Raw genomic sequence first — 109,946 nt, 5'->3', positions numbered from 1 at the left:
CGGGGAACTGCGCGACAAGCCCCCACCGGCCCGCACCCGAAGTGACCACCCGCTTTTAGGGGCGCGGGGAACTGCGCGGCCAGCCAGCCACGGTCCGCAGACGAATACGCCGCCCCCGCGGAGCGGTCACGCGCCGCCCGGCGACGCGATCGCCCGGGCCGCCGAGATCTCGTGGCGCAGTGGGGCCAGCACGCCGCTCTCCTCGCCCGCCAGCGCCGCATGGACCGACACCAGCGTGGACGACGCCCGCAACCCCTCCGCCAGTTCGCGCAGTTCGCGGGACGCGTCCGCGACCTCCGCGGACGTCGGCGGCGGCGCGCCGTGGTTGACGCGCACCCGCGCCGCCGTCGTCGCGTCGACGATGCGCTCGACCGCGACGACCAGCGGCCACCACGCGGACGCCCGCGCACCCGTCGGCGGCGGTTCGGTCAGAGCGCGCTGGAACTCCGAGCGCACCACGGACAGGTCGCGGTAGATGCGGCGCCTGCGCCGCACCCGCTCCGCGTCGTCCCCCGCCGCCGAGGCGAACGCGTACTCCACATACGCCGCCGCGTCCGCGACCGCGTCCGCGAGCCGGTCGCCGATCCGGGTGTGCCAGCTCTCGGGCCAGAGGAGATACCCCGCGACCAGCGAGATCCCGCAGCCGATCAGGCTGTCCCACAGGCGCGGCAGGACCAGATGGAAGCCCTGGTGGTTGAGCAGGTCGGAGAGCAGCAGGATCACCGGGGTGATCGCGGCCGTCTGGAACGCGTATCCCTTCGCGGAGAAGGCAGGGATAAGAGCCGCCAGTACCACCATCACCGGCACGTCCCACCACCCGCGCGGCACCTCCGAGAGCACCGCCGCCGCCGTCACCAGACCGACCGCCGTGCCGAGCGCGCGCAGCACCGCCCGCGAGAACACCGACCCGAAGTCGGGCTTGAGGACGAACGTCACGGTCAGCGCCACCCAGTACGAGCGCGGCACCGGCACCAGCGAGACCAGCGACTGGGCGAGCCCGATGCAGAGCGCGAGCCGCAGGCCGTAGCGCCAGGACGACTCGGAGAGCAGGACGTTGCGCGCGCCGCGCCGCAGCCGGATGCGCAGCGCCGCCGGGCGCCCGAGCCGGTCGTCGACGTTGTACGGGTCGGGGTCGGGCTTGTGCACGACGACGGCCGCGTGCCGCAGCGCAGCGTCCACGGCCCGCTCGGACGGCTTGCCGGGCTCGGGCAGCTCGAGGTCCGGGACCGGGCCTGTGCGGCCTTCCTCCACCGCCGCCGCCAACTCCCGTACTGCGGCGGGGATTTCGGCGGGAAGCGGGCGGCCGCGCAGATGTGCTGCCGGGGCCGCCTCCACCAGCGGGATCACCACGTTGAGCTGGGCGAGCAGCCGCACCAGTGGGCTGCGTCGGCCGTGGTCGCGGGTGCGGCGGGCGAGCACCAGGTCGTACGCGGTGTTCAGCGACTGCGTGACCGCCTGCCGTTTGGCGTCGTACGCCGTGCCGCCCGCCGCCTCAAGGAGATCGGCGGCCGCCCGGTACGTCGAGGCGACGGCGGCCCGTTCCGGGACCCGGTTGCGCAGCGGCCAGGCGAGCAGGCTCAGGAGCAGGACGAAGAGCCCGCCGATGCTGAGCAGCAGGGGCGCCTTCCACCACGGCGACGGCATCGGAAGACCGGCCCCGACCACCGCGTTCAGCAGGAGCAGCAGCCCCGATACGGAGGCCACCGCGCCGATCGACGAGATCATCCCGGAGACCAGCGCGACCAGGGTCAGCGCGCCGACCGCGAGCCAGCCGTCGCCGTACACGAGGGTGCCCAGCGTGACGCCGATCGCGCCGAACAGCTGCGGCACCGCGATGTTGAAGACCCGCATCCGGTACGCGTCGGCCGTGTCGCCGATGACCCCGGACAGGGCGCCCATCGACACCAGCGCGCCGTACGCGGCCTGGTCGGTGGCGAATCCGACGGCGAGCGGGGCCGCGAGCGCGATGCCGGCGCGCCCGACGGCGGGCCACGGGATCGGGGTGTTCTGTGGCCGCAACCCGCTGACCAGCCACTGCGGCGGCGTGAGCCGCACCCGTCCCCGGCCGTCCCGGCCCTCGTCCACGTCGTGCTGATCACCCATGGCATCAGTATGCGATCACTGCGATCGGGTCCTTTTGGGCGGGTCTTGGGCACAATGGATCTTTGTGCGCAGAAAGTGGACGCTCGGATTCCGAAATCTTTTCCACAGGGTGTGGAAAAGATTTCGGAATCCGAGGTCCCCCTACGGCACGAACAGCGTCTTCCCGCGCGCCCCGACCGCCCGGTTCCGCGCCAGCGCCTCCGGCGCCTTCTCCAACGGGTATTCGGCCTCCACGGGCACGTGCACATCACCCGCGAGCGCGGCCGCCGCCAGCGCGTCGAGCAGCGCTCCGGACGGCGTGAGCCGGAAGTTGACGCCCTGTCCGGGGGCCGCCGCGCCCCGGGTGCTCAGCGCGGTCCCGCCCGAGCGCACCAGACCCGCGTGCGCGCCGAACGACTCCGCGTCCGCCGACACCAGGTCGACCACCGCGTCCACCCCGCCGATGCACGCCTCGCGCACCGGCTGCGCGGTGGTGTCGACGCTCACCGCCGCCCCCAGCGCCCGCATCCGCTCCCGCTCGTCGCCCCGCACGGCCGCCACCACCCGGATGTCGCGGGCGGCGGCCAGCTGGGTGAGCGCGCTGCCGACCCCGCCCGCCGCGCCCACGATCAGCATCGTGGCGCCCGCGTCCAGGGGCGCGGTGCGCAGGATCTCCAGGGCGGCCATCCCGGCCGTGGGCAGCGCCGCCGCGGCCCGCAGCGCGAGCCCGTCGGGCACCCCGGCGATGGCGGCGTCCTGCGGCATCGTCACGTACTCCGCGTACGTGCCGGTCCCCACCGGCGGGCGGCCCGCCTGGCCGTACACCGCGTCGCCCACCACGAACCGGTTCTCGCCGGGCCCGACCACGTCGACGCGCCCGGCGAAGTCCAGGCCGAGGACCAGCGGGAAGACATGCGGGACCCGGCCGTCCAGGAGCCCGTCGGCGACCTGCCAGTCGAAGGGGTTCAGGGCGGCGTAGTCGATCTTGACGAGCACTTCGCCGGGACCGGGCTCGGGCTTGGGCAGCCAGACGAGCTCCGGCTCGGCCCGGAAGGTCTGCACCGCGACAGCGCGCATACGCGTACGCCTCCTGCTCCGCCCCCGGGGACGCCTCGATCCTCACCCGGGGCGGCCCCCTCCGCACCCCGGAGCATCACTCTCCGTACAGCGTCAGGTCCACCCGCAGCGCCCGGTGGTCGGTGCCGCGCACGGTCAGGAAGCGGGACGCGGTGGCCTTGAAGTCCCGGCCGCTGACGAGCACATGGTCGATCTGGGTGCGCAACGGCGTGGTGCGGTCGGCGGGCCAGGAGTACGTACGGGAGTGGCCGGTCAGGCGGGCGCTGTCGTGCAGGGCGCCCGCGTCCAGGACCGAGCGGAACAGGGCGTGGTCCTGGGTGGCGTTGAAGTCCCCGGCGAGGATCACCGCCTGCCCCTGCTGCTCGGCCCCCGCCGCGAAGTCCCGCACCCGCCCCAGCTCCCGCCGCCACTTCGCCTCCTGGCCCGGCAGCGGCGGCATGGGGTGCGCGAGCTGGAGCCGTACGTCCTTGCCCGCGATCACCGCCACCGCGCCCGGCATCGCCATCTCGGAGGGGATCACGGGCGCGGGCCGCAGCGGGAAGCGGCTGAGGATCGCGGACCCGGCCGAGCCGTCCTCGCGTACGACATCGCGGTACGGGTAGTCGGCCTTCGGCACCCGCTGCTCCAGGGCGTCCGCGCAGACGAAGGCGCACTCCTCGACGAAGACGATGTCCGGCTTCTCGCGCCGCACGGTGGTGATCAGGTCGTCGGTGGCCCAGCCGAACTCGGTGTTGGAGGTCAGCACCCGCAGCTGGGCCAGGACCTGGCCGTGCGGGCGGGTGGTCTCGGCGCCGTACGGCTGGGTGTACCAGCCGGTGACCGCGAGCGCGGCCAGCGCCCACGCCATCCCGGTCCGCCACCGCCCGTACGCGGCGAGCAGCAGCGCGACCGCGCCCGGCGCGAGCAGCCACGGCAGGAAGGCCAGCAGCTGCGGCACCGGCGTGATGCCGTCGGACCCGGCGATCCGGCACCCCACCACGGCGCTGACCACGACGAGCAGCAGCGCGGCGACGACGGCGGCGGCCCGCCGCCAGGGATGCCCGCGCCCGGGCCCGCGTACCGGCTCGTCCGTCGAGGGCCAGGTCGGCGCGGCGCCCACGGTGTCCAAGTCGATGCCCTCCCGGTCGGCGGGTGCGCGTCAGGCTTGAAGTATCCGCCGGGAAGCCCGTGATGACGAAGACCCGGCCGTATTACTGCGGCTTGCTACGACCGGCCGACGCGGCCGCCGAACCAGGCCGTGACGGCGAGCGCGAGCCCCGCCGCGACCGCGCACCAGGCGGTGGTGGACAGGACGCCGGTGAGCGCGTCGTAGACGTCGGCGGCGACGTCCGGATCCCCGTACGCGGGCAGGTCGGCGATGGTCAGGACGCGGCCGAGGGCGACCAGTCCGCGCAGGCCGAGGCCGCCTGCGGCGAGGCCGAGTCCGGCGGCGGTGAAGGAGAGTCGCACGGGTCCAGCGAACCCCGGGTTGCCGCTCGGGGCGCGCGGGTGTGGGCTGTATGGGGGAAGAGTGGAGTGGAAGGAGTGCCGCCATGTCCGCACACGCCGCCATGCCGGCGGGACCGGCCCGGACGAGCCCGGCGTCCCGTACCCGCCTGCCCATGGCCCTCATGGCCACACCCGTGGTGATCGGGATCTTCTACGGCTTCTGGGCCGCCTCCATCAACCGCCACGGCGGCGAGGTGACCGGCGCCAACATCGCGCTCGGCCTGGTCTCCGGCGTCGTGATCGCCGCCCTGGGCCTTGGCCTGCTGATGATCCAGGGCCGCCTGATGCGCGAGGTGCGGGGCGCGGCGTTCGGCGCGCTGTTCGGCGCGGGGACGGGTTTCCTGTACGCGCAGTCCGGCGAGAGCGTCTTCGGCGCGTCGATGATGGGCGCGCTGCTCGGCGGCGCGATGTTCGCGGCGGCGTTCTACACGTTCTACACGCGGGAGGACTAGGCCCGGGAAACCGAGCGTGGTTCTAGAACATATTTCTAGACCAATGAGGGCGCCCGACTGCGTTAGGCTGACCGCCATGGCGGACGCTTCGGGTCACGGTGCCTAGACAACCACGCGGTGAAGCCACCGTGGACCGGCTGCTGACCACCGCGCTGAGCGTGTACGCGGAGTACGGGCAGCAGGGTTTCACCGTCAACGCGGTGACGAGGGCCAGCGGGGTCAGTCTCGGCAGCCTCTACCACCACTTCGGCAGCTTCGACGGGCTCGCCGTCGCGCTCTACACCCGGTGCATGGAGCAACTGTTCGCGGAGATGACGAGCGCGCTGAGCCGTGCGCGTACGGCTCGTACCGGGGTGCGGGCGATCGTGACGACGTATCTGCGCTTCACGGAGGAGCATCCCGACGCGGCGCTGTTCCTGCACGCCTCCGCGTACTCCGGCTACCTCGCGACGCATACGGAACAGATCCGTGCGGCGAAGGAGAACGCGTTGCGGGGCTTGGTGGAGTGGATGCGCCCTCGGATCGAGGCGGGCGAGATCGCCCCCCTTCCCGCCCCGCTGATCGACGTCCTGATCCTCGGCCCGGTCGCCGAGACGGCCCGCCGCTGGCTGGCCCCCACGTACACGGGCATCGACCTCGCGGAGGCGTCCAAGATCCTCCCGGACAGAATCTGGCGCTCCTTGCAGCCGGAGAGCCCGTAGGACGTTTCTCTCCCCACCCCGCCCCTTCCCGAAAGCCCTGGGCGGGCGGCCTGGTTCTTCGCCTGCGGACCGTGCTGGGTTGCTCGCGCCCACGCGGCGGAGCCGCAAATCGACACAGCCCCGCGCCCCTTAGATGGGCCCTTCGGGCCCTCCTTTAGGGGCGCGGGGAACTGCGCGACCAGCCCCCACCGGCCCGCTGTCGAACAAGCACCCCCCCTGCGGAGCAACCCGTACCCTGGGAAGGGTCGTATCCAGAAGGAGGGCCACGGTGTCCGACACCGAGAAGAGCAAGGAGCGCGGCATCGCCCTGCGCGCCGGCTTCTACATCTTCGGCACGCACCTCTTCGCAGGTTTCGTGTGGCTCCTTTTCTACGTGGGCCAGCACGCCCACAAGTAGCCGTAGCTGTGGCACACTCGCACACATGACTTCCATGCGGTGCAGCAATCTCTGCTGGTGGCGCTCCTCCTAGGAGCGGCCACGTCACCCGCATGACCGAGGGCCGTTCGACACGGACGGCCCTTTCGCATGCCCCGCACCCCGCATGCACCCGCACCCCTCTGGGCGCGTCGCGGCCGTCCCCGACGCCGCCACCCACCCAGAGAGGACCCCGAAAATGCCGACCACAGCACCCCGCACCAGACTCCTCACCGGCGACCGCCCCACCGGCCCCTTCCACCTCGGCCACTACTTCGGCACCCTCCAGAACCGCGTACGCCTCCAGAACGAGGGCACCGAGGTGCTCCTCGTCGTCGCCGACTACCAGGTGATCACCGACCGCGACCTCGCCGAGAACCTGCTCACCCACACCGAGGGCCTGGTCCTCGACTATCTGGCCGCCGGGATCGACCCGGCCCGCGCGACGATCTTCAACCACAGCGCGGTCCCCGCCCTCAACCAGCTCCTTCTCCCCTTCCTCAGCCTCGTCTCGGTCGCCGAGCTGAACCGCAACCCCACCGTCAAGGACGAGATCGCGCACTCGCGCCAGTCGGCGGTCAGCGGGCTGATGTTCACGTATCCGGTCCACCAGGCCGCCGACATCCTCTTCTGCAAGCCCGACGTCGTCCCGGTCGGTCAGGACCAGCTCCCGCACCTGGAGATCACGCGCACGATCGCGCGCCGCTTCAACGACCGTTACGGGTACGTCTTCCCGGAGCCCGAGGCCCTTCTCTCCGCCACTCCCCTCCTGCTGGGTACGGACGGCGGAAAGATGAGCAAGTCCCGGGGCAACTCCATCCCCCTGGGCGCGACCCCCGACGAGACGGCCGCCGTGGTACGCCGCGCCGTCACCGACGCGGACCGCCGTATCACCTACGACCCCGCCGCCCGCCCCGGCGTCTCCGCCCTGCTCGACATCGCCGCGCTCTGCCAGGCCCGCGACCCGCACGACCTGGCCGCCGAGATCGGCGACGGCGGCGCGTCCCAGCTGAAGCGCACGGTCACGGAGTCGGTCAACACCTTCCTCGCCCCCCTCCGCGCCCGCCGCGCCGAGTACGCGCAGGACCTCACGTACGTACGAGAGGTCCTGCGCGAGGGCAACAAGCGCGCGGGCGCCATCGCGGAGACGACGCTGGACGAGGTGCGGGCGGCGATGGGCGGCTTCCGCTGAACTTTTCGCGGACGAGGTCGCAACCCCGGTCGGTGCCGTACGTCTGGTGGTGTGAAGGCGCCCTTCAGATCACCAGATGTTCCAGACCGTGTACGTCACTTCCTCGGGAGAGTCCCATGTCCACGCACGCCAAGCGGAACTACCGTCCCCGCCCCAAGGTCCTGGGCGCTGTCACCGGCCTCGCGGTGCTCCTGGGCGGCGGCTTCGCCGCCCAGGCGGCCGTTGCCGACTCGGGCGGCGGCAAGCCGACCGTGACGACCCCCGGTACCTCCACGCCGAAGCTCGCCGACTCGGGCAAGGCGGCCAAGTCGTCCGACGCGGGCCCGGAGGTCAAGTCCGGCACCGGATCGGCCCCGGCCGAGAACGCCCCCAAGGTGATCAAGCCCGGCAAGTAACCAGCGGCCGGTCCTCCCCGCGCCCCTAGGGGCGCGGGGAACTGCGCGACCAGCCCAGCACGGTCCGCAGCCGAACGAATCGAGGCCCATGCAGTACGCGATCCCCCTCGCACCCACCTGGTGGTCCAGGCTGCTCGCCCGCATGTCCCGAACCGGCGGCGGCGGAGGCGCAAGGACCCTGGCCCTGGTCCGGGGGGCCACCTCGTACGGGGACGAGCCGCCCACGCTCACCGAGCTGTACCTGGCGAGGCGGCTCGACATGGTCCGGCTCGCGCTCTTCCTGGTCGACGACCTCCCCACCGCCGAGGACGTGGTCCAGGACGCGTTCGCCGCGATGTGCCGCAGATACGGCACCTCCCTGGACGGGCTGAGGGACCCCGGGTCCTACCTGCACACCGCCGTGGTCAACGCGTCCCGTTCCGTGCTGCGCCGACGCCGTACGGTCCGCGCCTACATCCCGCCCCACGAGAACCACGGCCCACCCGTGGACGAACCGCTGCTGATCGCCGAAGAGCACCAGCAAGTACTCGACGCACTCTCACAACTGACACAACGTCAACGCGAAGTCCTCGTGCTCCGATACTGGTCCGAGCTGACCGAGGCGCAGATCGCGCATACGCTCGGGCTCGCGCGCGGCACGGTGAAGTCCACCGCGAGCCGCGCGCTCGCCGTTCTCGAAAAGAAGCTGGGGTCGGCCCGATGACGCCGAACGCCGACGAAAGGGTGCGCGCCGCCCTCGCCGCCCGCGCCGCCCTCGTCACCCACCACGACCTGCGCCGCGACGCGCCCCCGCAGGGCCGCAGTTGGGGCGTGCGCCGAGTGCGCAGGGTCGCGTACGCCGTGGTTGGCGCGGCCGCCGCCGTGACGGCGGCCGTGTACCTCCTGGTGCTCCCCGGCGGTTCCCCGGCCCCGGCCCCTCCCGCCCACGCCCCGGGCATCACCGAACCAGCGCCGTCCACGCCCACGCCCGGACAGACCCCCCGGGTCGTCCACGGACCGTAGAACGAGGCCGGGACCGGGACCGATACCGCTACGAGCAGGTTCCCGTGCCGACCGTGTTGAGGTGGCAGGTGAACGTGAACGTGTGCGACACGGTCTCGATGCTGCCGTCGGCCTGCGTGACGGTCCCCACCACCACAGGGTGGTCACCGGAGTTGACCCTACCGACGTTCACGGTGAGCGGGATGTTGAGCAATTCGGTTCCGCCGTTGCCGGTTTCGTGGCCGATTCCGTCGCCGACGTCCACCCCGGCGTCGAGCACTGTGCCGGTCAGGGTCTCGCTGGCTCCGAAATCCGTGTGGGTGAGATCGTCCGCGAGGTCGATCGGGCGGTGTTGGCGGACGTCGATCCGGGTGATGAGGATGCCCAGGTTGTCCGCCGCGCCGGCGGGCGGGGCGGCGCTGGCGACCGCTCCTGCGGTCAGCAGCAGGGCGCCGAGCGCGGAGGGAGCGGAGAGACGGAGTCTTGCGTTGCGCATGGCTGTTCCTTTCACGACCGCGGGGCCGCGAGTGCGCGAGTGCGGTGTGCTGTGCACGGGTCCCGCAGTGCTCGGAGTGTCCTGCGGGAGAGGCGCGGCAGCTAGTCCGGTGAACAGGGCGTGCAGAAGCACGGATACGGCGTACGACACCTCGTGCGCCGTATCGCGCCACGGCGTGAACGGCTAGCCCGCGCCCCGCACATCGCACTCGAACCACACCGTCTTCCCGCCCCACAGGTGCGGCAGCACGCCCCAGCGGTCCGCGACCGACGCCACGATCAGCAACCCCCGCCCCGACTCGGCGAGTTCGGAATCGGGGAGCGGGGTGGCGGGCCGCGTGGGCGGGGCGGGCAGTTTCGGGCAGTCGTCCGTGATCTCGACACGGATGCCGTTCTCGCGTGCGAGGAGCAGCACCTGACAGTGGCGGCTCGGCACATGGCGTACGACGTTGGCCACCAGCTCGGTCAGCGCGAGCTCGGCGGCGTCGGCAAGGACGGTCATGGACCAGCTGGCCAGATACCGGCGGAGAATCCGGCGCAAATGCCGGGCCGAGTGGTCGCCGACGGTGATGTTCATCCCGTAGCGCCTCCCAACTTCCGCCTCGGAAGGGTGAGTTGCGTGATTCACGTCACCAGAGTGAGTTGATCTGGTTACGCTCGGCTACGGGCTGAAAAATCAGCCCACAGCGTGTGGTTGGGGGTGACCCTTAGTCATGGTCAACATCCGAGACCTCGATCCCAGCGCTTCGCCGCTGGACTACTACGGTTCCGAATTGCGCCGCAAGCGCGAGGGAGCCGGTATGACCCAGGAACAGCTGGGCAAATGCATCTTCTGCGCTGCGTCGCTGATCGGCCAGATCGAGACGGGCCGCAAGATCCCCACGAGGGAACTCTCCGACCGCCTGGACGCCGCGCTCCTGACGGAGGGCTTCTTCGGCCGTCTGGTCGGGCTGGTCCTGCGGAGCGTGCTGCCGTCGTGGTTCCAGCAGTATGCGGAGATGGAGGCGCGGGCGACGTTCATCTCGTCGTTCCATGCGCAGTTGGTGTACGGCCTGTTCCAGACCGAGGACTACGCGCGAGCCGTACTCGGCGTCCGGTCCGACAGCGACATCGACGGGCTCGTCGAAGCTCGTATGGAACGCCAGCGCATCCTTGAGCGCGACACGCCTCCGCTGATCTGGGGCGTGATGACCGAGGCCGTGCTGCGCCAGGAGGTCGGCAGCCGGGCGATCATGCGTGAGCAGCTTCAGCACCTCCTCGACATCCAGCACAAGCATGAGTGGGCGAAGATTCAGGTTCTCCCCTACGAGGCCGGTGCGCATGCCGGGTTGATGGGCGAGTTCACACTCCTGCGCTTCGACGACGACCCTGACCTCGTCTACACCGAGGACTTCGTCCAGGGCCACATGACGGCCAACCCGCAAGCTCTCAGGGAGGGTTCACTCCGTTACGATCACTTGCAGGCCAGTGCTCTCTCTGTGGAGGATTCGGCCGCACTGATCGCCCGCGTAATGGAGGAGCGTTATGGGGACCAACCAAAGCCTGACGGGCGCGCTCTGGCGTAAGTCGTCTTACAGCGGCGACACCGGTGGCAACTGCGTCGAGTGCGCGCCCCTCGGCGCCGCCACCTGGCAGAAGTCGTCCTACAGCGGCGACACGGGCGGCGACTGCGTAGAAATCGCCACCCAGCCCCACCGCATCGCCGTCCGAGACTCCAAGAACCCCGACGGCGGAGCCTTCACGATCAGCCCCGCCGCCTTCACGGCCTTCGTCCGTACGCTCTGAGCCCTGACTGTCAGAGCAGCGGGCCGGTGACCGGCCGTACCACCTGGCACGGGATCGCCCGGGGATGCGCCGGGTCGAGCGCGTTCAGTACGTCCGTGAGCGCGATCGGGTCGTACGCGATCTCCGTGTGATCCGTACCGTCGAGCACGCACTGATCCTGCACGGTGATGTTGGTGACGTGCGGCCCGGCGGGCAGGAACGCGTTGGTGTACGGGGTCGTGACCTCGTCGAACTTCGTGCCGATGTTCGTGTAGGTGACGCCCGGCGCCGTGCCGCCGCCCGCGTTGAGCGCGGTGACGAAGTCGGAGCCGATCTCCTGCTGGACGCAGGCCGGGCAGGCCGGGCCCACCACGAACTTGTTCATGGGTTCGAGGATTTGGAGCTGTCGGCCGAGCTCGGTCAGGCCGTCCAGTGTCGTGCCCTGGTTCGTCGCCGACAGGGCCACGAGCTTGTCGACCTTGCCCGCGCCGCCGAGGCTGTCGAGGTAGTAGCGCGCCATCATGCCGCCCTGCGAGTGCCCGACGATGTCGACCTTCGCGGCGCCGGTCGCGGCCCGCACCTTGTCGACGAAACCGGCCATGACCGCCGCGCTGTCCTCGATCTTCGCCATGCCGCCCATCGATGAAGTGATGCCCGCACCGCCGTAGTTGAAGGCGAAGACGCAGTAGCCCGCGTTGGCGAGCAGCGGCGCCGCGCCCCGCCAGTTGCCGTTCATGTTCTCCGCCGTGCCGTGCGCCAGGATCACGGGGTCGGGGTGGGCCGCCGTGGGGCGGCACGACCAGTCGTTCGCCCCGGGCGGGGCCTCGCCGGGTTTGAGGAAACCGGTGACGAAGCCGGTGCCGAAGTGGGTCTCGACGGGGAGCGGCGCGGTGGTGGCTGCCGCCGGGGTCGCGCTCGCGCTCGCGGCGACCAGTCCCGTCACCGCGAGCGCGGCCGTCACCACTGCGCGGGAAATGCGGGAAAGGGGTGCTGCTCTCATGCCCAGTACCGTCCCTAGTCCTGGAGTTTCCGGGGGTTCCGGAATTCGACGAGGGCGAAGTTAGGGTCGGTTTCGGCGTCCCGGCAATGGATATTTCAGCGCCCCGGCGAAGTCCGCAGGCATGTGCCACGAACCTGTCGGGCGATCGTTGAAACTTGTCACGTACGTGAGTGCACTTGCGCCCGACGGGCGGTAACACGCCAACTACCAGGCACGTCACGACTATTGACTGGTGGGTAACATCGGCCCATACTCGGCACTTCCTCGTCACTTCCCGGGGCAGGAAGGTGTTCGATGGCCGGGCCATGGGCCGCGCTGCCGCGTTCTCTCGCGGCTGAGCTGCGAAAGGAGCAGAGCTCCACCGCCGCTGAGGTAATAGGCGAGATAAGACGGCAGGTCTCGGAATTCTCCAGGCCGCTGGACGGCGCATTCGGCCATGCAATGCAGAGCGGAGTGGAAACGGCGCTCGCCGAATTCGCCGACATCGTGGAGGGGGCGGCGCAGCCCGCCGGGCCGGGCGACGGCGACCGCTGGCGGGTCTACTGGGTGCTCGGGCGCGGCGAACTCGTCGAGGGCCGCAGCCTCGACGCGCTCCAGGCCGCGTACCGGGTCGGCGCGCGCGTCGCCTGGCGCCGCTTCGCGCGCGTGGCCCGGCGCGCCGGAATCGGCGCCGACCAGGTCGTCCTGCTCGCCGAGGCGCTCTTCGCGCACATCGACGAGATCTCCGCCGTGTCGGTGCGCGGCTACGCCGCCGCGCAGGCCGACAAGGCGGGCGCGCAGGGGCGGCGGCGCCACCATCTGCTCGGCCGGATCGTCGCGGGCGCGCCCGCGTCCGCACTCGCACAGGCGGCGGTGGCGGCGGGCTGGTCCCTGCCGGACACTGTGGCGTGCGTCGCGCTCGGACCGCCCGCCGAGCGCGACCGCACCCATCGTCGGCTGCCGCCGTCCGTACTGGCCGATCTGGACGCGCACGATCCGTATCTCCTGGTGCCGGACCCGGACGCGGGGTCGGTCCTGGCGGACGCGCGGCTGGCGCAGGCGCTCGCGGCGCGGGGCGCGGTGATCGGGCCGACCGTGCCGCTGCCGATGGCGGCGGACTCGCTGCGGTGGGCGCGCACCCTCCTGTCCCGGCTGCCGACGGCGGACGCGTGCGGGGTGGTGCGGTGCGAGGACCATCTCCCGGCGCTGCTGCTGCTCAGCGACCAGCCGCTGGTCAGGCTCTTCACCGACCGCCGGCTGAGGCCCCTGGACGACCTCACCCCGAAGCAGAGCCACCGCCTGGCCACGACCCTGCTCGCCTGGCTCCAGTCGCACCGGGGCAGCGCGCCCGAAGTCGCCGAACGCCTGGCGGTCCACCCGCAGACCGTCCGCCAGCGCCTGCGCCAGATCGACCGGCTCTTCGGGGCGGTACTGGACGACCCGGACGCGCGGTTCGAACTGGAAGTGGCGCTGCGGTTACGGCTGTTGAGCGGAGAGGCGGGACCGGAAGAGATGACGTAACGTAACCTCGGATAACTCCTCGTGTCCCTTGAGCTGCCTCACGTCACTCGCGTGGCGGAACGTCCCACCTCCACTTAGCGTCGGAAAAGGGACTTTCCCGCTACGGAGGTGTCGTACGCCATGGGCCGTCACACGGAGGACGCCGTCGAGGAGGCCAGGGCGGCACGGATAGCGGCCGCTTCGGCGCCGGAGGAGAGCGTCGAAGCGGTCGGGATCGTCGGTGGTGGTGGCGGGCCGAGCCCGGACGGGCGGCCGTCGCGCGGTGCGGGCGCGGCCGTGGCCGCCGCGCCCCCGCCGCCGCACACGGGCGCCGCGCACGAACACCGCTGGCTGGTCCTGGCGGTCATCGGACTGGCCCAGCTGATGGTGGTGCTCGACGCCACGATCGTGAACATCGCGCTGCCCTCCGCGCAGCGCGACCTCGGTTTCAGCGACGGCAACCGCCAGTGGATCGTGACGGCGTACGCCCTGGCCTTCGGGTCGTTGCTGCTGCTGGGAGGCCGTATCGCGGACCTGGTGGGCCGCAAGGCGGTGTTCCTGACAGGCCTGATCGGCTTCGCCGTCGCATCGGCGATGGGTGGCGCGGCCCCGAGTTTCACGGTATTGGTCATCGCGCGAGCCCTCCAGGGCATGTTCGGCGCGCTGCTTGCCCCCGCAGCGCTCTCGCTCCTCACGACCACGTTCACGGACCCGAAGGAGCGGGCGAAGGCGTTCGGGATCTACGGCGCGATCGCGGGCACCGGCGGCGCGGTGGGCCTGCTGCTCGGCGGCCTGCTCACCGAGTACCTGAACTGGCGCTGGTGCCTGTACGTGAACCTGATCTTCGCGGCGCTCGCGTTCCTGGGCGCGCTGCGCCTGCTGCACCCCGGGGCTCCGGCGGACCGCCCGAAGCTGGACATCCCGGGCACGCTCCTGGTCTCGTCCGGCCTGTTCTGCATCGTGTACGGCTTCTCCAACGCGGAGAAGCACGCGTGGAGTTCGCCGCAGACGTGGGGGTTCCTGGCGGCGGGCGGGGTGCTGCTGGTGGCGTTCGTACTCTGGCAACTACGGGCGCGTCACCCGTTGTTGCCGCTGCGGGTGGTGCTGGACCGGGACAGGGGCGCGTCTTTCCTGGGAATGTTCATTTCGGGCGCGGGAATGTTCGGCGTGTTCCTCTTCCTGACCTACTACCTGCAACAGGTGCTGCGCTACTCGCCGGTGAAGACGGGTCTTGCCTTCATCCCCATGGTGGTGGTGATGATCGCGTCGTCGGTGATCGCCCAGAACAAGTTCGTCCCGCGACTGGGCGCGAAGCCGATCGTGCCGCTCGGGATGGGGCTCGGCGCGGCGGGGCTGGTGTGGATGACGGCGCTGGACGTCGACAGCACGTACGCGCCGCACGTCCTTCCGCCCCTGCTCGTCATGGGCCTCGGCATGGGCCTGATCTTCGCCCCGGCGATGAACCTGGCTACGGCGGGTGTCGCCGCGCATGACGCGGGGGTGGCGTCGGCGATGGTCAACACGAGCCAGCAGGTGGGTGGTTCGGTGGGTACGTCGCTCCTGAACACGTTGGCGACGAGTGCGGCGACCCATTACATGGTCGGCAAGCAGCCCACGCCGTCGGTCCTGGCGAAGGCCCAACTGCACAGTTACGCCACGGCGTACTGGTGGTCGGCGGGGTTCTTCGCGCTGGGGTTGGTGGTGACGCTGGTGCTGTATCGGACGGGGCCGCCTCATCCGCACCCGACGGAGGGCGGGGACGCGGGTCCGGTGCATATGTGACGGCCGATTCTCCCGGGGGCGCACCCCCGGACCCCGACCGGGGCTGCGCCCCCGGCCCCGGTCCTTCGCCTGCGGCCCGGTGGGGGCCGGCGCCCCTTTTCCCCCACCCCGCCCCTTCCCGAAAGCCTCCGGCGGTTGTCGGTCGGGTGCGGCTCGGTGGGGGCTGGTCGCGCAGTTCCCCGCGCCCCTAAAGGAGGGCCCGAAGGGCCCATCTAAGGGGCGCGGGGAACTGCGCGAGCAACCCAGCACGGTCCGCAGACGAACGAAGCGGGGTGCAGGGGCGCAGCCCCGCATACCCACCCACCCGCAGCGGGGTGCAGGGGGCGCAGCCCCCGCTCAGGGGTCCGGGGGCGTAGCCCCCGGGAGAACCCCCCTCAACCCCCACCCACCCCCGGAGGGTTTAGGGGAGGGGCGGGGTGGGGGTCAGAGCAGCAAGAACGCCGTCGCCGTCGTCGCCCCCAGCGCCGCCCCCGCCACAACCTGCCCCACCGTGTGGTAACGCAGGCGCACCCGCGACCAGCACACCGCCACCGTGAGGGCGTACAAGGACAGCCACCACCCCGAGTGCACCGCACCCAGCAGCGCCACCACCGCCGACGCCACCGCCGAGTCCACCGAGATCTTCCAGACCGTGTTCACCACCAGCAGCCCGATCGTCATCACCCACAGCGCGAGCATCGCCGCGAGGATGCCGACGGGTGCGTCCCCGAGGACCATGACGAGCGAACCGGTGCCGATCGAGCCGAGGATCACGAAGAAGATCGGCGCGCGCTTCGTACGGTCGACCACATGCCGGTCACCCCACGTCCCCCGCCCCCGCTCCCACTCGATGTACCCGGCCGGAATCAGCCCCGCGCACAAGGCTCCCAGGAACCCCCACAGCAGCCCCGTCCAGTCGCCCGCCGCCGCGAGCCCGATGCCGAGCATGCCGACGAGGAGGCAGTTGCGGGGCTGCAGGACGTTCGTGACGGCCAGCGCCACGGGGTGCCGGGACGGATCGTCGAGCCCGGTCGTACGAGCCGCGACAGCGCTCACGCCGACGCCCCCTCGACCGTCGCGGGCCGCGCCCGCTCAAGCACCTGCCGCGTCGCCTCCGCCGGGATCACCCGGTACGCCGCCGCCACCCGCACCAGCCACGCCACCTCACCGTCCTGGTCGGTGGCGTGCTGCGGCTCGACCGCCGCGGCCCGCCCGGCCGACGCGCCGTCCGCCTTCGCCGCCAGCGCCGCCTTGATCCAGTGCGCCTCCGCCAGCGGCCCGGCCTCCTCGCCGGACGCGGGGACGGCCTCCTCGGCCGCCCACTTCGCGGCGCCGAGCAACTCGTCCGGCACGTAATGCCGCAGCTTCTCCACCGCGTCCGCGATGTCCGCGGCCCACCGGTCGATCCGCAGGTCGGCCGGGGTGTCGAAGCGCGTCAGCTCGCGCACGAGCGAGGCCGGCGGCTCGAACGGCTGGTCCGGGAACGCCGTCATCAGCTCGTACCAGAGCGGGTGCAGCCGCGCCGACGCCCGCCACAGTCGCACCCGACGCCACCCCTTGCTGAACGCGGGGATCGACGCACCCAGCGCGAAGAACGCGAACAGCACGATCTGCGACGCCTCGGTGATCTCGTCGAAGCGCAGCGCGAAGGACTTGCTCGGCTGGTCGACGACGCTGACCCACAGGAACAGCGTGCGGCTCCCGGTGTACGCGACACCGATGAACATCGCGAACGTCATCATGGCGAGCCCGGCCCGCAGATGGCGCCCCCGCGCGTTCGCCGTCGCCAGCGCCCACTGGTACGCGCAGACCGCCGAGGACGCGCCCAAGTACAGGTAGAACACGCTCATGTAGAGCGTCGCGCCCCACTGCCCCGCGTGGTCCGACACGAACCGGTCGGACGGCACGGACCGGTCCACGACCGTGAAGAACAGCACGGTGAGGAGGATCAGCGTCGCCACGGACGCCTTCGTGGCCACCCGCTGCACCGTCCGCGCGAACCGTACGTGCCGGGGAATCGCGCCCTCGTCCGGGAAGTGCCCGTAGATCGCGACGATGTAGCTGAGGATCGCCAGGATCGCGATGGTGGCGGTGTAGTGCTTGATGAGCACGGCGAGGTCGGTGACCTCACTGTCGTTCAGCGTGATCCGTACGAACTTGGTCTTGGTCCACAGGGCCACGGCGAACCCGGCGTAACAGCCCCACAGGGCACGTCGGCGCTTGTCGTCCTCGTCACCCCACAGGGCGGCGGGCATCCGCCACAGGGCGACGGCGGTCATGAGAGCGGCTATGAGGTAGCCGGCGAGGTCGAGCGGAGTCATTGGGGGGATTCCTCGGGGCAGGAATGGGGGGAGTGAGTTGCTTATTCGGAACGGCGGAACAGGCCGCGGCGGCGGTGGGCGACCGGCCGGGAGAGCGAGTTGGCGAGCCGGCCCACCATGTCGTCGCTGGTCACGTCCATGGCCATCCGGGGGATGAGGGATGCCCCGAACTCGGCGACGCGCTCGTCGTGGGTGTCGTACTGGGCCCGGGCCTGAACGGTGGCGCCCGAGCTGACGACCCGCTGGATCAGCGAGGTGTCGAAGACGGGCAGCAGGGCCTTCAACTGGTCCGCGTCGAGCGTGGTGCCGTGGTCGAACCACTCGTGGCAGAGCTCGTGCAGGATGACGTGCTGGGTCTGGTAGTCGGTGGGGCGCCGACGGTAGAGGACGAAACTGGTGTTTCCGGACTTCAGCCGCAGCCCGCAGGCGGCGTTGACGCGCGCCAGCCGGTCGGGCAGCTCCCGCAGCACGATGGTGCGGCCACGCGCCTCCTCCATGTTCGCCACGAGGGCCGCGATGCTGAACGGGGCGGGAATGGGAAGGTCGGCAAGCCCGGCCTCGCACTCTTTCCGCAGCTCGCGCATGGACATGGAAGCCTCGGGGTCCCTCTGGGCGTAGTCACGCGTGCGTATGGACAAGCGAACGGTCGCGAATGCCTACGTACGCGTACGCGTCTGCGCATGCGTATGTCGCGTACGCGCGATCGATCGGCGCATCTTAACGAACGACTCTGAACACGGCGACTCGGGCGGGCCCGGCTTTTTCGCCCGCGTGCGGGTGGCGTTACGCGCGCGCCGAGCCGTCGGGGTCCGGCGTGCCGCCCTTGCCGTCCCGGCCGTCCTTCGTCTCCTCCAGCAGGGAGAGCGCGAACTGCAGCAGTTCGGCGGAGAGGCCGTCGTCGTCGAGGCCGCGCCCCGCGATGCCGCTGATCTCGCCCGTACGCCGCTTGGCGAGGAACTGCAGCCCCGCCACCACGTCGTCGACGACCTCGGACTCCTCCTTGAAGAACCGCCAGTCAACACCGAACCCGAGCCCGAGCGCCTTGAGGATGTCCTCGGAGGGGTGGGTGACCTTGCCCGCCAGGATGTTGGAGAAGTAGCTGTGCGAGAGGGAGCCGCCGCGCTCTTTCACCAGGTCGGCGAAGGTCCGCCCGGAGATCTTCTCCCCGGGGAAGGTCTTCTCCACCATGTACTCGACCTTCTGCTGCAAGGTCGTCAGCTCGGGCGTGTCGGGCGTGCGCTCCGCGGCGAGCTCGTCTCCGTCGTCCATCGGGTCCCCACCCTGTCTGGTCAGAACTGGGCTTGCACAAACACTCTACGCCACTGTTAACTCGAAAAAACACGGGCAGGGGGCCACGAGGGGAGTCCCTTGCCCGTGTGAAAGCTACGCCCTGCCCGAAATCGGGTCCACGGTGCTGCTCTGCCGCGCCCGGACGCGGCCCGGACCAGGTCCGGGCCTGGCCCGGACATGGGCGTAGCCCTTCGCGACGGGGGATGCACGAAGGGCTACTCCTGCATTATGACACCGAGTCAGCCCCGGCGGACAGGTGGGTTGCCGATCGCGTGTGCGTACGTAGGACGACGGACCCTGGGATCGACGATCCCGGGCTCGCCGGGGTTCTCCCGCACGGCTCCGCGCTCCGGCAGTGTGGGCCCGTGCCAACGGGAGGAGCCGCCATGCCGGTTGTGGTCGTTGCAGATGCGCAGATCCCCTACGAATGTGCGGGGGCGGGCCCGGCGCTCGTGCTGGTGACGGGGGCCGAACAGCCCCCGGATTCCGCTGACTTGGCCGGTACGCCCGCAGCCGCGTACGTGTCGCACCGCACGTTGATCACGCCCCATCTGTCCGTGGCGGCGGGGTTGTCGGTGAGCCTCGCGGACCAACTGATCGCGGTACTGGACGACATGGACGAGGGGCGCGTCGAACTCCTCACGTCCGCAGTGGGGTTCGAGGTGGCGGAGGCGGTGGCCTTCCGCCGACCGGACCTGGTCCGGCGCGTGATCCTGCTGACGTAGGAGCGCGGCCCCGGTGGCCGACGGCGGGACGTAAAATCGCGGCAATGAGAGAGCCCGCGACACACGAACCGAAGCCCGACCCGAAGCCCGCCGCGCAGCCGTCCTCCCCGGCGAGGCTGGTCAGGGAATTCCACGCCACCTTCGGCCTCGACGCCCGCAGCACGCCCACCGAGATCCCGGCCGACCTGGCCGCCCACCGCCGCGACCTGCTGGTCGAGGAGGCCGCCGAAGCGGCCGAGGTCTCGGTCGAGGGCCCGCTGCCGCACCTGGCCCATGAACTCGCGGACGTCGTCTACGTGGCGTACGGCACCGCACTGGTCCACGGCATCGACCTCGACGAGGTCATCGCGGAGATCCACCGGGCCAACATGACCAAACTGGGCCCCGACGGCCGCCCCGTGCTCCGCGCCGACGGCAAGGTCCTGAAGGGCCCGCACTACCGGGCCCCGGACGTGCCGGAGGTACTGCGCGGGCAGGGCTGGCCGGGGCGCCCTGACGCCCTACGCCCCCACGGTTAGAAGCCCTCACCCAGGAGGAGACGGCCCCCTCCTGGCCGACCGCGCGACGAATCGCTTCGACGGGGGGCGTCCCCGCACGCGCGGGGACCACAGCTGACCTGGCGTTTTATTCTGCCGCATTCTCCTTTTTACTTACCGAGACGCACCCCGGCACAACATCCCCCGACCACGGCTAGCCGCTGCCGAACCGCCTCCGCTTCGCGGCCTTGCTCCAGCCTTGGCGTGGAGGGTTGGGGGTGGGTGGGGTGGTTGGGCGGTGAATCAGGGTCAGGCCTTCGTGGTCCGTGGGGTGCCAGGCGTGGTCGTGGGTTTCGAAGGTGAAGCCCTGCTCCGTGTCCGTCTGATAGGCGAGCAGGGCTCGGCCCTGGGCCGAGTACTGGCGTACCTCGGCCCACAGCACCTCCCGTACGCGTGTTGATGGCGAGCCCAGGAAGACACCAGGCGAGATCTCCAGCAGCCATCGGGTGAGGAAACCCCGCAGGCCCGCCGGGCAGTTGGTGAGAACGATGACGGTCACCAGATCGGCTCGTCTCCGTAGTTGCGGCCACCGCTGACGTGTACGTCTTCGTCCGACTGGAGCGTCATACGGTCGTGGTCGAGTCCCTCGCCGGTTCCGGTGCAGCCGAGCAGTGCCTTGATGTCGCGTACGCAACGGTCGAGCAGGCCGGTCCTGTTGATGCGGTCCCGCAGTGCCCTGCGCGTACGGGACGCCACGTCCTCCACACCTTCGGCAGCCGCGTCGAAGGCCGCCGGGATGGCGACTTCTGTTTTGTAGAGGTCGGCCACGTCCAGCACGAAGGACCGTTCGTGGCCGGAGTGGACGAACCCGAGGCCGGGCGAGCAGCCGAGTGCGGCGACGACGGCATGCGCGACCCCGTACATGCACTGTGCCGCCGCCGTGACGCCCTGATTCGGCGCGTCACCAGCGGAGAAGTCGTCCCGGTGGTACTCCCGGCGCTTCCAGGGCACACCCGTGCGTGCGGACTCCCTGCGGTAGCACTCCTTCAGCCGGTGGCCCTCCATGCTCAGCAGCTGCTGGCGGGTGCGGCCCGCGGTGTCCTCGCCGGGGAAGCGGAGACGGTACATGGCGCGGGCCACTTCGAGGCGCGCGCGGCGGTCGGCCCAGGCCGCGGCCTGCGCCTCGACCAAGCCGGACGATCGCGTCAGCGCGCGCCCGCCCGCGTAGAACCGCACGCCGTGTTCGCCCACCCACACCGCCGCCGCGCCGCACTCACCGAGCACCGACATCGCCTGGTGGGTCACCCGCGTGCCGGGGCCCAACAGCAACGCGCCGATGGTGGCCGAGGGGATATGGGTGATGCCATCGGCGTCCGTCGCCGTAATGGCGTTGTCGTCGCGGTGCACGGTGCACCGTTCGAGATAGACGAAAGAGAGCCGGTCCCCGACGCGGTTGAGCTCTCGCGGGGACGACACACCTCGCTTGCCGACGGTCGCCACCGGTTCACCGCGCCGGAGCGATGGTCATCAGCCCGCAGCCGTACGCCTTCGCCTTGCCCAGCCCGTGGGTGAGTGTGCGACGGAAGGCGGCCAGGTCGGTGATCCGCAGGCGACCGTCGTACGTGACCTGGGTGAAGGTGACGTCGAGCCTTCTCCGCGAAGGGCCGCCCCCGCCGCCGGTACCGCCAACGCGCGCAGCGCTGAGCGCGCCCGCGCTCTGCTTGCCGAACTGCACCGGCGTACGATCGTAGACGATCACCTCGTGCTCGTCGCCCGAGGCGAGCAGGCGACGGTCGGCGGGCTTCTCCACCACCTCGAATCCGCCGCGCTCCTGCCGTTCCAGCAGCCATGCGAGCTGATGCCGTCGTGTCACATGCGCGGCGCGCTTCGTGCGGGAGCCCGGAGCGTCGCCCGGCTTGCGGATGGTGTGGACGGGGTTGGCGGTGAGGCGGAAGTTCCAGGTGTCGCCCACTGCGAGGGCCGCCAGGAACTCCCCGTACGAGAACGTCGTCCAGCCCGGTTCCGCCAGGGTCGGCCAGCCCGCCTGCTCGACGAGATGGGTCAGGTCGGGCCGCTCCGGGCTGACGATGAACAGGTCCGTGCGGCCCGTCCCGGTGTGGTGGTCGACGCGCCACAGAACGCGGGGGCCCTCGCTGTCCCTGGCGGGCAGTTCGGGGAACGCCATGTTCACGGCGCCGTGCACATAGTGCGGCGAGCCGAAGAGGCGACGGGCTCCGGTGCGGGCGGTGTTGACGCGAAAACGGGTGAGGTACATCAGGGGGTCCTCGGGAAGCGGTCTGTGGAGATGGTCGCGGTGCGCGTGGCCTCGTCGACGACCGAGTCGCCGGCACAGTCGCCGACAGGGGCGGCGACGGAGAGACCCGCCGTCGGGTCATGGTCGGGCCGTCCAGCGGCCGACGCACCGTGCGGAGTCGGAGCGGCCCCGTCCGGCCCGCCGGGCGATGGAGCTTCGGTCGCGTCCGTGCAGATGCCCCGGAGGGTGTACCGCCGGTGCCGGGGGTCGAAGCTGACCGGCCCGTCCCGCCACGACAGATGCGGCGTCTCGTGTGGTGGACAGTCCAGCAGCAGGTCCAGCGTCTCCGGCCCGGGCGCGGCGGCACCGGCGGCGCCGCTCGACGCCGCTCGGGCCGTCTGCCTGATGTACCACCTGGATGCCTGCCATTCGGCCGTGCGCAGTGCCTGCTCCAGAGAGGTCTCGTCCAGCGGGTCCCCCATGAGGAGGGGACGCGACGGCGGGCAGGAGCGGCGCCCGAGATACGGCAGGAAGTGCGGTGCCTGCAAGGCACGGTGCAGGCTGTGGATCAGCTCGCGGTCGCCCTCGACCCCGGTGACGAACACCGCGTCCGCGAGGTAGTACCGCTGCGACAGAGGCATGACCTTCCCCGAATCACCGTGCTGCGCTTTGTGGAAGTCCCGTATCCGTGAGCCGGGTTGGTCGATGCGCACCCCGAACCGCAGCGCCGCCAGATCGGAGAGGTCGGCATCCCTGGGGCGCCCCTGGGCCGCCGCCAGCAGGCCGAGAACACCGCTCTTCGTGGGTGCTGTCTCGGTGCTGCGACGGGCGAAGCGCGCGGCGGAGCCCCAGGACTGCATCGGCCCTGCGAGCCGCAGCAGCAACACTGTCATGCGTCTGCCCCGAGACGTTGCGCCACCGCGTCCGGGACCTCTCGGAGCAGCGTGTCCAGGGACGCCTCGGTCCCCAGTGGTGCCAGCGCCTTTGTCTCCTCGCCGACCCGCAGGACCCAGCTCCGGCCCTTGCCTTCCAGTCCGTACTGCTTCTCCAACTCCGGTACGAACTCGGCGAGACGCTCGCAGCCCTCTCTGAGGAAGCCGCCCGTCTCGGTCTTGGGCACGGGCTCTTCGAACGCGCCGACGAAGCTGACCGGCCAGCGGTCGCGGATCTTGACGATCACGGCGGACGGCAGCGTGTGGTTGCCGAAGGTGTTGATCTTCCCAGTGGGAAGCGAGGTGATGAACGCCTCCAAGAAGGCGCCGACGGCCCGTTCCACCGGGGTGCTCGGCCGTTCGTCCGGGCGCAGCCCCAGCCCCAGGTTCCGCTGCAGTTCGTCGACGTCGACGGCGGCGTAGCGGTAGAGGGTCGCCGAGTTGAAATCGATGGTGCCGATCATCCCGGCGCCCGATTCGTCGTCCATACTCCTATCATCCACAGCTGTGTAATAATCAGACTCGATGTCTGATTTATGCACACTGATGGCGTGTGCCACCTGTGTCGCGGCATCCACGTTCAGGTCGGCGGAGTCCGCGACCATACGGCCGAACAGCGCGATGTCGACCGAATGCCGGGTGTCGACTGCCTTCCGGGCCCTGGTCTTGTTCTCCTTGAGGTGTTGCTGGAGAGCCTTCAGCTCGCCGCCGACGGCGCCTTCGACCGCCAGCTCGGCGAGGGCATCCAGCTGCCTGCTGCTCAGGAACATCAGATACAAGGACTCGGGCGCGGCCGTCTCGCCCTTCTCCTCGGCCTTCGTCTCCTTCCGCTTCGGCACCTCGATCTTGGATCCGGTGGCGACGCGCAGGGTCTCGGCGGCGAGCTCGATCGCCACCGGTTCGAGCGCGCGGTCCCGGGCCGTGATCCGCTCGGCCAGGGCCTCGGCCACCTTCTTCGTGCGGACACCGAGTTCTTCGGGGGAGAGCAGGTCGCCGAAGGCGGTGCGCGTGGCACGCTTCCAGGCCTGACTGGACACCCTGGCCCTGCGTACGCCGCCGAAGTAGGCCGACTTGGGGGTGCCGGTGTCATCCCGGTTCATATTGCTCGGCGGAACGGTCTGGAGAATGTGGATGTCGAGAATGGTTCGGGGCATCAGAGGTCTTCCGATCGTGTGGTCTCGTCGCTCTGCGCTGGGGGAGAGGCGGGCATCAGCTGCCGGCCTCAGTCACCCATGTCGTCGTCGGGGCCCGCGTGGTCGTCGACGGGCGCGGTCCGGTCCGGATCGCCGTCGTCCGTGCGAAGCGGACCGGCATACGAGGCGTGCAGACTCCGCCCCCAGTTGCCGCGGACGCCGTCCCGCCGCGCCTCGTACTGCCAGTTCTCGATCTGCTGGGCGAGAAGGCCGTAGTCCAGGGGGATCCGGGCGCCTCGGAGGAGGATCACCATCTCGCGCAGGCGTGCGGCGAGGACTTCGATGTCATCGGCGGCGCCGATCCGCACGAACCGCTTGCGGATGGTCTCGCTCATCTCTTCCGCCTGCTGGGCTCCGCCCCCTGCGGATTCGCCGGGACCCGGCTTTCCCAGGGCCAACCGCCGCACGGATCGCCCGAGAGGCCAGCCCTTCACATGCATGGCGTCTTCGCGGAGCGACTGCTGGTGCAGGGCCCAGAGGGTGACCGCCAGGTGGACCGCCTGGTCCTCGTACGCCTCGTACCGCTCTTGTGCCACGCGCGAGCGGGACGAGAAGTACTGGGCGGGGGCGCCCCGGCCTTCCTGGCGAACCAGCTCCGCCTGCTGGTCCTCCTCACGGAGCTCCGCCAGGACTCGGAGATGGTCGAGTCCCCAGGCGCCCGGAGAGGAGTGCGCGCTCCGCCCGGCCTCGCGGCGCAGCCGGGCGACCGCGGCGACCGCGGCGGGAACGTCCTTGCGGTACCCCCCTTGCAGGCGGGCGATCGTGTGGAGCGTGACGCGGACCGACCGGGGCAGGCGCTGGGCTTCCCTGCCGGTGTCCTCGGCCGCACGGGCTCCCGTGGTCTGCGGGTTGGTCGTCATCCCGCCCTCCTCAAAGGCTTGTCGGAGCCGGAAGATGGGGTGGGGTCCTGCGGGACAGAGGCCCTCGAACCTCCGTTTCCCTCCCCCGGGTCGGGGGAGCCGGACGGCGCGCCCGGCTTCCCGAGGACCTGGTTCAGCCTGCCGAGGAACCACAGTTCGGCCCGCCCGGCGTCCACCAGCCGGACGCCGAGGCCCGGCACATCCGCCATGCGTCCCTCATGGGCCGTCGGCGAGGCGGAGACCACGAGTTGCCGGCCGAGCCGCCGGACATGACGGCGCACCACCTCCTGCCACTCCTGTCGTGCGACCACCGGATCGGGATGGGACGCCAGCGCCCTGAGCCAGGCCCGGTACGGGCCGTCCAGGGTGCCGAAGCCGAGATCGCGTGCGGTCGTGACATGCGAACCCGGATCGGTCCCGGTCGCGCGGGCCAGATTCCCCGCGAGCTGACCGAGCGCGGCCACCGCCGACTCGGCGTCGCCGGCGGCGTCCTGCGCCGCCCCTCCGTACACCGGATTCTCTTCGTGGAGCGCGACCACCGGGAGCACCACCGAGTCGTCCACGATCTCGTCCACCACGGACTGCTGGGTGCCGTACATCGCGCCGACCAGCCGCAGCCGGATCAGGCTCCCCACGTCGATGTCGCTTTCCGTGATCACCTTGGAGAACCACGTGGCGATGGTCGAGCGCAGCCGCTGCGGGGGATCCCCTGGCCTGCCCGCCTCACCCGGCTGTCCCCGGGCGGGCAGCAGGGCTGCGAGTCCGCGCCACGCCTGCCGGTCCGGGTTGTGCCGCTGCGGGGTGTACACCGGCTTTCGCCCCTGCTTCTTCTCCTGTGCCTCGCTGCGCTGCCAGGCCGACATGGGCTCCAGCGCCCCCGGGATCGTCGAGATGAGCGGATCGCCGTATCCGAGCACCACTCCCGTCACCGCACCGCCCTCCGCGTGCAGCCGGACCCGCCGGGACTGCCAGGTGTAGAGGTCGCGCAGGCCGAGAGGGTACGGGCCGCCGCTCTTCTCCTCGCGGGGACGGGCGCCGAGCGGGTCGGACTGTCGCCACACCGGCATGTCCCGGCCTTCGGCGCCGCCGGCGTTCGCGCCCGGCCGTGCCTCTTCGAGCGCGATGAGGTTCAGCAGCAGCGTCTCGCGCAGGGTGGACCCTTCCGCGAAGAGCACTCCGAGGTTCCCGAGCGACCCCACGCCCAGGGGATAGACCTTGCCCGCCTTGGCGCGCTCTTTGTCGCCGATCAGCGCGGACTTGATGCCGGAGGTGTCATACGCGTGGGTGTGCACCAGCCAGCGCGCGGCCTCCCCGTACGACAGGCGGTCCACGCCCGGCCGCCGCATGGCGAACAGCTGCTCGCCATTGGGAACGTCCGCAACTATCCGGCTGAGCGGCGCCACTTCGTCCTTCGCCGTACGCAGCCGCGTCACCTGATAGAAGGGCCGCTCGGGGTGGAACAGGTCGAAGCGGTCACGGTGCTGCTCCAGATAGCCGGGGACCTGGGCGAAGGGGTCGTCCGACTCCCACAGCTCCTCCCAGTCCTCGATCTCGGCGGGACCGTCGAGCGCGTCGTAGAGGATGGCGAGGAGCAGCCGCAGCAGGGCCGGTTCCTGGGTGGGCACGTCACCGACCAGCCGTCGAAGCGATCCGGCTCGCGCGAACAGATCGAGCAGCGATACGTCTTCGACCGTCCCGTCGAGCGTCTGAACGGGCAGCCACGGCATACGGACGAGGTCGTACGTGAGGGGGGCGGGGGCCGTGTCCTCCTCCGGGGCGCCGGTGCCGGTCATGGCGCCGCCTCGGGCTGACGGGGCCACAGCGGTGACGAACCGCTCCGTGACCGTGTTCGTAACCGCGCCCGTGACCCTGGGCGGCCCCGCGTCGGCGTGCGGCGATACATCACTCTCTTCACCAGGCCCCTCCCCTTTCTCTCTCTTTGCCTCGCCATCGGTGCTGTCGCCATCGCTGTCACCGGGCATGTCGGGGGACACCAGCCGCAGTCCGTCGGCGCGGCTGTACCTGAGATCGAAGCCTGACAGGCGGGTCTGACAATGCTCGTCGAGGACGAGCAGCAATTCGCCTGCCAGCCAGGGGCATTCCTTGACCTGCCAGGACTGAACCCTGAAACGCTCCAGCTCGGCGATGGTGCGGTCGATCGTCCACAGCCTGCTGAACCGGCCGGGGAGGGTGAGCGCGCTCGCGGCAACGGCCTCTGCCGCGCGGCGGGTCGGGGCGAAGTCCTCGGGCAGCTCCAGCCCGCCCCGGCGCTCGGCCTCGGGCTTGCCGCCCGCCCCGTCGAGCCATGGCACCGTCGTCAGCCGACCGTCCGCCCGCCGCTGCACGACGAGCACTTCCAGCGTCTCCTCGCTGTCCCGGACCTGGGCGCGACCGGTGACGCTGTCGTCCGCGTCCCCGACGGAGGCCTCCAGCCAGCCGTACACCGGCCGCCCCGGCCTCCGCACGGGACCGAGCAGGAAGCCCTCCGCCTTGTGCCGCTTCTCCGCGAGCGTGGCCCGGTGCTTTTTGTGCGCTTCGGCGAATGCGTCCTGCCAGGTGTCCGGGCCGCAGGGTTCCTCGTCGTAGGCGCGTTGCACCAAGGGGCTGATGTGGCCGGGCAGTTCGACAGGTGCACCGTTCAGATGGGGGTCGAGGACGGCGAGAGCGCGCAGCAAGGTGTAGTCGCCGCCGTACACGGCCGTCGATCCCGCCACCGGTTCGGGCGGTGTGCTTCGCCAGTCCACGCCGGTCACCAGACAGCGCGCCCGGGCCAGCCGGGCCGGTCGCGGACGGGAGTGCCGGTGCAGCCGGCCCACTCGCTGGAGTACGAGGTCCAGCGGCGCGAGATCGGTGACGAGGAGATCGAAGTCGATATCGAGCGACTGCTCGACCACCTGGCTGGCGACGACCACGTGGCGCTCGGGCCTGCGCGCGCCGTCCGGCCCGAACCGCGCGGCGAGATCCGCGTCGTTCTCCGCCCGGTCGGCCGCCAGGAACCGAGAGTGCGTGACCGTCACCATCTCGTCGTCGAAGCGGGCCCGTAACGCGTCGGCTGCCTCCAGTACCCGGTTCACGGTGTTGCGCACCACAAGTGCGCAGCCTCCGTCCGCCAGTTCCTCCTCGATGCGGTCGGCCAGCACGGTGAGATCGTCGTCCATGCGTTCGAGCAGCACTTCCGTGCCGCGCCCGGATGCCGCGGCGGGCCGAGCGGTCAGCACGGGGTGCCCTGGGGAGACGGCTGTGATCAAGGGATACGCGTCGCTCCCCGCTTCCACCGCCGCTCCCGAGCCGACCGCGTAGGCCTCGGCCAGTGCGCGCCGCCGCGCCGCCGGCAGGGTCGCGGAGAGGAGGACGACGGGAACGCGGTACGCCACCAGCCACTCCAGTACGCGGTCGAGGTAGCGGCTCATATACGCGTCGTACGCGTGTACTTCGTCGATGACCACGACCTTGCCCGCGACGGCGAGGTGGCGCAGCGCCAGATGCCGGCTCTTGAGCCCCGCGAACAGGATCTGGTCGATGGTCCCGACCGCGAAGGAGGCGAGGAGCTGCTTCTTACGCCCGCGCAGCCACTGGTGGGCGTGGAGCTCGGCGGCGCGTACGGGGATGGTGCGCACGCTGTGGCCTGCCTGGCCATCGTGGCCGCCGTACATGCCGTTCCCGTCGTGGCTCCCCTGCTCGGAACCGTCGAGGTCCACCGCGGCGAGCGAGCGGGTGCCCGCCTTCAGCATGCCCGCCCATGACTCGACCAGGGCTGCCTTGGCATGCGCCAGGGCGACGGAGTGCCCTGGCGAGCCGTCCTCGGGAAGGCTGTCCAGCCAGGACAGCAGCCGGCGGAACATCGCATCGCTGGTGGCGCGGGTCGGCAACGCCAACAGCAGCCCGCCGGCACCCGAGCGTGCGGCGAGGACCTCGGCGGCTGCGAGTGCGGCCTCGGTCTTGCCCTCCCCCATGGGGGCCTCGATCACGAGCAGCCCGGGCTCGGGCATCTCACGAGCCATCCGTACGGCCTCGGACTGGACCGGACGTATCGCAGCACTTGCCAGGAGGGGAAACCGGCTGCTGAACAACTCGCCCGCAGACGCGGCTGGTTCATCGGGTGCCCAGGGTGCGGGAAGGTCCAGCCCGAGCCAAGCGGCCTGAAGACGACGGTGTTCGCCTGTCGGCCCGGCAGGCTGCCAGGTCTCCGGGTCGTACGGAAACATCTCCGGCGCGCTCGCGATCCAGTCGGACAGAATCACGATAGCTGTCAGGAGCACCTGAACGGGCTGCGGCAGCCGAACCCCCCGCCACTGCGGAAGCCGCTCTCCGACACCGGCCAACTCTGCACAGCCATCCAGAAGTTCGCGCTGAGCCTGCCGCCACGCCGATTCACTCGGACCCGAGTGGCCCAGCAGATGCGGCCGGAGCCGGAGGTCGTGGATCTGCTGGGATTCGGGGGGCGTGCCATGGTGACCACCCGCGACGACCGCGAATTGCCCGGCCGTACGGGCGTTGAACCCGAATCGCTCGACCAGCCGGTCCTGGATCAGCAACTGCCCCGCGAGGCCGTGTGGCGCCATCCGCCGGTCCTGTCCGAACTGTCCCTTACCAGGCATGTCCAATCCGTGATCCCGCATGGAGTCGGCCAGTTGCTCGACTTGGCAGGCGAAGGCGGGGCTGCACTTGCCGATGTCATGCGAAGCGGCGAGAAATCGTACGAGCCGACGCGCATCGTCCTCGCCCCCGGGCAGCGCACTGCTCACCAACTGCCGTACGGAGCAGGGCAACCATCCATGCCACAGCGCCGCCGCCACGGCCCCGCTGTCAGCCATGTGCCGCCACAGCGGAAGCCACTCGCCCGTCTTGCGATCATGTTTGGCCCAGGCCGAACGGGCAGGTGGAGAGAGTCTGGCGAAGGGCAACTGGCCGCCGTCGTCGGATCCGGTCATGGGCGTATGGAACATGCGTGGGGTCTCCTTGCAGAGGCAATCCGCCGAAAGAGCCTGCTGATGTTCGTCGCGGTGGTAGGGGCCGCCAGCCGGAACGCCGACGGCCCCCAATCGCCCACAGGCCCTTCGGCCCAGCGTCAGCCTTCGTCGCCGAGAAGCCTGGGCCTGCGGGCCAGGACCACGATGACGATGATCGTGATTCCCCATGCCCACGGGGCATATGGGGTCGGAGTGGTGGGGCAGGCCCCGAACGCGGCTGTGAGGAGGCCGATGGGCCACGGGGGGTTGGGGAAGGGTCGGTCGGGGGGCCTCGGTGGTAAGACCATGGGTAAAATCCCCTTGTCTTGTGCGACGGCTGTTGCCTGGACAAGGCCGGGCCCGGGTTCTCCCAAAGAACGGGCCCGGCCGCTTTGCTGATGCCGCCCTGCAGGATCGGCGAGGTACGGGACTTTACGGCGTGTGAGCCCCCCGTGTCCGGCACTTGGGTAGATCCGTTGCCGATTGATCAAGAGAAGGCCCCTTCCTGGTTCGCAGCAGTCAGAGGGGGATCCCGTCGATCACCCCACCGAGAGCTCGTCCCCGCGAGCAGACTCCTCGGGCCACCCGCCGATCTCGTCCAGCATCCGCATCGACAGGCCGTGCCCGCCGCCGAGGAACGTCGTCACCGGACCGCGCCGCATCGCGTCCTTCGCCCGCAGCCGCGGCACGTGCCGCCGCTGGGTCCGCCCCGTCTCGTCCGCGATCCGGAACGACACGATGCCCAGCTTCGGGTCCGTCGCGTAAAGGTCCGCGACGCGTCGGAACACGTCTGTGTCGACGAGCAGCCCGTCGTCGTCCAGGTCCACCAGTACGTCGACGTCACCGTACTCACGCAGCTTGTCCAGGGCGACGTTGCGGCCTCCCGAGACGCCCCGGTACTCGGCCAGCTCCACGCCGGTCACCCAGGCCCGGCAGCTCGGGCGGGGATCCGGTGCCGTTGCCGACCACGACCACCCGTACGGCGGGCTCGTCCTGCCGGACCACCGACTCCAGCAACGCCCGCAGTTCGGCGGGCCTACTGCCCATGGTCAGCACAGCAACACCCACACGCGGTCGTGTCACAACCCACCACTCCGTCCAGATCCCCGGCCGAGCCCGAGGTGCACACCACTGCTCTCACCCTCCTGGGTGACCAGGGCCGCATTCACCCGACGGCCGAGATCCACCGGACCGCCATCATCGGCGAGGACGTGATCATCGGACCCCATGTCCGGGTCCACGAGTTCACGACCGTCCGCAGCCGCGCCCTTCTCGCCGCCGGAGTCCCTCTGTCCTCGTCGGTCCCCGCTTCGGTGCCCTGATCGGCGACGGTCACCCAGACCGGCCACACCATCGCCCTCGGCCCGGGCACAGCCATCGGCCGCGCGAGCCGCGTCGACAGCGGCGTCACCCTCAGCGCCCACATCGTCCCCGCCCACAACGTCATCAGCGCCCCGCACATCGCGGAGACCCGCATCCGACGACGGCGTTCGTGAGGGGAAGCCGGGGGCGGGAGCGGGTCGAGGGGGCGGGTAGGGGACTAGCCCCGCATGGGCGGGGACCATGTGTGTGCATTGTGTGTGCATGCCCCTTCCTGGGGACCACCCCCGTATACGCGGGGACCACCGGCCCGTGGCTATGGGTCGGCGTGGCGGAGGGGGACCACCCCCGCATGCGCGGGGACCACAGTCGGGGGATCGGCCCCGAGGCCGCCGGTACGGGACCACCCCCGCATGCGCGGGGACCACTTCGGAACCGGCGGCAGCGCCATCGACGCGGCGGGACCACCCCCGCATGCGCGGGGACCACAGGGCTCGGCCTGGCACATTAGTCGAGTCGGCGCCGGGATTTGCTCGTTTTTACGCGGACAGCCCCGGCGGTCGCCTCAGCCGCCGTTCCTCCACAGTTGCTGCGACTGGTCGCTGTCGCATGTGGTGACCATGGGGCCGGGAGGGCCGCCGTAGGCGGGGGCGGCTATCTCCAGGCAGTGGCCCGTCTCCGTGTTCTCCAGGGTCTGGCCGCCCGATGTCGTGGTGCCGATGCGCCAGTGGAGGTAACCCGTGCCGCCGAAGCCGGCGGTGCAGGAGCTCATCTGGGCCGTGTAGTCGTTGACGTTGGGGGCCGTGAGGCAGTTTCCGCTGGCCCGGTTGACCAGTTGGAAAGTGCCGCTGCCCGTCGAGCGCAGCGTCCACGAGTCGGCGTAGCCGGCGCTGCACGAGCCGTAGCCCGGGTAGACGTTTCCGTCGCCGGACACGCACTGGTGGGTCTGCGCGTTCTGGAGGCGGGCCGTGGAGCCGGGGGAGAACCTTGTGGTGGAGGAGGGCGGGTCGGCGGGGGGATTGGGGTCGGATGTCCGCTGGGAGGTGCCGGGGGGCCGGTTTCCGTCCGATCCGCCGGATCCGCCTGAGCCGCCCGATCCGCTTGTTCCTCCCGTACCGGCCGGCTTGCCGCCTGTCGCCGGGCCGCCCGGCTGCTGGCCGCCCGGGTTGGTTCCGCCCGGCTGGCCGGTGCCGCCCGGCGGGGGTGCGGTGGAGGACGCGGACGAACCCGGGGACGGGGATGCGGCGTTCGAGGGGGCGGGGGACTGGGAGCCCTTGCCCTGGGGCATCGACGCGGACGGTACGGATCCCGGCGGTGACGACGCCGCGTTCGGGCTGTCCTTGCTCCAGGGGGAGTACACGTTCGGCAGGACCGTGACCGCCGTGACGGTTCCGGCGACGACCACCACGGGGAGCACCGCCACCATGATCCGCGTACGGCGCGGTCGCGGCTCGCGGGCGGCTTTCCCGGCCTCCCTCGGCGTGACCGTCACCGGCTCCACGGATGCGGATGCGGGGGCCGGGGCCGGGGCCGGGGCCTGACGCGTCGCCGCCAGGACCGCCTCCGGCGTCGGCACCGACGCCCCGAACGCCGTCCGCTGCGCGATCCGCGCCGCCACCGCAGGCGGCCACGGACCGGCGGCGATGGCGGGCGTGGTGGCGTTGGCGGTGGCGGCCCGCGCGCTCGTCAGCTCCAGCAGGTCCGTCGCCGACGGCCGCGCCGACGGGTCCTTGGCCAGGCACGTCAGCAGGACGTCCGCCAGCTCCGCGTCGACGTTCCGTACCGCGTCCAGGTCCGGTTCCTCGTGCACGATGCGGTAGAGGAGGTCCAGGCCGCTGCCCTCGCCGAACGGCGCGAGCCCCGTCGCCGCGTGCCCGAGCAGGCAGCCGAGCGAGAAGATGTCCGAGGCGCCGGTCAACTGCTTGGCGCCGGAGGCGCGTTCGGGGGCCATGAAACCCGGTGTGCCGATGACCATGCCGGTCTGGGTCAGTTTGCTCTGGTCGGCGGCCCGCGCGATGCCGAAGTCGATCAGGGTGAGGCTGTCCGTGGTCAGCATGACGTTGGAGGGCTTGAGGTCACGGTGCACCATGTCCAGCGCGTGCACCGCCTCCAGGCAGCGCGCCATCTCCCGCAGCAGTGCCCAGAGGGAGTGGGCGGGCAGCGGCCCGCCGTGCAGTTCCATCGCCTCGGCGAGGGTGATGCCGGGGACGTACTCGGTGGCGAACCACGGCGGCCGGGCCGTACGGTCCGTGGCGAGCAGCCGTGCGCTGACCCCGCCCGGCAGCTTGGCCAGATTGTCGAGCTCCTGCCCGAAGTGCCGCAGGAAGCTGGGGTCTTCGGCCACGATCGGCAGGACCTGCTTCACGGCGGCGTAGTGGCCGGGCGCGATACCGAGGTAGACCCGGCCCATACCGCCGGAGCCGAGCACACCCGCGAGCGGGAACGCGCCGATCTGGCGGGGGTCTTCGGGGGAGAGGGGTGTCGCGCCGCTCCCGCTGAGGTCGAGGCCCGGGCCCGCTTCTTCGGCCTTGGCCGGGGGTGTCCCGTCGGCCTTGGGCAGCAGCCGCAACGTCGACGTCGACGGCCGCCCGTCCGGCGGCGGCACCCGACTGTCCCCGGCGAAGCCCGCGTCGGAGACCTTTCCAGCTGCTTCGGCCACTTCCCCGGGGCTTTCGTCCCGTTTCCTGCCCCCGCGCCACAGCTTCACAGACCGCTCCCCCGTAACAACTGCCCCGTGTCGAGCCCCGTACGGCGTCGTACGAACTCGTCCTCGGCGCAGGAGAGTTGTTGCGATGCGGTACCAGGCGAGCGTCATGATGCCTGGTTCTAGAACAATATTCTAGTTCGGGTCGCCGAGGGTGGTCAGGACGTCCTGGAGGGTGTGCTCGAAGAGGGGTTCCGGGTCGGTCAGGGCGAAGTCGAGGTGCCCGAAGGCCTCGACCGCGATCGCGCCGAAGAGGCGGGCCCAGCAGGCCACGAAGACGTAGACGACCTCCAGCGGGACGTCCTCGTCCGCCAAGTGCTCGCGTACTTCGTGGAGTTGGGTGATCCACGCGGCGTCGAGATCGGCGGGCGGCCGGATGCCGCCGCGCTGCCACAGCCGCACCATCAGCTCCAGGATGACGCCGCCGAAGCGCCAGCCGGGGTCGTGGGCCGCGTTCCCGGGCGCGGTGTCGGTGTCCGTGAGGGGCTTGGCGAAGAGCAGGCCGAACTCGCGGGGGTGCGCCAGCGCCCACCGCCGCAGCTCACGGCAGACCGCCCGCATCTGCGGCCCCGGCTCCGAGGCGGGGTGCTCGTCGCGCGCGGCGGCGAGCGTGGTGGCCAGCTCGTCGTAGAGGTGCGCGGCCAGCGCCTGGATCAGGTCGTGGTGGCTGGCGTAGTAGCGGTACAGGCCGGGCGCCGTCATGCCCATCTCCCGGGCGATGGCCCGCAGGGTGACGGCACCGGGCCCCTCCTCGACCAGCAGCCGCCGGGCGGTCCGCCGGATCTCGTCGAGCGCGTGCTCGCGGACCCGGTGGCGGCGGGTGGGGGCGGCGGGGGCGGCGGGGGTGGCTGCTCGGCTGGTCACGGTGGCCTTTCGCGGCGTACGTACGGGGCTGGTCGCGCGTACGGGGCTGGGCGTTCGATGCTTCGCGCTCGGCGCTTGACAGAGTGAACACCTATAACTTTAGCTTGCCCCGAAAGTAAACGGTGTTAGCAATTGGGCAATCGGCAGTTGCTGCACATCCGATCGGGGGCCCCATGAAGTACGGCATCGTCCTGACCTACACCGTCACGCCGCGCTGGCTGTCGCTGTCCCGCGCCGAGCGCAACCAGATGCGCGCCGCGCACATCGAGCCGGTCTTCGCCGCGTACGCGGACCGCGTCACGGCGAACTTCTTCGACGCCGAGGCGTTCCACACCCGTATGACCGACTTCGCCGTACTGGAGACCGAGGACCTGGGCGCCTACTACTTCCTCATCGAGGAACTGCGCGACTCGCCGCTGATCAGCGAGGGGTATCTGGCCTTCAGTGAGATCTTCCTGGGGGTCCGGGACGGGTTCCAGGAGTACGAGCGCACGCGTATGGCGGCGGCGGGGTGACCCCACGGGGTGGTGCAGCGAGCCCGGCCGCGCGCTGCACGGAGCGCTACCTTATGTCCCGTGCGTAACCTTTTGTCGGGATCGGGGAGGCGGGTGTGGCTGCCGGGCGGGGAGCGGGTCGCTCTGCGTGCGGCGGGGCCGCGGGACCGGGCGGCCGTGTCCGCGCTGTACGCCCTGTGCGCGCCGCAGCCCCAGCCCGGCCGCCGCGCGGCGTGCGCCTGGCTGCTGTCGCCCCGGATGGGACGCGGGCTGCTGGCCGAGGCGGCGGGACGGCGCCCGGTCGCCTGGGCCGGACTCCTGTCGGACGGCACCGGGGCCGAGCTGTTGCTGTTGATCGCCCCCGCGTGGTGGCGGCGCGGGCTGGCCGGGGTGCTGTTGCCCGAACTCCTGTGCAGGGCCGGTCGGTTCGGGATTGCGGAGGTCTGGGCGCATGGCGCGAGCGGGGACGCGCTGGAGGCGGCCGCGCGCCGACTCGCCCTGCCGGTCACGGCCGACGCCGACCGCACGGGGGTGACGCTCAGGGGGTGAGGGGACTCTGGACGCGGGGTCATGCGGGTTCATGCGGGTTCATGCGGGTTCATGCGGGTTCTGCGTGACAGGTCGGCCGGGGTGCTGGAGGTGCTGTTCGCCGGCTGCTATTCGCTGTCTGACGTGCCGGGCTGTGGCCGGGTGACGGCGGGGGCGAATCCGGAGTCGATGACCTCGCGGGCGACCGTGCTGAGCAGGATCCGACGGCGCCGGGCGTGATGGCGCAGGGCGTCGAATGCCTGGTTGAGGGTGATGTTGTTGCGGGCCGCCAGGACGCCTTTCGCCTGTTCGATGGCGATGCGGCTCTGCAGGGCGGTGTGGAGCTGTTCGGTGACGGTGTGCTGCTGGCGGATGGTGCGGGCCTGGAGCAGGCCGATGGTGGCGGCGTCGGCGAGTGCCTGGGCGAGGGCGATGTCGTCGGCGTTCAGCGGCCGCTCTCCGGTACGCAGCAGGAGAAGGCTGCCCAGGATGCTCTGGCGCAGGCGCATCGGCAGGGCGATGGCGAGGGTGTAGCCGGCGTGCTGGAGCTGTCGGGTGAACTGCGGCCAGCGGGCGGCCGAGTCGGCCGGGCTGGACGGGGTGACCGGCAGGGCGGACTGGTGGGCGTCGACGGCCGGGCCCTCGTGGCGCGCGGCTTCCAGTACGCCCTGGAGGGCGGGGCTGGGGTCGCAGGGTGCGGGGCTGTGCAGGTGGGGACCGGGGTGGGCCAGGAAGACCGCGGCGTCGGTGACGTCGAGGAGTTCTTGGCAGCGGACGGTCATCTGGTGCAGGAAGTCGATGACATCGAAGTCCTCCACCAGGGTGTCGGCCAGCTCGACGAAGGTGCGGGCGATGTGCTGTTCCCTGCTCATGGGTGTACTCCTTGACTCCCGCGCAGAGCGTAGCCGGTACGTGTGACCGGCCTAGTCGATGTCATCCGGCAACTCCCGCTGGATGAGGGCGTGGGCGGTGTCCGCCAGGGACCCGCCGCAGGCATAGGTCTGGGCGCGCAGCCGGTCCAGGGCTTCGGTCAGCGAAACGCCGAGCCGCACGCTGAGGATGCCGGTGGCCTGGTGCACCTCGGCCCGGTGCAGATCCACCGCGCCGGCCCGGCCGGGACCGTCCACATCGTCGGTGCTGGCCGGCCAGTGGTCCAGTACGTGCTGGGCGAGCGCGTCGGCCACCAGCCAGCCCTGCGCGGACTGCTCCGTGCTCAGCGAGCCTGCCGTGCGCCGATAGCCGGTCATCGTGCCCATCTGCACGGCCCCGATGTGCACAGGCCAGATGAACAGCGCTGCGATCCCCAGCTTTCCGGCCTCGGCGGCGTACTGCGGCCACTGCTGGTCCAGCAGCAGGCCGAGGTCGGGAACCTTGCGTACTGCCGTCTCGTACTGGAAGGACAGACCGGGCCCCTGCCCCAGGACGAACTGAAGGTCCTCCAGGCGCGCGCTGGTCTCATCGCTGAACCACACCAGCTCCTGCCCCAGGGAGATGGCCATCCCGCCAAGGCCCAGGCCGCGGGCGCAGGCAATCGCCCACGCCCGGCGCTCCGCTTTGGTCGATACCGAATGCAGGCTGTCCAGCAGTTCCTGAACTGTGGCACCCATATCCACACACCGCCCTCATCGGCGTTTCTGCGCGGCGCGGGCGGGCCGCTGCGGCATTCCAGCGTAGTGGCGACGGCACCGCACGACTGGCTCGTAGCCCGAACTGACCTGCTATCCAAGTCCGTTGGGAGCCTGCCGGGGGATCCGGGGGATCCGGGGGATCCGGGGGATCACGTGACGCGCGGGCGACGGAGACAGACGGGGCGGCGAGCTGTTGTTCTTGTCCGGGACTTCCATGGGGAGCTGAACCCCCCGGTGGTGCACGTGTGTTGCGGGACGGCCGCCGCCCGGTCACGGATGGCGCGACGGCGACGGCGGCCGCCTGGCGGGGAGGTGGGCTCCCCTCCGTACTCGCCTCGCTCCCACCTTCCTCACCGGCATCTGGGGTCCACGGGAGCAGACCCCGGCACGAACAGCCGTGGGAGGACGAGGGGCCGGAGCCGCCAAATCGGGTGCAGTGGCTCCGGCCGGCCCAATAGGCAGAGCAGAGTGGATGGTGAGCGCGGGCCCGGGGACCGGGGGCCCAGGGGCGGCCGGCTCGACCAGTCGGTACACGGTTCGCAGCACCGGCCGCCGCGTGTCTGCTACGCATCGTAGGGCGGAGCGGCCACCAGGCAACCGAGCGCGGGCTTCCTGTGGCAGATGCCGCTTCATCCCGGCCAGTGATGGTCCCACCGGACGACTCACCACGGCGGTCACACCTTCGGTCGCCCGCGCACCCTTGTCTCAGCGGTATGCGGCGCACTGATCACGCTGTGCTCGGGGACAATCCGCGCGGCCAGGGTGACGCCGCTGTCGATGCGGCAGTTGCGGGCGACGGCGACGCCGGGGCCGAGGGAGATGTTGTTGCCGGTCTGGGTGCCGTCGCCGATCAGGGCGCCGAACTGGGTGGTGCGGCACCGGTAGAGGCCCCGGTCGGCTCGCATGATGACTTCGCGGTCGGGGCGGCGCATGTTCTCGCACATGTTGATCGCGGCGACGGTGACGGAGGCCGACAGGTGGGCGCCGGCGCCGATGATCGTGTGGTTGATGCCGATGCGGTGGCCCAGGACTGAGCCCTCACCGACGAAGGCCCGGGTGACCTCGCAGTTGAAGCCGATCAGCGCCCCCTCCGCGAGGACGGAGCCCTTGCGGAGGGTCGTGAACTCGTGGACCTGGACGTGGGGGCCGACGATCACGTCGTCACCGATGATCGCTGTGGGGTGGATGTACGCGGTGGGGTGGACGCGCTGATCGCCGAGGTGGGCCAGGGCCGCCGCGTGCAGGGCGGGCCACTGGGCGAGGAAGTCGGCCAGGTCGTACGCGGCGAGGTCGCCGTACGGGGTGGCGGCCAAGGCGCCCTTGCTGCTCCCTCGGGCGTAGTTGGCCAAGTGGATGGAGGGCATGGCTGGGGTTCCTTCCGGGGAACGGCTGCCTCGGCTCAGCCGCTAGCATCACGGGCCGCGGGGGTACGCCGAGAACGGGAGTGGGTCGTCGTGACGCGACCGCGTGTGGGTGTGGCCGTACTGACCATGGGCAACCGGCCCGCCGAACTGGCCACCCTGCTGGACTCGGTCGCCAAGCAGGACGAGGCGGCGGTCCGCGTCGTGGTCGTCGGCAACGGATCGCCCCTGCCCGACCTGCCCGACTGGGTCACGGCCGTCGAACTGGACGAGAACCTGGGCGTGTCCGGCGGCCGCAACGTGGCCATGGACCGGCTCCGCGCGTTCGGGGACGTGGACGTCCTGGTGGACTTGGACGACGACGGGCTGCTCGTGGACGCGGACGTCTTCCGGCGGATCGCCGACCTGTACGAGCAGGACCCGCACCTGGGCATCGTGTCGTTCCGGATCGCGGACGAGACTGGGGAAACCCAGCGGCGGCACGTACCGCGGCTGCGGTCGTCCGATCCGATGCGCCGGGGCGAGGTGACCACCTTCCTCGGCGGCGGCCACGCGCTGTCCATGGCGATGCTGGAGCGGATCGGCAGCTGGCCGGAGGAGTTCTTCTTCACCCACGAGGAGACCGACCTGGCCTGGCGGGCCCTGGACGGCGGGTGGAAGATCCTCTACGAGCCCGCCCTGCTGCTCCAGCACCCCAGGACCAGCCCGGCCCGGCACGCCGTCTACCACCGGATGACCGCCCGCAACCGGGTCTGGCTGGCCAAGCGCCACCTGCCCACTCCCCTCGTCCCGGTCTACCTCGCCACCTGGACAGTCCTCACCCTGGCCCGTACGCGCTCGCTCGGGGGCCTACGCGCCTGGGCCGGTGGGTTCGCCGAAGGGGTACGCCAGCCGTGCGGCAAGCGGCGGCCCATGCGGTGGTCGACGGTGTGGCGGATGACCCGGCTCGGCCGTCCGCCAGTTGTCTAGGCGACCCGCTCGTCCAGCCGTTAACGTTTCCGGAGTTCCCGAACTCGCACAGAGAGCCGCTGTTCTCCTCGCCAGACCGTGACCGACGCGCCTTTGAGGTCCGCACCACCTAGTCGAGTCGCCTTCACCAACAGCAGCTACTCGGCCCTGTTGGGACGCCTCGCTGCCAGACCCTTCTCGCGGCAAACGCTGCAGCCCCGCGCGTTGGAGGTGATCCCCCATGCCCCGTAAGCCCCGTACTCCCTGCACGATCTCCGGAAGCCCCGAGCTGACGAGCGGCCACGCTGCCCGAAGCACGAGCCCGAGATCAGCTTTGGCGACCGCAGCCGTCTGCTGGTCGTGACGGCGGAGCTGGTGCCAGCGGGCGGCGGCGATGACGAGCAGGATCGCTGCGTCGAGGAACACCACCAGGAGAGCACCGGCCCTCGGGGCGGGCTCGCGGAGCATGGCCCGCACGGCGCCGCGCAGGGCGTGGGCGTGGTGGTGTTCGGCGTTCGGCCTGGATGCGGGAGCGGGTGGCCCGCTCGCGCCCGGCTGCTCGGGATGGGGCCTGTTGTGCCCCAACTCGGCGTGGTGATTCGATACTTATGGCACGCGAATGGCACGCACCCCCGAATTGGTCTAGACAACAAACAAGGCCCCGGTCATCGACCAGGGCCTTTGTCATGGAGCGAGTGACGGGAATCGAACCCGCGCTCTGAGCTTGGGAATCAACGGGTTCTGCGTGGCCGGTGCGCTGTTTGACCTGCGAAAACAGGGCGGCCAGAGCTTCTGGCGCGGACCGGCTTGCACCGCTGCTGACCGGGATTTTCCGGTCTGGAGGGCACGGCTGGGGCACGCGGTGGGCGAAGCGGCCTGTTGAGGTGCGATGCCCTCTCGGATCCGCTCCGTGGCGTGTGCGCGCTCGCGTGACGGGAGACCGAGGTTGCGGGAGCAAGGGCGCTCGCGAAATGGTCGTTTTCCCTCGCGGCGCGATCCTGTCCTGCCACGCTGGTCGTCGTGACGTACGTGGTGAGCGTGGAAACCCACATCCCGGAGGGCGCTCCGGAGATGGACCCCCTGCAACGTGCCGGAGCGGTGGCGATCCTCGAATCCGGGCTCGACTCGGTGGAGGGCGTCGAGGGCCCAGACGGGATAGTCGACGGCCTGGAGGTGAAGGAGGAGAAGCCCTCCCAGGACGTCGCCGCCCGCCTCGGCTCCCCGCGCAAGGTCCTCGCCCGCCGTCGCCGCTATCTCATCGACGGCCGCCCGGTCGAGTTCGCGACCTCCTACCTCCCCCTCGACATCGCGCGCGGCAGACAGATCACCGAGCCCAACCCTGGCCCCGGCGGCATCTATGCCCGCCTGGAGGAGAAGGGCCACCGCCTCGACCACTTCGACGAGGAGATCCGCGCCCGCATGCCCTCCCCGCACGAGGTCCGCACGCTCCACCTCGCCCCCGGCGTCCCCGTCATCCATCTGATCCGTACCGCATACGACACCGAAGGCCGCGCCGTCGAAGTCTGCGACACCGTCATGGCGGCCGACGCCTTCGTCCTCGCCTACCAACTCCCCGCCACCTGACAGCTCGGAGGGCTCACCGCTCACTCGCCGTCGAGCTGGTCGTGCACCCGCTCGTTGATGTCGTCCGCCCACTCCTGGGCCCACTGCCGCAGGGCGCTGATGTCGCGCTCGCCGAGCCCGTACGCGGCGAACTCGGTGTCGTCGATCCAGTCCGCACCGGCCAGCCGGGCCTGAAGGTCGGAGAGGTCGAATGTGTCGCGGGCGTGCCGTCGCCCGAGTTCCTCAAGTTCTTGGGGGCTCCAGCGGTCCGCCGCGGCCCGTACGTCGATGAGGTCGCGGGCGAGTCCCCGGTCGGCCAGTGCCCGCACCTTCGTGCCGACCACGTCTTCGAGGGAGAGCACCAGGCCGTACTCGGTCTGCACGGGCGGGCGCCAGAGGACCTCCTTGAGGACATCGACCTCGCACTCCTCGCCGCTGCCGGGATCGGTGACGATCAGCCGTGCGGAGAGCGGGTCCGTCTCCAAGGCCCGGACGCTCCAGCCGCGTTGTTCCAGCCCGGTTCGTACGGTGGCCGTGATGCTCTCCATGGAGTCCGGGTTCTCGGTCGCGACATCGAGGTCCTGGCTCAGCCGGTCGACCAGCCCGTGCGCCTGCACGGCGTAGCCGCCGGTGACTGCCAAGGGGTACGCGTCGCCCACGGCGAGCACATCGGCCAGCAGGCGGCGGTGCAGATGAGTCAGGTTCACGCGACGGCCCGCGTATCCGGGACCAGGTCGGCGAAGGCGTGTTCCCATACGTCGCGGATGTCGCGGCTGATGAGCGTGCGCAGGACCGGCCACATGCCGACGAGCAGGTCCCGGTTGAGGTACTCGACCAGATCGTCGTGCATTCCCTCGGCCAGCACGATCCGGTAGCAGCTCATCCTCAGCCGGGGCTGGTCCAAGTCGAACTCGGTCAGGCCGGACCAGGCCAGATGAAGGGGTAGGGCGACCGTGCCGTGCTCGGGTCCGCGCAGCTCCGAGAGCTCGGTGGGCAGTCGTCGGGCGTACTTGGCGCGGCGGAGCTCGGAGACGCTGGGCGGGGTGGCCATGGGTCGATTATGGCGGGGTGCGGGCGACAGCGTCGGGCTCATGACCGACTGGAGGACACCGCGTGCCGAAAGGGTCCCAACGGCCCGGACAACAAAGAAGCCCCGGGCCATTGGGCCTGGGGCTTTCTGGAGCGAGTGACGGGAATCGAACCCGCGCTCTGAGCTTGGGAAGCTCATGTTCTACCATTAAACTACACTCGCGCGAACGGCTCCCCGGAAGGGGATCGCATCGTTGCTCACCTTACCCCATGCCAGGCCCTCGGCGTATCAGCTCGGGGGCTTCTCGCGTTCCGGGAGCGTTCTGGCAGCGTTCCGAGGGTGTGCCGGAGCGGGTTCCGGTGGCTCGATCCGGGTGCCGGGTCGGGGAGTTGGGGCGTACCGTGAGGGTGGTTCCGGGCCGTCGGAGTGCCGCCTGGAGGAGCGTCCCGTTCATCCCTTAATGTGGTGGTTTCTTCGTCCATGCTTGTTGTTGGGGAAGGGACTTGAGCCACTTGATGGACTCGCTGGAACGCACCGTCGTTCGCTGTGCCGAGGGGCATGTCTTCACCACCGAATCGTTCCCGATGCAGCAGCTCGGGACCGAGCGGATCGGGCCCGGACGGCTGATCCGGTGCCCTCGCTGCGCACGGCTGCGGCATGCCGTGCCGGTGGAGGGCGAGCGGTAGGGACACGGGTACCCCGTCGTACGTCGTGAGGCGCGCGGGTCTGTCCGATTACGGCAGCCCCGCGCACCCTGCGTATCCTCGGGACGTGCTTCTCTCAGACAAGGACATCCGGGCAGAGATCGACTCGGGTCGCGTCCGCATCGACCCGTACGACGAATCCATGGTCCAGCCATCGAGCATTGATGTGCGGCTCGACCGCTACTTCCGGGTGTTCGAGAATCACCGGTACCCGCACATCGACCCCGCGGTCGAGCAGCCCGACCTCACCCGGCTGGTCGAGCCGGAGGGTGACGAGCCGTTCATCCTCCACCCGGGGGAGTTCGTGCTCGCGTCCACCTACGAGGTCATCTCCCTCCCGGACGACCTCGCCTCGCGCCTTGAGGGCAAGAGCTCGCTCGGGCGGCTCGGGCTGGTCACGCACTCCACGGCCGGCTTCATCGACCCCGGCTTCTCCGGGCACGTGACGCTGGAGCTCTCCAACCTCGCCACCCTCCCGATCAAGCTGTGGCCGGGCATGAAGATCGGACAGCTGTGCCTGTTCCGGCTGACCTCGCCGTCCGAGTCGCCGTACGGCTCGGAGCGGTACGGCTCCCGGTACCAGGGCCAGCGCGGACCGACCGCCTCGCGGTCGTACCTCAATTTCCATCGGACCCAGGTCTGAGCTGCTGAGCTGCGGCAACACGGCAAGAACGGTATGAGTGACATGAGCGACGTACGCGAGAACCTGACCTACGAGAAGTTCGGGGGCGCCATCCGCGACCTCGCGCAGACCATCGCGGACGACGGCTACGAGCCCGACATCGTGGTCTCCATCGCGCGCGGCGGTGTCTTCGTCGCCGGCGGCCTCGCCTACGCCCTGGACTGCAAGAACATCCACCTGGTGAACGTGGAGTTCTACACCGGCGTCGGCACCACCCTGGAGATGCCGGTCATGCTCGCGCCGGTCCCGAACGCGATCGACTTCTCCGGCAAGAAGGTCCTGATCACGGACGACGTCGCCGACACCGGCAAGACGCTCAAGCTGGTCCACGACTTCTGCGTCGAGCACGTCGCCGAGGTCCGCTCCGCCGTCATCTACGAGAAGTCGCACTCCCTGGTGAAGTGCGAGTACGTCTGGAAGCGCACCGACGACTGGATCAACTTCCCGTGGAGCGTCGAGCCGCCCGTCGTACGCCGTGAGGGTCAGGTTCTGGACGCGTGACGTAGGTATTGATACGTACGTGAAAGGCCCCGGGAAGCTGTTGCCTCCCGGGGCCCTTCCGTATGCCCACGACACCCTCGTACGTACTAGATCGTGCCCAGCTTGATCAGGCTCAGCAGCGCCACCAGCTGGATCGCGCTCGCGCCCAGCGCCTTCGGCCAGGGCAGGTCGTGCGACTTGCTCACCATCGAGGTGAACAGCGCGCCCGCCGCCAGCCAGGTCAGCCAGCCGACCACCTGGACCAGGCCGTTGTCGCCGCCCAGGAACAGGGCGAGGAGCAGCCGGGGTGCGTCCGTCAGGGACATGATCAGCATGGAGAGGCCGACCGTCGGCTGCCAGCCGCCGTCGCCGCCGAGCTGGCGGGCCAGCGTGTGGGTGACCGCGCCGAGGATCATGCCGCCGATGACGAAGACCACGCCGGTGATGAGGACCACCGGGACGGCCTTGGAGAGCGTCGTGTTGATGACGTCCGCGCGGGCCTTGTCGAAGCCGAAGATCGCGAGCAGGCCGTAGAGGAACGTGACGGTGAGCGCCGGTATCCACACCGGGTAGTCGCGCATCTGCCAGAACGTCGGGCCCGGGCGCATCACGATGCCCTTGAGCAGGTCCTTCCAGTGCAGCCGTGGGCCCGGCGGGGGCGCGGTGACCGCTCCGGCGCGGTAGGTCGCCCCGGAGCCGTACGGGTCCTCGCCGATGCTGAAGGCCTGGGTGTGGCCGGGGCTGTCCGCGTACGGATCCTGGTAGCCGCCTTGGCCCGGGCCGCCGTAGCCCCCGTGGCCCGGGCCGCCGTAGCCGCCCTGGCCCTGGCCGTAGCCGCCCTGCTGCCCGTAGCCGCCGCCCTGGCCCTGTGCGTACCCGTCCTGGCCCTGGCCGTACTGGTCGCCGAAGTACTCCGGCTCACCCTGCTGCGGGTACTGCGGCTGCTGCTGCCCGTACCCGTACTGCTGCGCGCGCTGCTGCTGGGGGCTCGGCCACTGCTGCGCCTGGCCCTGCCCCTGCCGCGGTTGTTGTCGCGCGTTCCGGTCGTCCCGGCCGCGTCCCATCCTGAATCCAGCCACGCATTCGAACGTACCTGGTCTGACGGACCGCCAAGCCGGGGCGGCCGGAAGAGGCATGGTTTGCGGCTGACCTGTGACATCCCCTAGGGGCTTCTGCTAGGGGATCCCACAGGTCAGCCGGGCCGCCCGGACGCCCCTCAGCCCCATCCCGCCGTCGTGAACCCCACGAGTGGCTTTGTGTCCCAACCGCCGCCCTTCGTCCCCGCGTACAGCGTCACGAGATCCCTCGCCTCGCCCCGGTGCGTACGCACCACCACGTCCGGCACCTTGTCGCCGGTGAAGTCCGCGAGCTGGAGCACGTCCGTCACGGGGGCCGGGCCGGGGCCGGGGAGGCGTACGGCGGGCAGGGGCGCGACCCTGGGTGCGGTGTAGCGGCCGCCGGGGCGGGCCGGGCCGTTCGGGCCGCCGAGGAGCAGGCGGGACGCCGCGCCCGGCGCGGCCGAGGCGCGGACCACCAGGTCGTCGTACCCGTCCCCGTTCACGTCCGCCCTCGGCTCCGGCGCGGCCAGCACCGGGCCGCCGCCCGGGAGCGAGGCGCCCGCCGCGCGCGGGGCACCGGTGCGGCTGAAGGGGCCGCGCAGGAAGCTGACGCGGCCGCCGGTCGCGGTGACCGCGAGATCCGTCGCGCCGTCGCCGTCGAAGTCGCCGCAGACGGGGTGGTCGGGCCAGTCGTTGCCGAACCGCGCCTGCTCGGGGATCTTCAGGACGACCGCGCGGCCGGTGAGGCCGCCGGGGCCGCCGAAGAGGATCTGGAGGGGTACGGGCGGGCGGCCGATGCCGTCGTACGGCGGGTCGGTCGTGACGATCAGGTCCGCGAACCCGTCCCCGTCCAGGTCGCAGGAGGCCTCCGCGTCGAACGTGGCGGGCGGCCTGCCGCCGACCGGGGCCGCGTTGCGGCGGGTGGTGAGGATCTGGCGGGTGGTGGGGTCGAGGCCCCGTCCGGCGGTGCCGTAGACGACGGCGATGCCCGCGTCGTCGCCGTAGCTGTCGGCCTTGACCAGGTCGTTGAGGACGAGGTCGGGGTGGCCGTCGCCGTTGAAGTCGTACGGGACCTTGCTGCCGTGTCCGAGCGGTACGGGGCGGGGCGCGCCGGCCGCCGCCGTGGTGGACGTGGGGTGGGCGGCGGACGCGGAGGGGCCGCAGCCCGTGGCGCCCCACAGGGCCGCGGCCACCAACGCAGCCACTCCTGCCACAGCTCTACGCGTACGTACCGGCCTCTTCACGCGCCACACAATGCCGCATCTTGGGCCAAGGGTTAAGCGCTGGGTAGTCGTATCGGTGCGGTGAGTGTGAATCTGGTTGAAATGGGGCCTATTTACCTTCCCGCGGGTCAAGCAGTAGCCGACCGTTACATTGCCTACGCATTACCCAGACATCGCATCCGTAACTTTCCTGTTGTCGCCGCCGCAAAGGGCCATAGACACGACATATCCGCCGCTGAGTTCACGAGTTACGAGGAAGTCATCGATATGCGCGCCACCCGACGCACCCTTCGTACCGCCGCCATCGCCACCGGGGCCATCGCCGCGTTCGCCCTCCCGGCGGGCGCCGCTTTCGCCGCCGACTCGACGCCGAGTCCGGGCCCGGGCCCGGCCGACGCCCCCAAGAAGGAAAACCGGTCCTTCGTGAAGGCCGTCAAGCTCGCGGACGGCTCCGTGGCCAAGGTCTACAAGCTCGGTCAGAACCATTACGAGGCCGAGATATGGGCGAACGGGGCCAAGCTCGACACCCTTGTCGCTGATGGCTCTTCCGCCAGCGGGGAGAACAACGGCCTGCATGTCGTGCTCAAGCCGAGCGGCGTCGTCTCTTCGTGGGTCGACGGGGGCAAGAAGGACGAGAAGAAGGACGAGAAGAAGGACGAGAAGAAGGACGAGAAGAAGGACGAGCGCAAGCGGGAGCGGAAGGACGGTAAGACGAGCGCTCCCACTGGCGTGGTGCCCAAGGGTGGGGTCAAGGCCGGGGCCGAGGGTGTTTCCGGGGCCGGTGGGAATCATGTGCCGCTCATCGCCGCCGGTGGGGGGATGGCCGCGGCCGGTGCGGCGGGTCTTGGGTTTGCGCTGTACCACCGGCGGGGGCAGCAGCGCTGACGGACGCCCGTCCGTACGTACGTCCATACGTCCGTACGCAAACAGCGGCCGGTTTCCGCCTCGGGGGCGGGAACCGGCCGCTGTTCGTTTTGCTGATTTCGTCTGCGGACCGTGCGTGGCTGGTCGCGCGGTTCCCCGCGCCCCTAGAGGGATGCCGGCTCCGCCGGCTCCTCTTCCTCCGAGGCCACCGGGGTCTTCACCGAGTCGAGGAGCAGCTGGGCCACGTCCACGACCTGGACGGACTCCTTCGCCTGGCCGTCGTTCTTCTTGCCGTTGACCGAGTCGGTCAGCATGACCAGGCAGAACGGGCAGGCCGTGGAGACGATGTCCGGGTTCAGGGACAGGGCCTCGTCGACGCGCTCGTTGTTGATGCGCTTGCCGATCCGCTCCTCCATCCACATCCGCGCGCCGCCGGCGCCGCAGCAGAAGCCGCGCTCCTTGTGGCGGTGCATCTCCTGCTGACGCAGGCCCGGGACGGCCGACATGATCTCGCGCGGGGGCGTGTAGACCTTGTTGTGGCGGCCCAGGTAGCACGGGTCGTGGTAGGTGATCAGGCCTTCCACCGGGGTCACCGGGATCAGCTTGCCCTCGTCGATGAGGTGCTGGAGCAGCTGGGTGTGGTGGATGACCTCGTACTCGCCGCCGAGCTGCGGGTACTCGTTCGCGATCGTGTTGAAGCAGTGCGGGCAGGTCGCGACGATCTTCTTCGACGACTTCGGCTTACGCGTCGTCTCGTCCTCGTCGTCCTCGCCGAACGCCATGTTCAGCATCGCGACGTTCTCCTGGCCGAGCTGCTGGAACAGCGGCTCGTTGCCCAGGCGGCGCGGCGAGTCACCCGTGCACTTCTCGTCGCCGCCCATGATCGCGAACTTGACGCCCGCCATGTGCAGCAGCTCCGCGAAGGCCTTGGTGGTCTTCTTGGCGCGGTCCTCAAGGGCGCCCGCGCAGCCGACCCAGTACAGGTAGTCGACCTCGGACAGGTCCTCGACGTCCTTGCCGACGATCGGGACCTCGAAGTCGACCTCCTTGGTCCACTCGACGCGCTGCTTCTTGGCCAGACCCCAGGGGTTGCCCTTCTTCTCCAGGTTCTTGAGCATCGTGCCCGCCTCGGACGGGAACGCGGACTCGATCATCACCTGGTAGCGGCGCATGTCGACGATGTGGTCGATGTGCTCGATGTCGACCGGGCACTGCTCGACACAGGCGCCGCAGGTGGTGCAGGACCACAGGACGTCCGGGTCGATGACGCCGTTCTCCTCGACCGTGCCGATCAGCGGGCGCTCGGCCTCGGCGATCGCCGACGCGGGGACGTCCTTCAGCTGCTCGGGCGTCGCCTTCTCGTTGCCCTCCATGTCCTTGCCGCCGCCCGCGAGCAGATACGGGGCCTTGGCGTGCGCGTGGTCGCGCAGGGACATGATCAGGAGCTTCGGCGAGAGCGGCTTGCCGGTGTTCCAGGCGGGGCACTGCGACTGGCAGCGCCCGCACTCGGTGCAGGTGGAGAAGTCGAGGATGCCCTTCCAGGAGAAGTGCTCGATCTGCGAGACGCCGTACACGTCGTCGTCGCCGGGCTCCTCGAAGTCGATCGCCTTGCCGCCCGACGTCATCGGCTGGAGCGCGCCGAGCGTGGTGGAGCCGTCCGCGTTGCGCTTGAACCAGATGTTCGGGAACGCGAGGAAGCGGTGCCAGGCCACACCCATGTCGGTCTTGAGCGCGACCGTGATCATCCAGATGAAGGACGTCGCGATCTTCAGGCCCGCGAAGAAGTACGTGAGGTTCTGCAGCGTGGAGACGTCCATGTCGCGGAACCAGGCGACCACCGGGTACGAGATGAAGAACGAGGCCTCGTAGCCGTCCACGTGGTGCTGGGCGCCCTCAAGCGCGTGCAGCGTGAAGATGCAGATGCCGACGATGAGGATGACGGACTCGACGAAGTACGCCTGGCCGGTGTTGGAGCCCGCGAACCGGGACTTGCGGCCCGGCCTGCCCGGGCGGTTCAGCTGCCGGATGACGATCAGCGTCAGGATGCCGAGCGCCGTCATCGTGCCGAGGAACTCGACGAAGACGTTGTACGGGGCCCAGTCGCCGATGACCGGGAGCAGCCAGTCCGCCTGGAAGAGCTGCCCGATGGCGTTGACGATGGTCAGCAGCAGCGAGAAGAAGCCGACCGCCACGAACCAGTGCGCCACACCGACGATGCCCCAGCGGTTCATCCGGGTGTGGCCGAGGAACTCCTTGGCCACCGTGACCGTACGCTGCACGGGTTCATCGGTGCGGGTGCCGGCCGCCACGGGCTGGCCGAGCCGTACGAACTGGTAGATCTGCAGGATGGCACGGCCGAACAGCGCGACGCCGACCGCGATTAGGACCAGCGACACAATGATCGCGGCGAGTTGCATTTCGGGGCTCCTCGGGCCTGCGAGGGATTACTAAGCAGTAACTTATTGAGTTCGTTGCTGAGCGTACCCACTTATGCGGCCGCACTGTAGCCGCGCACGCGGTGATCTGTGTCGCTCAGGCCGACCTCAGTGACCATGGTCCGGCACAGGGCCGGGTGCGGCGTCCGCGCGGCTTCCGGTGCGGCGTCCGCGCGGCGCTCGCGAGCCGTCCGGCGGTTTTGAAATGTCCATCGTGTTATTCAGCCCATACACGGACATAACAATCTAACTTGGTTCGCATGATCTCCGGGCTCACGGCCGCCGTCGCCGCCCTGTTCTGCACGGCCTCGCTGGCCGGATTCCTCCGTTTCGCCCTGCGCCGCCGCCGTACTCCCCGCTCCCTGGCCCATGTCCCGCGGCACGGCGGGATCGCGGTCGCGGTGGGCACGCTCGCCGTCGTCGGGGCCGGTCCCGTGCTCGGGCTCGCGGGGCTCGGCCCGGGGGTCGGGCCGCTGATCTCGGCGGCCGGCGCCGTCGCGCTGCTCGGCTTCGCGGGGGATCTGTGGCCGCTCGGGGCACGGGTGCGGATCGGGGTGCAGACGGCCGCCGCGACCGTGGTGGTCGCCGTGGCGTCGGGGCTCCCGCCCGGGCCCGGCGCGCTGGCCGTGCTGTGGATCGTCCTGGTCACCAACGCCTTCAGCCTTCTGGACGCCTCCGACGGGGCGATGGGGACGGTGGCCGCCGTGACCGCGCTCGGGCTCGCCGTCTGCGCGATCTCCGACAATCTGCCCGGGCTCGCGCTGCTGCTCAGCGTGCTCGCCGCCTCCCTCACCGGGTTCCTGCTGCACAACTGGCACCCCGCGCGGATCGCGCTCGGCCGCTGCGGCTCGCTCTTCACCGGGTTCGTGCTCTCCTGCGCCGCCGTGCTCGTGCACACCGAGGCGGATCCGGCGCGCGCGTCCGCCTCGCTCTTCGCCCTCACCGCCGTCGTCCTCGCCGACGCGGCCCTGGTCCTCGTCTCGCGGCGGCGCGCCGGGCGGGCCGCGACCGAGGGCGCGGCCGACCACATCGCGCACCGGCTGCGGCGCAGCGGCCTGACCGTGCAGGGCACGGCGGTGGTCCTCGGGCTTGCCGCGTTCGCGGGGACGCTGACCGCGCTGCTCGTCCACGACGGCCGCCTCGCCCCGCCCGCCGTCCTGCCGCTGGCGCTCGGCGCGGCGGTCGCGGTGGTGGCGCTGCTGCGGATCCCGGTCTACGGCGACGAGGCGCCGGGGCCGCGTACCGAATCCGCCCGCGAGGCGGCGGCCGAAGGAGCTCCGGCGTGACGTTCTCCCCGCTCTCCTCGCTTCCCCTGCCGCCGCTGCGCGACCGCGCGCTCTCGGCCGTACGCCGCCTCGGCCGCGCCGCCGGTCCCGGCCACCCGGGCGCCGACGACGGTCCGCGTCTGGTGCGGCTGCTGCGGCGGTACGAGATCGACCTCGTCCTCGACGTCGGCGCCTACTCGGGTGCGTACGGGGCGATGCTGCGGCGCTGTGGGTACGAGGGCCGGATCGTCTCCTTCGAGCCGCTGCGCGAACCCCGCGCGGAGCTGCGGCTGCGGGCGGCGGAGGATCCCTGCTGGACGGTCCTGCCGTACGCGCTCGGCGACCGTACGGGGCCGCTGGTGCTGAACATCGCGGGCGACGCGGGGGTGAGCACGTCGGCGCTGGCGATGCTGGACCGGCATCGCGCGGCCGCGCCGCACACCGCGTACACCGGTACGCGCAGTGTCGAGGCGTACCGGCTCGACGAGCTGTGGGAGCGGGTGACCGCGCCCGGCGAGCGGGTGTTCGTGCGGCTCGCCGTGCAGGGGTACGAGCGGGAGGTGCTGCGGGGGGCGGGCGCGTTCGCGGACGAGATCGTGGGGGTTCAGGCGGGGGCGGCGTTGGTGCCGCTGTATGAGGGGGGTGCGGGCTTCGACGACGTGCTCGCGTACGCGCGCGACTCGCTGGGGCTGGCCCTGATGTCCGTCCGCCCCGGGCTCGCGGATCCCCGCGACGGGCGCCTGTTGCAGTGCGAGCTGGTCCTGCTCCGGGAGGACGCCCCGATCCCGCCGCAGGCTGCGCCCTCCGTTTGAAGCGTTGTCGTCTGCGGGCCGGTGGGGGCTGGTCGCGCAGTTCCCCGCGCCCCTTAACGCGCCCCTTCGGGGCGATCTCTTCGATGGGCCCTTCGGGCCCTCCTAGGGGCGCGGGGAACTGCGCGACCAGCCACCCACTCACCCGCGGACAAACCCCGGGCACACCTAAGCGCACCATAAAAGTTGAGCCGAGGTGACTCAGCTCTGTTGACCGCTCGGGACGAGTGAGGCATCCTTGAGTCAGTTCCACTCAAGATGTCAGTTGGAGGAATCAAAATGGCACGTGCGGTCGGCATCGACCTGGGCACGACTAACTCCGTCGTCAGCGTTCTCGAAGGCGGCGAGCCCACCGTCATCACCAACGCCGAAGGCGCCAGGACCACGCCGTCCGTCGTCGCCTTCGCCAAGAACGGCGAGGTCCTCGTCGGTGAGGTCGCCAAGCGGCAGGCCGTCACCAACGTCGACCGGACCATCCGCTCGGTCAAGCGCCACATGGGCACCGACTGGAAGATCGACCTCGACGGCAAGACCTTCAACCCGCAGCAGATGAGCGCCTTCATCCTGCAGAAGCTGAAGCGCGACGCCGAGGCCTACCTGGGCGAGAAGGTCACCGACGCGGTCATCACCGTCCCGGCGTACTTCAACGACTCCGAGCGTCAGGCGACCAAGGAGGCCGGTGAGATCGCGGGCCTCAACGTCCTGCGTATTGTCAACGAGCCGACCGCCGCCGCCCTGGCCTACGGTCTCGACAAGGACGACCAGACCATTCTCGTCTTCGACCTCGGTGGCGGCACCTTCGACGTGTCGCTCCTGGAGATCGGTGACGGCGTCGTCGAGGTGAAGGCCACCAACGGTGACAACCACCTCGGTGGTGACGACTGGGACCAGCGCGTCGTCGACTACCTGGTGAAGCAGTTCCACTCCGGCCACGGCGTGGACCTCTCCAAGGACAAGATGGCGCTCCAGCGCCTGCGCGAGGCCGCCGAGAAGGCGAAGATCGAGCTGTCCTCGTCCACCGAGACCTCGATCAACCTGCCGTACATCACGGCCTCGGCCGAGGGCCCGCTGCACCTGGACGAGAAGCTGACGCGCGCTCAGTTCCAGCAGCTGACCGCCGACCTGCTTGAGCGCTGCAAGCACCCGTTCCACAACGTCATCAAGGACGCGGGCATCCAGCTCTCCGAGATCGACCACGTCGTTCTCGTCGGCGGCTCCACCCGTATGCCGGCCGTCGCCGAGCTCGTGCGCGAGCTGACCGGTGGCAAGGACGCCAACAAGGGCGTCAACCCGGACGAGGTCGTCGCCATCGGCGCCGCCCTGCAGGCCGGTGTCCTCAAGGGTGAGGTCAAGGACGTCCTGCTCCTCGACGTGACCCCGCTGTCGCTTGGTATCGAGACCAAGGGCGGCATCATGACCAAGCTCATCGAGCGGAACACGACGATCCCGACCAAGCGGTCGGAGATCTTCACCACCGCCGAGGACAACCAGCCCTCCGTCCAGATCCAGGTCTACCAGGGCGAGCGCGAGATCGCGGCGTACAACAAGAAGCTCGGCATGTTCGAGCTGACCGGTCTGCCGCCGGCCCCGCGCGGCGTCCCGCAGATCGAGGTCGCCTTCGACATCGACGCCAACGGCATCATGCACGTGACCGCGAAGGACCTGGGCACGGGCAAGGAGCAGAAGATGACCGTCACCGGCGGCTCCTCGCTGCCGAAGGACGAGGTCAACCGCATGCGCGAGGAGGCCGAGCAGTACGCGGAGGAGGACCACCGCCGCCGCGAGGCCGCCGAGTCCCGCAACCAGGGCGAGCAGCTGGTCTACCAGACCGAGAAGTTCCTCAAGGACAACGAGGACAAGGTCCCGGGCGATGTGAAGACCGAGGTCGAGACCGCCGTCACCGAGCTGAAGGACAAGCTCAAGGGCGAGGACACGGCCGAGATCCGCACCGCCACCGAGAAGCTCGCGGCCGTCTCCCAGAAGCTCGGCCAGGCGATGTACGCCGACGCCCAGGGTGCCGCCGGCGCCGCGGGTGCCGAGGGCGCCCACCAGGCCCAGTCCGCAAACAACGCAGACGACGTGGTCGACGCCGAGATCGTCGACGACGAGAAGCCGCACGACACGAAGGGCGGCGCCGCCTGATGACGGAGGAGACCCCGGGTTTCGAGGAGAAGCCCGACGTCCCCTCCGGCGCACAGGAAGACGCCGAGCCGAAGGCCGCCGACTCCTCCACCAAGGAGGGGAAGACGGCCCCGGCCGGGGACGCGGCCAAGGAGATCGCCCTGCAGGCCCAGCTGGACCAGGCCCAGACGGCGCTCGGTGAGCGCACCACGGACCTCCAGCGCCTTCAGGCCGAGTACCAGAACTACCGCCGCCGGGTCGAGCGGGACCGGGTCACGGTCAAGGAGATCGCGATCGCGGGCCTCCTGACCGAGCTGCTGCCCGTGCTCGACGACATCGGCCGGGCGCGCGAGCACGGCGAGCTGGTCGGCGGCTTCAAGTCGGTGGCCGAGTCGCTGGAGACGGTCGCCGCGAAGATGGGCCTCCAGCAGTTCGGCAAGGAGGGCGAGCCCTTCGACCCGACGATCCACGAGGCCCTGATGCACTCGTACGCGCCGGACGTCACCGAGACGACCTGCGTGGCGATCCTGCAGCCGGGCTACCGGATCGGCGAGCGCACCATCCGCCCCGCGCGGGTCGCCGTAGCCGAGCCCCAGCCGGGCGCGGCGAAGGACGGCAAGGAAGACAAGTCGGCAGACGAGGAGAGCGGTGGCCCCGAGAAGGGCTGACGCACGGATCGTCCGGGAGGAGGGACGTCGATGAGCACGAAGGACTTCGTCGAGAAGGACTACTACAAGGTTCTCGGCGTCCCCAAGGACGCCACCGAGGCCGAGATCAAGAAGGCGTACCGCAAGCTCGCCCGCGAGTTCCACCCGGACGCCAACAAGGGTGACGCCAAGGCGGAGGAGCGCTTCAAGGAGATCTCCGAGGCCAACGACATCCTCGGTGACGCGAAGAAGCGCAAGGAGTACGACGAGGCCCGCGCGCTGTTCGGCAACGGCGGCTTCCGGGCCGGTCCCGGCGCGGGCGGCGGCACCTTCAACTTCGACCTGGGCGACCTCTTCGGGGGCACCCAGGCCGGGGGCGGCGGTGGCGCCGGCGGCTTCGGCGGCGGGCTCGGCGACGTGTTCGGCGGCCTGTTCAACCGGGGCGGCACCACCGGTACCCGGACCCAGCCGCGGCGCGGCCAGGACCTGGAGTCCGAGGTGACGCTGAGCTTCACCGAGGCGGTCGACGGGGCCACGGTTCCGATCCGGCTCTCCAGCCAGGCCCCGTGCAAGGCCTGTTCGGGCACCGGCGACAAGAACGGCACGCCCCGGGTGTGCCCGACCTGCGTCGGCACCGGCCAGGTCTCGCGGGGCACCGGCGGCGGCTTCTCGCTCACCGACCCGTGCGTGGACTGCAAGGGCCGCGGCCTGATCGCGGAGAACCCGTGCGAGGTCTGCAAGGGCAGCGGGCGGGCCAAGTCGTCCAGGACCATGCAGGTCAGGATTCCGGCGGGCGTCTTCGACGGCCAGCGGATCCGGCTGCGCGGCAAGGGCGCGGCGGGCGAGCGCGGGGGCCCGGCGGGCGACCTGTATGTGGTCGTGCACGTCGACAGCCACCCGGTCTTCGGCCGCCGCGACGACAACCTCACCATCACCGTGCCCGTCACCTTCACGGAGGCGGCGCTCGGCGGCGAGGTGAAGGTGCCCACCCTCGGCGGGCCCCCGGTCACGCTGAAGCTGCCCGCCGGGACGCCCAACGGCCGTACGATGCGGGCGCGCGGCAAGGGCGCGGTCCGCAAGGACGGCTCGCGCGGCGATCTCCTGGTCACCGTCGAGGTCGTGGTGCCCAAGGATGTCGAGGGCAAGGCGCGCGAGGCCCTGGAAGCGTTCCGTGAGGCGACTGCGGACGACGATCCGCGGGCAGAACTGTTCCAGGCCGCGAAGGGAGCATGAGCATGGACGGCCGACGACGCAATCCGTACGAACTGACCGACGAATCGCCGGTGTACGTCATCTCGGTCGCCGCTCAGCTCTCCGGTCTGCACCCGCAGACCCTGCGGCAGTACGACCGCCTCGGCCTGGTCTCGCCCGACCGCACGGCCGGGCGCGGGCGCCGCTACTCGGCCCGTGACATCGAACTGCTGCGTACGGTGCAGCAGTTGTCGCAGGACGAGGGCATCAACCTGGCCGGTATCAAGCGCATCATCGAGCTGGAGAACCAGGTGGCCGCGCTCCAGCAGCGCGTCGCCGAGCTCTCGTCGGCGGTGGACGGGGCGGCGGCGGCCATGCGCCAGCGCGAGGCCCAGGTCCACGCGTCGTACCGGCGCGATCTGGTCCCGTACCAGGATGTGCAGCAGACCAGCGCGCTGGTGGTGTGGCGGCCCAAGCGGCCGTCGGACTGACAGCGCACGCAGAAACGACACAGCGGCCCGCACCCCGAAAGGGGCGCGGGCCGCTGTGGTGTTGATACGGGTCGCGGGCGGTTCAGTGGCCCGTGCCCTGCCAGATGCTCACCGCGAGCGCGGCGCACGAGGTGAGCGCGGCGACGGCGGGCAGCGGCCAGCGGCCGCGCTCCAGGGCGTCGATCCGGTCGTCGTGCTCACCCAGGGTCTTGTCGGTCTGGTCGGCGCGCTGGAGCAGGAGCGCCAAGTCGCCCCGGGTGGTGGCGAATCCGACCTCCACCGCGCGCCGCAGCCGTTCCAGTTCGATGGCCACTCCTTCGGCCTGGCCGCTGCTCACCACGGTGCCTCCCTCGGTAGGTGCCTGATCAGGACCGCGAGGCGGCGGGACGAGAGCCGGCCGCGGTACCAGTCCAGGAGGTCGACGCCGTAGTGGCGCAGCAGCGCCGCTTCCAGTGCCTCGGCGTTGTCGTCGACGTACACGCCGAGGCGCAGCCTTCCCCCAGGCCGAGCCCGGTGTCGCGGCCGTAGGCCGCCCAGATCGCCTCGACGTCGGGCCCGGACGCGCGGTGCCGGTCGAAGCGGCGGGACTGCTGCTCGCCGAGGAGGATCCGCAGCGAGGCGTACGGGTCGTCGCCGCCGAGCGCGCGCAGTCTGCGCGCGGTGTCGCGGTCGAACTCCTGCGGCAGTTCGAAGACCTCGCCGCCCAGCTCGAAGGCCCAGGCGCGGCCGAGCGCTTCGAGGCGCTGGGCGCGGGCCGCGTTGACCCGCGTGACGGGAGTGACAGGGGATGCGGCCATGGGACCTCCATGAAATGACCTGATCCGTAACGGAGTTGAGAGGAAAGGCGGCGTACCCGTGGGGCTGCGCAGCCGATACAGTCGGTGTCACCTCTTCGGGTGAGGCAGGGAATAGTGAACGTGGAAGTGGACGAGGGCGAACGGCTGGCGGAGCGGTTCGAGGCCAACCGCACCCACCTGCGGGCCGTCGCCTACCGGATCCTCGGCTCGCTGAGCGAGGCGGACGACGCCGTTCAGGAAGCCTGGCTGCGGCTCAGCCGCTCCGATGTCAGCGAGGTCAAGAACCTCGGCGGCTGGCTGACCACCGTCGTCGGACGGGTCTGCCTGGACATGCTGCGCTCGCGCGACTCACGCCGCGAGCTGCTGTACGACGAGCCGGTGCCCAGGCCCGCCACCGGATACGAGGAGCCGGGCGACCCCGAGCACGAGGTGCTGCTGGTCGACTCGGTGGGCCTGGCGATGCTGGTCGTGCTGAACACGCTGGCGCCCGCCGAGCGGATCGCGTTCGTGCTGCACGACATGTTCATGGTGCCGTTCGACGAGATCGCGCCCGTGGTGGGGCGCTCCACCGTCGCCACCCGGCAGCTGGCCAGCCGGGCGCGGCGCCGCGTGCAGGAGTCCGCGCCGGTGCCGGATGCCGATCTGGCCCGCCAGCGGGAGGTCGTGGACGCGTTCTTCGCCGCGTCGCGGGCGGGTGACTTCGACGCGCTGCTCGATCTGCTCGACCCGGATGTCGTGGTGCGGGCCGACCGGGCGACGGTCGAGGTCGGGGCGATGGGGGAGGTGCGGGGTGCGCTCGCCGTCGCGGGGACGTTCAAGGGGCGGGCCCATACCGCGCAACTCGCTTTGGTGGAGGGCTCGGTGGGGGCGGTCTGGGCTCCGTCCGGGTGCCTCAAGGTGGTTATCGGGTTCACGTTGGTGGGTGGGCGTATCGCCGAGATTTCCCTTCGGGCCGACCCGGAGCGGTTGCGTCGGCTGGACCTCGCGGTCCTGGCGGAGTAGGAGGACGCGTACGGCGTACTGCGTACGAAGTGCGGTCCACGGTCGGCGTTCGCGGGACGGCCGTGGACCGCGTCGCGCTTCGCTGAGAGTGCGCGAATCTCGTCTGCGGACCGTGCGTGGCTGGTCGCGCAGTTCCCCGCGCCCCTAAATGCCTGCGGGCATCAGATACATGCGTGCGGGCATCAGATCGCCACCAAGCCCTCCGACCCCGGGGCCAGACCGCCCATGCTCGGGGCCAGTACGCCCTGGCTCACCACGCGCGGCGGGTCGTCCTGGACGCCGAACCCGCGCAGGGGGGTCAGGCCGCCGCTCGCCTCGATCCGCCAGGCGGCGATCGTCATCTTGTTGCTGTACGGCGTGCCCTCGGCGTAGTTGGGCAGCCGGGGGTCGGCGATCTTCTCGTCGAACCCGGCGACTATCACGTACAGGTAGAGGCCGTCCTCGGTGATCGCCATGTCCTGCGTCGCGTGCTGGTCGCGGGAGGTGGCGATGTGGCCGTCCGGCGGGAACAGCGTGAGCTCGCCGGTCTCGCTGATGCGGTACCCGGCGATGGTGCCGCTCTGGGCGCTCGCCGCGTAGATCACGCTCGGGTCGAGCGTGCTGTTGGCGGTCCAGCAGGTGGTGGCCTCGGTGGTGTCGACCGAGCCGCTGATCACCTGGAGGGTGCCGTCCCGGTTGACCCGGTACGTGGACATCGAGCCCAGGAAGTTGCGGCCGCCGATGATCTCGGTGACCAGCAGGAAGTCGCCGTGGAAGGTGGCGGTGAAGGGCGCGGGGCCGTGCGAGTCGTTGCGTACGGGGGCGCCGGCGCGGCCGTACGCGTCGACGGGGAAGACGTCGATGACATTGGTCTGGCGCTCGGTGGCCACCAGCTGGGTGCCGTCGGGGGTGAAGGAGATCTGCGAGGGCCCGGCGGCGGGGCCTCCCACCAGGTACTGGAGGGAGCCCTCGACGGGCGTGAGCGTGCCGTCGTCGCCGACGGTGAAACCGGAGATCGCCCCGTCGCCCGCGTTCACCACGTACAGCAGATTGCCGTGCACGGTCAGGCTGACCGGGCGCGCGCCGCCGGACGGGACCCGGCTGATGTGGCGCAGCCGGTCGCCCTCGATGGCCAGCGAGGAGACCTCGCTGCTGCCCGCGTCGACGCAGAACAGGAACCGCTTGTCGTCGCTGAGGATCAGCGACGCCTGCGAGACCAGCGGGTCGGACGCGTCCTCCAGGTCGTAGCTGCGGCCGACGCCGATGCCGCCGGTCGGGTAGGTGCCCTTCCTGGTCAGGTTGCCGTAGATGTCACGGGCGAAGACCGTCACCGAGTTCCCGGTCTCCTGGTTGCTCATGACGTACACGAAGCCGCCGCGCGGGGGCGCGGCCGGGGTCGCGTTGTCGCCGGGGTGTCCGGATCCGAGCTCCGTCACCGCATCAGCAGTCTCAGTGGTTTCCACAGTAATTACCCTTTTCTGGTGGGGAGTCAAGGGATGTGAACGATGCAGGAAATTCGCGAGATTCATGTCGGCGTTATGCGGCCGGGCCCGCCGCGCGGGTCGACCGGAGGCCGTTCTTGGCGATGTCGTTCGCGATGTCGAGGCCGAGCCGGACGCCGCCGATGTTGTGGGTGAGGTCCATTTCCCCGGCCGCGTTCGGCGTCCAGCCGTCGTAATTCCAGTGCACGCCCAGGAATACGCGGCTGATGCTGTTCTCCTTGATCATTTCCCACAGCCCGCCGGGGAACGTGCGGACGACACGGGTCCGGGCGATCCCATTGGTGTCGGTGCTCGTGCCGTCGAGTTCGTCCGAGACGAATTCCAGGCCGGCGGTCAGGTTGTCGGGCGCGTAGGCGCCCTGGTGGTAGAAGTGCCGCACCGACTGGAAGGCGGCCGCGCCGAAGGTGGCGTGGCCGGACGGGTAGGAGGGGAACGGGGGCGTCCTGTTGACCTTGCCGCCCGGGTTGTTGGTGTTGGGCGCGCCCAGCGGCAGCCACTCCGGGTCGGCGTCCGCGCCCAGGGCGTCGACGCCGGTCCCGGCCGGGCCGCCGGAGGCGTCCTGCTCGCGGACGCCCACCACCGGGCGCCACAGGTCGTAGTAGTACTTGTCGGACCAGGCGAGGATGCCCGCGTCCGCCATGGCCGCGTTGGCCAGCGCGAACAGCCGGGCGTTCCGCGCGGTGTCGTTGCCCTGGGCGGCCGCGACCTTGCGGATGACCTGGTTGTAGAACCGGGGCGGTGTGCCCAGGCCCTTGACCCCGTCGTACGCCCAGAACATGCCGGTGGTCGTCTCGTTCTGGGTACGGCGGGACGCCTGGAGGTCGGACGGGAGCGTGCCCATCAGATGCGGGGCGATGCCCTTGGCGCGCACCTGGCGCAGGCCCGCCTCGTACAGCGGGCTGCCGGGCCGCGGCGGGGCGTCGAGGTGGTGGCGGGAGGTCGCCGCGAACAGGTGGGAGCGGGCGCCGTAGAAGGCGGCGTAGGGGGTCTGGGTGGGGTCGACCGGGTCGGCGCGGTGGTGCTCCCGCCCGACCGAGTAGACGTAGCCGTCGTCGCCGAGGCCGGGGTCCTTGGCGCGCAGCGCGAGCAGGGCGCCCGCGACCTTGAGGCCGAAGGCGTGGCCGTCGCCGCCGGCCTGGCCGACGGGCAGCCCGGCCGCGCGGTGCCGGTCGTTGAAGAAGTCCTTCTGCGTCGGGTACAGCGCGTTGAGCGCCGCGTGCGCGGCGGCGGCGATCGCCGCGTCGGAGGAGGCGCCGACCGGGGCCTGGGGCAGTGCGGAGCCCAGGTAGCAGTCGTGGCCGGGGTGGATGCCGAAGTAGGCGTCGTGCATCGCCAGATGCACGATCGCCAGTGCCCGGGAGGCGCCGCACGGACCCCGCGAGTTGCCCTCGGCGGGGGCGCCCGTGGTGTGGGTCGTGCGGTCGGCCTCCAGGGCGACCGCGTTCCAGTACAGGATCTGATCCATGGGTCACGTTCCTCTCGTGATGCCCCCCGACGTGCCGGTGGTGACGCCGGCGGGGCTGCCGTCCGAAGAGTTCTGACGGACAGTCAGGGCGCTGCCGCGCACGGTGGTCGCGATGACCAGACCGGCGGCGAGCAGGACCACGTCCTTGAGGACGTACTGGCCTTCGAGCGTGGGCATGTGGTGCGGCCCGCCGAAGATCCGCCCCGGCAGCAGGACGACCGGGGTGAGGATGCCGACGAGATGGACCAGGAGCAGCGCGACCGTCGGGCGCATCCACCGCCCGACGAGCAGCAGCACCCCGATCAGGCACTCCAGCGTCGCGACGCAGTCCATCGCGGCGGTGGCGGGGACGAGGTGCGGTACCAGTCCGAGGGTGAGCCGGTGCAGGGTCGCGACGACGAGCCCCTGGGCGGGGCTCATATCGGGGAAGTATTTGAGAATGCCGAATCCGAGAAGTACCGCGCCCATACTGAGGCGCAGTACGGAAATGCTGTGGCGCACCAGCCAGCGGTGAATTCGGGCTTCTGTGCGGTCCGTCCTCGCCATGCTGTCGCTCCTCGTGGCGCGAATTGGCCGAAGGGGAGCGCAAAGGTACTCAGCGGACGAGGTGGCGTCGACGGTGTGAGAGATGGCCGGGTGGTTAACGCGCCAGGGCGTGCAACTGCGGCTTTCCGAGGTTGAGGTGAGCGGAATACGGAAGGGGATCTTACGGGTAACGCAAAACGGCAGATCCGTCGCCCGGGTGGTGGGCGCAGCTCTGCCGCTGCATCAAGTGTGATCCAGGGTCGCCGAATCCGCAACTCGTCTTTTCCCAGGGACATTCGGGGCCGGTGCGACGGCATGGAAAATGGCCCCACCCCGGTGCGGGTGAGGCCATTTCGCCGATCGGTCTTCAGTGGGTCTTCCTCGATCTCAAGGGATCTCAAGGGATCTCAGCGGATTCGGATCTTCAGTGGATCCCGGCGCGGTGCACGGACCGCTCGGCCGCGAACACGTCCTCCAGGCGGTAGAGGAGCCGTCGGCCCTGCCTGCCCGCGGACTTCAGATGCCCGAGCTGGACCCACTTGCGGATGGTCGCGGGCGAGACGTCGACCTCGGCGGCGGCGAGGTCGCCCGAGACGAGCGTCGCGCTCATGAGGCCCCCTCCAGGACGGTCTCCTCGGCGCTCTCCACCACATGGCGGCAGACCGGGTTCACACAGAGCACGGCGCCGCGCTCCGGGAAGATCCGCAGCGAGACCGAGTCGCACGCGGGGCAGCGCCCGCCGAGCCGGATCATCTGCTCCGGATCGCCGAGCTCCCGGGCGCAGCGCCGCGCCATCCGCCGTGTCTCGTCGGTCAGATGCTCGGCGAGGTCCGGGAACTTCCGTACGCCGTCGAGCAGGTGGGCGATGCGGCGCAGCCGGGCCGGGACCGGGGCCGGGGGCGCCGGGCGCAGGCCGAGCCGTTCGCGTACCGCCTCCTCCAGCTCGACCACGCCGTCGGTGATGTCCCGGACGGCGTCGGAGATGTGCAGCCGGATCGGGGCGGTGGTGCCGCGCAGCGGGCCGCCGCCGTGGCGCTCGCGCGGGCCGCCGCCGGTCGACGGGGCGAGCTCCGCGAGGAGTTCGGGGAACCGGCGGGCCAGCGACTCCAGCCACACCGCGCCGTCGGCGTTCATCGCGCGGCCTGCTTCTGGGCCGTCTGCGGGGCCGTCCGGCGCGGCGGCGTCCGGTTCGGCGCGGGCTGCGCGGGCCGCCGTTCGACCTCGCGGCCGTTGCGCCACAGGCGGCCGCCGCTGACGCCGTCGAACCAGGTGTGCGCGGGGTCGACGACCACCTCGCACTCCTTGCGGATGGGACACTGATTGCATGCTCGCAATACCGGTTCCGCCTCGGAGGGAACACGGGTGAATACGGAACGCTGCGGGAGGTTCACGCAGGCGGCGGCCCTGCGCCAGTCGAGTTCATCCGCCGAGCGGGATAATTCCGAGGTCAAGGGCGTCTTCGAAGTGGTCATGTGTGCGGGCACGTGCAAACCCCTCCCCACGTACGGGAACATGAGTTCGGCAAATTGCGAACGCGTGATCAGGGTGACACGGTGCGTGCGCGTACGCAAGCGGCCAATGCGTGCGAGCGCGCATCAAGCTGTGCGCGAGTGCGCCGGCGGTACGCTGTCCCCGGCGACGAGGGAGAACGACCACATGGGTTCGAGCGCACGGGCCGGCGCCCGCAATGAGCAGGGATACCGTGGCGACGGCGGCCGCTCTAACGCGGACGGCCTTGAGGAGTTCGCCGCCTGGATCGAGCGGCTGATGCGGCTGCGCGACTACGACATCGACAGCCCGCGCGGCGGCGGCAAGTCCAAGCTCGCCGACGACGCCGGGGTGCACCGCGCGGCCGTGAGCCGGCTGTTGCAGCGCCAGAGCATGCCCGACCTGGAGACCATGCGCAGACTCGCGGGCGTCCTGGACGTACCGCTGCGGGACATGCTGATCCGGTCGGGGCGGCTCTCCGAGGACGATCTGCCGATTGCCGCGAGCCGGGGCGGGCAGGACGAGGAGGGCGCACAGCTGCTGAGTCCGGAGGAGGCCGCGCTGCGCATGGGCGTTCCGCCCGAGCTGCGGGAGCTCTTCGTACGGGTCACCAAGGCGTTCCTGCCGCAGAGCTCGGAGCGTGGCGAGGGGGCCGGCAGCCCGGGGGTGTGAAGGAGGGCGTGGATGGCGGACGGTGGCACGGAGCCGGTCGAACAGGACCGGCTGGCCCGGCTGTTGGGCGACCTGCTGATCGAGCTGGGCGAGAAGGTCAGGCGGGCCGGCGTCGACGGCGTACGCGTCCTGACCGACGACGAGCTCCAGAGTGAGCAGCTGCGCTGGTTCCAGGAGGGCTGGGAGGAGCAGGCGCGCGCGAGTCGCCGCGTCCGCGAGCAGCAGGAGCGCCCCGGGCAGCGCACCGACGAGGACGTGTACGACCAGGACGAGCACCCGCCCCGGTACGCGCCCGCCGGGCACCCCGACGACGAGCAACCCGTCACCCCCGGGCGGCTGTTGCAGTTCCCCCAGTCGCCCGACGGGCGCGGCCCGCATCCGCTGCCGATCGTCGGCACGGGCGAGACCCGCGCCAGGGACCTGATGCCCCACCGCCCCCGCTCCCGCTCACGGGGCCGGGGGGACGACGACGAAGGCGGCCCCCCGGGCGGCCACCCGCACGTATGACCCGCCGCCGGATCCGGCGGCGGACCCGACGCGCGGTTCGGCGGGCCTGGTTCAGCTGTCCTGCTCCAGGATCCCGGACTGGGCGATGAGATAGCCGAGCTGGGCCCGGCTGCCGCTGCCCAGGGCCGCGTTCAGCTTGGCGATGTGCGCGCGGCAGGTCCGTACGTTCATCCCGAGCCGGCGCGCGATCGAGTCGTCCACATGCCCCTCCACGAGGAGCTTGGCTATGGAACGCTGGACACCCGTGATGCCCTCGGCCTTCAGGGAGTACGGGACCTCCTCCTCCCACGGCACCGCGTGCAGCCAGAACTGGTCGAAGACGCCGACCAGATACTGCACCAGGCCCTCGTGCCGCAGCTCCAGCGCGACCCGGCGGTCGCTGCGCGCGGGGATGAAGGCGACCTTGCGGTCCACCACGATCAGCCGGTCGATGATCTCTTCCAGCGTGCGGACCTCAAGGCCGTACGGCGCTATCCGCTCCACGTATCCGATCGTCGCCGAGTGGTGGCGGGCGGTGTGCTGGTACAACGTGCGCATGTCGACGCCACGGTCGAGCAGCGGCTGCACCCGGCGCAGCCCGGACTCGATGACCTCGGGTCTGCGGCCGCTTCCCGGCTGGATGGTGAGCAGTTCCTTGGTGCACTCGTCGATGACCCGGTCCAGGGTCGTGTTGATGAGTTCCAGCCCCTCAAGGACGGTGATGGCGTTGGTGCTTGCCGCGTCGTGGCCGGTGATGCTCATGAACGGCTCGAAAGTGCTGGTCAGCTGCATCGACAGCTTCCTGCGCTCGTGTATCTCCCGTTCGAGAGGCTGGACGAGCTGGTTCAGGACGACGGAGGGAGGCACCGGGCGCAGTTGCTCGGGGTCGTCCGTGTCGGGGCGCAGCAGCGCGAGATCGATGAGACAGGGAGCGGCCTGGGCTTCTGTGCGAGTTATTCCGCCGGTACGCAACGCGGTGCCGTAGAGGGTCTTGCCCATCTCGCACAGGTCTGTAGGGCCATGACTATGTCCGAAGTGCCCCTGATACAACCGGATTACACCCCCCTCATACTCCTGAATTACAGGAACATGATGCCTGGCCTCGCTGGTGGAAGCGCTCAGAGTGAGCCATCGTCTTAGGCGCGGGGGGAGGGAATGATCATAAAGAGGTGGAGATCGGCCATGAGCAGGATGGTTCGAGCACTCAGCGCTATAGCCGTCGTGGCGGCTGCTTTCAGCGCTCTCGCCGTCAGCGGGGAACCGACGTGGGACCAGAAGCCCTCCAAGGCCGCGGTCGCGAAGGATCCGACGTGGGACAACAAGCCGGCGACTCGGCTCCTGGCGGCTCCAGGTGAGCCCACCTGGGACATCATCGCACCCAAGGGTGTCGGCGCATGAGCATTCCGCCCGACGACCGGGTCTTCCGGCGCGAGATGGCCACGGCCTACCGCTCGGGGTGGCATTTCATCGACCTCGTCACGGCGATTCCGCACCGTGGCGATTCGTTGATGGTCACCCTGTTCGGTGACCCGATCCTGGTCGCGCGCGAGGACGACGAGGACGTCCGTGCCTACCGGTGCCTTCGCAGGCCCCGAGGCGCGCCGCAGCCGATTCGCTGCGCCGTGCGCTACGGCATGGTGTTCGTCAACCTCGACCAGCGGGACCACCAGCTGTTCGACCCCGAGTCATCTACCGCCACCCCCCGCAGTGCCTGAAGCGATTCCCCCGTCGTTGTAAATCGCTCAGGCGCTTCCCCCACACAGCGGCGCCATCGTGGACCTGAACACGGTGGCGCCGCTGTGCTGCGCGCGCACGCCCCCGTACGGGACGTACGCGACCGGCGCGCTCAGCCCTTGCCCATCGCCCGCTCCAGGGCGATCTCGATCAGCACCCGGTCCGGGTTCTGGCGCGGCACCCGTCCGTAGCGCTCGGCGTAGCGCACCACCGCGTCCTCGATCAGCTCCGCCTGTGTACGCACCAGCGCGCGGCCCTCCAGCGTGGCCCAGCGGCGCCCGTCGACCTGGCAGACCGCGACCCGCGCGCCCTCGGGGCCCGCGGCCAGGACGTTGCGCACCTTGCGGCTCGACCGGTTGGCGATCACCCGCGCGATGCCCGCCTCCGGGTCGTAGGTGACGCCCACCGGCACGAGGTGCGGGCTGCCGTCCGGGCGCGGGGTGGTCAGGGTGCACAAGTGCCGCTCGCGCCAGAAGCTGAGGTAGGCCTCGTCGGGCCGGCGGGGGTCCAGGGCGGCACGCGCCTGGGTGGTCGTGGTCATGCGCCGAAACCTACGCCGAACCTGGCCCCGCCACCTTGAGCGGAATAGACTCAACTTTATGTACGCTGGATGAGTCATGAGGCCGTGACCGCCGTTCCGAGGAGGAGAGACCGCACGTGGACGCCGAGCTGACCAACAAGAGCCGGGACGCGATCACCGCGGCGAGCAACCGCGCCGTGTCCGACGGGCACCCCGACCTGACGCCCGCGCACCTGCTGCTCGCGCTGCTCACGGGCGACGAGAACGAGAACATCGTCGATCTTCTGGTGGCCGTCGACGCCGACCAGGCCGCCGTGCGCTCCGGGGCCGAGCGGCTGCTCGCCGCGCTGCCCAGCGTGACCGGCTCCACCGTCGCCCCGCCCCAGCCCAACCGCGAGCTCCTGGCCGTCATCGCCGACGCGGCGAAGCACGCCAAGGAACTGGGCGACGATTACCTCTCCACCGAGCACCTGCTCATCGGCCTCGCGGCCAAGGGCGGGCAGGCGGGCGAGGTCCTCTCCCAGGAGGGCGCGACCGCGAAGAAGCTCCTTGAGGCATTCGAGACAGTACGAGGAGGGCGACGGGTGACCACCCCCGACCCCGAGGGCCAGTACAAGGCCCTGGAGAAGTTCGGCACGGACTTCACGGCCGCCGCCCGCGAGGGCAAGCTCGACCCGGTGATCGGGCGGGACCACGAGATCCGCCGGGTCGTCCAGGTGCTCTCCCGGCGCACCAAGAACAACCCCGTGCTCATCGGCGAGCCCGGCGTCGGCAAGACGGCCGTCGTGGAGGGCCTGGCCCAGCGGATCGTCAAGGGCGACGTCCCCGAGTCCCTGAAGAACAAGCGGCTGGTCGCCCTTGACCTCGGCGCGATGGTGGCGGGGGCGAAGTACCGGGGCGAGTTCGAGGAGCGGCTGAAGTCCGTCCTCTCCGAGATCAAGGAGAGCGACGGCCAGGTCATCACGTTCATCGACGAGCTGCACACGGTGGTCGGCGCGGGCGCCGGCGGCGATTCGGCCATGGACGCGGGCAACATGCTCAAGCCCATGCTGGCCCGCGGCGAGCTGCGGATGGTGGGCGCCACCACGCTGGACGAGTACCGCGAGCGCATCGAGAAGGACCCGGCCCTGGAGCGCCGCTTCCAGCAGGTCCTGGTCGCCGAGCCCACGGTCGAGGACACCATCGCGATCCTGCGCGGCCTCAAGGGCCGTTACGAGGCCCACCACAAGGTCCAGATCGCGGACAGCGCGCTGGTGGCGGCGGCCACCCTCTCCGACCGCTACATCACCTCCCGCTTCCTGCCCGACAAGGCCATCGACCTGGTCGACGAGGCCGCCTCCCGGCTGCGGATGGAGATCGACTCGTCCCCGCTGGAGATCGACGAGCTCCAGCGTTCGGTGGACCGCCTCCGCATGGAGGAGCTGGCCCTGAAGAACGAGACGGACGCGGCGTCCAAGGAGCGCCTGGAGCGGCTGCGCAAGGACCTCGCCGACAAGGAGGAGGAGCTGCGCGGCCTCACCGCCCGCTGGGAGAAGGAGAAGGAAGGCCTCAACCGGGTCGGTGAGCTGAAGGAACGCCTCGACGACCTGCGCGGCCAGGCCGAGCGCGCCCAGCGCGACGGCGACTTCGACAGCGCCTCCAAGCTGCTCTACGGGGAGATCCCCACCCTGGAGCGCGAGCTGGAGGCGGCGTCCGAGGCCGAGCAGGAGGCGGCCAAAGACACGATGGTCAAGGACGAGGTCGGCCCCGACGACATCGCGGACGTGGTCGGCGCCTGGACCGGCATCCCGGCCGGGCGCCTGCTTGAGGGCGAGACGCAGAAGCTGCTGCGGATGGAGGAGGAGCTGGGCCGCCGCCTGATCGGCCAGCACGAGGCCGTCCAGGCGGTCGCGGACGCGGTCCGCCGCACCCGGGCGGGCATCGCCGACCCGGACCGCCCCACCGGCTCGTTCCTGTTCCTCGGCCCGACCGGCGTCGGCAAGACCGAGCTGGCCAAGGCGCTCGCGGACTTCCTCTTCGACGACGAGCGGGCGATGGTCCGCATCGACATGAGCGAGTACGGCGAGAAGCACTCGGTCGCCCGGCTCGTCGGGGCCCCGCCCGGCTACGTCGGCTACGAGGAGGGCGGCCAGCTCACCGAGGCGGTGCGCCGGCGCCCGTACAGCGTGGTGCTGCTCGACGAGGTCGAGAAGGCGCACCCGGAGGTCTTCGACGTCCTGCTCCAGGTCCTCGACGACGGCCGCCTCACCGACGGCCAGGGCCGCACGGTGGACTTCCGCAACACCATCCTGATCCTCACCTCCAACCTGGGCAGCCAGTACCTGATGGATCCCCTGACGGCCGAGGAGGAGAAGAAGCGGCAGGTCCTGGAGGTGGTGAGGGCGTCCTTCAAACCGGAGTTCCTGAACCGCCTGGACGACCTGGTGGTCTTCTCGGCGCTGGGCAAGGACGAGCTGGCGCACATCGCCTCGCTCCAGATCGCCCGCCTGGCCAAGCGGCTCGCCGACCGCCGCCTCACCCTCGACGTCACCCCCGAGGCCCTGGCCTGGCTCGCCGAGGAGGGCAACGACCCGGCGTACGGCGCCCGCCCGCTGCGCCGCCTCATCCAGACGGCCATCGGCGACCGCCTCGCCAAGGAGATCCTGGCGGGCGAGGTCAAGGACGGCGACACGGTCCGCGTCGACCGGTTCGGCGAGGGTCTGATCGTGGGGGCGGCCACCGCGAAGAAGCTGTAACCGGACCGGTGGGCCGGGATTCGGTCAGCCGTCAGCGGATACCCGTGGCGGGGGTTGCCAGCCCCCGCCCGGCATGGGAGAGGATGACCGGAACCGTACGAAGGAAGATTCACGATGAGCATCGACCCGTCCTCGATTCCGAATTTCGGGGCTCAGCCCGGCCCGCAGCCCGGTGGCGCACCGGCCGGACCCGTCGTCCCCGACCAGGATCTGGTCAAGCAGCTCCTGGACCAGATGGAGCTCAAGTACGTCGTGGACGACGAGGGTGACCTCGCCGCGCCGTGGGAGGAGTTCCGTACGTACTTCATGTTCCGCGGCGAGGACGACCAGCAGGTCTTCTCGGTGCGGACGTTCTACGACCGCCCGCACAGCATCGACGACAAGCTCCAGCTCCTGGAGACGATCGACGACTGGAACCGCCGCACCCTGTGGCCGAAGGTCTACACGCACACCCACGACGACGGCGCCGTCCGTCTGATCGGTGAGGCGCAGATGCTGATCGGCACCGGCGTCGCGCTTGAGCACTTCGTGTCGTCGACGGTCAGCTGGGTGCGCGCCTCGATCGAGTTCGACAAGTGGCTCGTCGAGCAGCTGGGCCTGGAGAAGGACGCCGAAGGCGCCGAGGGCGACGACGAGGGCGACGCCCCGTCCGAGTGACTCACAGCGCCATCGGGGCGAGGGTGAGCAGATACGTCCCGTAGGCGAACGACAGCGCGGCCAGTGCGGCGGTCACCACGGCCGCCGCGCCCGGCCGGGCTCTCGTCAGCGCGCCCGCCAGCGGCAGCAGCAGCGGGAAGGCGGGCAGCAGGAACCTCGGCTTGGACTCGAAGAACCCCGAGCCGCCCACGGTGATCAGGACGAGCACCGCCGTGTAGACGAGCAGCGGCAGCGGCGGGCGCTCCAGCAGGAGCAGCGCGAACAGCAGCAGCCCGGCCACCGTGATCAGGAAGGCCATCGTGTAGCCGAGGTCGAACGGTCCCGTGACGATCTTCCGTACGAAGCGCAGCGCGCCCACGCCGAAGTCGAACCGGGACGTCCAGGCGGCCTGCACCGCGAAGTAGCCGCCGAGCGGATCACCTTTTCGGGCGCCGACCGACAGGACGTATCCGCACCAGCCGAGCGGCGCCACGGCCCCCGCCAGCCACACCCGCCAGTCCCCGGGCCCGCCCCTGGCCCGCCACTGGCGCCACAGCTCGACGGCGGCCGCGGCCGTCACCGCCGCCGCCACCGCGACCGCGTTCGGCCGCGAGAGCCCGGCGAGCGCCGCCAGCGCCCCCGCCCACAGCCAGCGGCGCTCCAGGACCGCCCACAGCGCCCAGGCGGCCAGCGCCGTCATCACCGGCTCGGTGTACGCCATCGACAGCACGATGGAGTGCGGCAGCAGCCCCCACAGCAGCACCAGCGCGCCGGCCGTGCGGCGGCCGTACAGCCGCTCCCCGACCGCGTGGATGCCCCACGCCGCGGCGCCCGCCGCCGTCCACGAGACCATCAGCCCGGCCGTGCCGCCCGCCACCGGCAGCACGCTCGTCACCGCCCGCATGAGGCCCGGGTAGAACGGGAAGAACGCCAGATCGCTCTGGACCGTCCCGTCCGGCCAGTACAGCGTGCGCCCGTACCCGTTCGCCGCGATCTTGATGTACCAGTCGGCGTCCCACGCGGTCGCCAGCAACGCGCGCGGGGAGCGCCCGATGTGCCAGGCCCACACCGCCAGGCACAGCATCCCGGTGAGCCGGGCGGCGGCGAAGAGCCCGAGCGCGGGGGCCGCCCGGCGCAGTGCGGTGAGCCGGCGCGGCGCGGCCAGGGCCGCGCCGGACCGGCGTGCGGGGGCGGTGATCTCGGCGGACAGGGTGCACCTCCGGGCGCGCGCGTGGTCCTCCCCCGACCTTCGGCGGCGCGCGCGTGCGCCGCGACCGCTGGGCAGCCGACCGGGTACAACCGGGCCCGGCCGCCCGCCCGTACGCGTGTCGCCGTGACAGCGGCGGGTTCGGCCGTTCCACGGGCCTACGGCCGGCCCGCGAGCGCCTTCAGCCGGGAGACGGCCTCTTCGAGCACACTCTCCCTCTTGCAGAACGCGAATCGGACGAAAGGCGCGCCCGCGTCCCGGTGGTCGTAGAAGACGGCGTTGGGGATCGCGACGACTCCGCAGCGCTGCGGCAGCGCGCGGCAGAAGGCGAAGCCGTCGCTCTCGCCGAGCGGCCGGATGTCGGTGGTGACGAAGTACGTGCCGGCCGGTTCGTAGACCGTGAACCCGGCGGCCGCGAGCCCCGCGCTCAGCAGGTCCCGCTTGCCCCGCAGGTCCGCGCGCAGCCCGTCGAAGTACGTCGGCGGCAGCCGCAGCGCCTCGGCGACCGCGTACTGGAAGGGGCCGGAGGCCACGTACGTCAGGAACTGCTTCGCGGAGCGTACGGCCGTGACGAGCTCGGGGGCGGCCGTCACCCAGCCGACCTTCCAGCCGGTGAAGGAGAACGTCTTGCCCGCCGAGCCGATGGTGACCGTGCGTCCGCGCATCCCCGGCAGCGTCGCGATCGGGACGTGCTCGCCGTCGAAGACCAGGTGCTCGTACACCTCGTCGGTGACCACCAGCAGATCCCGCTCGCAGGCCAGCTCCGCGATCGCGGTCAGCTCCTCGCGGGTCAGTACGGTCCCGGTCGGGTTGTGCGGGGTGTTGAGCAGGATGAGGCGGGTGCGCGGGGTGACGGCGGCGCGCAGCTCGTCCAGGTCCAGGTGGTAGCGGCCGCCGTCGGGGCGCAATGTCACCGGCACGCGCGTGCCGCCCGCCATCGCCACACAGGCCGCGTACGAGTCGTAGTACGGCTCAAGGGCGATCACCTCGTCGCCCGGCTCCACCAGCGCGAGCAGCGCGGCCGCGATCGCCTCGGTGGCGCCCGCCGTCACCAGCACCTCGCGGTCCGGGTCGAAGGAGAGCCCGTAGAGCCGTTCCTGGTGGTCCGCGATCGCGGCGCGCAGCTCGGGCACGCCCGGGCCCGGTGGGTACTGGTTGCCCCGGCCGTCGCGCAGCGCCCGCACGGCCGCCTCGCGGATCTCCTCGGGGCCGTCGGTGTCGGGGAAGCCCTGGCCGAGGTTGATGGAGCCGGTCCGGGCCGCGAGGGCGGACATCTCGGCGAAGACCGTGGTCCCGAACTCGGCGAGGCGGCGGTTGAGCGGTGGGCGCGCGCTGGAGGTCATGGCCGCCATCCTGCGCGGAACCTCTGGACTTGCTCAAGTGTGTGTTCGCCCTGGACGGCCGAGGGAATCCCCCTGTCACGCACGAGTTCGCGTACGGGATTCGCGTACGGGGGAAGGACGGTGGGGGAGATGGGATTCATCATCGCGGCCGGTGTGATGGTGCTGTTCGTGGTCCTCGTGGCGCGGGGGCTCGGGGGGAGCCGCCGCAAGCGGTCGCGGTCGTACGGGGCGGGCGGTTCGAGCGCGGCCGGGTCGAGCTGGTGGGCCGGTGACAGCGGCGGCGGTGGCGGGCACCACGGTGGCGGTGGCGGCCACCACGGCGGCCACTCGTGCGGCGGCGGTCACTCCGGCTGCGGGGGCGGTTCGTCCTGCGGGGGCGGCAGTTGCGGCTCTTCCGGCTGACACGGGGCAGCTGATGGAGTCCGCACGCCCCTTCCGCGCGCTCGGTGGGTCAACACCCGCCGGGCGCTGTCGTGTGCACCCGTTGCTTGAACAGTTGAACCGTGTTGCATCCCAGGGGATGGAAACCACGTCAAGTTGGGTAAAAACGCTGTGAGCGGCGCGTAGTTCATGATTCCCTCGCTGTTGAGAAGCGCAGCCCACGGACCCCCACCGGGCGGACCCGAGCAGGCGGTCCCCCCTTCCCTCGCACCGGTTCCGGGGTGACCCCGGTCGTCCACCCTCCCCATGTGTGTTTTGCGGAGCCCACCCATGCTCACCACTCTCAAGACCGTCTACACCGACACGCGTGCGAGTGACCTCGCCTGGGCCCTGGGCCGGGAGCCGCTGCCCGCACTGGCCGTCCTCGATCTCGAACTGTCCGGCGCGAAGCTCCAGTTGAGACTTCTCGGCGCCTCCCACCAGGTGCTCCTGGAGGAGGAGAAGGGCTTCTGTTCGGAGACCGTCGCCTGTATGCCCGGCAGCAGCACACCCTTGCCGCTGGGGGTGGCGAAACGTCTCGGGGAGTGGGAGTACGAGTTCGCCGCGCGCGTGGAGACGCTGACCGGGGGCTCGTTCGCGGGGCGCGCGCAGGAACTGCTCGCGCTCGTCGCCGACCATCCGCACGGCCTGGCGGGCACGTTCCCGGGCTCGCCGTACGCGTTCACCGCGATGCTGGCGCAGCGCGCCGAGGGCCAGGTCCGCTGGCGCACCTGGCACGCGTATCCGCAGGAAGGGCAGTTGGTGGTCACCCGTACGAGGGTCGGCGTCCGGATGAGGTCTCCCGTAGCCCTCTGAAAGCGCGTGCGCGAGGTTGCGCGCGGCGCGTCCGCACGCGGTGCCGCCCTGTGCAGGTCCGAGGGGGTGCGGCGCTACCGTGGAGGACGTAATTCCCTCCGCCGTGCGCTAGTTGCACCCTTGTGGGTGACAGGATGCGGGCGAGTCGTGACGTAGCGTTCCCATCATGATCGAACCGTCTGTGCCCGTTCTGCCCTGTGGCATCCCGCCGCCGGCGCCCCGGCGCAGCACCGCGCGGTTCATCGTGCTCGGCATCGTCTTCATCTGCGCCGCCTGCGGACTCGTGTACGAACTCGAACTGGTCGCCCTCGCCTCGTACTTGATCGGCGACTCGGTCACCCAGGCGTCCGTCGTGCTGTCCGTGATGGTCTTCGCCATGGGCATCGGCTCGCTGCTCGCCAAACGGCTGCGGCTGCGCGCCGCCGTCGGCTTCGGAGTGATCGAGGCCGCCCTCGCGCTGGTCGGCGGCTGCTCGGCGATGGTCCTGTACGCGACGTTCGCCTGGTTCGGCGGCGCGCGGTACGCGCTGGTGGCGTTCTCGCTGGCGATCGGCGTGCTCATCGGCGCGGAGATCCCGCTCCTGATGACCCTGATCCAGCGCGTCTCGCGGCAGGACCCGGGCGGCACGGTCGCCGACCTGTTCGCCGCCGACTACGTGGGCGCCCTTGTCGGCGGCCTCGCCTTCCCGTTCCTGCTGCTGCCGCTGCTCGGGCAGCTGACCGGCGCGCTGCTCACCGGCGCGGTCAACGCGGTCGCGGGCGGCGCGCTGGTGCTGTGGCTGTTCCGGCGCGACCTCACGCGACGCGCGCGGTGGTGGCTGTTCGCGGCGAACGTGCTGGTCCTCGCGATCCTGGCCACCACCACCGCGCTGGTCGGCGACTTCGAACAGGCCGCGCGCCGCGCGGTGTACGGGGGCCAGGTGCGGGTCGCCGTGCAGACCGGGGTGCAGGAGATCGTGCTGACCGGCAGCCGCACCGGACACGGCCCCGGCGGCCCCCTCGACCTCTTCCTGGACGGCCGCCTGCGTGTCAGCGGCCGAGACGAGTACCGCTACCACTCGGCGCTGGTGCGCCCCGCGATGGACTCCGGGCCGCACGGCCGCGTGCTGGTCCTCGGCGGCGGCGACGGCCTGGCCGCCCGCGAGGTGCTGCGCTATCCGGGGGTGACCTCGGTGACGCTGGTCGAACTGGACGCGGGCGTGGTCGAGTTGGCCCGCCACGACCCGGCCCTGTCGGCGCTGAACGGGCACGCGTACGACGACCGGCGGGTGGTGCCGGTGGTGGCCGACGCGTTCGGCTGGCTGCGCGGCCCCGGGCGCGCGACGGGACCGTACGACGTGGTGATCTCCGATCTGCCGGACCCGGGCATCACGCCGAGCACCAAGCTCTACTCGGAGGAGTTCTTCGGCCTCGCGGCCCGCGTCCTCGCGCCCGGCGGGCGGATCGTGGTGCACGCGGGCCCGGTGGCGACCCGGGAGCGGACGTACTGGACGGTGGAGTCGACGGTACGGGCGGCCGGTCTTCGGACCGTGCCGTACCGCGCGACCGGGCGCCTCACCGGCTTCACGGCGGGCCCCGACCGCGCCTCCGGCTCGACCGCGCCGCACGACTGGGGCTTCGTCCTGGCCTGTGCGAGCGCGGCCCCGGCGGCGCCGCTGCCGCCCGAGCTGGAGCCCCTGGCGTACGCCCGCCCGCGCGTGGACCTGCCGCCGTCGACGCTGGTGCATCCCCGGTACACGGGGTGAGGCGCGGGTCCCCGGGGCCGGTGCGGCCGCTCGGGCGTGGCGTTTACGGGGACGCGGCGGCCACCCCTGAGTAGGCTCGGTTCTCATGGAGCATGAGGTGTTCGTTCCGGTCGAGGCCCCGTCACTGCGCCGCACGCTGCGCGACCCGGCGCGGGTCGCCCGCTGTGTGCCCGGTCTGCAACAGGACGCGGGCGAGCCACCGGTGGCCGGCCGGCTGCGGCTGCGCGTCGACGGCCACACCATCACCTACCGGGGCACGCTGCGGATCACCGAGCTCGACCCCGACGCGTTCGGCGTCGAGGCCGAGGGCACGGAGGTGCGCGGCACGGGCGCCGCGAAGCTCTCCCTCACGCTCCGCCTCGCCCCGGCGCCGCACGGCACGACCCTGACGTTCACGGCGTCGGCCACGGCGGACGGCCGCGCCGCGTCGTCCCCGGCGACGGCGATCCAGTCCTCCGGAACGCGTCTGCTGGACCGTTTCGCCTCGGCCCTTGCCGCTGACGCGGAGGGAACGGGCGAGGGGGCGTCGGGCGTCCCGGGCGATGCCGTGCGCGGGGACGGGTCCGAGCCGGTCCCCGGCGCCGGGGACACGGCGCGGGAGGCGGACGACGCGGCGCCACCCGGCGCCGCCGGGGATGCCGCAGCGGGAGCGGACGCCGATGAGGCCGTCGCCGCCGAGGCGGACGGCGCGGCCGGGCTCGACGCGCCCGCGTCGAGGGACGCCGCCGAGCCCGACACGGCCGCCCCGGCAGACGGCGAAGCCACCGACCCCCACGCCACCGACCCGACCGGTCACGCCGAAGGCTCCTCCGTCTTCGACACCGCCGTCCCGCCGCCCTCCCTCGACCCGCTCGCCGAGGACGAGTTCGATCCGCCCAGGGACGCGGACTACGCGCCCGCCGAGGCCGCGCACGCGCGGCGGACCATGATCGGGCGCAGCGCCGAGGAGGTCGACCACGCGCCGCCGCGCGGCCGGTACGCCCCCGTGCCCGCGCCCGCCGGTGTCGGCGCGAGCGCGACCCTGCGCTGGGTCGCCCCGGCCGCCGCGCTCGCGCTGGCCTCGGCCGTCGTGGTCGGCCGCGCGCTGCGGCGGCGCCGGTGACGCCGCCGCATGCGGGGCGCAAGTAGTGTCGGGTGTGTGAGTAGCGACAAGAGGGTCCGGCTGGCGGCCGGCGATGCCGAGTTGACGGTCCGTCCGGACAACGGATGCCGGATCGAGAGCCTGCGCGTCGGCGGTACGGAGCTGCTGCGCCAGGGCGACAAGTACGGCTGCTTCCCGATGGTCCCGTGGTGCGGCCGGATCGAGAACGGCGAGTTCCGCAACGGCGGCACCAAGTACCGGATGCCGCTCAACTCCCCGCCGCACGCCATCCACGGCACCGGCCGCGACACCGAGTGGCGCCCCGCCCGCGTCGGGCGCACCGAGTCCGGCGCCGCCGAGGCCCACTTCACGTACGACCTCACCGACCCCTGGCCCTACCCCGGCCGGGTCACCCAGATCTTCGAGCTCTCCGAGAGCGCGCTGACGCTCTCCATGGGCGTCGAGACGTACGGCGACTCCTTCCCGGCCCAGCTCGGCTGGCACCCGTGGTTCCTGCGCAACCTCGGCGGCGAGGACGTCCGGGTCGGCTTCACGCCCGCCTGGCAGGAGGAGCGCGGCGAGGACCATCTGCCGACCGGCCGCCGTATCGACCCGAGGCCCGGCCCGTGGGACGACTGCTTCGGGATGCCCGACGGCGTCGACGTCACCCTCACCTGGCCCGAGCAGCTGGAGCTGCGGGTGACCAGCTCCACCGAGTGGGTCGTCGTCTACGACGAGCAGGCCGAGGCGGTGTGCGTGGAGCCGCAGTCCGGCCCGCCCAACGGCCTCAACACCCTCCCCCGGCTGGTCACGCCGGTGGACCCGCTGGAGCTGACCGCGACCTGGAGCTGGCGCGGTCTGTGAGCCGCCGGTGAGCCGCCCCGGCCGGTGAGCGGAGGGGGTGCGCCCCGGCCCGTAAGCTCGTAGGCATGACTGACGTACGCGCTGACCTGCTCCAGCAGATCAAGGACAAGGCCGTGGTGCACGGCAAGGTGACCCTCTCCTCGGGTCTGGAGGCCGACTACTACGTCGACCTGCGCCGGGTCACGCTGGACGGCGCCGCCGCGCCGCTGGTCGGCCAGGTGCTGCTCGACCTCACGGCCGACCTCGACTTCGACGCCGTGGGCGGTCTGACCATGGGCGCCGACCCGGTCGCGACCGCGATGCTGCACGCCGCCGCCGCGCGCGGAAAGACCCTGGACGCCTTCGTCGTCCGCAAGGCCGCCAAGGCCCACGGCATGCAGCGCCAGGTCGAGGGCCCGGAGATCAAGGGCCGCCGGGTCCTGGTCGTCGAGGACACCTCCACCACCGGCGGCTCCCCGCTGACCGCCGTCGAGGCGGTCCGCGCGGCCGGCGCCGAGGTCGTGGCCGTCGCCACCATCGTGGACCGCGCCACCGGCGCCGCCGAGAAGATCACCGAGGGTGCGGGCGTCCCGTACGTGTACGCCTACGCCCTGGACGAGCTCGGCCTCGGCTAAGCCTTGACCTGCGGTTTCCCCGAGGGGGCGGTGGTTTCACGTGAAACCACCGCCCCCTCGGGCGTACGCGGGGTGGTGGTGCCGCCCGCAGAGTCTGGAAAGATGGGCCGCGACGATGACGTCGCCCCCAGGTCAGGGCCAGCACATACTGCACACCCCGCACATCACAAGGAGCGGACAGATGCCCATCGCAACCCCCGAGGTCTACAACGAGATGCTCGACCGGGCGAAGGCAGGCAAGTTCGCCTACCCGGCCATCAACGTGACCTCGACGCAGACCCTGCACGCTGCCCTGCGCGGCTTCGCGGAGGCCGAGAGCGACGGCATCATCCAGATCTCCACCGGCGGTGCCGAGTTCCTGGGTGGCCAGTACAACAAGGACATGGTGACCGGCGCGGTCGCCCTGGCCGAGTTCGCCCACGTCGTGGCGGCGAAGTACGACATCACGGTCGCGCTCCACACCGACCACTGCCCCAAGGACAAGCTGGACGGCTACGTACGTCCGCTGATCGAGGTGTCCGCCGAGCGCGTCGCCAAGGGCCTGAACCCGCTCTTCCAGTCGCACATGTGGGACGGCTCCGCCGAGACCCTGGCCGACAACCTGGCCATCGGCCAGGAGCTGCTCGCCAAGGCCGCCGCCGCGAAGATCATCCTTGAGGTCGAGATCACCCCGACCGGCGGCGAGGAGGACGGCGTCAGCCACGAGATCAACGACGAGCTGTACACGACCGTCGACGACGCGCTGCGCACCGCCGAGGCGCTCGGCCTGGGCGAGAAGGGCCGCTACCTGCTGGCCGCCTCGTTCGGCAACGTGCACGGCGTCTACAAGCCGGGCAACGTCGTGCTGCGTCCGGAGCTCCTGAAGGACCTCCAGGAGGGTGTCTCCGCCAAGTACGGCAAGGCCTCCCCGTTCGACTTCGTCTTCCACGGCGGCTCCGGCTCCTCCGAGCAGGAGATCGCGACCGCGCTGGAGAACGGCGTCGTGAAGATGAACCTCGACACCGACACCCAGTACGCCTTCACGCGCCCGGTCGCGGACCACATGTTCCGCAACTACGACGGCGTCCTGAAGGTCGACGGCGAGGTCGGCAAGAAGTCGACGTACGACCCGCGCACCTGGGGCAAGCTGGCCGAGGCGTCGATGGCCAAGCGCGTCACCGAGGCGTGCGCGAACCTGCGCTCGACCGGTACGAAGCTCAAGTAAGTACCAGGCTGAAGTAGGTCCGTACGCACGGGCCCGGCACTCCCTCGGGGGGCGCCGGGCCTGTCGCGTTTTCGCGCCCGGGTGTCGCGAAGGCGTCCGGTGGGGGACAGTGGCGCTGTGGCGGACAGCGTGCGCATGGGGACCCCGGCGGGGCGGTGGGTGCTGTTCACGACCGTGCTCGGGTCGGGGATGGCGATGCTCGACTCGACCGTGGTCAATGTGGCGCTGCCGCGCATCGGCCGCGACCTGGACGCCGACATGGCGGTCCTGCAGTGGACCGTCAACGCCTACATGCTCACGCTCGCCGGGCTGATCCTGCTCGGCGGGGCGCTGGGGGACCGGTACGGGCGCCGCAAGGTGTTCGTCGTCGGCGTCGGCTGGTTCGCCGCCGGGTCGCTGCTCTGCGGCATCGCGCCCGACGCGGGCGTACTGATCGCCGCGCGCGCCCTCCAGGGCATCGGCGGGGCGCTCCTGACCCCCGGCTCGCTCGCCCTGATCCAGGCGAGCTTCCACCCCGACGACCGGGCCCGGGCGGTCGGCGTCTGGTCCGGGCTCGGCGGGGTCGGGGCGGCCGTCGGGCCGTTCCTCGGCGGCTGGCTGGTGGACGGCCCCGGCTGGCGCTGGGTCTTCCTGCTGAACGTGCCGCTGGCCGCGCTGTGCGTCCCGGTGGCGCTGCGGCACGTACCGGAGTCGCGGGACGCGCGCGTGCACACCGCGCGCTTCGACGTGGTCGGGGCGCTGCTCGGCGCGCTGTCCCTCGCGCTCCTGACGTACGCGCTGATCGCCGCGCCGGAGCGGGGCGCGTCGCCGGTGGTGATCGGGACGGCGCTGGCGGGCGTGGTCCTGGGCGCGGCCTTCATCCGCTTGGAGCGGCGCCTGCCGGACCCCATGCTGCCGCCGGAGATCTTCGCGTCGCGCCAGTTCACGGCGGTGAACCTGGTGACGGTGTGCGTGTACGCGGCGTTCGCCGGTTTCTTCTTCCTGGCGGCGCTCCAGCTCCAGGTGGTGGCGGGCTACTCGGCGCTGGGCGCGGGCGCGGCCCTGCTCCCCACGACGGCCCTGATGCTCCTGCTCTCGGCCCGCTCGGGCGCGCTGGGCGAGCGGATCGGGCCGCGCGTGCCGCTCACCGTCGGGCCGCTGCTGTGCGCGGGCGGGATGCTGCTGATGCTGCGGGTGGGGGAGGGCGCGTCATACGTACGGGACGTGCTCCCGGCCGTCGTCGTCCTCGGCCTCGGCATGGTGACCCTGGTGGCGCCGCTCACCGCGACGGTGCTGGGCGCGGTGGACGCGGGGCGGGCGGGGCTGGCGAGCGGCATCAACAACGCGGCGGCGCGGGCGGCGGGGCTGATCGCGGTGGCGGCGCTGCCGCTGCTGACGGGGATGGGGCCGTCGGCGTACCGCTCGGCGGCGGAGTTCGGCGCGACGTTTCGGCGGGCGATGCCGGTGTGTGCGGGGGTGTTGGTGGTGGGTTCGCTGCTGGCCTTCCTGACGGTCCGGCGTCCGCCGGTGGCGGCGTGCCATCCGGAGTGCCGGGTGTCCTGCGGTGTCGCCGGGCCCCCGCTGGAGCGTGACCGGGGGGTGTGACCCTGGGCGGGCGGGTACTTCGGCTGCGGATCGTGCTGGGTTGCTCGCGCAGTTCCCACCGGCCCGCAGACGCACGACAACCGCCGGAGGGTTTCGGGAAGGGGCGGGGTGGGGAATTTGCCCGCCGCAGGCGGAAACGGGGCTCGGGGCGGCGCCCCGGTAGTTGCGTCCACCGGGCAGACTGGACCGCATGTCCATTCACGAGAACCTGCTCGGCGGCCCCGCCCCGACCCACCTCCCCGACGACCCCGAACCCCGCGAGCTCCTCGCGCAGGGCACGGCCCCCGCCGACGTCGCGGCGAAGTACCCCACGTCCTCCCTCGCCTGGGCCCAGCTCGCGGACGACGCGTTCGACGCGGGCCGCACCGTCGAGTCGTACGCGTACGCCCGCACCGGCTACCACCGCGGCCTCGACTCGCTGCGCCGCGCCGGCTGGAAGGGCCACGGGCCGGTGCCGTGGGAGCACGAGCCCAACCGCGGGTTCCTGCGGGCCCTGCACGCCCTCGCCCGGGCCGCCCAGGCCATCGGCGAGCAGGAGGAGTACGAGCGCTGCACCACCTTCCTGCGCGACTCGTCCCCGCTCGCCGCCGACACGCTGGGCTGAGCCGAGGCGCGCCGCGCCGAGCCGACACGCCGCGTACCGCCCGTACATATGACGTACGGGCGGTACGCTCGCACACACTGTCGAAACCACCGCTGGCGCACGAGGCCCCACACCTCTTCCCCCCAACTCCAGCCGCACCATGGGGAGAAGTCCGTCTTGGGAAAGCGAGCCCGCACCCGCGCACGTCGCCGCGACAGACGCCCGGTCCTCCTCGTGGGCGGCGTGCTCGGCCTCTCCCTCATCGCGGGTGCCGCACTCGCCGAGTGGCACGGCACCGGGGGCGGCGCCGGTCGTGAGCCCGGCATCGCCGCCGAGTCCCCGCTGGGCGTCCGCGCCCCGCTGCCCGTGGCGACCCCTGCCACGCCCCCGTCGAAGCCCGGGAAGGACTCGGCCCACGACGTCCCCGCCTCCGGCCCCGGCACCTTCACCACCGCCAAGGCCTCCGGCAGCCCCGTCGGCTCCAGCGGGCCGCTGTGGCGCTACAAGGTCCTCGTAGAGGACGGTGCGGACGTCTCGCCGCGCGAGGCCGCCACCGAGATCGAGGCGATACTCGCCCACCCGCGCAGCTGGGCGGCGCACGGCCGTGGCCGGTTCCAGCTGGTCTCGGGGGACGACGACGCCGACGTGACGATAAAGATCGCCACCCCGGCCACCACGGACCGGCTCTGCGCCTCCACGGGCGGCACCCACGGCGAGCTGAACTGCGAGGTCGTCGACGGTGTCGTGGTCAATCTCAAGCGGTGGGTGACGGGGTCCCCGCAGTACGACGGGCCGCCCGCCGAGTACCGGCATCTGATCATCAACCACGAGATCGGCCACATGATCGGCTTCCACCAGCACATGTCCTGCCCGGGTCCGGGCAAGGCGGCGCCCGTGATGATGCAGCAGATCAAGGGTCTCCACGGCTGCACCTCCAACGCGTGGCCGTACACCGCCGACGGCACCTTCGTCACCGGCCCGTCGGTCCCCTGAGCCCCGCCCCGTCCGCTCCCGTCGGCGTCGGCCCCGGCCCCTGACGAGGGCGCCCCGCGCGTGCTTATGATGCGGGTGGGGACCGGGGCTCCCATGCCGATGAAGGAAGGGGCGGACCGCTACCCGGACACGTCGAGGAGACAGCGATGTCATCAAAGATGTCCGAACCGGTCGAAACCGGAGCCCAGGCAGCCACTGACACGGCCGAAGCCCCCAATCTGGACTTCGCGGGCACCACCCCGTACGAGGACTACGTCCAGGCGGACGTGCTCACCCACCTCCAGCAGCTGCGCTCGGACGACCCCGGCGAGATGGTCTTCCTGGTGACCACGCAGGTCATGGAGCTGTGGTTCACCGTGATCGTCCACGAGTGGGAGACCGCGTCGCGCGCGTTGCGCGAGGACCGGGTGCCCGTCGCCGTCGACGCGCTGAAGCGGTCCGTACGCGAGCTGGAGGCGCTCAACGCGTCCTGGACGCCGCTCGCCCAGCTGACCCCCGCGCAGTTCAACTCCTACCGCTCGGCGCTCGGCGAGGGCTCCGGCTTCCAGTCGGCGATGTACCGGCGCATGGAGTTCCTGCTCGGCGACAAGTCCGCGTCCATGCTGGTGCCGCACCGGGGCGCGCCGCGCGCGCATGCGGAGCTGGAGAAGGCGCTGCACCAACCCAGCCTGTACGACGAGGTGCTGGCCCTGCTCGCGCGCCGCGGATACGCGGTGCCGCGCGCCGTCCTGGACCGCGACCTCTCGCAGCGGTACGAGCCGTCGCCCGAGGTCGAGGCGGTCTGGACGGAACTTTACGCGGGGGACCAGAACGGGGAACTCGTACGCCTGGGCGAGGCGTTGACCGATGTGGGCGAGCTGGTGTGGCGCTGGCGCAACGACCATCTGGTGGCGACGAGGAGAGCGATGGGCGCGAAGACCGGTACGGGCGGTTCGGCGGGCGTGGCGTGGCTGGAGAAGCGCGCCGCGAAGAACGTGTTCCCCGAGCTGTGGACGGCGCGCAGCCATGTCTGAGTCCCTGGCTGCCAAGGCCGCGGCGCTGGACGCCGCAGACGAACTCGCCAAGCACCGCGACCTGTTCGCCCTGGACGACAAGACCGTCTACCTCGACGGCAACTCGCTGGGCGCGCTGCCGCGCCACGTCCCGGCCCGTATGCAGGAGGTCATCGCCCACGAGTGGGGCGAGCTGCGCATCCGGTCCTGGGACGAGAGCGGCTGGTGGACGGCGCCCGAGCGGATCGGCGACCGCATCGCGCCGCTGGTCGGCGCCGCTCCGGGCCGGATAGTGGTGGGCGACTCGACGAGCGTCAACGTCTTCAAGGCCCTGGTCGCGGCCGTGCGGCTGGCGCCGTCCGAGCGGGACGAGATCCTGGTGGACGAGTCGACGTTCCCCACGGACGGCTACGTGGCGCGGTCCGCCGCGCGGATGACGGGCCGTACGGTACGGGCGGTGGCGCCGGGCGGGATGACCGGTGCGCTCGGGCCGCGTACGGCGGCGATCCTGATGAACCACGTCGACTACCGCACGGGCCGCCTCCACGACCTGCCCGGCATCACCGCCGCCGCGCACGCGGCGGGGGCGCTCGCGGTCTGGGACCTGTGCCACAGCGCGGGCGCGCTGCCGGTCGGGCTCGACGCGCACGGGGTCGACTTCGCGGTGGGCTGCACCTACAAGTACCTGAACGGCGGGCCGGGTTCGCCCGCGTACATCTACGTACGCGTCGACCACCAGCCGCGCTTCGACTCGCCGCTGCCCGGCTGGAACTCGCACGAGGACCCCTTCGGGATGCGGGCGGAGTACGTGCCGGGGGCGGGCGCGGTACGGGGGCGGGTCGGCACCCCGGACATCCTGTCCATGCTGGCCCTGGAGTCCGCGCTGGACGTCTGGACGGGTGTCTCGATCGACTCCGTCCGGGCCAAGTCGCTGGCGCTCACGGACTTCTTCCTGGAGTGCGTGGCGGCGTATGTGCCGGACGGGCGGGTGTCGTCGGTGACGCCGTCCGCGCATGCGGAGCGGGGCAGTCAGGTCGCCCTGCGCTGCGCGGACGCGGGGTCGGTGATGACCGCGCTGATAGCGGCGGGCGTCGTCGGCGACTTCCGCCGCCCCGACGTCCTGCGCTTCGGCTTCACGCCGCTGTACGTGGGGTTCGGGGACGCGGAGCGGGCGGCGCGCGCGCTGTCGGCAGCCCTGGATTAGCCCCCACGACGGGCTGCGCCCCTGCACCCCGCTTTGTCTGCGGACCGTGCTGGGTTGCTCGCGCAGTTCCCCGCGCCCCTGAAGGAGGGCCCGAAGGGCCCATCTAAGGGGCGCGGGGCTGTGTCGATTTGCGGCTCCGCCGCGCGGGCGCGACCAGCCCCCACCGGCTCGCAGACAAAAACGGGGTTCGGGGCGACGCCCCGACTCGTGCAAGATCGCTGATACCGTCCCTCCCGCCACGCCACCCCCACGTCCCCGAGAGGTCGAGGCATGAACGACTCCGCCGCCGCCCGCGACGCCGCCGAGGCGGCCTCGGCCTTCTCGCATCCCACCGTCGACCCCGACGCCACCGCCGCGTACGGCCCCCACCCCGACCAACTGGTCGACTTCTACGCACCCCGGACGGAGATCACCGACGCCCCCCTCGTCGTCGCCCTGCACGGCGGCGCCTGGCGCGGCGCGTTCGACCGGCGCCACCTCACCCCGTTCGTGGACTTCCTGGCCCGCCGGGGATTCGCCGTGGCCAGCGTCGAGTACCGCCGCGGCGGCCTGCTCCCGCTGCAGGGCGGCGGACCGCCCGCCGGCCGCTGGCCGGAGACGTTCGACGACGTGGCCGCCGCCCTGGACGCCCTCCCCGCACTCGTCCGCACCCACCTCCCCCAGGCCGACCCGCGCCGTACCGTCCTCACCGGGCACTCGGCCGGCGGCCACCTCGCGCTGTGGGCCGCGGCCCGCCACGGCCTCCCGGCGGACTCCCCCTGGCGCACCGCCACCCCCGTACCCCTGCGGGGCGTAGTCGCCCTGGCCCCGATCGCCCACTTCACCAAAGCGGTCGAGCTGGACGTATGCGACGGGGCCGTGCTCCAACTCCTCGGCGGGGAGAAGGAATTCGAGGAGCGGCGGAAGTCCGCAGACCCGGCCGCCCTCCTTCCCACCGGCATCGCCACCACCGTCGTCCAGGGCCGCGACGACGTCGTGGTCCCGCAGGCCGTGGCCGAGGCGTACGTGGACGCCGCCGCGACCGCCGGTGAGACCGTCGGGCTCACCCTGCTCGAAGGCGTCGGCCACTTCCCGCTCATCGACCCGTCCGCCGACGCCTGCGCGGTCGTCGCGGAGGAGATCGCGCAGCTCGCGTACTGAGAACGACCGGTGAGAACGACCAGGAAGGCGGCACGACCCGCAGGTAGTACCTGAGACGGATGCCGCAGGATCAGCACCACAGGGGACGCCCTCGCACACCCCCCGCGCCTACCGTGGCACCGTGACCGAGACAACCAGCCACACCACCGCGTCCGGCGGCCCCCGGCGCAGTCCCGAGTACCTGCTCGCCATGGACATGTTCGGCGGGCTGCGCGAGGACCTGTTCCGTGACGCGTTCGCCTACCGGCCGTTGCGGCCGAGGCGGACGGACGGCCCGATCGCCCGGCGGCTGCCCGGCCGGCTGCGCCGGGGGGCCGCCTGGATCCCGCACGCGGCCGTGCTGTTCGTGGCGCTCGTCTCGGCGCTGTTCTCGTACAACTCCAGCGAGGTGAACGCCACCGGCGTCCCCTGGGCGCTGGCGGGCCTGATCACGGGCGCGCCGGTCGCGATGTCGCTGGTGCGCCCGGTCGGCGCGTGGTGGCTGGTGTGCGCGGCCACCGTGCTCACGTCGTTGGGGTTCGGCAACGGCCTGGGGGCGTGGCCGTGGACGCCGGGCGCGTTCGTCGCGCAGCTCGCCGTGATGGTCGTGGTGACCCTGCGCACCCGCCCGAGGACCGCCGCCTGGATGTGGGTGCTCACGCTGGTCCTCGGTACGACGATGGACTTCGCCACCAACCGTTCGTACGGCGCCGACACCGGTCCGATGGCCGTCACGTCCGCCATCCTGCTGCTGATCGCCGTCGTCGTGAGCATTCGCCGGGAAGCCGAGCACAAGATCACCGCCGAGCAGTCGGTGACGGCCTTCGAACGCGACAAGAGGGCGGTCCTGGAGGAGCGTACGACCATCGCGCGCGAGCTCCACGACGTCGTCGCGCACCATATGTCGGTCGTCGCCATCCAGGCCGAGGCGGCCCCGTACCGCGTGGAGAACACGCCGCCCGAGCTGGCCCAGGCGTTCGCGACCATCCGGGAGAACGCGGTGGCCGCGCTCACCGAACTGCGCCGCGTGCTCGGTGTCGTACGCGCGGCGGACTACGAGGCGCCGGACGCCCCCCAGCCCACCCTCGCCGACCTCGACGCACTGCTCGCGAACGTACGCGACGCCGGGCTCGACGTGACGAAGACCGTGACGGGCGCGGTGCGCGAACTCCCGCAGGGCGTCGAGCTGTCCGCCTACCGCATCATCCAGGAGGCCCTGAGCAACACGCTGCGCCACGCGCCGGGTGCGGCGGCGCGGGTCGAGGTCGCGTACGTCCTCGGCGGGGTCGGTCTGCGTATCGTGAACGGCCCGCCGACGGGCCCGGCCGCCGCCTCCCCCGGCAGCGGCCACGGCATCACGGGCATGCGGGAGCGGGTGGCGATGCTGGGGGGCGAGATGACGGCGGAGCCGGTGGCGGACGGCGGGTACGAGGTGGCGGTGTTCATCCCGGTGGCGATGACGGTGGAGGCACCGGGAGCATGACCACGGGTACGGGTACGGGTACGGGTACGGGTACGGGTACGGGTACGGGGACGGGTACGGGCGCGGATGGCGGGTCCGGCGTACGGGTCCTGATCGTCGACGACCAGATGATGGTCCGCGAGGGGTTCTCGGTGCTGCTCAACGCCCAGCGGGACATCGAGGTGATCGGCGAGGCGGTCGACGGCCGGGAGGCGGTGGCCAAGGTGCGCGAACTGCGCCCGGACGTCGTCCTGATGGACATCCGCATGCCGGGGATGAACGGCATCGACGCGACGCGCGAGATCGTGGCGTCGGACACGGACGCGCGGGTGCTGGTCCTGACGACGTTCGACCTGGACGAGTACGTGTACCAGGCGCTGCGGGCGGGGGCGTCGGGCTTCCTGTTGAAGGACGCGTCGGCGCGTCAACTGGCCGAGGGTGTACGGGTGGTGGCCTCCGGCGAAGCCCTCCTCGCGCCGTCGGTCACCCGCCGCCTGATCACCGAGTTCGCCCGGGTCTCGCCGACGCGGCGGACGGCGTCGGGGGCGGTGCACGTGGAGGAGCTGACCGACCGCGAGACGGAGGTTCTGATCCTGATCGCCCAGGGCCTCTCCAACGCGGAGATCGCGGACCGGTTGGTGGTGGCGGAGTCGACGATCAAGACGCATGTGAGCCGGGTACTGGTGAAACTGGGCCTCCGTGACCGGACCCAGGCGGCGGTGTACGCGTACGAAACCCGCCTGATCACCCCGTCGTAGCGTGCGGCTGCGGACCGTGCTGGGGCGCTCCATGCGGCACCGGCGAGGAGCCCTGCATCCGACACTCGGTCAAGGACCCCTGTCCATGAGGTCACCGGCGTCGGGCGGGGGCGTTCCGCGGGTGTTCGGGTGCCGGTGCGGCCGCGGCCTGGTCGCCGTTGATGAACGCCGCGATCTCCGGCACGTGGTCTGGAGCGACCTTGTCCAGCGCCTTGGACAACAACCGGTACCGGCACGCGAGCCTACATATGTAGGCCAGTGGCCATGCGAACGCGACTGACAACGAAGCCCACCATGGCCAGCCCAACACGAACCCTCCCACCGCACCCGTCACTCCCTCACCCCCACCAATACCTGGCGGCGACGGCGGCGACGGCGGCGACGCCGAAGAAGGCGCCGCGCCTAGGACGACTTCGGCGAAGGTGGCGACGACGAAGGCGATGATCTGAACGCTGTCGACGTGGCCGGGGATGATGTCACGAATCGTGCGGTGGTGCGTTGGTTGTGCCGGGGCGGCGTGTGTGCCGCGGGTGGCACGTGCGTGGAGCAGCAGGCTCAGGGCGAACCACACCGCGCGCAGGCCTGGCAGATGGACATCCGTGTCCTCGGCGACGGCCTGGGCCTCGGCGGTCCACTCCAGTTCCCGCTCGGCCCGCTCGGCATGGGGTAAGGCCCAGCACGCGGCACGGATCACGCGGCCAGCCAAACGCGCTGCCGGCTCCGGGAGAGCGGCGGGGCCGGTCATCGGGCGTTTCCGGTGGCGGGGCGTCCGGTGCCGGGGCATCCGGTGGCACTGTCGAGGGAGCGCTGGGCCAGCTCCAGGCGCGCGGCCTGCACGCCCTCGCCGGTGAGCTTGTAGTAGCGGCGGGGACGCTGGGACTCCTCACTTGGAGTCTCCCAGTGCGAGGAGACCAAGGGGACGTATCTCCCCCTTGCGCGAGGACAGTTGAGCCTTTCGGCGCTACGGTCGGGCAAGGCCCGAACGTCCACGCCGAGGGGGACGTGATCTGGCCGCAAGCAGTCAGGGACCGAATCAAGACCGGCAACGACCGCGAGCTGGCGCACAGCTACCCGTACCGATCCGCATGCCCCTCCACGCTGTGGGCCGACCTCGTGGGGTCCGCCAAGTCGGAGATCTTCCTGTCCGGGTACACCAACTACTTCTTCTGGACCCAGGTTCCCGCGTTCGCCGAGACCGTCCGGCAGAAGGCCGAGTCGGGCTGTCGGGTCAGGTTCCTCCTCGGCAACCCGGACGGGGAGGTGACCAGGCAGCGGGAGACGATCGAGGACGTGGCCCTCAAAGTGTCCACGCGCGTTCGGATCACTCTGGAGAACCTGGACCGCCTCGGTGCCCTGGACGGGCTGGAGGCGCGATTCAGCGCGCCTCTCGACGCGATCAACCATGTGAGCCTGTCAGTCTTCCGGTTCGACGACGACGCGTTGGTCACGCCCCATCTGGCACGGCTGGTCGGACACGACTCCCCACTGTTGCACCTGCGTCGTCATGGCTCCGGGGGGATGTTCGACAGGTTCACGGAACATGCCGAGGAGCTGTGGAGCAGGGGCGTCCCCGTTCAGGGCTGAAGGGCTGAAGGGCTGAATGGCTACAGTGCGCCGATGTCCACTTCTGCATCCTGGCTCGCCGCGGTTCCGCTGATGACGGCTCGCCCTCCGACTGGAGCCGTTGCGTGTCGAGCATGCGCGGGAGGCCGTGGTGGTCTTCGACGATGTGCGGCTTCATGACTGGACCGGCGGGGCGCCCAGTTCGCTCGACGAGCTCGAAGCCCGGTACGTACGGCAGTCGGCGGGCCGGTCGCCGGACGGTTCACAGGGGTGGCTGAACTGGATGCTGCGCCGGGCGTCGGACGGGCAGTTGGTCGGCACGGTCCAGGCCACGCTGCACCGCCCGGCCGCCGGGCGTCTGGAGGCGTCGCTCGCGTGGGTGATCGGCGTCGGCCACCAGGGGCATGGCTACGGGCGGGAAGGGGCGCTCGCCATGGCGCAATGGCTGCGCGCGCACGGCGTGGACGAGCTGGTCGCGTACATCCATCCGGGACATGACGCGTCCGTCGGCATTGCCCGGGCCCTCGGCCTGACCGCGTCCGACGTCGTGGTGGATGGCGAAGTCCGCTGGAGTGGGCCGGGCGCAGGCCCTAGAGCTCCACCGCGAGGCTCTCCAGGCCCCGGATCACGTACCCGGGCTTTCGGCGTGGGGCCCGGGACGGGTCCGTGGAGAGGTGGAGGGTGGGGGCCCGGGTCAGCAACTCCGTGAAGAGTTCCGTTAGTTCGATACGGGCCAGGGGCGCGCCCAGGCAGTAGTGGATGCCCGCGCCGAAGCTGATGTGGGGGTTGTCGGGGCGGGTGAGGTCGAGGGTGTCGGGGTGGTCGAAGACGGCCGGGTCGCGGTTGGCGGAGCCGAACAGGAGCGCCACCTCCGAGCCCCGGGGGATCGTGGTGCCGCCGACCTCGATGTCCTCCAGGACCCAGCGTTCGAAGAGCTGGAGCGGGGTGTCGTAGCGGAGCAGTTCCTCCACAGCTGTGGACAGGAGCGTGTGGTCGGCGCGCAGGGCGGCGAGCTGGTCCTCGTGGCGCAGCAGGGTCCACCAGCCGTTGGCGGTGGTGTTCACCGTGGCCTCATGGCCCGCGTTCAGGAGCAGTACGCAGGTGGCGATCATCTCCTGCTCGCTGAGGCTGTCGCCCTCGTCGTGGGCCGAGATGAGGGCCGTGATCAGGTCGGTGGCGGGGGCGTTGCGGCGGGCGGTGATCAAGTCCTTGAGATACGCCTCGAATTCGAGGGACGCGCGGACCGCGCGGGCGGCCGTCTCCTCGTCCGGGTTCAGCTCGTACATTCCGCAGATCGCCGCCGACCAGGGGCGCAGGAGGGCGCGGTCGGCGGCGGGGATGCCGAGCATTTCGGCGATCACGGCGACGGGGAGGGGTTCGGCGACCTCGCTGAGGAGGTCGCCGCCGCCCTTCTCGACGAGCGCGCCTACGAGGGCGGCGGCGGTTCGGCGTACGTACGGGGTCAGCCCCGCCACCGTACGGGGCGTGAACGCCTTCTGGACCAGGCGGCGGATCCGGGTGTGGTCCGGGGCCTCCAGGTCGAGCATGCCGCTGTCGTTGAGGCGGTGGAACGGTTCGTGGGAGGCGGGTGGCGGGGTGCGGCCGAACTCCTCGTGGGTGAAGCGGTGGAGGTAGGTGCGGCCGAGGCGGCGGTCGCGCAGGAGGGCGGAGACGTCCGCGTGGTGGGGGATCAGCCACTGGTTCGTGGGCGGGTGGTGCAGGGCTCTGCCGGTGGCTCTGAGTTCCGCGTACGCGGGGTAGGGGTCGGCGGTGAAGTGGGGGTCGGTGGGGGCGAAGGGGGTATCCATGCGGATGTTCCTTCCCGGGGCGCAGCCCCGGCACCCCCTCGGGGGCTGCGCCCCCGGCCCTGGTTCCCTTGTCTGCGGCCCGGCGGGGGCGGGCGCCCCTTTCCCCCCACCCCACCCCTTCCCGAAAGCCTCCGGCGGTTGTCATCCGTCTGCGGGCCGGTGGGAACTGCGCGAGCAACCCAGCACGGTCCGCAGAAGAACACCCCCGACGCGGGGTGCAGGGGCGGAGCCCCGCTTGGGGTCCGGGGGCGTAGCCCCCGGGAGAACCACCTCCACCCCCACCCACCCCCGGAGGGTTTAGGGAAGGGGCGGGGTGGGGGCCGAAGGACGCGGGAGCGTCAGCGTCCAGCCGTCCACCCCCACCGTCCACGTACGGCTCCGCACCGGCCCCGTGACCACCTGATCCGCCCGGTACCGAAACCCCTCCCCACCGTCACCCGGGGGCAGGCACCCCGACACGGAAACCGTCACCATCCGCCCGGCCTCCGCACAGACCCGCCCCCGCCCCTCGACCACCACCCGGGCGAAGCCGGAGGACGCCGACGCCGAGACGCCCGTCAGGGGCTCGTCCGCCAGGAGCACCCCGTCCACCTCCACCCGCAGCCGGAACGCGGCCACGGAAGCCCGCCCCGGCGCGCCCACCAGGTTCCGGACCAGGGACCGGCACGCGCCCCACACCGTGGGACCCGACGGGGCCGGGACCGAGGGGGCCTCCACGCGCACGCCCCCCAGCACCACCCCACCGCAGTCGTCGACCAGCAGGTCCAGCCGTCGCGGCTCGCCCTCCAGGACCGCCCGCGCCGCCGCGACCGCGCCCGTCGGCACCCCCAGTGACCTGGCGAGTTCCAGGGACGGGGCGGTTCCGACCGGGACCATGGAGAGGGCGAGGCCCGCCAGGTCACGTTCCTGCTGCAGTAACGTCACCGTACGTAGTAGCGCGCGGTCGTCGCCGACCACGACCGGCCGTCGCGACCCCCGCCGCGACAGGGCACGGGAGAACTCCTCCACCCCCTCCGGCCAGCATATTTTCGCCTGCGCACCCGCGCACAGCACATCTTTCGCGATCCGTACGGACTCGCCGTCGATACGGCGGGCGACCGGGTCGATGACCACCAGTAGCTGGTCGGCAGCCGACACTTCGGTCCTTCCTCGGGTAGCATCTTTGTGCAAGAGCCCCTTGCGCTATTGCGCCAGGGGCTTCGTCTATTCCGGGGCACATTGGTGAGGCGGCGACACGCCCCTGACCTTGGACATGCCCCGCCCGGAAGGGGTGTACGCCTGTGCCCGCACTTGTGCTGCTCGGTGCTCAGTGGGGTGACGAGGGCAAGGGAAAGGCCACCGACCTCCTCGGTGGATCCGTTGACTATGTAGTGCGTTACCAGGGCGGCAACAACGCCGGCCACACCGTCGTCGTCGGCGACCAGAAGTACGCGCTGCATCTTCTCCCTTCCGGGATCCTCTCGCCGGGGTGTACCCCGGTCATCGGCAACGGAGTCGTCGTCGACCCGGCGGTCCTGCTCTCCGAGCTGAGCGGGCTGAACGAGCGCGGCGTCGACACGTCCAAGCTGCTCATCAGCGGTAACGCTCACCTGATCACCCCGTACAACGTCACCCTCGACAAGGTGGCGGAACGGTTCCTCGGCTCCCGCAAGATCGGTACGACCGGTCGCGGCATCGGCCCGACGTACGCGGACAAGATCAACCGCGTCGGCATCCGCGTCCAGGACCTGTACGACGAGTCGATCCTTCAGCAGAAGGTCGAGGCGGCGCTGGACGGCAAGAACCAGCTGCTCGCCAAGGTCTACAACCGGCGCGCCATCGAGGCCGGGAAGATCGTCGAGGAGATGCTCCAGTACGCGGAGCAGATCAAGCCGTTCGTGGCGGACACGACGCTGATCCTGAACAGCGCCATCGACGAGGGCAAGGTCGTCCTCTTCGAGGGCGGCCAGGGCACGCTGCTCGACGTCGACCACGGCACGTATCCCTTCGTGACCTCGTCGAACCCGACCGCGGGCGGCGCCTGCACGGGTGCGGGCGTGGGCCCCACGAAGATCAGCCGCGTCATCGGCATCCTGAAGGCGTACACGACCCGCGTCGGCGCGGGACCGTTCCCGACCGAGCTGTTCGACCAGGACGGCGAGGACCTGCGCCGCATCGGCGGCGAGCGCGGTGTCACCACCGGCCGCGACCGCCGCTGCGGCTGGTTCGACGCGGTGATCGCCCGTTACGCGACGCGGGTCAACGGGCTCACGGACTTCTTCCTCACCAAGCTCGACGTCCTCACCGGCTGGGAGCAGATCCCGGTCTGCGTGGCGTACGAGATCGACGGCAAGCGCGTCGAGGAACTGCCCTACAGCCAGACCGACTTCCACCACGCGAAGCCGATCTACGAGATGCTGCCGGGCTGGTCCGAGGACATCACCAAGGCGCAGACGTTCTCCGACCTGCCGAAGAACGCGCAGGCGTACGTGAAGGCGCTGGAGGAGATGTCCGGCGCCCCGATCTCCGCGATCGGCGTCGGCCCCGGCCGGACCGAGACGATCGAGATCAACTCGTTCCTGTAGGCCAGGAGCCCGCTTTGACGGGGTCGTCGGTACGTGTGTACCGGCGGCCCCGCCGCCGTTTCCGCGTCAGCCCGTCTTTCTGAAGAGACCGGGGACGGGGACGGGGAGGGGGCGCCGGAGCCGTCGCCGACGGCATGCACGATGAGCGGCCGTACGACGAACCAGCCGAGGGCCAGGGCGATGAGGACGGCGGCGGCGATGCGGACGCTCCTGCCGAGGCGCCTGCGCGGGCGCCCCGCAGGCCCCGCAGGCCTCGCGTGCCCCGAATAAGCCGGAGGCGGCGGAGGAGGGTCGTGACGCCCGGACGCGACCGGCGCGGGCACGGGCGGCCGGTACGCCCGCGCGCGGCGGGGAGGGGGTGCTGGCATCCCCTCGGCGTTCAGCAACTCCGCGCTGCGCAACGCCAGTTGGGCCAGCAGTTGCGGTGGCAGCCAGCCGTGCGCCGGGACTTCGCCCGCCGTCTGACGGGCGATCTCGTCCGGCGTCGGCCGCCCCGCCGGATCCTTGCGCAGGCAGGCGCGTACGAGGGGGAGCAGGGGCGCGGGTACGCCCGCCAGGTCGGGCTCGCCGTGGGCGATGCGGTACATCAGGGCCGCCGCGTGGCCGTGGCCGTCGGCGAGGCCGCCGAACGGCGCCCGGCCCGTCGCCGCGAAGGCCAGCACGGACCCCAGGCAGAACACGTCGCTCGCCGCCGAGACCCGTTCGCCCCGTACCTGCTCGGGGGACATGAAGCCGGGCGAGCCGATGACCATGCCGGTACCGGTGAGGGCCGGGCCCTCGGTCAGTACGTCCAGCGCGCGCGAGATCCCGAAGTCGATGACGCGCGGGCCGTCCACCGCGAGCAGGATGTTGGACGGCTTCAGGTCGCGGTGGACGAGACCGGCCCCGTGGATCGCCGCCAGCGCGAGCGCGAGCCGGTTGGCGAGGACGAGCAGCGAACGCTCGGGCAGCGGCCCGAAGTCCCGGTCCACGACGTCCTGGAGGCTGGGACCGGCCACGTACGCCGTCGCCACCCAGGGGATCCCGGCCTCGACGTCCGCGTCCAGGACGTGCGCGGTCCACTCGCCGCCCACCCGCCGCGCCGCCGCCACCTCGCGCGCGAACCGCTGCCGGAACTCGGGCTCGTCGGCGTACCGCTCCTGTACGAGTTTCACCGCGACCGTGCGTCCCCCCGCCGACCGGGCCAGATAGACCCGCCCCATGCCCCCGGCCCCGAGCCTGCCGAGCAGCCGGAACGGGCCGATGTGCGACGGATCCCCCGCCACCAGGTCGTCCATGACCGGGATGGTGGCACAGCGGGGGCGGGCACGGCAGGCCATCTGCCATACCTCGTACGGCAGTCCGGGGCACGTGTCCGGGCCGCAGCCCGTATCGCGGCGGGCGGAGGATCGTTCAGCCAGGCGTGATCACCCGCCAGCTGCTGCTCTGCCTCGGTACGACCGTGGCGCTGAGCCCGCTCGGGGCGCAGGTGTACGCGGGCATCGGGGTGTGCCCGGTGGGTCCCGTCGCGCCGAGGGCGGCCGCGCCGCATGTGGTGCGGCCGAGGGCCCCGCGCGCCGACCCCGTCCCCGGGCGCCCGTTCGTGCCGCCGGGACCGGTGACGGCTCCGGCTCCGGCCCGTCCGGCCGCGCCGAGCATCCGTCCGGCCCCGGCGCCGCCCGAGCCCCCTCCGCACAAAGCCGCACCGCACCCCGCCAGGGCGCACCACGCGCCGCCCCCGTACCACCCCGCCGCCCAACAACGCCTCGCCCCGGCCGGGTTCTCCACGGTCACGCTGATGCTCGTCGTCACCACTCCGGCCGTACTGGCGGCCGCAGTTCTCCGCCCCCGATCCCGTTCCGGAGCCCGCTCGTGTCGCAATGGCTAGTTCTCGCCGTCGCCCTGGTGCTGGTCTGTGCCGCCGTCCTCATCGCCACCGTGCTGCGGCACCGCCGCGTGGCCGAGGCCGAGGACACCAGTGAGACGCCCGACGTCATCGAGTACATGGTGATGATGGTCGGCGTCGTGTACGCCATCGTGCTCGGCCTCGCGATCGCGGGCGTCTGGGAGGCGCGCGGCGCGGCCGACGACTCCGTACGCCGTGAGGCCCAGGCCCTGTACGAGGTCGGGCAGCGCGTCGACGTCTACCCGCCCGCCGTGCGCGACCGCATCCGGGGCGAGATCGGCACGTACGCCGCGCATGCCGTGAAGGACGAGTGGCCCCTCATGGTCCAGGGCCAGGAGCTGCCGCCGGACGGCGCGCGGCTCCTCGCCGCCGTACGCACCGACGTCACCCACCGCGCACCCGCCAACGACCTCCAGGCGCAGTCGTACCAGCCGCTGCTCGACCAGATCGCCAACGCCGACGACGCCCGGCGCGCGCGGATCGACAACGCCGGGTCCACGCTGCCGGGGGTCGTCTGGTTCGGCCTCGTCGTCGGGGCCGTGGTGACCATCGGCCTGATCTTCACGCTCCAGATCCGGCGCTCGGGAAGGGAGTTGCTGCTCGCCGGGGTCTTCAGCGGGCTGATCGTCTTCCTGCTGTTCCTGGTCTGGAGCTTCGACGCGCCGTTCGGCAGGTCGGGTACGGAATCGGCGGACCCGCTCCGCGAACTCGTCCCGACCGCCGCCGCGCCTCAGACCGCCCAGTCGACGAACTGAGCCCAGCTGTCCGGGCTGACCTCGAAGGTCGGGCCGTCTGTGACCTTGCTGTCGCGTACGTGGACGGCGTGGGCGCAGGCGGCCACCTCGACGCAGTCGCCCCCGCTGGCGTTGCTGTACGACGACTTGCGCCAGTCGAAGGCCACTTCGACGCATTCGCCGCCGCTGTCGCTGCTGTAGCTGGACTTGAACCACCGCAGGGTGTTGCTCATGTCTTCTGCTCTCCTGCCAACCGCTCGATGAGGTCCAGCGATTCACGAGGACCCAGGGCCTGTGCCCGGATCTTTGCATAACGCTGGGCGTACGTACTCACCTTTGCGGGGTCGGAGATCAACATGCTCTCCTCCTGGGCTTCGAGGTAGACCAGGTGGTCGTGTTCCAGGGTCTCCACGAGGTTCATGCCGCCGTGTCCGCCCGCGTACTCGCCGCTCGCCCCGCCTTCCAAAGGCAGTACCTGAAGGGTCACGTTCCGCCTCCGAGCGCACTCCGCCAAGTGCAGCAACTGGCCATGCATGACCTCGGGTCCACCGATCGTCCGCCGCAGGACGGACTCCTCCAGCACCACCTCGATCAGCGCGGTCGGCTTCCGGTCCAGCAGCGCCCGCCGGGCCAGCCTCGCCTCGACCAGCTCCTGCACCCGTTCGTCGGGCAGCGGCGGGTACCCACCCCCGATGAGCGCCCTCGCGTACGCCTCGGTCTGGAACAGACCGTGGACGACCAGGGTGGCGTACAGCCGCAGCACCACCGCCTGCTGCTCCAGCAGCGAGTAGTTCTGGAACTGCGGCGGATACTTCTCCATGCGCATGAACGGCCGCGCGTCCTCGAAGATCCCCAGGCCCTCCCCCAATACCTCCTCCAGTTTCACGAGCATGGCGTCGCTCGCGGGCTGCGCGAGCGTTTCCATGGCGCTGATCGCCGCGCCGGAGAACCCCATTTCGTGGCCGGTCCGCTCCTGCGACCACCCCCTCCGTTCGCGCAGCCGCCGGGCCACTTTGGCCACCATCCGGGCCGTCGGACCTGCTGTGTTCTTGTTTTCTGCTCGGGCCATAACCGTCACCGCCTCGAACTCAACCGGTCTCAACCGGTCTCAACTGATCCCCGCCGAATTCAACTCAATTCAAGGGGAGTTCAGGCAGCTCGACCAATACCTGACGGTCCCCCCAGGTGCGTGGAAAACGCTAGCGGGGCAGGCCGAAGCTGTCCTCATGGATACACGAAACGGTGAAGTAAACCTTGCCGCGAGGGCGCACTGGATTCCGCTGTCCGGCTTCCAACTCAGAAAAGCGGGAGTGCAATTCGACGCCGTAAGGGTCGACGGTGACGTCGGCCGGAGGATCGCCGACGCACTGGAGGTGATGACGGCGGGCGACCCCGGCCCGATCGTCGCGGAGGCGAACGGGCGGCGCGGGATCTACTTCCTGCTGGCCCCGCGCAGCACCGCCCGCCGCACCTGGCCGACCGGCGCGACGTGCTTCAACGCGGCGGTGGGGAGGATCAGTTACGTACCCGTACCGGCGCTGCGGGGCGCCACCTGGCCGCTGTCGTGGCGCTGCCCGCCGTACGAGCCGGACCGGTTCGTGCACACGATGCTGCTGCTGTCGGTGGTGCGGGAGTTCCTGGCGGCGGCCTGACGACAACGCCCCTGCCGGGTGTTCCGGCAGGGGCGTCGGGCTCATTCGGTCATGCGCTCCGGGTCAGCACCCGACCCAGTTCCAGTCGCTGCCGCTCCAGCCGCCGTTGTCGTAGTCGTGGTTGTAGGTGTCGCCGGTCATGTGGCAGCCGTTGCCCGTGTTGGTGATGTCCGCGCGGGCGTGGAACCACTTGTTGGACGACCAGGCCCCCAGCCACACGTGCGGCGAGTCGACGAACGTCCCGTAGTTCTGGGCGGGGACGTTCGTGTTGAACGTGATGTGGTAGCTGTTGTCCGGGTCGTAGATGGCCACGCCGATGTTGGCGTTGAACGGCTGGATGTAGGGCACGTAGCGCGCGAACGCGGCGTAGCAGCCCTGGTCGTAGAAGTGCTGCACGTTGCCGATGTGGTTTCCGGCGCTGTCGTGCAGCGACTCCACGTCGATCAGGAGCAGGTTGCTGGATCGGCAGCTCGTCTCGGCGCCCGCCCCGGCGGCCTGTGCCCCCGTCGTGTTGACCGCCGTCAGCGCCAGCGCCGCGACCCCGAGCCCGATCGCGCGCTTGATCTTCGAACCTGGCTTGAATGAACGCACGTTCATGACTGTCCCCCATCAAGTTCGGTGGTGGTGCCGATACTTGCGGGGGACAGCCTGACGTCTGGGGCCACTGGTGCGCGCCCCGTCGGTTCGACTCTTTGTTTGATCCTTAAGGTCTTTGCCGGGAGGCTACTGCTCCGCGACCTTGTCGTACGTCAACTGATCTCCGTTGGCGTCGTTCTGGCGGCGCAGGCGGCCGTCCGGGAGCACCGTGAGGGTGGTGGCCGCGCCCGGGGAGCAGGAGCCGGACGGGCCGGACTCGACGGTCGACGGGCCCAGTTTGAGCGGGGCGTCGGGGCCGGTCGGGGCGGCGGTCAGGCTGGCGCGGAACACGCAGTGGTAGGTGCCGCCGCCGTCCAGCGGGCCGTCCGCCAGCAGGGTCAGGACAGGGTCGCCGACCTTGCCGGGCCGCAGGACGAGGCGGCGGGTGCTGGTGCCGTCGGCGCTGTCGATCGAGCCGGACCAGGTGCCGAGGTACTTCTGGGGAATGTCGCCGTCGGCGGGGCTCGGGCTGGGGGTTGGCGACGGGCTGGAACTGGGGTTGTCGGAGGGGGAGTTGGAGGTGGCCGAGCCCGCGGGGTTCGAGTTGCCCGACGAGGCCGAGGGGGGCTTCTTCTCGTCGTTGCCGTCGCCGCTCATGAAGGCGTACACCGAACCGCCCGCGCCCAGCGCCACCACCAGCGCGACCACGATCAGCGCGACCGTCGACTTGGTGCTGCGGCGCGGGGGCTCCTCCGGCATGAGCGGGGGCGGGCCGTAGCCGGGGGTGGGGTAGGGGTGCGGAAGGCCGTATCCGGCGGCCGGGTTCACGGGCGGATAGCCGTATCCGGCGGGCTGGTTCGGGGGTGGGTAGCTGTGGTTCGGGGCGGGGGGTGTGGTGGCGGTGCCCGTGCCGTTGGGGGAGATGACGGTGGGGGTGGGGGTCGCCGCCGTGGCGGGCCAGAGGGAGGGGGAGGGGGAGGGGGCCGGGGGGAGCTGGGGCTGCTGGGTCGGCTGAGGCGGCTGGGGCGGGGCTATCGGCTCCGCCGGGACCAGGGGGTTCTGGCCGGTGCCGCCCTCCGGGTTCTCTATCTCCAGCAACTGGACGGCGTGGGAGCCGAGTTGGGCCACGAGGGGGCCGGGCAGCCAGGGCCCGGTCGGCTTGTCGTCGGGGCCGAGCCGCTCCAGGATCGCGGCGAGGGACGGGCGGGCCGCCGGGTCCTTCGTCAGACAGTCCTGTACGAGGTCGCGCAGCGACTCCGGGACGCCGTCGAGGTCCGGCGGCTCCTGCGCGATCCGGAACATCAGCGCGTGCACGCCGCTCGCGGTGCCGCCGAACGGGAGCTTGCCGCTCGCCGCGTACGCGAGCACCGAGCCCAGGCAGAACACGTCGCAGGCCGGGGTGACGCGGTCGCCGCGTACCTGCTCGGGCGCCATGAAGCCGGGCGATCCGACGAGCGCGCCGGTACGCGTGAGCCCCGCGTCCGTGACCGTCTCCAGCGCGCGGGCTATGCCGAAGTCGATGACGCGGGGGCCGTCGATGGTGATCAGGACGTTCGAGGGCTTCAGGTCGCGGTGGATCAGCCCTGCGGTGTGGATGTCCTGGAGGGCGTGGGTGAGGCCGCGGGCGAGTACGCGTACGGAGTGTTCGGGGAGGGGGCCGTGGTCGCCTCCCACCACTGCGTGGAGGCTGGGGCCCGCGACGTAGCCCGTGGCGACCCACGGGGTGGGGGCCTCGGTGTCCGCGTCCAGCACGGGCGCGGTCCACTGTCCGCCGACGCGGCGGGCGGCCTGCACCTCCTGCCGGAATCGCCCGCGGAACTCCTGCTGGTCGGCGAGGTCCTGTCGCACGAGCTTCACGGCGACGGTGCGGCCGCGCTCGGACCGGGCGAGGTACACCTGCCCCATACCGCCCGCGCCGAGCCGCGCCAGCAGCCGATAGGCACCTATCCGCTGCGGATCCCCGGATTCCAGTTGCTGCATACGGCCCGCCGCCTCCCCCTGCTCGAACGAGCGTCAACGGGGTGAGGATAGTGGGCGCGGCGGCCGAGTTCCCCCACCCCGCCCCTTCCCGAAACCCTCCGGGGGTGGGTGGGGTGAAGGTGGTTTCCCGGGGGCTCCGGCTCCGGCCCCTGGCGGGGCTGCGCCCCTGCACCCCCTTGAGGGCTCTGCCCCCGGACCCTGGCGGGGCTGCGCCCCTGCACCCCCTTGAGGGCTCTGCCCCCGGACCCTGGCGGGGCTGCGCCCCTGCACCCCCTCGGGGGCTCCGGCCCCGGACCCCCGGCGGGGCTGTGCCCCTGCACCCCCTTGGGGGCTCCGGCCCCGGACCCTGGCGGGGCTGCGCCCCTGCACCCCCTTGGGGGCTCTGCCCCCGGACCCTGGCGGGGCTGTGCCCCTCCCCTTGGGGGCTCCGCCTCGGGCTCCGGCCTACTGGCGGGCGAGTCCGGCGGGGTCGATCTCCAGTGGGAAGGGGGCTTCGACGCGTGTGGTCGTGCCGGGCAGGGCGATGGTCGTCTCGGTGTAGCGGCCGGCGGCGAGCTCGCTGACGATCAGACGGGGGGCCGGGTCGAATTCGAGGCGCCAGTAGTGCGGGATCGCGGCTTCCGCGTACAGCAGCGGCTTGAGCTTGCGGTCCATGATTTTGTTGCCGGGCGAGACCAGCTCGACGACGAGCTGAACGGCCTCGGCGTCGATGCTGACGGCGTCCTCGACGGTGGCGGCCCGGTCGGCCACGACGATGTCGGGGATCACCAGGCCACTGGGCAGGGTCACGTTGACGGCTTCGAAGACCTCGACCGGGGCCCCGGTGGCCCGGGCTGCGGCATCGAGGGCCGTGGCGAGACGGAAGCTTGCGCGCTGGTGGCGCAGCCCCGGGGCGGGGGACATCATGAGTGACTCCCCCACCAGTTCGTAGCGGTGGGTACGGTCTTCGGGCATGGCCAGGACGTCGGCGACGGTCCAGGGTCCGTTGTGGTTCCAGGGCCCGTCGTGGGGCGTAAAGCTGGCAACGCTCATTCCTTCCACCTCCTCATCGCCCGGCACTGACCAGTGTGGCCTGCCAGGCGCCTCGGTGTCTTGGGGCAGCTCCCGGATCGCCCGGGTCGTGGCCGCGTTCGCGGCGCGGATCGTCCAGCGCTGTGATCAGGAATCGTTGCCGGATATGCCGGTGCCATGTGCGTCTTTTCATGGCGGCTTCATCCATGGGAGTGATTCACAGGCGTATGGGTGACCTTGTGCGGCGGCTTACCGCCCGGGAAGGGGCGGAAACGGGCGGGGAGGGGCTGAACCACCCGACACCCTGCCGAGCCCCGAGTCCCACGCCATACAACCTGGCCATACCCACCCCCACCTGCGACTACCTACCCTGGCCCCATGACCCCTCATGTCGAACCCGACCCCCGGGCCGGCGCGGCCGTGAAGGCCGCCGACCGTGCGCACGTGTTCCACTCCTGGTCCGCCCAGGGCCTGATCGACCCGCTCGCCGTCGCCGGCGCGGAGGGTTCGTACTTCTGGGACTACGACGGAAACCGCTACCTCGACTTCACCAGCGGCCTCGTCTTCACCAACATCGGGTACCAGCACCCGAAGGTCGTCGCCGCGATCCAGGAGCAGGCGGGCAAGCTCGCCACCTTCGCCCCCGCCTTCGCCGTCGAGGCCCGCTCCGAAGCCGCCCGCCTCATCGCCGAGCGCACCCCCGGCGACCTCGACAAGATCTTCTTCACCAACGGCGGCGCCGAGGCCGTCGAGAACGCCGTACGCCTGGCCCGGCTGCACACCGGACGCCACAAGGTCATGAGCGCCTTCCGGTCGTATCACGGGGCCACGTCCACCGCCATCAACCTCACCGGCGATCCCCGGCGGTGGGCCTCCGACACCGGGTCCGCCGGCGTCGTACGGTTCTGGGCGCCCTTCCTCTACCGGTCCGCCTTCTACGCCACCACCGAAGCCGAGGAATGCGCCCGCGCCCTCACCCACCTCGAAGACACCATTGCCTTTGAGGGGCCGGGGACCATCGCCGCCATCGTGCTGGAGACCGTGCCCGGCACCGCCGGGATCATGACCCCGCCCCCCGGCTACCTCCCCGGCGTCCGTGCCATCTGCGACAAGTACGGGATCGTGCTCGTCCTCGACGAGGTCATGTCCGGATTCGGCCGCACCGGCGCCTGGTTCGCCGCCGACCACTACGGCGTCACCCCCGACCTCATGACCTTCGCCAAGGGCGTGAACTCCGGGTACGTCCCGCTCGGCGGCGTCGCCATCTCCGCCGAGATCGCCGCCACCTTCGACAAGCGGCCGTTCCCCGGCGGGCTCACCTACTCCGGGCACCCCCTCGCCTGCGCCGCCGCCGTCGCCACCCTGAACGTCATGGCCGACGAGGGCGTCGTCGACCAGGCCGCCCACATCGGCTCGGCCGTCCTGGAGCCGGGGCTGCGCGAGCTCGCCGCCCGCCACCCCTCCGTCGGCGAGGTGCGCGGTACGGGCGTGTTCTGGGCCCTTGAGCTGGTGAAGAACCAGGAGACGCGCGAGCCGCTGGTGCCGTACAACGCCTCCGGCGCCGACGCCGCCCCCATGGCCGCCTTCGGCGCCGCCTGCAAGAAGAACGGCCTCTGGCCCTTCATCAACATGAACCGCACCCACGTCGTCCCGCCGTGCAACATCACCGAGGCCGAGGCCAAGGAAGGCCTCGCCGTGCTGGATGACGCCCTGGCCGTCGCCGACGAGTACACCACCGGCTGACAAGCGCGTACGTACGGCCCGGCCGGTTCCTCCCGGCCCGGGCCGTATTTGCGTATCTGCGCAATAATGTGCCAGGCTGCCGCCTGCCGCAGCCGGTGTGTTCCCCTGCGGACCGATCCTCCCAGTTCGTACGGTTCTCCCGATGACGCCGATGATGCCGATGAAGCCCCAGACCTCCCGGCGGCCGCTGCGGATCGATCTGGCGGTCGCCGCGGCCGTCCTGGTGCTCGGCTATCTCGTCCTCCAGGTCGGCAAGGGCACCGCCGTCAACTTCGACCCGGCGGACGTCGCCACCACCGACACCAGCCCGGCCCGGCTGCCGTACGACGCCGCCAGGTCGCTCCTTCGGATGTTCGTCGCGCTGGGGCTGTCCGTCTGCTTCACCTTCGTGTACGCGTACGCCGCCGCCAAGAGCCGTCGCCTTGAGCGCGTCCTCGTGCCCGCGCTCGACATCCTCCAGTCCGTTCCCGTCCTCGGGTTCCTGTCCGTCGCCGTCACCGGGTTCATCGCCCTCTTCCCGGGCTCCACCCTCGGCCTCGAATGCGCCTCGATCTTCGCGATCTTCACCTCGCAGGCGTGGAACATGACGTTCGGCTTCTATCGCTCGCTGATCACCCTGCCCCGCGAACTCGACGAGGTGTCACGCTCGTTCGGGTTCACCCGGTGGATGCGGTTCTGGCGGATCGAGCTCCCGTCGGGGGCGATCGACCTCGTCTGGAACGGGATGATGAGCTTCGCCGGAGGCTGGTTCTTCCTCGTCGCCTCCGAGGCGATCAGCGTCGGCGACCGGGCGTACGCGCTGCCCGGCGTCGGCTCGTACGCCGGTGCCGCGATCGCCGAGGGCGACCTCGGGAAGATCGGCTGGGCCATCGCCACCATGGCCGTCCTCGTCATCGGCGTGAACTTCCTCTTCTGGCGGCCGCTGACCGCCTGGGTGGAGAAGTTCAAGAACGAGCAGTCCGAGGCGAGCGAGGTGCAGCGCTCGGTGGTGCTCGATTTTCTGCGCCGGTCCAACTGGCCGGGGCGGTTGTCGCGTGGGACCCGTCCGCTGCGCGAAGGCGTCGGGCGGGCGGCGCGCGTCTTCGGGCGCGACGACCGGCCGCTCGCCCACGACCCCGCCCGCCGCCGCCTCGGCGACCTCGCCTTCGCGACGGCCGCCGTGCTGCTCCTCGGCTGGGGACTGTTCGACCTGCTCCGCTACCTCCAGGAGCGGACCGGGCTCGGCGTCTTCGGCGAGCCGCTGCTGCTCGGGCTCGCCACCCTCGCCCGGGTCGCCGTCCTGGTGACCGTGGCGACGCTGGTGTGGGTGCCGGTCGGGGTGAAGATCGGGTTCTCACCGAGGCTCGCCCGGATCGCCCAGCCCGTGGTGCAGGTCCTCGCCAGCTTCCCGGCCAACTTCCTCTTCCCGCTGGCCATGTGGGCCTTCCTGCGCACCGGCGTGGACCTGAACGTCGGCTGTGTGCTGCTGATGTCGCTGGGCGCCCAGTGGTACATCCTCTTCAACACCATCGCGGGCGCCATGGCGATCCCGTCCGACCTGCGCGAGGCGATGGACGACCTGGGCGTACGCGGCCGCCAGCGCTGGCGGCGGCTGATCATCCCGGGGATCTTCCCCTCGTACGTCACCGGCGGGATCACCGCGTCCGGCGGCGCCTGGAACGCCTCGATCGTCTCCGAGGTCGTCACCTTCGGCGGCACGACGCTCACGGCGACCGGGCTCGGCGCGTACATCTTCCACGCCACCGAGAACGGCGACTTCCCCCGACTGATCGCGGGCGTCGCCGTGATGAGCCTGTACGTGGTGGCGCTCAACCGGCTGGTGTGGCGACGCCTGTACCGGTTCGCCGAGACGCGCTACTCGCTCTGACCAAGTCGAAGGAGGCCGGATTCCATGGTCGACACCACCACCCCCACCGGTGAAGTCCTGCTCCACGCCCAGGGGCTGACCAAGTCGTACGCCGGCGCCGACGGCGAGCTCCCCGTGCTCGGCGGGATCGATCTGGAGATCCGCGCGGGCGAGATCGTGGCGCTGCTCGGCAAGTCCGGTTCCGGCAAGTCCACGCTGCTGCGGTGTCTGGCGGGGCTCGTGCCGGTGAGCTCGGGGGCGGTCGCGTACCGGGGCGAGCCGCTGACCGGGGCGAACCCGGGGACCGCGATGGTCTTCCAGACGTTCGCGCTGCTGCCCTGGCTCACCGTGCAGCAGAACGTGGAGCTGGGCCTTGAGGCCAAGGGCGTACCGGCCAAGGAGCGGGCGGCGGCCGCCGTGCAGGCCATCGACCTGATCGGGCTCGACGGGTTCGAGAGCGCGTATCCCAAGGAGCTCTCCGGCGGGATGCGCCAGCGCGTCGGCTTCGCGCGGGCGCTGGTGGTCGAGCCGGATGTGCTGATGATGGACGAGCCGTTCTCGGCGCTCGACGTCCTGACGGCGGAGAACCTGCGCGGCGAGCTGATGGAGCTGTGGGAGTCCGGCCAGTTCCCGACCCGGGCGGTGGTGCTGGTGACCCACAACATCGAGGAGGCGGTCCTGATGGCGGACCGGGTGGTGGTCCTCGGGGCGCGGCCGTACGGCACGATCCGCGAGACCTTCACCGTCGACCTGCCCCGGCCGCGCGACCGCCAGTCGGCGGCCTTCGAGCGGATCGTGGACGCGATCTACGAGGTGATGACCGGGCGCGCGAAGGACGTGCCGAAGCTGTCGGAGCCGGGCACCGGCCGCCGTACGCCCGGCAACACGCCGGTGCCGCCCGCCTCCGTCGACGGCCTCTCCGGCCTCGCGGAGATCGTGGCGCAGCACGACGACGACCGCGCCGACGTCGCCTCGCTCGCGGACGAGCTCGGCCTGGAGGTGGACGACCTGCTGCCGCAGATCGACGCCCTGGAACTGCTCGGCCTCGCCGAGGTCGAGGGCGGTGACCTGGCGCTCACCGAGCTGGGGTCCGCGTACGCGCGCGCCGACGTCCAGGAGTCCAAGCGCCTGTTCGCCCAGGCAGCGCTCGCGGTCCCGCTGGTCGCGGTGATCACCAGCGGTCTGACCCGCGCCGCCGACCACTCGTTGCGCGCCGGTTTCTTCCGCGATCTGCTCGCCCACCACTACACCAGCGAGCAGGTCGACCGGCAGCTGGAGACCGCGACGGACTGGGGTCGTTACGCGGAGCTGTTCGGCTATCACGCGGATACCGAGGAGTACCGGCTGGACATGTGAACGTAATCCCGCGCACCGCCTGGCCTATCGTGTGCGGGATAACCGCGGAGGGGAGGGACGCCCATGAGCAACGGATCGGCCTACGGATCCGGCACCGGACCAGGCGCCGGTTCCGGCGTGACGCGCAGCACGCTGCGCCGCCAGATCGCCGACGCGCTGCGCGACGAGATACTGGCCGGGCGTCTGCGGCCCGGTGAGGAATTCACCGTCAAGCAGATCGCGGAGCAGTACGGGGTGAGCGCGACCCCCGTCCGCGAGGCGCTGGTCGATCTGACCGCGCAGGGGCTGCTCGACTCCGACCAGCACCGGGGCTTTCGCGTCCATGAGTTCTCCGTCGAGGACTACACGGGCATGGTCGAGGCCAGGTCGCTGATCGTGAACGGGATCTTCCGCAAGATCACCGAGCTGGGCGCCGCCCACGGCCCCGCGCTGGTCTCGGTGCGCCGCCGCGCCGAGGAGGCCTCCCGGGCCGCCCGCAGCGGCGATCTGAACATCCTGATCGGCTACGACCTCCGCTTCTGGCGCGAGCTCGGCGCCCTCGCCGGAAACCCGTACATCTCGGACTTCCTGCACCGGCTGCGCATGCAGTGCTGGGTCTTCGCCGTGCCGTATCTGCGCGGGCGCAGCGACCTCACCGACTGGCTGTGGAGCGGCCACGGCGACCTCGTGGACGCGGTGATCGCGGGCGACGGCGACGCCGCGTTCGCCGTGATCTGCGCGTACAACACCCACTCACTCACCTGGGCGGAGCGGCTGAAGCGGTGACCGACGGCCGCTCCCTGGACCTCTCGGTCGTCGTCCCCGCGTACAACGAGGAGCGGCGTCTTCGCCCCACCCTGGAGGCGATCCGCGACCATCTGCACTCCTCGCAGCTCGCGTGGGAGCTGATCGTCGTCGACGACGGGTCCGGGGACGCCACCGCCGACATCGCCCGCGAGGCCGCCGCCCGCGACCCGCGCATCCGGCTCGTCGCCGCCGAGCACAACCGGGGCAAGGGCCACGCCCTGCGCCTGGGCGTCGCCGCCTCGCGGGGCGCGCGCGTCCTGCTCACCGACGCCGACCTCGCCACGCCGGTCGCCGAGCTCGACCGGCTCACCAAGGAGCTCGACGGCGCCGAGGCGTCCGCCGCGATCGGCTCGCGCGCCCACCCCGAGGCCGACATAGCGGTCCACCAGAGCCGGGTGCGGGAGTGGCTGGGCCGGATGGGCAACCGGCTCATACGGGCCGTCGCCGTCCCCGGCATCCACGACACGCAGTGCGGCTTCAAGCTCTTCGACGGCGACAAGGCCCGCGCGGCCTTCGCGGACGCCCGCCTCGACGGCTGGGGCATCGACGTCGAGATCCTGCAGTACTTCCGCCGCCACGGGTGGGCGGTCGCCGAGGTCCCGGTCCGCTGGTCCCACCAGGAGGGCTCCAAGGTCGGCCCGGCGGACTACGGCAGGGTCCTGCTGGAGCTGGCCCGCCTCAAGGCCCGCGCGGCAAGCCGTACGAACCTCACCCTGCTGACCCTGTTCCTCCTCTCCTCGGTCCTGCTCTACAAGAACCTGTGGACCGACCTCGGGAGCGGCTACCTCGCCGACTCGGGGCAGGACCAGAACCAGTGGGAGTGGTTCTTCGCGGTCACCGCCGACAACGTGGCGCATCTGCGGGACCCGCTGTTCACCACGCTCCAGAACTACCCCGACGGCGTGAACCTCATGGGCAACACCCCCATGCTGGGCCTGTCGGTGCCGCTCGCGCCCGTGACGCTCGCCCTCGGCCCGACCATCACCTGGGCGCTCGTCCTCACCCTGGGCCTGACCGCCACCGCGTACGCCTGGTTCCGGCTCTTCGCGAAATGGGTGACCCGCGATCCCTGGGCCGCGGGGCTCGGCGGGGCGTTCGCCGCGTTCGCGCCGCCGATGATCTCGCACGCCAACGCGCATCCGAACTTCTGCGTGCTGTTCATGATCCCGCTGATCGTCGACCGCGTGCTGAGGCTGTGCGCCCCGGCGGCGGACGTGCGCCGGGACGGGGTGCTGCTCGGCCTGTTCACCGCGTACCAGATCTTCCTCGGCGAGGAAGTCCTGCTGCTCGCCTCGCTCGGCATCCTGCTCTTCGCGCTGTCGTACGCGCTGGCCCGCCGCGACGTCCTGCGCACCGCGTGGCGCCCGCTGGCCCAGGGGGTCGGAGTCGCGCTGCTGGTCTTCCTGCCACTGGTCGCGTACCCGCTGACCTGGCAGTTCTTCGGCACCCAGAGCTATCACTCGGTGCTGCACGGCGACAGCGCGGGCAACAGCCCGCTGTCGTTCCTGCGCTTCTCCGGACGCGCGCTGCTCGGCGACGAGTCGACGGCGGACAAGCTGGCGCTGAACCGGACCGAGCAGAACGCGTTCTACGGCTGGCCGCTGATCGCGCTCGCCTTCGCGATCACGGTACGGCTGTGGCGCCACGCGCTGGTCAAGGCGCTGGCGGCCACGGCGGTGGCGGCGGCGGTGCTCTCGCTCGGCCAGAAGATCCGCATCCCGTACACGGACGTGGTCCTGCCGGGCCCCTGGCGGGCCCTGGCCCACCGCCCGCTCTTCGAGTCGGTCATCGAGGGCCGCGTCGCGATGATCTGCGCCCCGGCGCTGGGGGCGCTGCTCGCGCTGGCGGTGGGGCGGCTGGTGGCGACGGGACGCTCGGAGCGGGAACCTTCCGGGGCGGCGGGCCGGGGTGCGGTCGGTCTGCTGAGCTTGGGCCGGGTGAACCGGGCGGTCGGGCTCGTGGCCGTCGCCGTCGCGCTGCTTCCGATCGTGCCGACGCCGCTGCCGGTGGACGAGCGGGCGCCGGTGCCGGCGTTCCTGGCGGACGGGCTGTGGCGTACGTATGTGAAGCCCGGCGAGTCCGTCGTCACCGTGCCGGTGCCGGACCCGGCGGCGGCCGACGCCCTGCACTGGCAGGTCCGCGCGGGCCTCGGCTTCCCGCTCCCCGGCGGCTACTTCAACGGCCCCTGGGGCCCGGACCGCATCGGCATCTACGGCGCCTC

The 109,946-nt window shown here is 71.2% G+C and carries 107 protein-coding genes, 1 tRNA gene and 4 pseudogenes (1 of these 112 running past the window's edge); 60 read left to right on the top strand and 52 right to left on the bottom strand.

Translation table 11 applies throughout. From position 1 onward, the window contains the following. Positions 1–126 precede the first annotated feature (126 nt). From ACGFRG_RS07470 to ACGFRG_RS07455, 4 genes are all read right to left on the bottom strand, one after another. Positions 127–2,103 (bottom strand): FUSC family protein, encoded by a 1,977-nt coding sequence (locus ACGFRG_RS07470; RefSeq protein WP_393262237.1) that lies wholly within the window; start codon positions 2,101–2,103, stop codon positions 127–129. Between the two features lie 141 nt (positions 2,104–2,244). Next, positions 2,245–3,159, bottom strand: a complete 915-nt coding sequence (locus tag ACGFRG_RS07465) for an NADP-dependent oxidoreductase (RefSeq protein ID WP_361423352.1) — start codon at positions 3,157–3,159, stop codon at positions 2,245–2,247. Positions 3,160–3,235: 76 nt separating this feature from the next. Then, positions 3,236–4,267, bottom strand: a complete 1,032-nt coding sequence (locus ACGFRG_RS07460; protein ID WP_393262234.1) for an endonuclease/exonuclease/phosphatase family protein — start codon at positions 4,265–4,267, stop codon at positions 3,236–3,238. A 95-nt stretch (positions 4,268–4,362) separates the two neighbouring features. Beyond that, complete coding sequence (locus tag ACGFRG_RS07455) at positions 4,363–4,608, bottom strand: hypothetical protein (RefSeq protein WP_361423355.1); 246 nt, start codon at positions 4,606–4,608, stop codon at positions 4,363–4,365. A gap of 83 nt (positions 4,609–4,691) precedes the next feature. Between ACGFRG_RS07455 and ACGFRG_RS07450 the strand changes: the two genes are divergently transcribed. The 7 genes from ACGFRG_RS07450 to ACGFRG_RS07420 all read left to right on the top strand — a co-directional run bounded on the left by ACGFRG_RS07450 (position 4,692) and on the right by ACGFRG_RS07420 (position 8,804). Beyond that, positions 4,692–5,099: a hypothetical protein gene (locus ACGFRG_RS07450; RefSeq protein ID WP_361423358.1), complete on the top strand. Its 408-nt coding sequence runs from the start codon at positions 4,692–4,694 to the stop codon at positions 5,097–5,099. A gap of 128 nt (positions 5,100–5,227) precedes the next feature. Then, the gene (locus ACGFRG_RS07445) at positions 5,228–5,800 is read left to right on the top strand and encodes a TetR/AcrR family transcriptional regulator (RefSeq protein ID WP_361423361.1); all 573 of its coding nucleotides are present in this window, start codon (positions 5,228–5,230) and stop codon (positions 5,798–5,800) included. Positions 5,801–6,068: 268 nt separating this feature from the next. Next, positions 6,069–6,197, top strand: a complete 129-nt coding sequence (locus ACGFRG_RS07440; protein ID WP_361423379.1) for a DUF6126 family protein — start codon at positions 6,069–6,071, stop codon at positions 6,195–6,197. Between the two features lie 217 nt (positions 6,198–6,414). Next, on the top strand, positions 6,415–7,407 hold the full coding sequence (trpS, locus tag ACGFRG_RS07435) for a tryptophan--tRNA ligase (protein ID WP_361423382.1): 993 nt from the start codon (positions 6,415–6,417) through the stop codon (positions 7,405–7,407). A 116-nt stretch (positions 7,408–7,523) separates the two neighbouring features. Continuing rightward, positions 7,524–7,802, top strand: a complete 279-nt coding sequence (locus ACGFRG_RS07430) for a hypothetical protein (RefSeq protein WP_361423385.1) — start codon at positions 7,524–7,526, stop codon at positions 7,800–7,802. Between the two features lie 88 nt (positions 7,803–7,890). Beyond that, positions 7,891–8,505, top strand: a complete 615-nt coding sequence (locus ACGFRG_RS07425) for a SigE family RNA polymerase sigma factor (RefSeq protein WP_361423388.1) — start codon at positions 7,891–7,893, stop codon at positions 8,503–8,505. Continuing rightward, positions 8,502–8,804, top strand: coding sequence for a hypothetical protein (locus ACGFRG_RS07420; protein WP_361423391.1), 303 nt, complete (start codon positions 8,502–8,504; stop codon positions 8,802–8,804). Before ACGFRG_RS07425 ends, ACGFRG_RS07420 begins: the two co-directional genes overlap by 4 nt. A gap of 28 nt (positions 8,805–8,832) precedes the next feature. Here ACGFRG_RS07420 and ACGFRG_RS07415 read toward each other — a convergent pair whose 3' ends face one another. Continuing rightward, a complete protein-coding gene (locus ACGFRG_RS07415; protein ID WP_393262227.1) occupies positions 8,833–9,279 on the bottom strand; it encodes a hypothetical protein in 447 nt (148 codons plus the stop codon). Between the two features lie 183 nt (positions 9,280–9,462). Then, positions 9,463–9,855 (bottom strand): ATP-binding protein, encoded by a 393-nt coding sequence (locus ACGFRG_RS07410; RefSeq protein ID WP_393262224.1) that lies wholly within the window; start codon positions 9,853–9,855, stop codon positions 9,463–9,465. Positions 9,856–9,991: 136 nt separating this feature from the next. Here ACGFRG_RS07410 and ACGFRG_RS07405 point away from each other — a divergent pair, with 136 nt between their 5' ends. Together ACGFRG_RS07405 and ACGFRG_RS07400 are read left to right on the top strand one after the other, a co-directional pair. Beyond that, complete coding sequence (locus tag ACGFRG_RS07405; RefSeq protein ID WP_393262222.1) at positions 9,992–10,843, top strand: Scr1 family TA system antitoxin-like transcriptional regulator; 852 nt, start codon at positions 9,992–9,994, stop codon at positions 10,841–10,843. Then, positions 10,803–11,063, top strand: a complete 261-nt coding sequence (locus tag ACGFRG_RS07400) for a DUF397 domain-containing protein (protein ID WP_393262219.1) — start codon at positions 10,803–10,805, stop codon at positions 11,061–11,063. Before ACGFRG_RS07405 ends, ACGFRG_RS07400 begins: the two co-directional genes overlap by 41 nt. 10 nt (positions 11,064–11,073) lie before the next feature. On the opposite strand, the gene ACGFRG_RS07395 is transcribed toward ACGFRG_RS07400, so the two are convergent. Next, positions 11,074–12,042 (bottom strand): esterase/lipase family protein, encoded by a 969-nt coding sequence (locus tag ACGFRG_RS07395; protein ID WP_393262216.1) that lies wholly within the window; start codon positions 12,040–12,042, stop codon positions 11,074–11,076. A 441-nt stretch (positions 12,043–12,483) separates the two neighbouring features. Here ACGFRG_RS07395 and ACGFRG_RS07390 point away from each other — a divergent pair, with 441 nt between their 5' ends. Both ACGFRG_RS07390 and ACGFRG_RS07385 read left to right on the top strand, forming a co-directional pair. Next, positions 12,484–13,542, top strand: a complete 1,059-nt coding sequence (locus ACGFRG_RS07390) for a helix-turn-helix domain-containing protein (RefSeq protein ID WP_393262213.1) — start codon at positions 12,484–12,486, stop codon at positions 13,540–13,542. 120 nt (positions 13,543–13,662) lie between these two features. Beyond that, on the top strand, positions 13,663–15,303 hold the full coding sequence (locus tag ACGFRG_RS07385) for an MFS transporter (RefSeq protein ID WP_393262210.1): 1,641 nt from the start codon (positions 13,663–13,665) through the stop codon (positions 15,301–15,303). Between the two features lie 423 nt (positions 15,304–15,726). Here the strand turns inward: ACGFRG_RS07385 and ACGFRG_RS07380 are convergent, their stop codons facing one another. The 4 genes from ACGFRG_RS07380 to ACGFRG_RS07365 form a co-directional block, all read right to left on the bottom strand. After that, positions 15,727–16,230, bottom strand: a complete 504-nt coding sequence (locus tag ACGFRG_RS07380) for a hypothetical protein (RefSeq protein WP_393262709.1) — start codon at positions 16,228–16,230, stop codon at positions 15,727–15,729. A 104-nt stretch (positions 16,231–16,334) separates the two neighbouring features. Beyond that, the gene (locus ACGFRG_RS07375; RefSeq protein ID WP_393262207.1) at positions 16,335–17,603 is read right to left on the bottom strand and encodes an MAB_1171c family putative transporter; all 1,269 of its coding nucleotides are present in this window, start codon (positions 17,601–17,603) and stop codon (positions 16,335–16,337) included. A 41-nt stretch (positions 17,604–17,644) separates the two neighbouring features. Beyond that, positions 17,645–18,193 carry a toxin gene (locus ACGFRG_RS07370; protein ID WP_361432159.1) on the bottom strand — a complete coding sequence of 183 codons (549 nt, stop codon included), beginning with the start codon at positions 18,191–18,193 and terminating at the stop codon, positions 17,645–17,647. 193 nt (positions 18,194–18,386) lie between these two features. Next, positions 18,387–18,872: a hypothetical protein gene (locus ACGFRG_RS07365; RefSeq protein ID WP_361432156.1), complete on the bottom strand. Its 486-nt coding sequence runs from the start codon at positions 18,870–18,872 to the stop codon at positions 18,387–18,389. A 407-nt stretch (positions 18,873–19,279) separates the two neighbouring features. On the opposite strand from ACGFRG_RS07365, the gene ACGFRG_RS07360 reads away from it, so the two are divergent. Continuing rightward, entirely contained in the window at positions 19,280–19,618 is a 339-nt protein-coding gene (locus ACGFRG_RS07360; RefSeq protein WP_361432153.1) for a hypothetical protein, read from the top strand. Between the two features lie 44 nt (positions 19,619–19,662). Further along, the gene (locus ACGFRG_RS07355; protein WP_393262202.1) at positions 19,663–20,136 is read left to right on the top strand and encodes a MazG nucleotide pyrophosphohydrolase domain-containing protein; all 474 of its coding nucleotides are present in this window, start codon (positions 19,663–19,665) and stop codon (positions 20,134–20,136) included. A gap of 172 nt (positions 20,137–20,308) precedes the next feature. Here the strand turns inward: ACGFRG_RS07355 and cas2e are convergent, their stop codons facing one another. The 8 genes and pseudogenes from cas2e to ACGFRG_RS07315 all read right to left on the bottom strand — a co-directional run. Beyond that, positions 20,309–20,653 carry a type I-E CRISPR-associated endoribonuclease Cas2e gene (gene cas2e, locus ACGFRG_RS07350; protein WP_393262199.1) on the bottom strand — a complete coding sequence of 115 codons (345 nt, stop codon included), beginning with the start codon at positions 20,651–20,653 and terminating at the stop codon, positions 20,309–20,311. Next, positions 20,650–21,594 carry a type I-E CRISPR-associated endonuclease Cas1e gene (gene cas1e / locus ACGFRG_RS07345; protein ID WP_393262196.1) on the bottom strand — a complete coding sequence of 315 codons (945 nt, stop codon included), beginning with the start codon at positions 21,592–21,594 and terminating at the stop codon, positions 20,650–20,652. The genes cas2e and cas1e overlap by 4 nt, the downstream gene beginning before the upstream one ends. Positions 21,595–21,598: 4 nt before the next feature. After that, entirely contained in the window at positions 21,599–22,369 is a 771-nt protein-coding gene (locus ACGFRG_RS07340; RefSeq protein WP_393262193.1) for a type I-E CRISPR-associated protein Cas6/Cse3/CasE, read from the bottom strand. Continuing rightward, positions 22,369–23,241, bottom strand: a complete 873-nt coding sequence (cas5e, locus tag ACGFRG_RS07335; RefSeq protein ID WP_393262190.1) for a type I-E CRISPR-associated protein Cas5/CasD — start codon at positions 23,239–23,241, stop codon at positions 22,369–22,371. The genes ACGFRG_RS07340 and cas5e overlap by 1 nt, the downstream gene beginning before the upstream one ends. After that, the gene (cas7e, locus tag ACGFRG_RS07330; RefSeq protein ID WP_393262187.1) at positions 23,238–24,434 is read right to left on the bottom strand and encodes a type I-E CRISPR-associated protein Cas7/Cse4/CasC; all 1,197 of its coding nucleotides are present in this window, start codon (positions 24,432–24,434) and stop codon (positions 23,238–23,240) included. Before cas7e ends, cas5e begins: the two co-directional genes overlap by 4 nt. Positions 24,435–24,502: 68 nt before the next feature. Then, complete coding sequence (casB, locus tag ACGFRG_RS07325; RefSeq protein ID WP_393262184.1) at positions 24,503–25,333, bottom strand: type I-E CRISPR-associated protein Cse2/CasB; 831 nt, start codon at positions 25,331–25,333, stop codon at positions 24,503–24,505. Continuing rightward, positions 25,330–30,279, bottom strand: coding sequence for a type I-E CRISPR-associated protein Cse1/CasA (gene casA / locus ACGFRG_RS07320; protein ID WP_393262181.1), 4,950 nt, complete (start codon positions 30,277–30,279; stop codon positions 25,330–25,332). The genes casB and casA overlap by 4 nt, the downstream gene beginning before the upstream one ends. Positions 30,280–30,857: 578 nt before the next feature. After that, positions 30,858–31,365 (bottom strand): annotated as a pseudogene (locus tag ACGFRG_RS07315) (glycosyltransferase family 2 protein); the annotation flags it as partial. 38 nt (positions 31,366–31,403) lie between these two features. Between ACGFRG_RS07315 and ACGFRG_RS07310 the strand changes: the two are divergent. After that, complete coding sequence (locus tag ACGFRG_RS07310; RefSeq protein ID WP_393262178.1) at positions 31,404–31,604, top strand: hypothetical protein; 201 nt, start codon at positions 31,404–31,406, stop codon at positions 31,602–31,604. A gap of 563 nt (positions 31,605–32,167) precedes the next feature. Here the strand turns inward: ACGFRG_RS07310 and ACGFRG_RS07305 are convergent. Beyond that, complete coding sequence (locus ACGFRG_RS07305) at positions 32,168–34,261, bottom strand: protein kinase (RefSeq protein ID WP_393262175.1); 2,094 nt, start codon at positions 34,259–34,261, stop codon at positions 32,168–32,170. Between the two features lie 180 nt (positions 34,262–34,441). Then, the gene (locus ACGFRG_RS07300) at positions 34,442–35,170 is read right to left on the bottom strand and encodes a TetR/AcrR family transcriptional regulator (RefSeq protein ID WP_393262172.1); all 729 of its coding nucleotides are present in this window, start codon (positions 35,168–35,170) and stop codon (positions 34,442–34,444) included. A gap of 173 nt (positions 35,171–35,343) precedes the next feature. Here ACGFRG_RS07300 and ACGFRG_RS07295 point away from each other — a divergent pair, with 173 nt between their 5' ends. Both ACGFRG_RS07295 and ACGFRG_RS07290 read left to right on the top strand, forming a co-directional pair. Next, positions 35,344–35,685, top strand: a complete 342-nt coding sequence (locus ACGFRG_RS07295) for a darcynin family protein (protein WP_393262169.1) — start codon at positions 35,344–35,346, stop codon at positions 35,683–35,685. Between the two features lie 60 nt (positions 35,686–35,745). Further along, entirely contained in the window at positions 35,746–36,213 is a 468-nt protein-coding gene (locus ACGFRG_RS07290) for a hypothetical protein (protein WP_393262166.1), read from the top strand. A gap of 107 nt (positions 36,214–36,320) precedes the next feature. Here the strand turns inward: ACGFRG_RS07290 and ACGFRG_RS07285 are convergent, their stop codons facing one another. The 3 genes from ACGFRG_RS07285 to ACGFRG_RS07275 all read right to left on the bottom strand — a co-directional run bounded on the left by ACGFRG_RS07285 (position 36,321) and on the right by ACGFRG_RS07275 (position 39,184). Next, on the bottom strand, positions 36,321–37,064 hold the full coding sequence (locus ACGFRG_RS07285; RefSeq protein WP_393262164.1) for an ANTAR domain-containing protein: 744 nt from the start codon (positions 37,062–37,064) through the stop codon (positions 36,321–36,323). Between the two features lie 51 nt (positions 37,065–37,115). Then, on the bottom strand, positions 37,116–37,691 hold the full coding sequence (locus ACGFRG_RS07280; protein WP_393262161.1) for an ANTAR domain-containing protein: 576 nt from the start codon (positions 37,689–37,691) through the stop codon (positions 37,116–37,118). 803 nt (positions 37,692–38,494) lie between these two features. Next, positions 38,495–39,184, bottom strand: a complete 690-nt coding sequence (locus ACGFRG_RS07275) for a transferase (protein WP_393262158.1) — start codon at positions 39,182–39,184, stop codon at positions 38,495–38,497. Positions 39,185–39,274: 90 nt separating this feature from the next. On the opposite strand from ACGFRG_RS07275, the gene ACGFRG_RS07270 reads away from it, so the two are divergent. Together ACGFRG_RS07270 and ACGFRG_RS07265 are read left to right on the top strand one after the other, a co-directional pair. After that, positions 39,275–40,150: a glycosyltransferase family 2 protein gene (locus ACGFRG_RS07270; protein WP_393262156.1), complete on the top strand. Its 876-nt coding sequence runs from the start codon at positions 39,275–39,277 to the stop codon at positions 40,148–40,150. Between the two features lie 1,137 nt (positions 40,151–41,287). After that, a pseudogene (locus ACGFRG_RS07265) lies at positions 41,288–41,713 on the top strand (GntR family transcriptional regulator); the annotation flags it as partial. 20 nt (positions 41,714–41,733) lie between these two features. Here ACGFRG_RS07265 and ACGFRG_RS07260 read toward each other — a convergent pair. From ACGFRG_RS07260 to ACGFRG_RS07250, 3 genes are all read right to left on the bottom strand, one after another. Further along, complete coding sequence (locus ACGFRG_RS07260) at positions 41,734–42,399, bottom strand: nucleotidyl transferase AbiEii/AbiGii toxin family protein (protein ID WP_361432131.1); 666 nt, start codon at positions 42,397–42,399, stop codon at positions 41,734–41,736. Continuing rightward, entirely contained in the window at positions 42,396–42,743 is a 348-nt protein-coding gene (locus ACGFRG_RS07255) for a transcriptional regulator (RefSeq protein ID WP_393262153.1), read from the bottom strand. Before ACGFRG_RS07255 ends, ACGFRG_RS07260 begins: the two co-directional genes overlap by 4 nt. Before the next feature lie 127 nt (positions 42,744–42,870). Continuing rightward, positions 42,871–42,944, bottom strand: a tRNA-Gly gene (locus ACGFRG_RS07250). A 281-nt stretch (positions 42,945–43,225) separates the two neighbouring features. On the opposite strand from ACGFRG_RS07250, the gene ACGFRG_RS07245 reads away from it, so the two are divergent. The 3 genes from ACGFRG_RS07245 (at position 43,226) to ACGFRG_RS07235 (ending at position 44,609) form a co-directional block, all read left to right on the top strand. Then, positions 43,226–43,408, top strand: a complete 183-nt coding sequence (locus ACGFRG_RS07245) for a hypothetical protein (protein ID WP_361432173.1) — start codon at positions 43,226–43,228, stop codon at positions 43,406–43,408. A gap of 85 nt (positions 43,409–43,493) precedes the next feature. Beyond that, positions 43,494–44,069 (top strand): dCTP deaminase, encoded by a 576-nt coding sequence (gene dcd / locus ACGFRG_RS07240; RefSeq protein WP_188276843.1) that lies wholly within the window; start codon positions 43,494–43,496, stop codon positions 44,067–44,069. A 42-nt stretch (positions 44,070–44,111) separates the two neighbouring features. Beyond that, positions 44,112–44,609, top strand: coding sequence for a phosphoribosyltransferase (locus tag ACGFRG_RS07235; protein ID WP_188276844.1), 498 nt, complete (start codon positions 44,112–44,114; stop codon positions 44,607–44,609). 86 nt (positions 44,610–44,695) lie between these two features. Here the strand turns inward: ACGFRG_RS07235 and ACGFRG_RS07230 are convergent, their stop codons facing one another. Together ACGFRG_RS07230 and ACGFRG_RS07225 are read right to left on the bottom strand one after the other, a co-directional pair. Then, positions 44,696–45,667 carry a Yip1 family protein gene (locus ACGFRG_RS07230; RefSeq protein ID WP_393262150.1) on the bottom strand — a complete coding sequence of 324 codons (972 nt, stop codon included), beginning with the start codon at positions 45,665–45,667 and terminating at the stop codon, positions 44,696–44,698. Positions 45,668–45,804: 137 nt separating this feature from the next. After that, positions 45,805–46,842, bottom strand: a complete 1,038-nt coding sequence (locus ACGFRG_RS07225; RefSeq protein ID WP_393262707.1) for an FG-GAP repeat domain-containing protein — start codon at positions 46,840–46,842, stop codon at positions 45,805–45,807. Positions 46,843–46,950: 108 nt separating this feature from the next. Here ACGFRG_RS07225 and ACGFRG_RS07220 point away from each other — a divergent pair, with 108 nt between their 5' ends. Beyond that, positions 46,951–47,754, top strand: a complete 804-nt coding sequence (locus ACGFRG_RS07220) for a hypothetical protein (protein WP_393262148.1) — start codon at positions 46,951–46,953, stop codon at positions 47,752–47,754. Between the two features lie 143 nt (positions 47,755–47,897). Here ACGFRG_RS07220 and ACGFRG_RS07215 read toward each other — a convergent pair whose 3' ends face one another. Beyond that, positions 47,898–50,150, bottom strand: coding sequence for a (Fe-S)-binding protein (locus ACGFRG_RS07215; protein ID WP_393262145.1), 2,253 nt, complete (start codon positions 50,148–50,150; stop codon positions 47,898–47,900). 278 nt (positions 50,151–50,428) lie between these two features. Here ACGFRG_RS07215 and ACGFRG_RS07210 point away from each other — a divergent pair, with 278 nt between their 5' ends. The 6 genes from ACGFRG_RS07210 (at position 50,429) to ACGFRG_RS07185 (ending at position 56,692) form a co-directional block, all read left to right on the top strand. After that, complete coding sequence (locus ACGFRG_RS07210) at positions 50,429–51,454, top strand: MraY family glycosyltransferase (protein ID WP_361432115.1); 1,026 nt, start codon at positions 50,429–50,431, stop codon at positions 51,452–51,454. Continuing rightward, positions 51,451–52,245 carry an FkbM family methyltransferase gene (locus tag ACGFRG_RS07205; RefSeq protein WP_393262143.1) on the top strand — a complete coding sequence of 265 codons (795 nt, stop codon included), beginning with the start codon at positions 51,451–51,453 and terminating at the stop codon, positions 52,243–52,245. The genes ACGFRG_RS07210 and ACGFRG_RS07205 overlap by 4 nt, the downstream gene beginning before the upstream one ends. 276 nt (positions 52,246–52,521) lie before the next feature. After that, the gene (gene dnaK / locus ACGFRG_RS07200; protein WP_361432110.1) at positions 52,522–54,384 is read left to right on the top strand and encodes a molecular chaperone DnaK; all 1,863 of its coding nucleotides are present in this window, start codon (positions 52,522–52,524) and stop codon (positions 54,382–54,384) included. Then, positions 54,384–55,031 (top strand): nucleotide exchange factor GrpE, encoded by a 648-nt coding sequence (grpE, locus tag ACGFRG_RS07195; protein WP_393262140.1) that lies wholly within the window; start codon positions 54,384–54,386, stop codon positions 55,029–55,031. The genes dnaK and grpE overlap by 1 nt, the downstream gene beginning before the upstream one ends. Before the next feature lie 30 nt (positions 55,032–55,061). Continuing rightward, a complete protein-coding gene (gene dnaJ, locus ACGFRG_RS07190; protein WP_361432106.1) occupies positions 55,062–56,243 on the top strand; it encodes a molecular chaperone DnaJ in 1,182 nt (393 codons plus the stop codon). Between the two features lie 2 nt (positions 56,244–56,245). Continuing rightward, positions 56,246–56,692, top strand: coding sequence for a heat shock protein transcriptional repressor HspR (locus ACGFRG_RS07185; RefSeq protein ID WP_361432104.1), 447 nt, complete (start codon positions 56,246–56,248; stop codon positions 56,690–56,692). An 82-nt stretch (positions 56,693–56,774) separates the two neighbouring features. On the opposite strand, the gene ACGFRG_RS07180 is transcribed toward ACGFRG_RS07185, so the two are convergent. Both ACGFRG_RS07180 and ACGFRG_RS07175 read right to left on the bottom strand, forming a co-directional pair. Further along, positions 56,775–57,029, bottom strand: a complete 255-nt coding sequence (locus tag ACGFRG_RS07180; RefSeq protein ID WP_393262137.1) for a hypothetical protein — start codon at positions 57,027–57,029, stop codon at positions 56,775–56,777. Between the two features lie 157 nt (positions 57,030–57,186). Continuing rightward, positions 57,187–57,489: pseudogene (locus tag ACGFRG_RS07175) on the bottom strand (hypothetical protein); the annotation flags it as partial. Between the two features lie 126 nt (positions 57,490–57,615). Here ACGFRG_RS07175 and ACGFRG_RS07170 point away from each other — a divergent pair. Next, on the top strand, positions 57,616–58,491 hold the full coding sequence (locus ACGFRG_RS07170; protein ID WP_361432168.1) for a sigma-70 family RNA polymerase sigma factor: 876 nt from the start codon (positions 57,616–57,618) through the stop codon (positions 58,489–58,491). A gap of 182 nt (positions 58,492–58,673) precedes the next feature. Here ACGFRG_RS07170 and ACGFRG_RS07165 read toward each other — a convergent pair whose 3' ends face one another. The 6 genes from ACGFRG_RS07165 to ACGFRG_RS07140 form a co-directional block, all read right to left on the bottom strand. After that, positions 58,674–59,906, bottom strand: a complete 1,233-nt coding sequence (locus ACGFRG_RS07165) for a lactonase family protein (RefSeq protein WP_393262135.1) — start codon at positions 59,904–59,906, stop codon at positions 58,674–58,676. A 100-nt stretch (positions 59,907–60,006) separates the two neighbouring features. Next, positions 60,007–61,437 (bottom strand): hypothetical protein, encoded by a 1,431-nt coding sequence (locus tag ACGFRG_RS07160; protein WP_361432093.1) that lies wholly within the window; start codon positions 61,435–61,437, stop codon positions 60,007–60,009. 3 nt (positions 61,438–61,440) lie between these two features. After that, positions 61,441–61,983, bottom strand: a complete 543-nt coding sequence (locus ACGFRG_RS07155) for a DUF417 domain-containing protein (RefSeq protein ID WP_361432091.1) — start codon at positions 61,981–61,983, stop codon at positions 61,441–61,443. A gap of 403 nt (positions 61,984–62,386) precedes the next feature. Then, complete coding sequence (locus tag ACGFRG_RS07150) at positions 62,387–62,572, bottom strand: helix-turn-helix domain-containing protein (protein WP_361432089.1); 186 nt, start codon at positions 62,570–62,572, stop codon at positions 62,387–62,389. After that, complete coding sequence (locus ACGFRG_RS07145; protein WP_361432087.1) at positions 62,569–63,096, bottom strand: hypothetical protein; 528 nt, start codon at positions 63,094–63,096, stop codon at positions 62,569–62,571. Before ACGFRG_RS07145 ends, ACGFRG_RS07150 begins: the two co-directional genes overlap by 4 nt. Continuing rightward, a complete protein-coding gene (locus ACGFRG_RS07140; RefSeq protein ID WP_393262131.1) occupies positions 63,093–63,254 on the bottom strand; it encodes a hypothetical protein in 162 nt (53 codons plus the stop codon). Before ACGFRG_RS07140 ends, ACGFRG_RS07145 begins: the two co-directional genes overlap by 4 nt. 475 nt (positions 63,255–63,729) lie before the next feature. Between ACGFRG_RS07140 and ACGFRG_RS07135 the strand changes: the two genes are divergently transcribed. Both ACGFRG_RS07135 and ACGFRG_RS07130 read left to right on the top strand, forming a co-directional pair. Then, positions 63,730–64,122: a helix-turn-helix transcriptional regulator gene (locus ACGFRG_RS07135; RefSeq protein ID WP_361432166.1), complete on the top strand. Its 393-nt coding sequence runs from the start codon at positions 63,730–63,732 to the stop codon at positions 64,120–64,122. Between the two features lie 12 nt (positions 64,123–64,134). After that, complete coding sequence (locus tag ACGFRG_RS07130) at positions 64,135–64,629, top strand: hypothetical protein (RefSeq protein WP_393262128.1); 495 nt, start codon at positions 64,135–64,137, stop codon at positions 64,627–64,629. Positions 64,630–64,680: 51 nt separating this feature from the next. On the opposite strand, the gene ACGFRG_RS07125 is transcribed toward ACGFRG_RS07130, so the two are convergent. Beyond that, on the bottom strand, positions 64,681–65,607 hold the full coding sequence (locus tag ACGFRG_RS07125; RefSeq protein WP_361432081.1) for a helix-turn-helix transcriptional regulator: 927 nt from the start codon (positions 65,605–65,607) through the stop codon (positions 64,681–64,683). Between the two features lie 395 nt (positions 65,608–66,002). On the opposite strand from ACGFRG_RS07125, the gene ACGFRG_RS07120 reads away from it, so the two are divergent. Further along, the gene (locus ACGFRG_RS07120) at positions 66,003–66,323 is read left to right on the top strand and encodes a (2Fe-2S)-binding protein (protein ID WP_188276863.1); all 321 of its coding nucleotides are present in this window, start codon (positions 66,003–66,005) and stop codon (positions 66,321–66,323) included. 131 nt (positions 66,324–66,454) lie between these two features. Here ACGFRG_RS07120 and ACGFRG_RS07115 read toward each other — a convergent pair whose 3' ends face one another. Beyond that, positions 66,455–66,883 carry a pyridoxamine 5'-phosphate oxidase family protein gene (locus tag ACGFRG_RS07115; RefSeq protein ID WP_393262125.1) on the bottom strand — a complete coding sequence of 143 codons (429 nt, stop codon included), beginning with the start codon at positions 66,881–66,883 and terminating at the stop codon, positions 66,455–66,457. 116 nt (positions 66,884–66,999) lie between these two features. Between ACGFRG_RS07115 and clpB the strand changes: the two genes are divergently transcribed. Together clpB and ACGFRG_RS07105 are read left to right on the top strand one after the other, a co-directional pair. Next, positions 67,000–69,597 carry an ATP-dependent chaperone ClpB gene (clpB, locus tag ACGFRG_RS07110; RefSeq protein WP_361432073.1) on the top strand — a complete coding sequence of 866 codons (2,598 nt, stop codon included), beginning with the start codon at positions 67,000–67,002 and terminating at the stop codon, positions 69,595–69,597. A 114-nt stretch (positions 69,598–69,711) separates the two neighbouring features. After that, positions 69,712–70,254, top strand: coding sequence for a YbjN domain-containing protein (locus tag ACGFRG_RS07105; RefSeq protein ID WP_361432071.1), 543 nt, complete (start codon positions 69,712–69,714; stop codon positions 70,252–70,254). Position 70,255: 1 nt separating this feature from the next. Here ACGFRG_RS07105 and ACGFRG_RS07100 read toward each other — a convergent pair whose 3' ends face one another. Both ACGFRG_RS07100 and ACGFRG_RS07095 read right to left on the bottom strand, forming a co-directional pair. Next, on the bottom strand, positions 70,256–71,443 hold the full coding sequence (locus tag ACGFRG_RS07100; protein ID WP_393262704.1) for a hypothetical protein: 1,188 nt from the start codon (positions 71,441–71,443) through the stop codon (positions 70,256–70,258). A gap of 155 nt (positions 71,444–71,598) precedes the next feature. Next, positions 71,599–72,792, bottom strand: coding sequence for a pyridoxal phosphate-dependent aminotransferase (locus ACGFRG_RS07095; RefSeq protein WP_361432065.1), 1,194 nt, complete (start codon positions 72,790–72,792; stop codon positions 71,599–71,601). Between the two features lie 120 nt (positions 72,793–72,912). Between ACGFRG_RS07095 and ACGFRG_RS07090 the strand changes: the two genes are divergently transcribed. The 15 genes from ACGFRG_RS07090 (at position 72,913) to ACGFRG_RS07020 (ending at position 88,221) form a co-directional block, all read left to right on the top strand. After that, positions 72,913–73,185 (top strand): hypothetical protein, encoded by a 273-nt coding sequence (locus ACGFRG_RS07090; protein ID WP_361432063.1) that lies wholly within the window; start codon positions 72,913–72,915, stop codon positions 73,183–73,185. A 309-nt stretch (positions 73,186–73,494) separates the two neighbouring features. Beyond that, positions 73,495–74,019 carry a DUF2617 family protein gene (locus ACGFRG_RS07085; RefSeq protein ID WP_361432061.1) on the top strand — a complete coding sequence of 175 codons (525 nt, stop codon included), beginning with the start codon at positions 73,495–73,497 and terminating at the stop codon, positions 74,017–74,019. 166 nt (positions 74,020–74,185) lie between these two features. Continuing rightward, positions 74,186–75,763 carry a polyamine aminopropyltransferase gene (locus ACGFRG_RS07080; protein WP_393262121.1) on the top strand — a complete coding sequence of 526 codons (1,578 nt, stop codon included), beginning with the start codon at positions 74,186–74,188 and terminating at the stop codon, positions 75,761–75,763. Between the two features lie 85 nt (positions 75,764–75,848). Further along, positions 75,849–76,865, top strand: a complete 1,017-nt coding sequence (locus ACGFRG_RS07075; RefSeq protein ID WP_393262119.1) for an SRPBCC family protein — start codon at positions 75,849–75,851, stop codon at positions 76,863–76,865. A gap of 36 nt (positions 76,866–76,901) precedes the next feature. Beyond that, on the top strand, positions 76,902–77,708 hold the full coding sequence (locus ACGFRG_RS07070) for an aldose 1-epimerase (protein ID WP_393262116.1): 807 nt from the start codon (positions 76,902–76,904) through the stop codon (positions 77,706–77,708). Between the two features lie 65 nt (positions 77,709–77,773). Then, positions 77,774–78,322, top strand: coding sequence for an orotate phosphoribosyltransferase (gene pyrE, locus ACGFRG_RS07065; protein WP_393262114.1), 549 nt, complete (start codon positions 77,774–77,776; stop codon positions 78,320–78,322). Between the two features lie 181 nt (positions 78,323–78,503). Continuing rightward, positions 78,504–79,526 (top strand): class II fructose-bisphosphate aldolase, encoded by a 1,023-nt coding sequence (gene fbaA, locus ACGFRG_RS07060; RefSeq protein ID WP_361432049.1) that lies wholly within the window; start codon positions 78,504–78,506, stop codon positions 79,524–79,526. A gap of 135 nt (positions 79,527–79,661) precedes the next feature. Continuing rightward, positions 79,662–81,110: an MFS transporter gene (locus tag ACGFRG_RS07055; RefSeq protein ID WP_361432163.1), complete on the top strand. Its 1,449-nt coding sequence runs from the start codon at positions 79,662–79,664 to the stop codon at positions 81,108–81,110. A gap of 190 nt (positions 81,111–81,300) precedes the next feature. Continuing rightward, complete coding sequence (locus ACGFRG_RS07050) at positions 81,301–81,714, top strand: DUF3151 domain-containing protein (protein WP_361428620.1); 414 nt, start codon at positions 81,301–81,303, stop codon at positions 81,712–81,714. A gap of 156 nt (positions 81,715–81,870) precedes the next feature. After that, positions 81,871–82,686 carry a DUF3152 domain-containing protein gene (locus tag ACGFRG_RS07045; RefSeq protein ID WP_393262111.1) on the top strand — a complete coding sequence of 272 codons (816 nt, stop codon included), beginning with the start codon at positions 81,871–81,873 and terminating at the stop codon, positions 82,684–82,686. 158 nt (positions 82,687–82,844) lie between these two features. Next, entirely contained in the window at positions 82,845–83,699 is an 855-nt protein-coding gene (locus ACGFRG_RS07040) for a tryptophan 2,3-dioxygenase family protein (RefSeq protein ID WP_393262702.1), read from the top strand. Continuing rightward, positions 83,692–84,882, top strand: a complete 1,191-nt coding sequence (kynU, locus tag ACGFRG_RS07035) for a kynureninase (RefSeq protein ID WP_393262108.1) — start codon at positions 83,692–83,694, stop codon at positions 84,880–84,882. The genes ACGFRG_RS07040 and kynU overlap by 8 nt, the downstream gene beginning before the upstream one ends. 270 nt (positions 84,883–85,152) lie before the next feature. Then, the gene (locus ACGFRG_RS07030; protein ID WP_393262106.1) at positions 85,153–86,022 is read left to right on the top strand and encodes an alpha/beta hydrolase; all 870 of its coding nucleotides are present in this window, start codon (positions 85,153–85,155) and stop codon (positions 86,020–86,022) included. 121 nt (positions 86,023–86,143) lie between these two features. Beyond that, positions 86,144–87,484 carry a histidine kinase gene (locus ACGFRG_RS07025; protein ID WP_393262103.1) on the top strand — a complete coding sequence of 447 codons (1,341 nt, stop codon included), beginning with the start codon at positions 86,144–86,146 and terminating at the stop codon, positions 87,482–87,484. Continuing rightward, positions 87,481–88,221: a response regulator gene (locus ACGFRG_RS07020; protein WP_393262100.1), complete on the top strand. Its 741-nt coding sequence runs from the start codon at positions 87,481–87,483 to the stop codon at positions 88,219–88,221. The genes ACGFRG_RS07025 and ACGFRG_RS07020 overlap by 4 nt, the downstream gene beginning before the upstream one ends. A 91-nt stretch (positions 88,222–88,312) precedes the next feature. On the opposite strand, the gene ACGFRG_RS07015 is transcribed toward ACGFRG_RS07020, so the two are convergent. Continuing rightward, a complete protein-coding gene (locus ACGFRG_RS07015) occupies positions 88,313–88,915 on the bottom strand; it encodes a hypothetical protein (RefSeq protein ID WP_393262097.1) in 603 nt (200 codons plus the stop codon). A gap of 47 nt (positions 88,916–88,962) precedes the next feature. Next, positions 88,963–89,136 (bottom strand): hypothetical protein, encoded by a 174-nt coding sequence (locus tag ACGFRG_RS07010; RefSeq protein ID WP_393262094.1) that lies wholly within the window; start codon positions 89,134–89,136, stop codon positions 88,963–88,965. An 87-nt stretch (positions 89,137–89,223) separates the two neighbouring features. On the opposite strand from ACGFRG_RS07010, the gene ACGFRG_RS07005 reads away from it, so the two are divergent. Continuing rightward, a complete protein-coding gene (locus ACGFRG_RS07005; protein ID WP_393262091.1) occupies positions 89,224–89,805 on the top strand; it encodes an XRE family transcriptional regulator in 582 nt (193 codons plus the stop codon). A 127-nt stretch (positions 89,806–89,932) separates the two neighbouring features. Beyond that, entirely contained in the window at positions 89,933–90,493 is a 561-nt protein-coding gene (locus tag ACGFRG_RS07000; RefSeq protein ID WP_393262700.1) for a GNAT family N-acetyltransferase, read from the top strand. Here the strand turns inward: ACGFRG_RS07000 and ACGFRG_RS06995 are convergent. Both ACGFRG_RS06995 and ACGFRG_RS06990 read right to left on the bottom strand, forming a co-directional pair. Continuing rightward, positions 90,375–91,592, bottom strand: a complete 1,218-nt coding sequence (locus tag ACGFRG_RS06995) for a cytochrome P450 (protein WP_393262088.1) — start codon at positions 91,590–91,592, stop codon at positions 90,375–90,377. The two genes, ACGFRG_RS07000 and ACGFRG_RS06995, sit on opposite strands and share 119 nt — an antisense overlap. Positions 91,593–91,889: 297 nt before the next feature. Continuing rightward, positions 91,890–92,729, bottom strand: a complete 840-nt coding sequence (locus ACGFRG_RS06990; RefSeq protein ID WP_393262085.1) for a diacylglycerol kinase — start codon at positions 92,727–92,729, stop codon at positions 91,890–91,892. A 143-nt stretch (positions 92,730–92,872) separates the two neighbouring features. On the opposite strand from ACGFRG_RS06990, the gene ACGFRG_RS06985 reads away from it, so the two are divergent. Next, positions 92,873–94,156 carry an adenylosuccinate synthase gene (locus ACGFRG_RS06985; protein WP_393262083.1) on the top strand — a complete coding sequence of 428 codons (1,284 nt, stop codon included), beginning with the start codon at positions 92,873–92,875 and terminating at the stop codon, positions 94,154–94,156. A gap of 524 nt (positions 94,157–94,680) precedes the next feature. Here the strand turns inward: ACGFRG_RS06985 and ACGFRG_RS06980 are convergent. Next, positions 94,681–95,358 (bottom strand): annotated as a pseudogene (locus ACGFRG_RS06980) (serine/threonine-protein kinase); the annotation flags it as partial. A gap of 200 nt (positions 95,359–95,558) precedes the next feature. On the opposite strand from ACGFRG_RS06980, the gene ACGFRG_RS06975 reads away from it, so the two are divergent. Together ACGFRG_RS06975 and ACGFRG_RS06970 are read left to right on the top strand one after the other, a co-directional pair. After that, complete coding sequence (locus ACGFRG_RS06975; protein ID WP_393262080.1) at positions 95,559–96,023, top strand: hypothetical protein; 465 nt, start codon at positions 95,559–95,561, stop codon at positions 96,021–96,023. Further along, positions 96,008–96,796, top strand: a complete 789-nt coding sequence (locus tag ACGFRG_RS06970; protein ID WP_393262078.1) for a hypothetical protein — start codon at positions 96,008–96,010, stop codon at positions 96,794–96,796. Before ACGFRG_RS06975 ends, ACGFRG_RS06970 begins: the two co-directional genes overlap by 16 nt. Here the strand turns inward: ACGFRG_RS06970 and ACGFRG_RS06965 are convergent. Both ACGFRG_RS06965 and ACGFRG_RS06960 read right to left on the bottom strand, forming a co-directional pair. After that, positions 96,772–97,008, bottom strand: a complete 237-nt coding sequence (locus ACGFRG_RS06965) for a DUF397 domain-containing protein (RefSeq protein ID WP_393262075.1) — start codon at positions 97,006–97,008, stop codon at positions 96,772–96,774. The genes ACGFRG_RS06970 and ACGFRG_RS06965 overlap by 25 nt on opposite strands. Continuing rightward, positions 97,005–97,844: a Scr1 family TA system antitoxin-like transcriptional regulator gene (locus ACGFRG_RS06960; RefSeq protein ID WP_393262073.1), complete on the bottom strand. Its 840-nt coding sequence runs from the start codon at positions 97,842–97,844 to the stop codon at positions 97,005–97,007. Before ACGFRG_RS06960 ends, ACGFRG_RS06965 begins: the two co-directional genes overlap by 4 nt. A 157-nt stretch (positions 97,845–98,001) precedes the next feature. Here ACGFRG_RS06960 and ACGFRG_RS06955 point away from each other — a divergent pair, with 157 nt between their 5' ends. Beyond that, positions 98,002–98,427: a hypothetical protein gene (locus ACGFRG_RS06955; RefSeq protein WP_393262070.1), complete on the top strand. Its 426-nt coding sequence runs from the start codon at positions 98,002–98,004 to the stop codon at positions 98,425–98,427. A gap of 63 nt (positions 98,428–98,490) precedes the next feature. Here the strand turns inward: ACGFRG_RS06955 and ACGFRG_RS06950 are convergent, their stop codons facing one another. The 3 genes from ACGFRG_RS06950 to ACGFRG_RS06940 all read right to left on the bottom strand — a co-directional run bounded on the left by ACGFRG_RS06950 (position 98,491) and on the right by ACGFRG_RS06940 (position 102,015). After that, positions 98,491–99,018: a hypothetical protein gene (locus tag ACGFRG_RS06950; RefSeq protein WP_393262067.1), complete on the bottom strand. Its 528-nt coding sequence runs from the start codon at positions 99,016–99,018 to the stop codon at positions 98,491–98,493. 132 nt (positions 99,019–99,150) lie between these two features. Next, positions 99,151–100,983, bottom strand: coding sequence for a serine/threonine-protein kinase (locus ACGFRG_RS06945; RefSeq protein ID WP_393262064.1), 1,833 nt, complete (start codon positions 100,981–100,983; stop codon positions 99,151–99,153). 444 nt (positions 100,984–101,427) lie between these two features. Beyond that, entirely contained in the window at positions 101,428–102,015 is a 588-nt protein-coding gene (locus tag ACGFRG_RS06940) for a Uma2 family endonuclease (protein ID WP_361428651.1), read from the bottom strand. A gap of 357 nt (positions 102,016–102,372) precedes the next feature. Here ACGFRG_RS06940 and ACGFRG_RS06935 point away from each other — a divergent pair, with 357 nt between their 5' ends. The 5 genes from ACGFRG_RS06935 to ACGFRG_RS06915 all read left to right on the top strand — a co-directional run. Beyond that, positions 102,373–103,737, top strand: a complete 1,365-nt coding sequence (locus tag ACGFRG_RS06935; RefSeq protein WP_361428653.1) for an aspartate aminotransferase family protein — start codon at positions 102,373–102,375, stop codon at positions 103,735–103,737. Between the two features lie 142 nt (positions 103,738–103,879). Further along, positions 103,880–105,604 (top strand): ABC transporter permease subunit, encoded by a 1,725-nt coding sequence (locus tag ACGFRG_RS06930; RefSeq protein ID WP_361428655.1) that lies wholly within the window; start codon positions 103,880–103,882, stop codon positions 105,602–105,604. Between the two features lie 24 nt (positions 105,605–105,628). Next, positions 105,629–106,939 (top strand): nitrate/sulfonate/bicarbonate ABC transporter ATP-binding protein, encoded by a 1,311-nt coding sequence (locus ACGFRG_RS06925; RefSeq protein WP_393262060.1) that lies wholly within the window; start codon positions 105,629–105,631, stop codon positions 106,937–106,939. A 63-nt stretch (positions 106,940–107,002) separates the two neighbouring features. Continuing rightward, positions 107,003–107,704 (top strand): GntR family transcriptional regulator, encoded by a 702-nt coding sequence (locus ACGFRG_RS06920; protein WP_393262058.1) that lies wholly within the window; start codon positions 107,003–107,005, stop codon positions 107,702–107,704. Continuing rightward, positions 107,701–109,946, top strand: partial view of a dolichyl-phosphate beta-glucosyltransferase gene (locus ACGFRG_RS06915; protein ID WP_393262056.1) — the 5' portion only. The gene runs 232 nt beyond the window's last position; 2,246 of the gene's 2,478 nt are visible here — the first part of the coding sequence; it begins with the start codon at positions 107,701–107,703; its stop codon lies beyond the right edge, outside the window. Before ACGFRG_RS06920 ends, ACGFRG_RS06915 begins: the two co-directional genes overlap by 4 nt.

Source organism: Streptomyces sp. NPDC048696, from assembly GCF_043198895.1.
Lineage (GTDB): Bacteria > Actinomycetota > Actinomycetes > Streptomycetales > Streptomycetaceae > Streptomyces.
Note: the sequence above shows the minus strand (reverse complement) of the source record. Positions and strands in the feature narration are given on the sequence as shown.

What these genes read in the sequence shown, in the direction of transcription:
- casB (WP_393262184.1), bottom strand. Translation starts at nt 25,333, where the DNA reads ATGACGACCAACCCGCAGACCACGGGAGCCCGTGCGGCCGAGGACACC.
- ACGFRG_RS07080 (WP_393262121.1), top strand. Translation starts at nt 74,186, where the DNA reads ATGATCGAACCGTCTGTGCCCGTTCTGCCCTGTGGCATCCCGCCGCCG.
- ACGFRG_RS07145 (WP_361432087.1), bottom strand. Translation starts at nt 63,096, where the DNA reads ATGAACGCCGACGGCGCGGTGTGGCTGGAGTCGCTGGCCCGCCGGTTC.
- ACGFRG_RS07425 (WP_361423388.1), top strand. Translation starts at nt 7,891, where the DNA reads ATGCAGTACGCGATCCCCCTCGCACCCACCTGGTGGTCCAGGCTGCTC.
- ACGFRG_RS07050 (WP_361428620.1), top strand. Translation starts at nt 81,301, where the DNA reads ATGTCCATTCACGAGAACCTGCTCGGCGGCCCCGCCCCGACCCACCTC.
- ACGFRG_RS07275 (WP_393262158.1), bottom strand. Translation starts at nt 39,184, where the DNA reads ATGCCCTCCATCCACTTGGCCAACTACGCCCGAGGGAGCAGCAAGGGC.
- ACGFRG_RS07130 (WP_393262128.1), top strand. Translation starts at nt 64,135, where the DNA reads ATGGCGGACGGTGGCACGGAGCCGGTCGAACAGGACCGGCTGGCCCGG.
- kynU (WP_393262108.1), top strand. Translation starts at nt 83,692, where the DNA reads ATGTCTGAGTCCCTGGCTGCCAAGGCCGCGGCGCTGGACGCCGCAGAC.
- ACGFRG_RS07415 (WP_393262227.1), bottom strand. Translation starts at nt 9,279, where the DNA reads ATGCGCAACGCAAGACTCCGTCTCTCCGCTCCCTCCGCGCTCGGCGCC.
- ACGFRG_RS07405 (WP_393262222.1), top strand. Translation starts at nt 9,992, where the DNA reads ATGGTCAACATCCGAGACCTCGATCCCAGCGCTTCGCCGCTGGACTAC.
- trpS (WP_361423382.1), top strand. Translation starts at nt 6,415, where the DNA reads ATGCCGACCACAGCACCCCGCACCAGACTCCTCACCGGCGACCGCCCC.
- ACGFRG_RS07395 (WP_393262216.1), bottom strand. Translation starts at nt 12,042, where the DNA reads ATGAGAGCAGCACCCCTTTCCCGCATTTCCCGCGCAGTGGTGACGGCC.
- ACGFRG_RS06920 (WP_393262058.1), top strand. Translation starts at nt 107,003, where the DNA reads ATGAGCAACGGATCGGCCTACGGATCCGGCACCGGACCAGGCGCCGGT.
- grpE (WP_393262140.1), top strand. Translation starts at nt 54,384, where the DNA reads ATGACGGAGGAGACCCCGGGTTTCGAGGAGAAGCCCGACGTCCCCTCC.
- ACGFRG_RS07280 (WP_393262161.1), bottom strand. Translation starts at nt 37,691, where the DNA reads ATGGCCATCTCCCTGGGGCAGGAGCTGGTGTGGTTCAGCGATGAGACC.
- ACGFRG_RS07020 (WP_393262100.1), top strand. Translation starts at nt 87,481, where the DNA reads ATGACCACGGGTACGGGTACGGGTACGGGTACGGGTACGGGTACGGGT.
- ACGFRG_RS07135 (WP_361432166.1), top strand. Translation starts at nt 63,730, where the DNA reads ATGCGGCTGCGCGACTACGACATCGACAGCCCGCGCGGCGGCGGCAAG.
- ACGFRG_RS06955 (WP_393262070.1), top strand. Translation starts at nt 98,002, where the DNA reads ATGGATACACGAAACGGTGAAGTAAACCTTGCCGCGAGGGCGCACTGG.
- ACGFRG_RS07185 (WP_361432104.1), top strand. Translation starts at nt 56,246, where the DNA reads ATGGACGGCCGACGACGCAATCCGTACGAACTGACCGACGAATCGCCG.
- ACGFRG_RS07040 (WP_393262702.1), top strand. Translation starts at nt 82,845, where the DNA reads ATGTCCGAACCGGTCGAAACCGGAGCCCAGGCAGCCACTGACACGGCC.
- ACGFRG_RS07115 (WP_393262125.1), bottom strand. Translation starts at nt 66,883, where the DNA reads ATGACCACGACCACCCAGGCGCGTGCCGCCCTGGACCCCCGCCGGCCC.
- ACGFRG_RS07380 (WP_393262709.1), bottom strand. Translation starts at nt 16,230, where the DNA reads ATGCTCGGCATCGGGCTCGCGGCGGCGGGCGACTGGACGGGGCTGCTG.
- ACGFRG_RS07095 (WP_361432065.1), bottom strand. Translation starts at nt 72,792, where the DNA reads ATGGCGGCCATGACCTCCAGCGCGCGCCCACCGCTCAACCGCCGCCTC.
- ACGFRG_RS07430 (WP_361423385.1), top strand. Translation starts at nt 7,524, where the DNA reads ATGTCCACGCACGCCAAGCGGAACTACCGTCCCCGCCCCAAGGTCCTG.
- ACGFRG_RS07420 (WP_361423391.1), top strand. Translation starts at nt 8,502, where the DNA reads ATGACGCCGAACGCCGACGAAAGGGTGCGCGCCGCCCTCGCCGCCCGC.
- ACGFRG_RS07055 (WP_361432163.1), top strand. Translation starts at nt 79,662, where the DNA reads ATGGGGACCCCGGCGGGGCGGTGGGTGCTGTTCACGACCGTGCTCGGG.
- ACGFRG_RS07355 (WP_393262202.1), top strand. Translation starts at nt 19,663, where the DNA reads ATGAGAGAGCCCGCGACACACGAACCGAAGCCCGACCCGAAGCCCGCC.
- ACGFRG_RS07465 (WP_361423352.1), bottom strand. Translation starts at nt 3,159, where the DNA reads ATGCGCGCTGTCGCGGTGCAGACCTTCCGGGCCGAGCCGGAGCTCGTC.
- casA (WP_393262181.1), bottom strand. Translation starts at nt 30,279, where the DNA reads ATGTTCCATACGCCCATGACCGGATCCGACGACGGCGGCCAGTTGCCC.
- ACGFRG_RS07090 (WP_361432063.1), top strand. Translation starts at nt 72,913, where the DNA reads ATGGGATTCATCATCGCGGCCGGTGTGATGGTGCTGTTCGTGGTCCTC.
- ACGFRG_RS07340 (WP_393262193.1), bottom strand. Translation starts at nt 22,369, where the DNA reads ATGTACCTCACCCGTTTTCGCGTCAACACCGCCCGCACCGGAGCCCGT.
- ACGFRG_RS07390 (WP_393262213.1), top strand. Translation starts at nt 12,484, where the DNA reads ATGCAGAGCGGAGTGGAAACGGCGCTCGCCGAATTCGCCGACATCGTG.
- ACGFRG_RS07450 (WP_361423358.1), top strand. Translation starts at nt 4,692, where the DNA reads ATGTCCGCACACGCCGCCATGCCGGCGGGACCGGCCCGGACGAGCCCG.
- dnaJ (WP_361432106.1), top strand. Translation starts at nt 55,062, where the DNA reads ATGAGCACGAAGGACTTCGTCGAGAAGGACTACTACAAGGTTCTCGGC.
- fbaA (WP_361432049.1), top strand. Translation starts at nt 78,504, where the DNA reads ATGCCCATCGCAACCCCCGAGGTCTACAACGAGATGCTCGACCGGGCG.
- ACGFRG_RS07210 (WP_361432115.1), top strand. Translation starts at nt 50,429, where the DNA reads ATGATCTCCGGGCTCACGGCCGCCGTCGCCGCCCTGTTCTGCACGGCC.
- ACGFRG_RS07155 (WP_361432091.1), bottom strand. Translation starts at nt 61,983, where the DNA reads ATGGCGAGGACGGACCGCACAGAAGCCCGAATTCACCGCTGGCTGGTG.
- ACGFRG_RS07470 (WP_393262237.1), bottom strand. Translation starts at nt 2,103, where the DNA reads ATGGGTGATCAGCACGACGTGGACGAGGGCCGGGACGGCCGGGGACGG.
- ACGFRG_RS07360 (WP_361432153.1), top strand. Translation starts at nt 19,280, where the DNA reads ATGCCGGTTGTGGTCGTTGCAGATGCGCAGATCCCCTACGAATGTGCG.
- ACGFRG_RS06965 (WP_393262075.1), bottom strand. Translation starts at nt 97,008, where the DNA reads ATGAGCAACACCCTGCGGTGGTTCAAGTCCAGCTACAGCAGCGACAGC.
- pyrE (WP_393262114.1), top strand. Translation starts at nt 77,774, where the DNA reads ATGACTGACGTACGCGCTGACCTGCTCCAGCAGATCAAGGACAAGGCC.
- ACGFRG_RS07375 (WP_393262207.1), bottom strand. Translation starts at nt 17,603, where the DNA reads ATGACTCCGCTCGACCTCGCCGGCTACCTCATAGCCGCTCTCATGACC.
- ACGFRG_RS07125 (WP_361432081.1), bottom strand. Translation starts at nt 65,607, where the DNA reads ATGGGCAAGACCCTCTACGGCACCGCGTTGCGTACCGGCGGAATAACT.
- ACGFRG_RS07365 (WP_361432156.1), bottom strand. Translation starts at nt 18,872, where the DNA reads ATGGACGACGGAGACGAGCTCGCCGCGGAGCGCACGCCCGACACGCCC.
- ACGFRG_RS07235 (WP_188276844.1), top strand. Translation starts at nt 44,112, where the DNA reads ATGAGCGACGTACGCGAGAACCTGACCTACGAGAAGTTCGGGGGCGCC.
- ACGFRG_RS06945 (WP_393262064.1), bottom strand. Translation starts at nt 100,983, where the DNA reads ATGCAGCAACTGGAATCCGGGGATCCGCAGCGGATAGGTGCCTATCGG.
- ACGFRG_RS07160 (WP_361432093.1), bottom strand. Translation starts at nt 61,437, where the DNA reads ATGGATCAGATCCTGTACTGGAACGCGGTCGCCCTGGAGGCCGACCGC.
- ACGFRG_RS06935 (WP_361428653.1), top strand. Translation starts at nt 102,373, where the DNA reads ATGACCCCTCATGTCGAACCCGACCCCCGGGCCGGCGCGGCCGTGAAG.
- ACGFRG_RS07105 (WP_361432071.1), top strand. Translation starts at nt 69,712, where the DNA reads ATGAGCATCGACCCGTCCTCGATTCCGAATTTCGGGGCTCAGCCCGGC.
- ACGFRG_RS07285 (WP_393262164.1), bottom strand. Translation starts at nt 37,064, where the DNA reads ATGAGCAGGGAACAGCACATCGCCCGCACCTTCGTCGAGCTGGCCGAC.
- ACGFRG_RS06960 (WP_393262073.1), bottom strand. Translation starts at nt 97,844, where the DNA reads ATGGCCCGAGCAGAAAACAAGAACACAGCAGGTCCGACGGCCCGGATG.
- ACGFRG_RS07215 (WP_393262145.1), bottom strand. Translation starts at nt 50,150, where the DNA reads ATGCAACTCGCCGCGATCATTGTGTCGCTGGTCCTAATCGCGGTCGGC.
- ACGFRG_RS06995 (WP_393262088.1), bottom strand. Translation starts at nt 91,592, where the DNA reads ATGGATACCCCCTTCGCCCCCACCGACCCCCACTTCACCGCCGACCCC.
- ACGFRG_RS06940 (WP_361428651.1), bottom strand. Translation starts at nt 102,015, where the DNA reads ATGAGCGTTGCCAGCTTTACGCCCCACGACGGGCCCTGGAACCACAAC.
- ACGFRG_RS07150 (WP_361432089.1), bottom strand. Translation starts at nt 62,572, where the DNA reads ATGAGCGCGACGCTCGTCTCGGGCGACCTCGCCGCCGCCGAGGTCGAC.
- ACGFRG_RS07030 (WP_393262106.1), top strand. Translation starts at nt 85,153, where the DNA reads ATGAACGACTCCGCCGCCGCCCGCGACGCCGCCGAGGCGGCCTCGGCC.
- cas7e (WP_393262187.1), bottom strand. Translation starts at nt 24,434, where the DNA reads ATGCCCCGAACCATTCTCGACATCCACATTCTCCAGACCGTTCCGCCG.
- ACGFRG_RS07085 (WP_361432061.1), top strand. Translation starts at nt 73,495, where the DNA reads ATGCTCACCACTCTCAAGACCGTCTACACCGACACGCGTGCGAGTGAC.
- dnaK (WP_361432110.1), top strand. Translation starts at nt 52,522, where the DNA reads ATGGCACGTGCGGTCGGCATCGACCTGGGCACGACTAACTCCGTCGTC.
- ACGFRG_RS07370 (WP_361432159.1), bottom strand. Translation starts at nt 18,193, where the DNA reads ATGTCCATGCGCGAGCTGCGGAAAGAGTGCGAGGCCGGGCTTGCCGAC.
- ACGFRG_RS07410 (WP_393262224.1), bottom strand. Translation starts at nt 9,855, where the DNA reads ATGAACATCACCGTCGGCGACCACTCGGCCCGGCATTTGCGCCGGATT.
- ACGFRG_RS07255 (WP_393262153.1), bottom strand. Translation starts at nt 42,743, where the DNA reads ATGGCCACCCCGCCCAGCGTCTCCGAGCTCCGCCGCGCCAAGTACGCC.
- ACGFRG_RS07120 (WP_188276863.1), top strand. Translation starts at nt 66,003, where the DNA reads ATGAGCATTCCGCCCGACGACCGGGTCTTCCGGCGCGAGATGGCCACG.
- ACGFRG_RS07400 (WP_393262219.1), top strand. Translation starts at nt 10,803, where the DNA reads ATGGGGACCAACCAAAGCCTGACGGGCGCGCTCTGGCGTAAGTCGTCT.
- ACGFRG_RS06925 (WP_393262060.1), top strand. Translation starts at nt 105,629, where the DNA reads ATGGTCGACACCACCACCCCCACCGGTGAAGTCCTGCTCCACGCCCAG.
- ACGFRG_RS06930 (WP_361428655.1), top strand. Translation starts at nt 103,880, where the DNA reads ATGACGCCGATGATGCCGATGAAGCCCCAGACCTCCCGGCGGCCGCTG.
- ACGFRG_RS07075 (WP_393262119.1), top strand. Translation starts at nt 75,849, where the DNA reads ATGGAGCATGAGGTGTTCGTTCCGGTCGAGGCCCCGTCACTGCGCCGC.
- ACGFRG_RS07295 (WP_393262169.1), top strand. Translation starts at nt 35,344, where the DNA reads ATGAAGTACGGCATCGTCCTGACCTACACCGTCACGCCGCGCTGGCTG.
- ACGFRG_RS07385 (WP_393262210.1), top strand. Translation starts at nt 13,663, where the DNA reads ATGGGCCGTCACACGGAGGACGCCGTCGAGGAGGCCAGGGCGGCACGG.
- cas5e (WP_393262190.1), bottom strand. Translation starts at nt 23,241, where the DNA reads ATGACAGTGTTGCTGCTGCGGCTCGCAGGGCCGATGCAGTCCTGGGGC.